Source organism: uncultured Tenacibaculum sp. (assembly GCF_947498805.1).
Taxonomy (GTDB): Bacteria; Bacteroidota; Bacteroidia; order Flavobacteriales; family Flavobacteriaceae; genus Polaribacter.
The window spans coordinates 344,405-459,747 of record NZ_CANMLT010000003.1; the positions used below are offsets into that span (position 1 = coordinate 344,405).

Below are 115,343 nucleotides of genomic sequence, written 5' to 3' on the forward strand. Positions count from 1 at the left end.
ATTCTGTCCAAAGCCATTAGAGTGTGAACCTGTATTTTCTCTTAAGGCAAACCCTCCAAAACCATTTGAACCAGTACCTAAATTTCTATTTAAGGCATAATATCCTACTCCATTACAATACGGTTTTGAATTAAACTGTAATGCATAATTTCCAAATCCATTCGATCGATCTCCTAAGTTCTCACTTAAGCTTCCCGTTCCAAAACCATTAGATTGATGTCCTTTATTAAGTAACATTGCACCAGCTCCTAAGGCATTGACATAATCACCTGTATTACTACTTAATGTATTATTACCAAAACCGCAAGCATTCGTACCTGTGTTACTTAAAAGAGCCGATAATCCAAATCCACTAGCATTTGCTCCTGAATTTTCCTGTAAAGAATTAACTCCAAATCCACTTGAATTTTGTCCTGTATTGTCTTTTAAAGAGTTTGTTCCATACCCACTAGCATTTACTCCTGTGTTATTTATTCCTGCATTGAAACCAACCATCATTCCTGATGTTGACACCCATTTAGTACCATCCCAATACTCATTTTGATGCTTTATAACATTATTACCTGTTGCTTTATCCTTTAAATAAACATTATGCCTCGCTTTACCTACCTTTGTAAACAACGAACCTAGCTTAATATCATTAGCTAAATCTAACTGCTTAGTTCCTCCTGTAAAAGGAACCAAATTACTCGTATCTATAGTTCCTCCTGCCGTGGCATTAATCATTGGATTATTAGGATCTGTACGATCGATAGTGATATTTGTTCCTGCTTGATATTCCGGAACAGTATCCTTTAAGTTACTTAAATCAACTGTAAATGTTGAATTATCATCACGTGTAAAAGTTGCGATGCCATTTGCATCTACAGTTCCGGAAATTAATCTTGCTAAATTGGTATCATCAATATAGTTTGTTAAATCAAGCTCCTTAACAACAACTCCATCCTTCAATAAAGACAACTTATTATTAATAATATCTGATAAAGTATATTCTGGACTTTTTTGTTCAGAAGCTACACTCACCTCTCCTGTATCGTCAATTACAAATCTTCTATTTGCTTCTCCTACTGGTTGTTTTGCATCAATATAACTATCTATTAAATCGGCATATTGTTGTTGTGTAGGCTTATCACCTGTTTCAAAAAATTGTTTTAATTCTTCTTTGCTTTTTTTCATTTTCTTCTTTTTTATCGTTTTTAAATTGTTTCTGATAAAAAAGAGACGCTAAAAACCAATGCTAGCGACTAAACTTTGTTTTTAATTAATTTGGTATATATTCTATTAATAACTTATGACTTGACAACTCATTTGCTGGTATTTCCCATCCAGAAAATTCCAATAAATTTGCTCCATAAGTTATTACTCCAGCATTATCTAACACAACTTTCTTCTGTAAACTGGTAGATAAAGGAGCGTCTAGATATCCATCTCCAGATAATACATCAACTCTAACATGAGTTTTAACATTAAAATTATGTGCTAGTTCATAGGAAACACTATCAACCACATGCAATGAGGAAAGATCAAATACTTTTATAATAGTATCTCCTCCTTTTTTATCTAAAGCAACACTCACCTCTCCTGCTTCATCAATTACAAATCTTCTATTTGCTTCTCCTGCTGGTTGTTTTGCATCAATATAACTATCTATTAAATCGGCATATTGTTGTTGCGTAGGCTTATCGCCGGTTTCAAAGTGTTTTTTTAATGTTTCTTTATTTTGTTTCATTTTTCTTCTTTTTTATCGTTTTTAAATTGTTTTTGATAAAAAAGAGGCGCTAAAAACTATGTTAGCGACTAAACTTCTTCTTTTTCTTTGTTCTTTTGTTTTTTGGCATCTTGCTCTAGCGTACTTTGCAAACCGGTTTGTTTTAACAAGTTATGCAATGCTCTAAAGGGGTTTACTCCATAAATTTTATTGTAGTTTTCTAAAATTGATTTAATCTCAGTCACAGCAATGAATCCTGCTATTATTTTTAAAAAAGGTACTTCATTTACAATATGTTTTTCTAAAAAATATGCTGAAATTATTACAAGGTTATATATAAAAAATTTAGATACGGTATGCCCTATTCGAATACTTCGAATAGGGAAATTATTTTTTATAGCTGCATATGACCCAGTAATAAAATCAACTACTATTAATAGCATCATGGTTGTTAACACTCCATTTAAAGGCGATAGTAAAGCTAATAGCCAAAAAATGATATGTGATAACTTATCCATTCTTTTTCAACTTTCTTACATCTAGTACCCTGTTTTTAGGGTATGCTTTTATACTAACACTATTTCCTTGATTACCTCCTAACAAATACACATAACGTTTGGTTTCTTTTATTAAGAAACCAACATGCCCCTTCCAACTATTAGGGCTTTCTCTCCATAAAACTACCACATCTCCTGGTTGCGCGTTACTTGTAGAAGTTCCTACAGCTAGCCAACTACGGGCCGTTAATTTATTAGAGTATTCATAACCTGCTTGTTTTGCTACCCAATTTGCAAAGGCGCTACACCAAGCAGTTTCGTCTTTAAATTTAGATTCCTCAAATCCTAGTGATTTGAAATAATTTAGAATTTGGGGATGATCTTTGGAGCCTTTTACTTCTTTAACTCCGTATTGCGATAACGCTGTTGATAATAAACTATTCATACAAATGTTTGATTCTTTTAAGCGTTAGCAGATATAAACTTTGAAGTTTTAGATTCTTTTTCATTTTTCTTGACCAGATTCGGGGTTAATCTTAACTTTTTCTGTTTCTGCGTAACATAATGGGTTAATAAATAATTGAACTATTAGAAAAGCAATACAAATATAAAACATATTACATATTATACAAAACAAATTACAACTTATTTTGTATAATGTTTTATTTTAGAATCATTCTAATTTATCTTTACTAAAGAAAATTTCTCCATTTTTTACAGAACAAGTATTTACAAAAGCACTATTTAATTGATCAAATTGAAGTGTAAAACTATGTTTAAAAGCAACTATTTTAAAACGCATCCCATCTCCTTCTAAAACAATTCCCAGTTGTTCTTTGAGCTTCTTAATCTCTATTTCACAAATACATTCATTAGCAGTAAACATAATGCTTTTCATTATTTTTATATCTTTTATAATTGCAGAAAAAGTAACCTTATAAACTTCGTTTTCAAAATTCTTTTCAGATACTTTTCCATTTATAACAGACATAGACCCTGCCAAACAAACAACACTTTTTTTACAGGTTATTTTAAATAACCTCTCATAACTAATTTTTGGATTTTTCATAACTATTTTTTTTCATTAGACTAATATAAACATATTAACATATGTTTTAAAACTTTGTTAACACTTTTATATTGTTTTGTTAAAATAAGAATTCGTTGTTTTTAATAAGAATACGTTTTAAATTTTAAATTAATAAACAACACCCAACATCTTTCAATAAAAAACCCACCTAAAATTAGGTGGGTTTTCACATATTAATTTCTAATTATTGCTCCCAAGGTTTATTCGTTGGTCTATCGTCTGTTAACAAACCAAACTCTTCATTCTCCATAATTCCAGAATCAATAAAAACAACAACTCTTTACAAAATATTTTTTTTATCTAAGAATTTATTAACCCAGTCATGATTATCTCCTTTAATAAATCCTAAATGATAATACTGTAAGTTTTTCATTTTGTTTCTAACCATTCTTCTTGTATCATCCACCCTATCCGTATAACTATTATACTCAGCATCTATATCTTTTTCTGGATTATAATTATCTATACACTCTAAATACACCACCTCTAAATATTCAGCATCTAATTTTTTACCAAAACCATAAGTTAAAAAAGTCAGATTAATTCCATCTTCTGGAACATCATATAACTCAATTTCACATGCTAAAAATTTAACGATAAAAGTATTCACCATTTCATCATCCTCAAATACCTCGTACTGAGAAGGCCAATCAAACTCTTCCATAACTTCCTTAATCATTTCTACTGTAAGATAACTCTTAGGAACATATTTTTCTTCACTATTCATATACCATTTTTTCCTTTTTTTCAAAATAGCTACATATTAAACTTATACAGCGCTTAATCTTCTTCGTATTTCCCTATGTCCTCCAAACCATTTATAAACTGCTCAAAAGAATCACAAATAAACACAGGTTCTTCCGCTGTTCCATCCATGTAAAAAGCATAAATAGTTCCAAAATCTTCATCTCGCATTGAAATACAGAAATCATTACCTCCTTCATCTAACCCGAATGAAAACAAAAACTTTGGAATGTTGTTTTCCAATACTTGATGAGTATCTATCGTATCATTTACACTAGGCAAAGCAACTTCACTAGAACTATTATATCTATCATACTCAGTATCAAAACAAGAGAATACATCTATTACAAAACCATCTTCATAAGGATTTCCATAAGCTGAAAATTCAGGATACCCTCCATTATTCTTTAAAATAAACTGTTTATACGAATCAGGAATTTTTAAATTATATGAATCTATAAACAAATCTAAATCAGTCTTTGATATTGGTTTTTCACTTTCACTAACATTTAATTCTTTCATAATTATTATTTTTTTTCTTTTCTATAATTAAAAACCAACTACAACGATAACACCTAAAAAACCACCTAAAATTTAGGTGGTTTAAACATAACTAACTTCTTTCTTTTATAAATACTCTTCCGTTAACCCTTCTAAAAATTCTGTATATGAACCTGCTATTTTATGTATTTCTCCATCAGAATAAAAAACATAAATACCTCCTATCTCTTTTTCCTTAAAAGACATTGATATCCCGCCCGTCTTAGTCCTTCCTATAATCAAATGTTTTTCAGGATAAGAACTCAAATCATTTAACACATTATTTGTTTCAACAGTAGAACTTCCATTTTTAATTGGAAGCATATAAAACAACTCTATTTCATCATCCCATACACTAGGTTTATAATACACTTCATTTATTGGAGAGATTCCATTATACTCTAACATATTTATCTTATAATCTTCAGGTAACTTTATATTATAGAAATTTTCTATTTCTTCTAAATCTCTTATATCAAGTCTTGAACCTCCTTTTTGCTTAAACTTTACCATTTTTAATCTATTAAATTTAATAATACTTTCATTTGCTTATGACTCCCATATGTGTATACGTCTGTAAATGCAAATCATAAATAACTAATTGTAAAGAACTTTTCATATTAACATCTAAATCATCTAAATGATACCATGTATTACTAGCTTGTTTTATAACATTCTAAGCTGAGCATATTTTTAAAAAAGCCACCTAAATTTAGGTGGCTTTTTTAGATTTACTCTTTATTCATTTTCTTCAATAAACTTTTTAAAGTCTTTCATAAATAAAATAAATTCATCGTGAGACAATTCCAATCCAACTTTAGAAGGATCTTTTTCTCCATACCTTATGGAAATTTCATCGATTAAGAATACTCCATGCTCATTAGCATACAATGTTAAATCCTCATTAGCCCAAATATACTCATCCTCTTTTTTCTTCTCCTTACTTAATTCAATTTCATCAAGTATTATTTGAGCTTTTTTTGATGTCCAATCATGGCTACTTAATCTGCCTATTGCATAATTTTTTTCATCGTCAAGTTCAATAAAATAATATATTGATTTGTCAATATCTAACTTTTGAGTTTTAAAATTATAGTTCATATTATATTATATTATAGGGTAAGCATTCATTATGTTACCTGATTTATCTATTTCAATTCTTATTTTAAATCCACTAGTAGAAAGCCCTTCAAATTTATCAAACTTATCTGCATGCTGACTTGGTCTTTTATTTACACCTTTGATAAAAGTATTTTCATATACAAAAGCTATTTCTTCTTTTACCCTTTGTTCATTCCAATTTTTAGGAAACATAGATGATTCTGCTCGTTTTGAAAACACTTTTCCTCTCAAACTTTTGACTTTAATTCTAGCTTTAAAAGGGACATCATCTAATAAATTAGTGACATTACTAATACCAGGAGGGTGTGTAATACTTATTATTTCCAAAAACTTATTAATCCAATGTCCTCCTTGACCAAAAGTTCCAACATAAGAAATTTCTCTAAAAACAATTTTTATTGTTTCAACTGCAACATCTCCAGAAATATGATTAAATAAATTAACATCAAACTTATTAAAATACTTTTCTAAAGCAGCTTTTCTTAAGCTCTTCAACTTAGTTAATTCAACTAACTCATCCAAGTATTTTTTAACAACATCATCAGGCTTATCCTTAGACTTTACAAATAACTCCTTTAAGAATTCTTCAGCTTGACCTTGAGTTAACCCTTCTTTTAGTTTTTTATCATTATAATAAAAAGTATATAGCCCCTCTTCATTTTTCAACATAGAAACCCCAATATTATTCAGTTTTTTCCATGCATTTACTTTGAACAGCTTAAAAAGACTATTAGCGAATATCGAAAGAGGGTCTACCAAAGTATAGGTTACACTATCTATAACCAAAGCCTTAGCTTGCAGACCAGCAACAAACTCCTTCACCCACGTTTTTAGATCATCTAAATGTTTAGGAATATTTTTAACAAACTCGTCTAACTTCCTATACATTGCTAACACTACCTCAACCGTTAGCTCTGTTGTTTGTACTGTTTTTTTAACAACTACCTTCGCTAATTCTTTATAGGATTTTAATACAGCCCTAGTTGCCTTTGCAATATTAGCGGTTCCTCCAGTAGCAATAAACTGCACCACTTCAGAAGCAATAAATCCTACCAAAAATCCGGTATAATAGCCTAGTGCTCCAGGATCAATAGTAACACTTGTATTAGAAGCTTTTGTATACAAGCCTACTAATACTTGTGCTGTTGCTACTGGTAAGTATATTAGAAATTGCACCCAGGCTTTTAAGTTTTTTAGTGTAAACGTATTGAGCACTAAATCTATCAGGTTTTCAAAACCTTCTACCAACATACTAAAGTAGTGCCCTGGCTTTTCAAAGAACTTTGCTGACTGGATAATTCCATTCAAAACATCTACCAAAATAGCTAAAATATCGAAGATAGATTTGAAAAAATCAACAATACTGTTAAGCAGTCCTACCAACAATCCATTAACAAAATCATAGGAGTTTTGTAGCTTGTTCTTTACTCCATCAAAAAACTCTTTAAGAATACTGGGAATGTTTTGAAACAACTTTAAAATTCGTTCACTTTTAAAAGGAACTATTTTTTTAAACAACCAATGTTCATTGAGTTCTTTTGCAAAATCTACAATGGGTATTTCTAATGGTACTATACGTTCTTTGTATATTTTGCTTGCAAGTTCTTCGGACGAAAAGCCTTCATTGAAATTCAGTTTTGGCAACAAAGGGTTGTACTTTGGGTTTTCTTTTCCATCAACTTCTGTTTTCCAATAATCATCTCCTAGCTTAAAACCTTCTATTCCACTACTCACTTCTTTGAATATTTCTGAAACAGTTCCTAAAGTAGCATTTGCCGTCCAACGAATAATCCTACCTCCTCCCGAAGGCAACATAAAGTAAAACTTACTTTCTTTTTGCTTCTTGAGCTCTTCGGCAATCATGGTACTTAGTTCATTTGCAAGAACATCAACTCCATACGCTCTTGCTATTTCAGCAATTCGAGTTCTGTTTGTTTCTATAAGTGCTTTTACATTTGCTCCTTGCTTAATTCTAAACACCGTTCCAAACGCATTGGTACCCGAATTACGTTCAATAAAAATGACTACTTCATGTGCATTTACTTGCTGTATTGCTTCATAGGCTTGTAATAGTTGTGCTCCATCTTCTGAAATAAACACCGTAGTAAAAGCATCGTATTCAATACTTTTTTGGTTACTTTTGGGTTGTTTACCCACAAACACTTCATCTAAAAGTGCTGCGTTTTCTATTTTTACATAAAATCGTTCGTTAATTTTATAATAGGGCAATGCACCATCTATTAAAAAATCATTTAAAGCACTGATGTCATTATCGGTATCGTATTGTATTTTTTTTATTTCTCCTACTGGAGTTGGGTTTTCTTGAGTATAAAAATCTCCATACTCTCCAGACAATGTGCTATTCAAATGAATAAACCATTTATCAGCATCGTCATATCCTTTTTCTACTTCAAAATATAGGGTTTCACTAGGCAGTTCTGTTGCAATCTTATTTTGTGTTACATCTGAAAACACCACCAAGTCTTTAAAATTGGTTTTGTGTTTAAAGTGTTTTTTTCCATATATATGTGCATGCATTTTTTTTGTTTTTAAGGTTTATTAAAAACAAACCTTACCCTACTCTTCTCTTTAAATTCAAAGAGAAGAGGATGTATTTGTAATGTTATAAATGCAGAGGGAAGTCCTCTTTACGTTAAGTATTTCTAATAAGAGATTACTTTGCTAAGTTTGCACGACATTTCAAATCTTTGGGCAAGGGTTGCTGTATTGTGTGTAGAAAAATGTTCGTTTGAAAACATTTTTCTACAAAGGTTTACGCTACATTATTGGTTTCTCCAACAACATCATAATCTACACCATCTGGTCCATCACCAATTTTGTATGTACTTACATCAAATAAACCTTGTCCTTCACAATCGGGGTTACATGGTAAACCACCTTCTTTTAGCACTACAGAGTCTGCTTGCAATACAGTTAAAGCAGTAGGCACCCTTGTTTCCCAAGTTCCTTCAACTTCTCCTTCAATAGTTTGCATTTCTTCTGCAATTGACACATAAAGATCGTCATCCATATCGGTTACCATTCCTTGACCGTTCCAGATTTCTCCAGTTTTCATGTACCAGTTTACAGCTTCTTCAAATCCTGGACGTACTGGTACTACAGATCTTGCCATACCACTTTGCAAAAAGGCTTGAAAGATAGGATCACCACCTTCATTATACTTAAAATTCGCGTTCCAACCCGTGTCTTCTCCGTAGAAGTATGGATAAAATGTATAGGCCATAATTTCCCAATCGAAAGCTTGTTCAAAGAATTTTACCACTTCTGCATGTTTTTGAAATTCTGGTGTTCTTGCTACATACCTGAAATCTTTTTCTTTTCCATCTTCTTTATAATTATCGCGAGAAGCAACAACACTAAACGGTTTAGTCATTAAGTCAATAGCAATACGTTTTAACTCTCGTTTCTCTATATTTCTATTTAATTGAGAGCTTAACTCTTTCTTTTTCTGTTTTGACTCAGCTTCTGTTTCTTTAGATTTTATAAAATCATTATACGCCAACACTTGCTCATTATAAGCTTCCATAATGGCTTTATACGCTTCGTTTTCCCATTTTTTTAAGGCTTCTTGCGTTCTTATACATCTTACAACAACGTTAAAGTTTCCTGTTAATGAGTCAAAACTTGAAGCTGAAACAGCCAATGAATCTTTGATTTCTGAAAAACTTGCATCTGATTCAAAAGAAAAATCTCCATCTCCTCTAACTTCATTTTTCTGAAGGCTATTCCCTACTGCAATACGCAGTCTTCCTCCTACTCTTCCTGAGTCATGAGAATACAAGTTACCTATTACCTTAAAGTGTTTGGCAACATAGTTTTCTTCAATTTTAATTTCATCAGCCAAAACACTTCCTTCTTGACCTTTTAAATCTTGAAAATCTAATTTATAAGATTTAGAAATATATACATCCTCTTCAGGATAATCAAGATGTTCCACTCCATATCGAGCTAAAATATTTGCATAATTACCATAATTTAAATCAGAAGATTTTTTAATTTTTTCAGGTAACTCACTTGGATGAATCGGTTCTTTAGGAATGATTAATCCCTCAGGAGTAGTATCTTTATCTACTTTTAAATAAGATTCAATATAAAATTTTGCTGGCTCCGGTAAAGCAAACTCATACATTAAACGCTTACCATAGTTAATCAATTTGTTTTTATAAATCTTATCTACCCAACGATACACTCCAGTTACATGTTTATCTCCTTTACGGTTATCAAATCCATGTGTGTTATTTTCTTCAAACTCTCTTAAAATACGCGACGTACGTTTCGTACTAATTTTTTGCACTACACGCTCTAAAGCTCTTTCAGTTACTTCTTGCGCATATACTTGTGCTTGTGAATTAGAATTTGAGGTTGAATTTGACGAAGAGGTATTATAATTCATCCCTGAACCAAATCTATAATCTCCAAACTCAGCAGACACACTTGCATTTGCTCCAAAACTAGTAGCATTGTCGCTATTCACAATTGACGACGCTTCGTTTTGTAATTCATTACGCTCTGTAGAAGTAGTGTCGGTTAAATTTTCAACTTCTCTTTCTGATGTTTTCTCTGTAGTACTTTCAGATGATGTTAAACTCCTTGTAGAACGTTCTTTATATTCACGTGCCATGATATTTTCAATATGTGAAACTTCACCTGGTACATAACAACAAACTTCTTGCTCTACACGTCTAAAATCTGCAATTCCTAATTGAGATACTCCATACAACACCCCATCAGCAATAGTTTCTTCTACAACAGGAGCTCCAGCTTCATCCGAACCACCAGTGGAATCACCTGTAGAACCACCTGTATCTTGACTTACTTTTTTAGCAATTCCAGAATAATTACCATGATATCTAATTCGATTGGTAAAATCAGCAAAATAAATGTCATCATACTCAAGAATATCACCATATATAGACAACGGAGCATTAAACTTTAATTTTACATCATTACTCAAGGTTAATTCACCAGAGAACACATAATCTCCTAAACCAATCACCTTTCCTTCTGAGAAAAAGCGTAGATTCAATGTATTGTCATACTCTGAGATTTTTATAACCCCGGTTTCATTTATTTTTTCTCCTGTACTACTTACCAAGCTATACGTGGCTTGTTTAACATATGCATTCGTATATCCTACACGAAGACTCATAGATAGTGCACTTTTTCCACTTGCAAGAATAGGCTCTAACCTACCAGAATACGTATATGGTAATATTGATTTTGTAGGATTTACCGTAACCGTTGTTCCAGAAATGTTTACCTTTTGAGTTTCCTTTGGTGCTGCATCATACATTAATTGAGTATCTTTTTTAATTCTATCTCTTAATGCCGATTTTACCTCGCTAAAATTTTCATAAACACTAATTCCATTCGAGTTTAACAACTCCAAAGTTTTTGACGAATAGGCTCCCGGTACATCTCTTTTAATTTCGGTAGCACTTGTAAATTCAAATTTTGGTAATTGTAAATCTGGATACGTTTTTACTTCTTTAGAAAAACCTTCCTCGTTGATAATTCTTTGAATCTCTGGAGTTGCATCTTGCTTAATTTGATCAATAGTAGCATTATACGCTTTTAACTCTGTTTGATAACGCGACGCTTCTTCTTTGCTATACAAAAGCTCTGCTTGCGTTACTTCTTTTAAAGCAGTTTCATATAATTTAATTCTATCTTCAGCTAATGCAACTTCTAAACGTGAAGCTAAGTATTCTTTAGAGTCTTTAGACGGTTCAAAATCTTCATTTGCAAAATCCTTCAAGTCAGAAAGTAACACTTCCTTTGGAATAATAACACTTGCATTTGCTCTACGCTTAAATTCTTTTTCGTTTTCTTCAGTAAATACAATTTCCCCATCTGTTTCTTGGTTAAAACTACTCGTAAATAGATTAAATGCTTTTAAGAATTGATTGGCTACCAATAACTGAATTAAACGCTCTCTTACAGATACAGACTCTTTTTTAATGGTTTGATAAAATAAATTATCCCAAATAACACGTTCCTGATCTAAAGTAAGTGCTGCAGCATCAGAAAGGTTTGATTGAATACTCGCATAAGATAAACTTCCTTTATTACGCATTAACCAACCTGAAAAAACATACAATGCTTCATGCATGTTTTTTACTTCAACTCTGTTAGCAACTGGGGTAAAACCAGTATTAAAAGCTCCTTTTAATGCTGTTTTTCTTTCTTCTTCGGTAGTAGCCGTTTCAACTGCTTTAAAAGCTAAGCTTTCTGCTTTTTTACTTTCTGGAAAAGAAACAAATCCTGCTTCTTTATCTTCAATTAACTGTGGACTACGTAATGTAACAAACCTAAAAAGGTTTGATTTGATTGGTTTTTTACTCATTTCTTTTAAATTTTAATTAATTCTTAATCAAGCTCTTAAGAGCCCTGTTCGTTGCTTTTCTAACAGTTCTTTTTTCTTGATTTAATTTTTTATTCAATAAAATGTTTGAATAAACGAGTATAGATTTCAAAAAAATGAAGAAATTCAAGTTGAAATCTTAAAAACACAATCGCTAAAACTACACAAATGTTTGATTTTTAAAGTTTTTTCGTATATTAGCAATTCATTAACAATGCAAATATACAACATTTTACAATATAAACCAACAAAAGTTTAATTAATTTTGTGTTTTGTTTAAACAATAAGTTATTATGGGAATTTCAGAAAAAATAGCGGCAATTAGAGATCGATTCAACCTAAACAATTTTTCATTCTCAAAAAAAATTGGAGTCACCGGAACTACTGTAGACAGTATTATTAATGGGCGTCCTCAAAATGATGGTAGTAGAAAAAAGACGAAGCCTGGTTATGATGTTCTATCATCTATTATTAATGTTTTTGATATTAATCCAGACTATCTTTTTGGAAAGAGTGAGGTTATGTTAAAATCAGAAGCACCACAAAATCAAACATATTCTGGAGTACCTCAAGTGGTTGCTGTGAATAATTCAGGAAACGAAAATGTTGTATACGTTCCTATTCAGGCCAGAGCGGGGTATTTAAATGGTTATGGAGATGTTGGTTATATTGAACAACTGCCTTCTTTTCATATGCCTCATTTAAATAATGGCACCTATCGTTGTTTTGAAGTTCAAGGAAATTCTATGGTACGTACTTTTTTTGATGGTGATTTAGTTTTTGGTAAATACGTAGAAAACCTAAACGATATTAAAGACGGACGTGTATACATTATTGTGAGTAAAAATGATGGTATTGTTTTAAAACGCGTTATTAACCGTATTGAAGAACGCGGGAAACTAATTTTAAAAAGTGATAACAAAGACGGCAACTACCCTACTTACACTATAAATATTGAAGAAGTTATGGAAGTTTGGTACGTTACTATGTTTGCTTCTAAACAAATGCCAGAACCTGTTGATATTTACGACAGACTTCATGAGCTTGAAAGTAGAGTTATTGAACTACAAGAAAACTTATACCGACAACAAAATTAAGAAGGACTTTTCTTATGAAAAAAGCAGTTATTATTAGTTTTCTTTTAGTTAGTATTTCGTCTTTTTCACAAACTTCTTTTCAAAAGTTTAAAAAGCTTTCTCCTCCTAAACAATGGTGGGTAATTTGGCATCCATTAAAAGCTAAAAAAGCCTTAGCTATTTCTAAAGAAGCTAATAAAGTAGCCGACTCTATCAAGCGCTCTCCCTTATTAGACAAAGATGGTTCAGGCGGACAAGTAGATGCCTTTCGTCATGCATATTGGATGGCTCGCTTACGACAAGAAATAGGAGAAAACGCTGCAAGATCTTTAGGAAAAGCTCATGAAAAAGAGAATTACTTGACTTTTAAAGAGAACAAATTAGAAGATGGAGTTGTTCCTGATCAAATTTCTTCTGAAATGGACTTATTTAATAATGAGGTAGGTCTTTCTTTAACAAAAAAAGGAAGTAAAACTCCCAAACAAGGATTGATCTATAGAATTATTAACCTAATACACACTGGTGATTTAAAAGTTATTAAAAAAGATACTGAAGGAAACTTCTTGACTTGCGAAAATGAAAAAATTTCAAACACTTCTTTAAAAGGAAAGTGGGAAAACAATAAATGTTTGGTAAAATCTAATTACACACCACCAAATGATTAAGGTTTATTTTATTTCCGGCACTATGTGTACCATAGATTTATGGCAATTTGTTTTTCCTAATCTAAACAATATTGACCCTATTCATATTGACATTACTCCTGCAAAATCCTTTCAAGAAATCAATCAAATTATACTTTCTCATATTACAACTCCTTCAATTATCGTAGGGTTCTCTTTAGGTGGATTTTCTGCAATGAATTTTGCAACTCATTATCCAGAAAAAGTAAAAAAACTAATCGTTGTTGCAGCCAATACAAATGGATTAAACGAAAAGGAAATTCAACTTAGAAATAGTACTATAGATTTTTTAGAAAAGCATACTTACAAAGGAATTTCCCAAACAAGAATTCATCAATTTTTGCATCCTAGTAATCATCAGCATATAGAAATTACCAATGTTATCAGAAAAATGGATGCTGATTTAGGTAAAGAAATTCTTATTCGCCAACTAAAAGCTACTTCAAAAAGAGTTGATATTACAACCACTGTTCTTCAATTACAAACACCAATACTTTTTATAGCCGCTGAGAATGATGTTTTAGTAAAATATTCTGAAATAAAATTAATTGCCAAAAGTTCAAAAAAAGGAATGTTTATCAATTTTAAAAACTGTGGACATATGATTCCTTTAGAAAAAGGAAAAGAGCTATCAGTAATTATAAATCAATCACTTACTTAATTCTTCTTCTTTTATTTTCTTCAAGTGTATCTCTATAAAAAGTACACTTTTACATTTGTTCCTTACGTTTATGAATTCACGTTATTTAGAGCGTTTTTATTCAATTAATTTGAGAAACTTTAAAATTATTAATCATGTTAAAAGGTATTTTAAATCTTGACAATGTCCAAGCATTAACTAGAAATGAACAACAAGAAATTGCAGGAGGAAGAAGAAGTTTAGCTGCTTCTTTTAACTGTTATTGTGGATTCGTAAATAGTGAAGGAATAGACCAAACTGTTTTTACTGTTTCTGCTGATTCAATTATAGATGCTCTAAACGAAGCAGGTAGTGGCTGCGGAGGATGGGGAGCTACTTGTTCTGGAGTACAGTAAAGTAAAGCCTTAAAACAAACTCTTTTTTTTTTAGAAAAAAGAGTTTGTTTTTAAACACTTTCAAATCTCAATTCTTGATTTATTTCATTACTTTTAAGGAAAATAACTCGTCTTTTTATGAAAAATTTATTTCTGTTATTTTCTCTATCAATCCTTCTTTGCTGCAAAAACAACACTACACAATTTGATAACGCTAAAAATTGTGTTGAGGTAATCATGAAAAAAGACGATTCACTAGGAAGTATTAGAAACCATGATAGTAAGAATATATCTCTTAGTAAAACGATAGATAAATACACCCTTTCTGTAGAAAATTTAAACTTCCAAAATTGCTCTAAAAACTTTAAAACCGCTTTTCAAAATCACCTTTCTGCTTGGAAAAACATGAAGCAAGTAACCGATAATCACCCTCATTTAAGAGGTGAAATGCATGCTTTGTTTGATTCTATCAAAAAAACAAACGATAGTTTAGCTTTTTCTAATAAGCTAGACGCAATTTTTAATACATGGAAAGAAGTTGAAATTGCTAAAGAACCATTTAAAGTCTCAGAATAAATCTTTTGTCTAATCATCATTTTTGTTTTAGCTTGGCGGCCAAAACAAATTCTATGAAAAAGATTACACTTCTTTATTTATTTTTAATACTTATCTCTTGTTCAAGCAACGAGGAAGATAAAATTTCGACCAACAAAACATATGAGGGCTCGGTTCTTTTAACTAGCCAACAACAAGTTAATGAGTTTGGTAAAGAAAAGTTCACAATTATTAATGGTGACTTAGATATCATGAATGACCCAAGTCATTGGAATACTAAGACCACATCTGATATTTACGACCTATCTTCATTGAACACTATAGAGAAAATAAATGGTCACCTTAATATTAAAGAAAATAATCACTTAAAAAACTTAAATGGGTTAAATTCTATTCAAGAGATACAAGGTGTTTTAGGTATTTCTTACAATAATAGTTTAGCAAATATAAATGGGTTAAATAGTTTACAAAAAATTGGAAGTAATTTAGCTATTAGTAGAAACACTTTTATAAACAGTTTTTCTGGTTTAAACAACTTGTCTGAAATAGGAGGTACTTTAAAAGTTTTCGACAACAAATCTCTCAAAAGTTTAAATGGTCTGGAAAACCTAACATCAATCGGTTTTGATCTCTATATTGAAGATAACTCAAAGCTAAATACTATATCGGGCATATCTAATTTATCAAATATTGGAAGAGGTATCGATATAAGAGATAATGATGAATTAACAACTTTAACGGGCTTAGAAAAAATTACTCAAATTCAAAATTTATATATTGGATTTAATCTTGGTCTTCAAAATCTTAGTGGGCTTAAAAATCTAAAAAAAGTAAAAAACAGTTTTAGTTTAGTAGAGAACAATAGTATCTCAAACCTAATTGATCTAAGATCACTTGAAAGTCTTGGTGGTTATTTTCAAATAGTGAGAAACCCTTCATTAGTTGATATTAATTTCTTCAAACAGATCACATTTGAAAAAAGCAGCTCAGCAAAAGTTGTAGGAAACGATCTTTTAAACACCATAAACGGTCTCAAACTATTAGCTGTCGCTAACAACTTAGAAATTATAAACAATCCAAAATTACAAAACATAGACGGTTTAAAAACCCTTGCTTCTGTAGGTGAAAGCATTAAAATACAAAACAACGAGACCTTAGAGAATTTAGAAGGCTTAGAAAACTTAAGCTCGGTTGAACAGTTTTATCTTTTTAATACTAAAATTAGCAGTTTAAATGGGTTAGAAAAATTAAACAATGTAAAATATCAACTCCATATTTCTTCTAATCTTTTTTTAAAAGATTTTTGTAGTATAACAAATTTGGTTAAAAATGGTGTTTTAGGCGACTATATAACGTCAGAAAACTTAATAAACCCGACTAAAAATGATATAATAAATGGAAAATGTAACTAATAATTAGATCAGTTCTATTTATACCCATTCTAAATATTTAACAAAATAATTCTCAAAGTTTGTGCAAGTAGTGTGTAGCCATTAAATTTGTGCTTATTATTTAATCAATAAACAAAATAATGGGATTATTAAAATCTTCTATCGGAAGAAAATTTGCCATGGCACTTTCGGCATTTTTCTTAATGTTCTTCTTACTACAGCATTTTGCAATCAATTTAACATCTATTTTTCCTGATAACGGTGAAACTTTCAACAAGTTATCTCACTTTATGGGAACAAATCCATTGATTCAATATGTAATGCAACCTGTATTAATTTTTGGTGTAGTATTCCACTTTGTAATGGGATTCATTTTAGAAATTAAAAACAACAGTGCACGTCAAGTAAAATATGCTAAAAACAATGGAGCTGCTAATTCTTCTTGGATGAGTAGAAACATGATTTTTAGTGGTGCAGCTATCTTAGCTTTTATTGTATTACACTTTATTGATTTTTGGTTTCCTGAAATCAACACTAAGTTTATCCAAGGAGACTGGAGTGGTATGCACGATGGAGAGTTTAGATATTTCCACGAATTACAACATAAGTTTTTAAGTCCGATTAGAGTGGGTGCATACGTAGTTGCTTTTGTATTCTTAGCATTGCACTTATTACACGGATTTAATTCTGCATTCCAATCAGTTGGAGCTAACAACAAATACACAAACGGTTTAAAAACTTTTGGTAAAGTTTACGCAATTGGTATTCCTGTAGGGTTTATCATTATTGCATTATTTCACCATTTTAACCACTAATAAAACCACTTAATAATATGGCAATTTTAGATTCAAAAGTACCAAAAGGTCCATTAAAAGATAAGTGGACAACTTATAAAGATAAAATCAACTTAGTTAACCCTGCTAACAAGCGTTTAATTGACGTTATTGTAGTAGGTACAGGTTTGGCAGGAGGTTCTGCTGCTGCTACTTTAGCTGAGTTAGGATATAATGTAAAAGCATTTGCTTATCAAGATTCTCCACGTCGTGCACACTCAATTGCAGCACAAGGGGGAATTAACGCAGCTAAAAACTATCAAGGAGATGGAGATTCTAAATACCGTTTATTTTATGATACGGTAAAAGGAGGTGACTACCGTTCTCGTGAAGCAAACGTTTATCGTTTAGCTGAGGTATCTGCAAATATTATCGACCAATGTGTAGCGCAAGGTGTTCCTTTTGCTCGTGACTATGGTGGTTTATTAGATAACCGTTCTTTTGGAGGGGTATTAGTATCTCGTACATTTTATGCCAAAGGACAAACTGGTCAGCAGTTATTATTAGGAGCATATTCTGCAATGAACCGTCAAATTGCTCGTGGTAAGATTGAAATGTTCAATCGTCACGAAATGTTAGATGTTGTTATTGTTGATGGTAAAGCTCGTGGTATTATTGCTCGTAACATGGTTACTGGTGAAATTGAGCGTCATTCTGCTCACGCAGTTGTAATTGCTTCAGGAGGATATGGAAATGTATATTTCTTATCAACAAACGCAATGGGTTCTAATGCTACTGCTGCTTGGAAGATTCATAAAAAAGGAGCATTTTTTGCAAACCCATGTTTTACACAAATTCACCCAACATGTATTCCACGTTCTGGAGATTATCAGTCTAAATTAACCTTAATGTCTGAATCATTACGTAATGATGGACGTATTTGGGTTCCAAAGAAAATGGAAGATGTTTTAGCAATTAGAGAAGGTAAATTAAAGCCTACTGAAATTGCTGAGGAAGATAGAGATTACTACTTAGAGCGTCGATACCCTGCATTTGGTAACTTAGTACCTCGTGATGTTGCTTCTCGTGCAGCAAAAGAGCGTTGTGATGCTGGATTCGGAGTTAATGCTACCGGTGAAGCTGTTTATTTAGATTTTAAATCAGCTATTGAGCGTTACGGAAAAGAGCAATCTAAATTAAAAGGAAACGACAACCCAACACATGCTGAAATTTTAGCTGAAGGAGAACAGGTTGTTGAAAATAAATATGGAAACTTATTCCAAATGTACGAGAAGATCGTAGATCAAAACCCGTACAAAACTCCAATGATGATTTATCCTGCAACTCACTATACCATGGGAGGAATTTGGGTAGATTATAACTTAATGACTACAATTCCTGGTTGTTATGCTATTGGTGAAGCAAACTTCTCTGATCACGGTGCTAACCGTTTAGGAGCTTCTGCTTTAATGCAAGGTTTAGCAGATGGATACTTTGTATTACCATATACTATTGGAGATTATTTAGCAGACGATATTCGTACAGGAGCTATTTCTACTGAAACAAAAGAATTTGATGAGGCTGAAAAAGCGGTACAAGATCGTATTGATTTCTTTATCAATAACCAAGGAACTCATTCTGTAGATTACTACCACAAGAAGTTAGGAAAAATTATGTGGGAGAAATGTGGAATGGCTCGTAACGAAAAAGGTTTAAAAGAAGCCATGGCTGAAATTAAAGCGTTACGTGAAGATTTCTGGAAAAACGTTACTGTACCAGGTGAAGCTAACGAAATGAACCCAGAACTAGAAAAAGCAGGTCGTGTAGCTGATTTCTTAGAATTAGGAGAGTTATTTGCACGTGATGCACTAGACAGAACAGAATCTTGTGGAGGTCACTTTAGAGAGGAATCTGTAGAATTAGATGGACCACAAAAAGGAGAGGCAAAACGTGATGATGAAAACTTTACGTATGTTTCTGCTTGGGAGTATAAAGGAGAGCCTGCAGATGCTGTTTTACACAAAGAAGATTTAGAGTTTAACGATATTGAATTAAAACAACGTTCATACAAATAAGAAGAGGATTATGAATATGAATTTAACACTTAAAATTTGGCGTCAGAAAAACGCAAGTGATAAAGGAAAAATGGTCGAGTATAAAGTGACCGATATTTCTGAACATATGTCCTTCTTAGAAATGTTGGATGTATTAAATGAACAGTTAATTGCTAAAGGTGAAGAGCCAGTAGCTTTTGACCATGACTGTCGTGAAGGTATTTGTGGAATGTGTTCATTATATATTAATGGTGAAGCTCACGGGCCAGATAGAGGAGTAACTACTTGTCAGTTACATATGCGTATGTTTAACAACGGTGATACTATTTATATTGAGCCATTTAGAGCGAAAGCTTTCCCAGTGGTTAAAGATTTAGTAGTAGATCGTTCTGCTTTCGATAGAATACAACATGCTGGTGGATATGTATCTGTAAATACGTCAGGTAATACACAAGATGCAAATGCAATTCCTATTAATAAAGAAAATGCAGATAAAGCTTTTGATGCTGCAACTTGTATTGGATGTGGAGCATGTGTTGCTACATGTAAAAACTCATCGGCTATGTTATTTGTTGGTGCAAAAGTATCTCAATATGCTTTGTTACCACAAGGACAAGTAGAAGCTACAGAGCGTGTTCAAAACATGGTAGCTCAAATGGATTTAGAAGGTTTTGGTAACTGTACCAACACTGGAGCATGTGAAATTGAATGTCCGAAAGGAATTTCTTTAGAAAACATTGCTCGAATGAATTCAGAGTTCTTAAAATCAAGTTTAAAAGGATAATACATTATCTTTAATATCATATTATAAAAAAGGCTAGGTTGAACCTAGCCTTTTTTTATTAACGTTTATACTTAATTTTCATACACTTATGGTTGTCCGTAATAAAATTAAGTTCAAACTACATATTTTTGCCACCATTGGTTTTTAAGATTAAAAGTCTGGGGGGACGGAATCTATAAAAACTAAAAGTTAACTACTATTAACTTATTACGAGCGTATGCATACTAGTATGTATGCGCTTTTTTTATTTATTCTACTGTAACAAAAATCATCAGAAGATTACTTATATTGTAGGAGTAATCTATTTAAAAAAAATCAAATGGGAATTTTCGATGAAATTAAAAAGAAACTAAGCCACGAATTTATAGATATAATTGAGTGGTTAGATAATACTAACGACACCCTTGTACATCGTTTTGAACGTTATCAAAATGAAATTAAAAATGGGGCTCAATTAATTGTTAGAGAAGGTCAAATGGCCGTTTTCATTAATGAAGGTCAGTTAGCTGATGTTTTCAGCCCAGGTACTTATACATTAAACACACAAAACTTACCAATTTTAGCAACACTTAAAGGTTGGAAATATGGATTTAATAGTCCATTTAAAGCTGAGGTTTATTTTGTGAGTACTCGTTTATTTACAGATGAAAAATGGGGTACAAAAAATCCAATAACCTTAAATGATGAGCGTTTTGGGTTTGTTGAAATCAGAGCTTTTGGTACCTATGCTTTTAAAATTAATGATCCGGGTAAGTTTATAAAAGATGTAGTGGGTACAGATAGTAACTTTACCAACTATGAAATTAACGAACATTTAAAAAGTTTAATATCTACAAGATTTACAGATACTATTGGTGAAGCTAATTTACCTATTGAATTATATGCTGCTAATACCAATGAATTATCTGAAACTTGTTTAGAAGTAATGAATCCTGAGTTTAACTCAGTTGGTATTTCTTTAGAAAAATTCTACATCGAAAATGTTTCGATGCCTGAAGAACTTAAAAAGGAAATTTTCGAATATAGTAGACTTAATAAACTAGATCTTGATAAGCTAGCTAAATTTAAGGCTGCAAAAGCTATGGAAGTTGCCGCTGCTAATGAATCTGGTGCAGCAGGCGCTGGAATGGGAATGGGAATGGGATTTGCCATGGCACAACAAATGGGAACTTTATTCAACCAACAAACTCAAGCAACAACTACAAATCAAGCTGTTTCTGGGGGTGGAGCTACTCCTCCGCCATTACCAAACCAACCACAATATTTTTATGCGGTTAACGGACAACAAGCTGGTCCTGTAAATTATGAAGCATTGAAAGGATTGTTTGCAGGGGGAAGTATTAATGCTGAAACTTTAGTTTGGAAGCAAGGAATGGCCAATTGGGCTAGTTTACAAAGTGTACCTGAATTACAAAATTTATTAGGCTCTGTTCCTCCACCATTACCAAACAATTAAAATTAAAACTACAAACTAACCTTGCCTATTACTTTAGCAGTAATAGGTAGGTTTTATATGTTTCTAACATCAATGAATCAAGAAACAATACAACATTCTGAGCAAAAAAAATCATGTATTAATTGCGGTGCAGAACTTTTATACAAACCAGGTTCTTCTGAAATTAAATGTGATTATTGCGGTCATGAAGAAACTATAGAAAAAGCTATTTCTGAATTTGAAGAGCTAGAGCTCTATCCTTATTTAGAAAAAATGGGGGCACAATCTCATACTGAAAAAATAAGTATGCTTCATTGTAAATCCTGCGGAGCAAATCAGCATGTTGAGGAAAATTATAAATCTTTACACTGTGTATATTGTAGTCAACCTTTAGTTGTTGAAGATACCTATCATGAAGATTGGATTTTACCTGGTGCTGTACTTCCTTTTCAACTAACTCATAAAAAATCACATGAAATTTTTAGAAGATGGGTTAAAGGATTGTGGTTTGCTCCCAATAAACTTCAAAAAGCAGCATTAGATCCTGAAAAAACCAAGGGATTATATGTTCCTTATTGGACTTTTGACGCAGAGTTATTTGCAAATTATAGAGGGCAACGAGGAGATTACTATTATGTTACAGAGAGCTATAATACTGTCGAAAATGGAAAAACAGTGAGGAGAACTCGTCAAGTTCAAAAAACTAGGTGGACACCAGCTTCAGGGACTATTAGTGGTTTTGTTGATGATACTCTTGTCAGCGCTTCTAAGCAAAGAAAGAACTCTTTACCTCATTCTATAGCTCGTTGGGATTTAAATTCTTTAGAAACCTTTAATTCAAAATATTTAGCAGGATTTGTTACCGAAAAATACACCTTGCCTTTAGAAGATGGGCATTTAAAGTCTAAGAAAGAAGCTGAAAAGATTGCCCATAATTGGGCCTGTAGAGATATAGGAGGAGACACACAACGTGTTAGTAGTTTAAAAATGAAACTTTCAGAAGAAACATTTAAACATATTTTACTACCTGTATATATCTCTTCTTATGTGTATAATAATAAAAAGTATAATTTTTATGTAAATGGTCAAACTGGAGTTATTTCAGGAAACAGACCTTATTCTTTTTGGAAGATTTTCTTTACAGTTCTATTAGCAATTTCAATTATAGCTATTATTGCTTTGGTTTCTCAACAATAAAAAACAAATACTCCCGAATTATATCTCGGGAGTATTTATCACATTAGTTAGTTAGCTGCTACTAATGATTTTTCTACAAACCCTTTTATTTTTAAAGCTTTTCTCTTTGCTTTCGCATTTGACATTACCGTAAACATCTTTGAAAAACCTCCTATTCTTTTGGTATCATAAGACACTTCTATTTTTCCTTTTTTCCCTGGCATAATAGGTTGTGTTGGTGTTTTAGAAACCGCACATCCACAGGTAGAAATTACTTGTTTGATAATTAAAGGCTCCTCTCCAATATTGGTAAATTCAAATACTCTTTTTCCTTCAGTTCCTTGAACTACTTTACCGTAATCGATGGTTTCTTTTTCAAATTTAAATTCTTGTGCGTTTACCATTCCTATGGTAAAAACAGCTACTAAAAAGGTAATAATTGTTCTCATATTATTTTGATTTAATTAATTCTGTTTCTTTTTTAATAGAAGCGATGATATCTAAAACTTCTGTTTGTTTTGAATTTAAGGCTAATACTTGTCCGTAATTTTTTATAGCTTCCTCATACATTTTTGCCTTGTGAAGCGCTTCTGCATAGCTATCAAAAACATTGTATTTATATGGATACATTTTAGTATTCAACTCAAAAACAACCAATGCTTTTTCTAGTTGATTAGAGCGCAATAACTTATATCCGTAGGTATTTAACTCTCTACTTCCTTTAGTATATTCAGCTAAATATGAGACATAGGTATTAAGGTTCTTTTTAAGCTCTTCAAGTCCTTTCTCTTTTATAAGCTTATCTAAGAAGAATACCACTCCGTAGTTTGGAGTATATTTTTCTCCTTTGACAATAGCAAGCATATCTCTTTCAAAATCTTGTTTTGGATATTCTACGATTCGTGCTACTTCTTTATCTCCTTTGTAAAAAATAAATGTTGGTACTCTATGTATATTTAACCCTTTCTCTTCTCCATTTGGTGATGTTTTATACGCTTCTGGTTTTCTATCTACTGCAATGGCCTCAACCGTATTAAAATCAACTTTAGCTTTATCTAACACTTTATAAAATCTAGGTAGTTCTCTTTTACTATCACCGCACCAACTACCGTAAAAAACTTTTATTTTATAATCTTTTAGTGGTGCTTTCAATTCTTTAATAACATTGTTGTTTGTTATATAAGCATCATAATTTTTTTGATACCATTCGAAGTTTTTGTTTTCAAATGCTTTTTTATTTGTCTTGCCCAAAAGCATCAACTTTCCCTTGCCATATGTTACTGTTTGATTTATTTCTTGGGCAAATAATATTTGTGTTAACAGAAATAAACAGCATATAAACTTTACTTTCATTTGGTTTGTTTTCCTACGAAACTATTACTTAAGTTGTTTCTTAAAAAACAATCTTTACAAGCTTAAAAAAAGTATGTATCAACTACATTTTGTAACGTACCAACTGCATTTTGTACAAAGAATATTGCATTTTGTACTTGGCGTTTGAGCTTTTAACATTAATTATTTACTTTCAACCTATGAAAACACTTATAAATCGAAAAAACATCACACAGTTCCTAATTCATATCTTATTTTGGGGGTTATTCGTTTTCGTTTCTCTTTTTGTTTTCACCAACTTTTATTGGGCGGCTAACCCTTTTTTACAGTATATTTTTTTATTACTGTTTATTGTTTATTTCAATTACTTTATCCTTCTTCCTTTTTTCGTTAAAAAGAAATGGTACTTCCTATACAGTATATTGTTTATTGTTATTTCATTTTTTGCAACGCAATTGTATTGTAACGTTTTTGCTCGTTGTGGATGTTCCATTATGAAATGTTTGAGCGATTATTTATGGCAAACCTTAGTGCCTTTACTTTTTTTCTCTTTTTTATGGATGTTGTTTAAGTATATAGATGAACAAGAAAAAGTTGAAAAAGCCAATCAAGAAAGAACCGAAATGGAGTTAAAGTTCTTAAAATCTCAAATAAATCCGCATGTATTACTAAACAATTTAAACACGATTTACGCCTACTCTATTGACAAACCTAGTCAAACCCCCGATTTAATCTTAAAACTGTCTGAAAACCTAAAACATGTGCTGTATGAGACAAATGCAAACAAGGTTTTACTAGAAAAAGAATTGAACTTTATTGAAAACTATATCGAGTTTCAAAGAATAAGAACTCAAGGGATTAAAAAGGTTAAGTATACTGCTACTACAGACGACAAAAATTATAGCATTGCACCATTACTTTTAATTACTATAATTGAAAATGCTTTTAAACATAGCTCAGTTCATAGTGAGATACATATAAACATTGAAGTTGTTAATGGGGTATTGACTTTAAAATGTACTAATCTATTCGATCCAAATAAAACACAAAACTCAGATACCATTGGTTTAAAGAATTTGAAAAAAAGGCTTTTGTTAATTTATCCAGATCAGCATGAACTACAATTAAACGAAAAGGATAATCTATTCTCTGTTTTATTAAACCTACACTTAAATTAGTTTGATATGAAATGTATAATACTTGAAGATGAATTGCCTGCTCAACTAATTTTAAAAAACTATATAGCAAAGTTTGAACAGTTGGAATTGGTTACCACTTTTCAAACCGCAATTGAAGCTAATTCTTATTTGAAGGAACATACGGTAGATCTTCTTTTTTTAGATATTAACTTACCAGATATTTCCGGGTTAGATTTTATTAAAACAGTTAAAAATCCTCCTAAAATTATCATGACTACGGCATATCCTAATTTTGCCGTTGATAGTTTTGAGCTAGAAACAATTGTTGATTATTTAGTGAAACCTTTTTCCTTAGATCGCTTTTTAAAAGCTATTAGTAAAGCAGAAAAATTTCATGAAGCTGTACAAACTAAAACCCAAGAAGAGTTTGTCTATTTAAACATTGATAAAACCTTACATAAGGTAAAAGTAAGTGATGTTTTATACATTGAGTCAGACAGAAATTATTTGACGTTTTTTACGCTTTCAAAAAAATACTTAATCATTGACTCTTTAAAAAATTGGAAGGGAAAATTGGAGAAGCATAATTTCTTGCAAACCCATAAATCTTTTTTGGTAAATCTTAAAAAGATTGAAAAAATAACTGGGAACTCCCTTCAAATACATGAAGCTAAATTACCTATTGGGAGAACCTATAAGAAAAAATTAATGGCTAGCTTATAAGTTAGCCATTAATTAATAAATTTTATTTCCAGGTATTCTCTGCGTCAGTTCCTCCCCAAATAACACTTGCCAAATAAGGGTTGTCTATAAATGGATTTCTGTTTCCTTGTACCTTCGCTATTTCATTGTTTCGATTCTTTTCAAAATCTGAAATAGGATCATCTGCATTCCATTCTAATAACAAATCTATCATATTACTATCTGCAGAATTTGCGCTTCCTAGTGCTACATTTTTAGGTAAACACTGATTTCCATAACGGATATACATATACATCATCATACGAGCAACATCTCCTTTCCATTCATCTCCTGGGTACCAACCACCAGATGCATCTCCTGCATTTCCAGAACCCGTTGCGAATTTTTTACTTCCTCTATTAGAGTTCATCTTTACATCACTAGGTCTTAAATGGTGTGCATCCGATCCAGGACCTGAACTTCCTAAATTAGGAATTCCTAAAGAACGAGGATAAACATGTTCTCTATTCCAATCTGTACCTTGTGTTCCTCCGTTATCATTTACACCACGACTTCTATCAGTTACATAATTTCCATCAGTATCACTATAACCATATATTAAAAGTACTTTGCTATTATCTGTTGGATCTAGGTCTGATGCTTTTAAAGCATTCCATACTCCAGGTGTATACGATAAGAAATCTGTATGAGAATTGATTGTAATGGTTGCTAACGCTTCTCTTAATGAAGTTCCTGTTTGAGTAAAATCAACGCTGTTATAATAACTTGTTAAATCTGAAGGAATATTAAAACTACCTGTATTTCCACCAGTAGATTTTATAGTTACTGTAATTGTAGCTGTTGCACAAGTATTAGGATTGTCATTATCACAAATTTTATAGGTAAAAGTATCTGTACCTGTAAAATCAGTTTTAGGAACATAAGTAATTGTTTTATCACTATTTAAAGTAACTGTTCCAGACGAACCTGCACTATCTAAAGATGCTACAGTAGCGTCATCTACAATTGTATCATTATCTAAATAATTGCTAATAGTTAATGTTTCATTTTCATTTGTTTCATAACTATCATTAACCGCTACAGGAGTTCCTGCATCTACCACATTTATTGTGATCGTTGCTGTTGCACAAGTACTTGTTGTTATGGTACTACATATTGTATAACTAAAAGTATCAGTTCCAACAAAATTTGCTGCTGGTGTATACTTTAAGTTATCTCCTTCTTTCACAACAGTTCCTCCTTTGTTTGAACTAGCTTCAAAAGTCAATTTTACTTTTCCTTGCGTATAAGTATCATTTGATAAAAAACTAGATAAGACAAATGATTTATTTTCAGTAGCGTCATATGTGTCATTTACAGCTACAACTTTATCTTCTGTCTTTGGTGGAGCTACATCACTATCATTTCCTCCACACCCCATAAAAAAAAGGGTTAACAAACCTAATAAATAAGTTCTCTTCATAATAAAACCTTTAAAAAATACTGCGGATTATACTTTGTCGTGTACCTTAGTCGGAGTATGGTCGTTCCAAAAAGTTAAAATATCGGTTGCTACACTCGCTCCACTTCCTGCTGCAATTGCAAATTGACTTCTCCAACCCGCTAGGGTTCCACATACATATAATCCTTCTTTAATTAAATGGCCAAAGTTACGCAATTGTATCCTATCTTTCATAACATTAGCTCTGCTATGTCTTTCAACGTATTTTTCTAGGCCTGCAATTTCAAAAGGTTTGGCATAATTTAACGCCACTACCACTATTTCTGTGGTATATTCATTCTTGTTTGTGACTACTTTATATCCATCAGTATCATCCAACACCGCAAGCACTTTTTCTTTTTCTATTTGTTCAATATGAGGATACAACTCTGCTAACTGTTCTCTTCCTTGTTGTAAAATATCTTCTCCTTTAGTTCCTTTTGGTAACCCTAAAACATTATTAAACAATGCACTTTGTAGATGAGAAGATTTTTGATGCATAATAATGCCTACTTTTTTTCCTTTAGCATATGCCTTATTTTGGGCTGATCCAATTACTAAAGCACATTGCATTCCAGATACCCCTCCTCCAATTATTAAACAATCATACTTCATATTAAGCAAACAAAATTTTAATATTAGCTGCAAATAATTTTACTGCAATAGCTAATAAGATAACTCCAAATATCTTTTGAATTATTTTTATTCCGTTTGCACCAATAATTCTTTCGATTTTAGACGATGTTTTTAATACTACATAGATTAATACTACGTTTAAAAAAATTGCTACCAAAATATTTTCAAAAGCATATTCTGCTCTTAAAGAAAGTAAAGTTGTTAAACTACCCGGCCCAGCAATTAATGGAAACGCTATAGGGAATACGGATGCATTTAAGGCACTATCTTCATCTTCTTTATATAATGTTATTCCTAAGATCATTTCAAGCGCTATAAAGAATAAAATAAAAGCCCCTGCCACCGCAAATGAATTAACATCGATTCCAATAAAACTAAGTAATCGTTGTCCTAAGAATAAAAACACCACCATGATAACACCTGCTATAATTGATGCTTTTTCTGATTGAATATGACCCACTTTTTTTCTTAAATCTACGATAATAGGAATGTTTCCAATAATATCTATAACGGCAAACAATACCATAAAGGCCGTTACTATTTCTTTTAAATCAAAATTCATGTTCAAATATTTTTCAATTGTAAAATTAGACAAGTAATCTAACAAACTACTATTTTTGCGACTTAAATATACATGAACTTTTTGTAAAGTTTATAACTATCATTTTTTTAAAACATGTTTCAATTAGGTAAAACCATCGTTTCTGAAGATATTATTGAAAAGGATTTTGTTTGTAACTTATCTGCTTGCAAAGGTATTTGTTGTGTAGAGGGTGAAGCTGGTGCTCCTTTAGAAGAAGAAGAAACCAAAATTTTAGAAGATATATATCCTATTGTAAAGCCTTTTTTAAGAGAAGAAGGTATTAAAGCAATAGAAGAACAGGGTACCTGGATTACTAGTGATTTTGGTGAATTAGAAACTCCTTTAGTAAATAATGCTGAATGTGCTTATGTTATTTTTGATGATAAAGGAACTTCTTTGTGTGCTATTGAAGAGGCATATAATAAAGATCTTGTTGATTGGAAAAAACCTATTTCTTGCCATTTATATCCAGTAAGAGTTAATAGTTACAGTGAATTTGCTGCCGTAAATTATCATAAATGGGATATCTGCGACGATGCTTGTTCACTAGGTAGCGAATTACAGATTCCTGTTTTTAAGTTTGTAAAAGAAGCTTTGATTAGAAAGTTTGGACAACATTGGTATGACGAGTTAGAATCAATTTCTGAAAAGAAAAAAAATAAATAAACTAATAAAAAAAGAGAAGCTAATTTAGCTTCTCTTTTTACATACTCTTTCTTTTTAAACTTTACTTAACTGTAAAGCTCCAAACTTGTCCAATAGATTTTGCTCCTGCAGCATCTATTGTGTTTATTTTCCAATAATATGTTTTTCCTGCTTCAACAGTAACATCTAAATTTTGAACTGTTAAATCTGTTGCTTTCTCAGCTGGTGTACTAGTCTCTCCAAAATAAACGTCATACTTCAAAGTACTAGTATCTGAGTCTGAATCTGCACCTTTCCATCTTAATTTAACGGTACCTGCAGCTACATCATCTTTTCCATTTGCAGGTGCGTCAATCTGAGCGCTAAATGGTGCTGCATTTGTAACTCCATCTCCCTTGGTGAAAAAAGCAAAAACAGATGAAACTGGCCCTGCCTCTTGACTATTATCTACCGCAGTAACTGTCCAATAATACGCTTTAGACTTATCTAAAGTTACTGTAATATTTGAAGTTGATGCTGTTTTTGTCATTACAACATTGGTCATGGCCCTATCACTTGCAAACTCTACTTTATAAGAAACAACGTCATTATTATTAGGATCTGTTGCATCCGTCCAATCAAAATCAACAGTATTGTTTATACATAATTGATTGTTTGTTGGTTTTTGAAGTTCAACCCCACTAGGTGGGTCATTCTTTGGAGTACTTCCTCCACCTCCACAAGAAATTAATGTAGAGGTAGCTATTGTTAATAGTACTGTATATATTATATTTTTTCTCATTGTTTTAAAATTTTGATTGGCTCTGAATTCTCTACTCCTAACTTTAAAATGTAAATTCCTGAATTATAATTTTCAAAAGGAATATCTAGTGTATTTCCACTTACTCTAACCGCCTGGTTAAAGATTACTTTTCCTGATAAATCATAAATCATAGTTTCTACTTGATCTCTATTAAAGTTACTTGGTATTAATAACTCTATTTTCGTTGAAATAGGGTTTTTCTTTAAGAAAATACCGTCAATAACCGTTTTGAATGCTCCTTCACAAGCCTTAGCAGTCTTCACTTCTAAAATTCCTCTTTCTGCTACTTGAACATCAAATATCTTTGAATTAAAAGTTCCTACTAGATTACCATTTAAATATACATTATAAGGAGCTGTTCCTTTATTTATATTAATTGTGTATTCTTTTGAAGCTTGTTTCTTAGCTACTCTTAATGAAATTGGCGCAGCCGCATCAACATTAAACTCATAACATTGTGTATAAGACCTACCATCTACAGATACACATACTTCGTAAGCACCAGGGCTTAAGTTTTCAAATACTGTAGTAGTTGCAGATCCTGCGATATTTTTTGTTTCGTTTTTACCTGTTCCATTAAGTGTTACAGTATAATTAACAAATGTCTGCTTAACTGTTACTTCTATTTTTCCATCTTTCTGATCTGCACATGTTTCTGAAGTAACTTTTGTAGTAATATTTGTTTGATCTTCATAACTTGTATCACAAACATCTCCTACACCGTCGTTGTTTCCATCTGCTTGGTCTGCATTCTTAGTATTGATACAGTTATCTACATTATCCATTACACCATCTCCATCAGTATCTTGACAAGCATCTCCTACTCCATTTCCATCAGTGTCTTTTTGATCTGAATTTGCTGTTGTTGGACAGTTATCAACAGTATCTAACACACCATCTCCATCAGTATCCTGACAAGCATCACCTACACCATTTCCATCGCTATCTTTTTGATCAGCATTGGCAGTTGTAGGACAGTTATCTACACCATTTAAAACACCATCTCCATCTAAATCACCATTAGGATCCATACTGAATTTTCCTGAGAAAACTCCTCTACCGTATGTTGCAGCAAATACAACATTATCATCACGTAAGTCTAAATCTAATACAGGAACATTACTCATTCCGTTATATGATTGCGTCCATGTTGGCGCATCTACATCAAAGTTATCAGTCTTCCAAACTCCTAAATCAGTACCAATAATTACTTCTTTAGGGTTTAATGGGTTTTGTAAAATTGACTTTACAGGAATATCTGGTAAGTTTCCTTCTTTATTTTTCCAAGTTGTTCCTCCATCGTTGGTATACCAAACACTCTTTACTCCATAGTTATGGAATGTTACTAAAATTTGATTTTCGTTTACACCAAATTCAATATCAGACATAGACCCTACAAAATCTGGCCCAGTAATTTCTGTCCACGTACTTGTAGCTTCATTAGCCTTTTCTACTTTTAATAATTTTCCATTTTTTAATCCAACGAATAAGTTACTAGATGTTGTAGTATGTGGAGAAATTTTAAGTACTGAAGGCTCTGCTGTCATTAAACCATTTACTAAAATTTCTTTAGTAATAGTTCCTAATAAATCAGCATATCTTCTTATTTGATATTTATTTCCTGATGAATAATTAGAATATAAAATATTTAAATGAGAATCTAACTCTTCTTGGTTAATAAAGTCACCATTACTAGCGTCTTCGTTATTAACTATAATTTTTTGGTTTGTAGCTAAATTCGTTAACTCAATAGACTGATTGTATACATAATTTGCAATATAATATCTATCTGTTCCATCTGTGTCAAAGAAACTTGCTGCTCCATCTCCTCCTGAAACATCTACAGAACTATTAATTCCAGCTTGAGCATCTGCTACATATGGAGTTCCATTATCCTGTGCTCCTGCTAAGAAATAATCTTTTCCATTAAAAGCTGCAGTTGGTCCTACACCAACAGTATAGAACTGTACAGTATTATAGTTTCTATTTCTAGCACTAATTAGTCCACCTCCATTATTTGAAAAGTAAACTCCACCGTCATTACTAAATACCATTCTAGATGATGATGCGAATGCTATACCATGCTGATCTGCGTGTACATATTGCTGGCTAAATCCACCATACCAGTGAGAAATTTGGTTCCAAGAAGTTCCTCCTGTTGTAGATTTAAATAAATCAATTCCTCCAACATAAAGTGTATTCTCATTATTTGGGTCAACTTTTATTAATAAGTCATAAAAAGCTTGTCCTCTTGTAAAGTCATTTGCTGGAATCCCAGTATCTGCATCATTTGGTAATGGTAATTCTGTTATTGTTACAAAACCATCTGTTGTCTTATAAATTTTTACTGGTGATCCAGTAGTACTTGTTTGTGCTAATACATATCCAACAGCGGCATTCGTAGGAGATAATGCAATCTCTGTTCTTACACCATCTGTTACCGTTTGTACTAAATTGAAGGTAGTACCATTGCTAGATTTGAAAATAGCTCCTCCACCATCTCCAAAAGAAAAACTTCTTGTAGTACTTAAGAAAATAGAATTATCTGAAGCTATTTCTAAATTGTTAGGCTCATATTCGTTTCCATTTGTAGTTTTAGGAATACTTAACTTAGTAAAGTTAGTTCCGTCTGTAGACTTATAAACTCCAAAGCTTTTTCCTCCTAATGAAGCTCCTCCAGTATAACCTGCTTCTCCAGCAGCTACAAATACTTCAGAAGTTCCTCCGTTATTTCTAATAACAATATCATTTACGTGTTGAACTCCTGGAACTAATAAAGAGTTTACTGCTCCATCTGCTCCTTTAGTTAAGGTAACATTTACTGTTCCTGAACCTAACGCAGTAATCATAGACTCTCCTGCTGTTTTGGTAGTCATTAAAGAAGGTATGGTAATGGTAGCATCATCTCCTCCCATTGGTATTGGGTTACCTTCAACATTATTAACCATTATAACGGCAATTGCACCACCATCTTGTGCTCTTTTAACCTTATCATCAAAATTACAAGATCCTCTGCGGATTACTGCAATCTTCCCGTTTAAAGCAGCATTATTTACTAACGCTGAACAAGCATCACTTGTAGGTGCTGTATCGTCTTCAACTAAAGCTAAATCACCAGTAACTGGAGAACTTAAGTTACCTCCAAATGCTGTAGCTAATGTTGAAATATAAACTCCAGCAATACTTGCAGGAGAATTAACTGTTACTGTAGAGTTCGGATCTAAGAAAGATTGTCCTGTAACTCCTCCAAATACTCGATTCCAAGTACTTCCTCCATCTGTAGATTTCCATACTCCATCTCCATTTACATCTCCATTTACATAAGATTCACCTGTTCCTACATAAAATGTTTTAGAGTCATTTGGATCAACAACGATACAAGATACTGCTAAATTTTCTGGAATTCCTACACGCTCCCATTTAGAGCTTGCTTCTGAAATTTTAGTGTTTTTCCATAATCCACCACTAACTCCTCCAGCAAAAACTGTTTCGTTAGTTGCGTCATTTGGATCAAAAATTACTGCTCTTGTTCTTCCTCCTACATTATCTGGACCTCTTTCAATCCATGGATTATCAGCTTCACCTGGTACTTTTGAAGCAGCTCTTCTGTTATTTAATTTTTCTTGAAGCTCATAAAGCTTATCTTTATTTGTTCTTCCTGTAGCTGGATTTATTTCACTTAAATACTTTTGCTCAAAAAAGGCATTTGGAGGTAATCCTTGTGCTTTTCTTTGTTTTTTTGGAAGTTCAGCCGTCTTTTGGTACGGGTGATTTTGTAAAAACTCAGCATGTTGCTTTCTGAGTTGTTCTACTTCTGATTCTCCTTTGAATGAGTCTTTTAAAATTAAACCCAATCCTGTAATCAGTAGTAAACCGAAAAAGAGTAGTTTTTTATTCATCGTTCATTTTATTTATAACTTATTTAACAGGTCAATAATGTTTTACCCTACTTTTTAGGAAATCACAAAGCTAATAAATTAATTCTTAGTTATATGACATCTCCTTTTATCTTATTAAACAATCTTATAGCATATCCATCAGAAAGCCCAGCTACATAGCTGCATATTTGCATAATTCTGTCGTACAAATTTTCTTTTTCTTTTTGATATTCTTCGGGTAGTAAATTCAAAACTAAAATATCATAATTAGATGCTTTTCCTTCAAATTTATTATTCAACGCTGTTACAAAAACATCTAGTAGGTCTGCTATGATTTTATACCCTGCTACTTCTTTTTCAACAACTTCCTTGCTTTTGTATATCTTTTTAACGCTTATCTTTATTATGTCGTTGATTTGTGCTTCATACTTACACTTGTCTAATAACCCTTTGTCAAACGTTCCGTCTAAAATTTCGTTTTCATTGGCTAAAAAGATGTCTACTGCTTCGTTTATTAAAACACCAATTGCTAAAGCTCTTAAGTAACTTACTCTATCTTTTTTATGCTCAAGTGAGTGGTACTTTTTACTATCAATTACATCCTTTACCAATTTAATCATATATTCCAACGCATAATCTTCATCGATAAGACCAAGATTAATTCCATCTTCAAAATCAATAATAGTATAGCAAATATCATCAGCTGCTTCTACTAGATATGCTAATGGGTGACGATAGTACGAGATTTTTTCTCTGTCTTTTTTAATAAGTCCCAGATCATTAGTAAGATCTAAAAAAGCCTCTTTTTCACTTTGAAAAAAACCGTATTTCTTATCAGATATATGTTTGGTAGGTTTCTTCGGAAGCGATTCTTTTGGGTATTTTATAAACGCTCCTAAAGTAGCATAGCTCAAACGTAAACCTCCCTCTATTCCATCTCTACTTTCAGTTAAAATTTTGAATCCATTTGCATTTCCTTCAAAATCAATAAGGTCTTGATATTCTAAATCGGTTAATTCTTGTTTGTACTGAAGTCCTTTTCCTGTTTTAAAATATTCTCCAATAGCCTTTTCTCCAGAATGTCCAAAAGGTGGATTCCCAATATCATGCATTACAGAAGCTGCTGCTACAATAGCTCCAAAATCATTAAATGTATATCCTAATTCTTGTAAATGTGGATGACGCTCGAGTAACACTTTCCCTACTCTTCTTCCTAAAGTTCTTCCTACTACCGATACTTCTAAACTATGCGTAAGTCGTGTATGCACAAAGTCGGTTTTTGAAAGTGGAATCACTTGTGTTTTATCTTGTAAACTTCTAAAAGCAGAAGAGAAAATTATTCTATCAAAATCTACTTCAAATCCTAAGCGTGTTTCGTCTTGGTGAATTCGCTCTCTTTTTTGAGTATCTCCATGTCTTTTTAACGACAATAATTGTTCCCAGTTCATCATCTCAAATAAAATTTTGTCGAAAATACGAAAAAGAGCCTTTTAAAGAATTTTAATTTAACCTAAACCTAATCTAAAATCTAGATCCAATTCTACAATTACTTCTGACTTAGTTAAAACAAGTGTTTTTAACCATTCTGTAAAATTTTCTGTTTTATAATGAAGTTTGTCATCTCGAATACTGTAGTATGCTAAAGGCCATTCTCCTTCTTCATTAGCTTCTGAAGTTAACCAACACCAGGCACCTCCATTGGCATCCTCAGTCATTAAAAACAATAATGAATTCGTTTCTATCTCTTTTTCTCCTACTATTTCTATTCGTTCTCCTAAATTACTTCTTAGATTTTTTCGTTGAAAGTTGTCTTTTATACTATCAATTGGCTGCGTATAAATCCAAGTTCCACCATCTCCAAAATATTTTAAAAAAATCTTGTATGACAATGGTAGTTCAAGATCTATTTCTCTCTCAATGTTTTTTACTTCAATATCAGATAATGTAGCTCCAACCTCACTATGTAAATCAGAATCTTCTATTAAAGTAATTATTTGTTGAGTTATTGGGTGCTGATTAAAAAGTGATTCCTTTATTTCATTAATTTTTTTTGCTTTTTCATAGCGATTCTTCATTTTCTTTTTTATCACATCTTCTTCCTTCTTATTATTTTGATTCAAGAACTTCAAACTTATCAAGACTATAAATAATAATATATAAACTCCTTTGAACATAGCATTCAGTTTTTTGTTTTGTCGAAAATACAAAAAAGAGCCTTTTAAAGAGTTTTAATTTAACCTAGTTTAACAAGCAACATTATTTATCCTTTTAATTGTTCCTATACATTTTTAATGCAACTTAAAATCATTAACTAAAAAAGAATACTTTTGCTCCTAATTATAATTTTAACTTATTTATTGACTATGAAAAAAAATTACTTATTATTTATTAGTTTTTGTGTGTTAATCTTCTTTATTTCTTGTTCCGAAGATTCTACTCAAGATAACATACCCGAATCATCTATCGAAAAAATTGATTTATCCTTTGAAAAAATTGAACAAAATACTGCTGTTGTAAAAGTAAATGTTTTTCACACTGGAATTGGATTACCGGTCGTTAGAGTTTTATACAGAAAAACCTCAGAAACTACTTTTAAAGAAATTAACCAAAGTCTACAAAGTAGACCAAATGTTTTTGAAATAAAAGATCTCTCTATTTCAACAAAATATATTATTAAAGTAATTGCTGAAAAAGGTAATGGTGATATTAAAAAAGAAACAGAATTAATTGATTTTAACACTTTATCTATTGACACAAGTCGTTTGAAATACTGGAATAATATTTACCCTAACGAACGCTTTGTTTTAAAGGACTTTAGCGGAAATATAAACCAATTAGACTTTTCAAACACATACTTTAAATGGTCAGATAATGATAGTTTAAAAGTTGAAAAAACAGAAATAGTAGAGTCTAATGGAGATATGTTTATTCGATTTTATATTGACGAATCTAAAGTAAAGAAGTTTTTTACCGAAAAAAATGATAAATCTTTAAGAAAAGTTGATTTCGATATTGTTATTAATATGAATGATATTATTACTACGATTTCACATCAAGAACGTATGTCTTTGTACTCGTATTTTCCTGAAATAAAAAATGTTAGTTATAATATTTCAAGAGAGTGCAGTTCTAATTCTGAAGAAAGTACATTGTCATTACAAGGAGATTTTTGGTTTAAAAAGAATGCTCCAACTGTACTTGCTCATTTAAATCCTGATGATTTAAATGTAAATATTTTTGATAATATTCTTATTTCATTGCATAAAAAAGAGGGTAATGTGTTTTTAAGTTCCTTTACAAAGGATGAGATAATAACTAGTTTTAACCCTAATAGTTGCGGACCTTCCTTTTATCTTACACAACAATCGGATTATTATAACGCTTTTCATCAAACAACTAGCATTGGGGTATTTTTAGGCTACAAGCTAGAGCCAAATACCACATACATCGTTAAACTTCAAATAAAGAAAGACGGTATAATTTACGAAGCTAATTCTTTCGAATTCACAACTAACTAAGCAATTAATTTTAAAGAAAAAAGAGAAGTCTTTCGACTTCTCTTAATTGCATTTAGTTGGCTATTATAATTAAGTTCCTCCTTTATTAAGGAATATTAATTCTTTTTTAAGATCCACACATTAAACAGTCATCTGGACCAGCGTTTTTAGAGGCCTCTACCATTGCTTTAAATTCCTCTTCGCTCATTGGCTTATCTTCATCTTTCTTTTCTACATCTAATGTAAACTGTTTTGCATTTACAGCAGATTTCGTACGTAAGTAATACATTCCTGTTTTTAATCCTGATTTCCAAGCGTAGAAATGCATTGATGTTAGTTTACCATAGTCTGGATCTTTCATAAATAAATTCAACGATTGAGATTGATCGATAAAATATCCTCTATGGCGAGCCATATCAATAATATCTTTCATACTCATTTCCCAAACCGTTTTATATAAATCTTTTAAATCTTGTGGAATTGATTCAATATGTTGTATTGATCCGTTTGCACGCATAATATCTTCTTTCATATTGTTATCCCATAAACCAAGCTCTACTAAGTCTTCTAATAAGTGTTTATTTACAACGATAAACTCTCCTGACAATACTCTACGAGTATAAATATTAGAAGTATATGGTTCAAAAGCTTCATTATTTCCTAAGATTTGAGATGTTGATGCTGTAGGCATTGGAGCTACTAATAAAGAGTTACGAACTCCATGTTTCTTCACATCTTTACGTAATTTCTTCCAATCCCAACGACCACTCAATTCTTCATCTTTAACTCCCCACATATTGTGTTGGAATTCTCCTTGAGACATTGGAGATCCTTCATAAGTAGAATATGCTCCTTTTGCTTTTGCTACTTCCATAGAAGACGTTACTGATGCAAAGTATAAAGTTTCAAAAATCTCTTGATTTAATTTCTTCGCTTCATCTCCTGTAAACGGCATACGTAACATGATAAACGCATCTGCTAATCCTTGAATTCCTAATCCTACCGGACGGTGACGCATGTTAGAATTTTCTGCCTCTACTACTGGGTAGTAGTTACGATCAATTACAGTATCTAGGTTTCTAATTACTTTTTTAGTTACCTCAAATAATTTATTGTGATCGAAAAATTTGTTTCCGTTTTCATCTTCTGCAACAAACATTGGTATTGCAATTGAAGCTAAGTTACATACCGCTACCTCATCTTCAGCAGTATATTCCATAATCTCAGTACACAAGTTTGAAGAACGAATAGTTCCTAAATTCTTTTGGTTTGATTTACGGTTTGCAGCATCTTTATATAACATGTACGGAGTACCTGTTTCAATTTGAGATTCTAGTATTTTCTCCCATAAATCTCTTGCTTTGATAGTCTTTCTGCCTTTCCCTGCTTGCTCGTATCCTGTATATAAACGCTCAAACTCTTCTCCGTAAGTATCATATAAGTGCGGACACTCATGTGGACACATTAACGTCCAACTTCCATCTTCCTGAACACGCTTCATAAATAAATCAGAAATCCACATTGCATAGAATAAATCACGTGCACGCATTTCTTCTTTACCATGGTTCTTCTTTAAATCTAAAAATTCAAAAATATCTGCATGCCAAGGTTCTAAATACATAGCAAAAGATCCTTTACGCTTTCCTCCTCCTTGATCTACATAACGAGCAGTATCATTAAATACACGTAACATTGGTACAATTCCATTTGAAGTACCATTGGTTCCTGCTATATAACTACCTGTAGCACGGATGTTATGAATAGATAAACCTATTCCTCCTGCAGATTGAGATATTTTAGCTGTTTGCTTTAATGTATCATAAATACCATCAATACTATCATCTTGCATTTGTAATAAGAAACAAGATGACATTTGTGGTTTTGGAGTACCTGCATTAAATAATGTTGGTGTAGCGTGTGTAAAGTACTTTTTACTCATTAACTCGTATGTAGCAATAGCTTCATCAATATCCTCCTTATGAATTCCTATAGATACACGCATTAACATTTGCTGAGGTCTTTCAGAAATTTGTCCGTTCAATTTTAATAAATAAGAACGTTCTAATGTTTTAAACCCAAAGTAATCATAGTTAAAATCACGGCTATAGATAATTGTAGAGTCTAATTTCTCTGCATTATCCATAATGATTTTATACACGTCATCTGCTAATAATGGCGCTTTATTTCCAGTACGAGGGTTGATATATTCATACAAATCAGTCATTGTTTCAGAGAATGACTTCTTTGTGTTTTTATGTAAGTTAGATACGGCAATTCTTGCTGCTAATTTAGCATAATCAGGATGTGCTGTAGTCATAGTAGCTGCTACCTCAGCGGCTAAGTTATCTAATTCAGAAGTAGTTACCCCATCATACAATCCTTCAATAACTCTCATTGCTACTTTTACTGGGTCAACAATTTTGTTTAACCCATAACACATTTTTCTTACTCGAGCTGTAATCTTGTCGAACATTACTGGCTCCTTTCTGCCATCTCTTTTTACTACATACATATACTTTTGTTTTCTTTTGAGTTAGTTAATAAAATTCTACTCCAAAGCTATATAAGCTTTAGTTTAGGGGATATTATTTTAATAATTTGTTTAGGTTAAATAACTAGTTTAACCGAGTTATACCGCGTGTAGGGGATTGCAGTTTTTATTTAGAAATCAGCATCAAAACTAATGCTTCCTGTTCCTCCAGATTTCACACCTGCTTTTTGGTATTCTGATACTCTTTTTTCGAAGAAATTAGTTTTCCCCTCTAAAGAAATCATTTCCATAAAGTCAAACGGATTTGTAGCGTTGTAAACTTTTTCACAACCAAATTCTACCAATAATCTGTCAGTTACAAACTCTAAATACTGTGTCATTAACTTTGCATTCATACCTATTAAACTAACAGGTAAAGATTCTGTGATAAATTCACGTTCTATATCTAAAGCTGAAATAATGATTTCAGATATTCTTTCTTTTGAAACTTTATTTACTAAGTGATTATTGTGTAAATGAACTGCAAAATCACAGTGCATACCTTCATCACGAGAAATTAATTCATTAGAGAAAGTTAATCCTGGTAATAAACCACGTTTCTTTAACCAGAAAATTGAACAGAATGAACCTGAAAAGAAAATACCTTCTACTGCAGCAAAAGCAATTAAACGCTCTGCAAAAGAATCAGAATCTATCCATTTTAAAGCCCAATCAGCTTTTTTCTTGATTGCTGGAAACACTTCAATAGCTTTAAAAAGACGATCTTTTTCTTCTTCATTCTTAATATAAGTATCTATTAATAATGAATATGTTTCTGAGTGAATGTTTTCCATCATGATTTGAAAACCATAGAAAAACTTTGCCTCAGAATATTGAACTTCATTTACAAAATTTTCCGCTAAATTTTCATTTACAATACCATCAGATGCAGCAAAAAAAGCTAAGATGTGTTTAATGAAATAACGTTCATCATCTGTTAATTTGGTATTCCAATCATTTAAATCAGAGTGTAGGTCGATTTCCTCAGCAGTCCAAAAACATGCTTGTTGCTTTTTATACCATTCCCATAAATCATTATGTTGGATTGGAAATATTACGAATCGATCTTTGTTTTCTTGTAAAATAGGTTCAATAAATGACATCCTTTTAAGAGCTAAATTTTAGAGTTATTTTTTCAAAAAGGGGATAAAACAAAGATTGGAATTTTTGCTAAATTTTGAAAGTCATACTTATTCACAAATCCCATGAAGTTTTTAACAAATTGGACTTTTTTAACAAAAACCTCCTCAAAAACACAAAAACATAAATAATTGTTTTTCAATATTTTAAAAACTTAAAAATAGCTTACGTAGTGATATTCACTGGGATTCTAATTTTGGTTTAAAACCAAAAAAAAGTGGAGAAAAACCTCTCCACTTTTAACTATCAATATTCGTTTCTATTTTTCTACTTTTAAAACCTCAGCAATTATTTGCTCTATTTGATTTTTAGGTAGTGCTCCATTAGCCATTTGAGGATCTTCTCCAATTGGGCAAAATAACATAGAAGGTATACTTCTTATACCAAAAGCAGCAGAAAGTTCTTGCTCTGCTTCTGTGTCTATTTTATAAATATTAACCTTCCCTTCATATTCCTTTCCTAATTGTTCTAAAACTGGAGCTAACGTTTTACAAGGACCACACCAATCAGCATAAAAATCAATTATTGCAGGTATTTTCCCTTCAAATTTCCATTCTTTATTCTCTTCATAATTGAAAACTTTTTCAAAAAAGCTTTCTTTTGTTAAATTTTCTGTCATATTACATTATCTAATTACTGTAAAGGTAGTCGTTTTTCTTTCAAAAAATTACAGTTGTACTTTTAATTGTTAAAATCATCTTAAAATGTAATGCTTGGTAGTTTTTTTCTTCTAATTTTGAAAGTATTAACTAATCATTAATATCTACGATGAGAAAAATTATCCTTCCCTTTCTTGCCGCTGGAACTATACTAGTGGCGTGTAAAGAAAATCAACAATCTAAAAGAAATATAGCAGTGAATTATCCAGAAACAACTAAAAACCCTGTTGTAGACGAATACTTCGGAACCAAAGTTACCGATAACTACCGTTGGTTAGAAGATGATCGAAGCCCAGAAACAGAGTCATGGGTAAAGGCTGAAAATGAAGTTACCTTTGATTATCTAAGTAAAATACCATATCGCGAACAATTAAAAGATCGTTTATCTGAATTATGGAATTACGAAAAAGTAGGAACTCCTTTTAAAGAAGGTGACTATACTTATTTTTATAAAAATGATGGTTTACAAAATCAATATGTACTATATAGAAAAGGTACTGATGGAAAAGAAGAAGTTTTCTTAGATCCAAATACTTTTTCTGAAGATGGTACTACTTCATTAGGTTCTGTAAACTTTTCTAAAAGTGGTAATATTGTAGCTTACGCCATCTCTGAAGGAGGAAGCGATTGGAGAAAAATTATCGTTATGGACGCCAAAAATAAAGAAATTATTGGTGACACATTAGTTGACGTGAAATTCTCCGGAATCGCTTGGAAAGGAGATGAAGGTTTTTATTATTCTAGCTATGACAAACCTAAAGGAAGTGAACTCTCTGCAAAAACAGACCAACACAAACTATATTATCATAAATTAAATACTCCTCAAAACACCGATGCCGTAATTTTTGGAGCAACTCCAGAAGAGAAAAATAGATATGTTGGGGGTTACTTAACAGAAGATGATAAATTCTTAATAATTTCAGCTTCTACCTCAACTTCTGGTAATAAGTTATTTTTAAAAGACTTAACAAAACCGAATAGCAAACTAACAGCAGTAGTTGATAATTATGATAGCGATACTTATGTAATCGACAATCGTAATGACAAATTATATTTGGTAACAAACTTAAATGCTCCTAATAAAAAGATCGTAACTGTTGATGCAAATAATCCAACTCCTGAAAACTGGACTGATTTTATTACTGAAACCGAAAACGTATTATCTCCATCTACAGGTGCAGGATATTTCTTTACAACTTATATGGTTGATGCAGTATCAAAAGTATTGCAATACGATTTTGACGGAAAATTAGTTCGTGAAGTAAAATTACCAGGGGTAGGTTCTGCAAATGGTTTTGGAGGAAAAACAAAAGCAAAAGAGTTGTACTTCTCTTTTACCAATTATAACACTCCAAGTTCATCATATAAATTCAATCCAGAAAACGGAGCTTACGAAACTTATTGGAAACCAGCGATATCATTTAATTCAGATGATTACGAAAGCAAACAAGTTTTTTATACTTCTAAAGATGGTACCAAAGTTCCTATGATTATTACCTATAAAAAAGGATTAGAGTTAAATGGTAAGAACCCAACTATTTTATACGGATATGGAGGATTCAATATTAGTTTAACTCCAAGTTTTAGTATTGCCAATGCAGTTTGGATGGAACAAGGTGGTGTTTACGCGGTTCCTAATTTACGTGGTGGTGGTGAATATGGTAAGAAATGGCACGTAGCAGGAACACAATTACAAAAACAAAATGTGTTTGATGATTTTATTGCAGCGGCTGAATATTTAATAACCAACAAATACACTTCATCAGATTTCTTAGCTATTAGAGGAGGATCAAATGGTGGATTATTAGTTGGTGCTACTATGACCCAACGTCCTGACTTAATGCGTGTGGCTTTACCAGCAGTTGGAGTTTTAGACATGTTACGTTATCATACTTTCACAGCAGGTGCTGGTTGGGCTTATGATTATGGTACTGCTGAACAGAGTAAAGAAATGTTTGAATACTTAAAAGGATATTCTCCAGTACATAATGTAAAAGAAGGGGTTGAATATCCGGCAACTATGGTTACAACAGGAGATCATGATGATCGTGTAGTACCAGCGCATAGTTTTAAATTTGCTGCTGAGCTACAAGAAAAACACAAAGGAGATAACCCAGTATTAATTCGTATTGAAACAAATGCCGGACATGGTGCTGGAACACCTGTTTCTAAAACTATTGAACAATACTCAGATATTTTTGGTTTTACTTTATACAATATGGGGTTTGATGCTTTACCAAATCCACCAAAAACAAAAATTAAGAGTTAAAGTGTAACAAATCTCTACAAAAACACTCTTATTAAAAATAAGAGTGTTAATATCAATCAAATTTATACATACATGAAAACCATTCACAAAGTTTTGTTTACATCGGCAGTAGCTTCTTTAGCTATTGTTTCATGTAAAACAGAACAAAAACCAGAAGAGAAGATTCAAGGAATCGTTCTTGAAAATATGGACACTTCTGTAAAACCTGCAGAAGATTTTTATAATTACGTTAACGGTACTTGGGATAAGAATACCGAAATTCCAGATGATAGAACACGTTGGGGAAGTTTTTCTGAATTAAGAAAAAAGACAGATGCAGATGTTTTAGCAATTCTAGACGAAGCTATTGAACAAGGAAATTTTCCAAAAGTAAAAGATGCTCAAGGAAACGAGATTGATAGTGATCAGCAAAAGGCAGTAAATTACTTTGAAAGTATTATGGATACGGTTACTCGTAACCAACAAGGAGTAAATCCTTTAAAGCCTTATTTAGCTAAAATTGATGAAATTAAAACTAAAAAAGATGTAGAAACCTACTTAATCAATGTAGCTCCTTATGGAGGTGGTGGTTTCTTCGGATTTGGTGTTTTCAACGATTTAAAAAATAGTAATATGAATGCTGGTTATATGGGATCAGCTGGTTTAGGTTTATCTAGAGATTATTACGTTGATGAAGACGCTGATACTAAAGAGAAATTAAAAAAATATGAAACTTTTGTTGCTACCATGTTACAAAAATTCGGTGATGATGAAGCTACAGCAAATAAAAATGCTGCAAACATCGTTGCTTTTGAAACAAGTTTAGCAAAACCAATGATGACAAAAGAGGATCGTAGAGATACTCGTAAGTTATATAACCCTATGACGGTTGCTGAGTTACAAGCTTTAGCTCCTGCAATTGATTGGGATGCACATTTAAAAGGTGTTGGTGTAGCTAATATTGATAAAGTAATTGTAACAGATCCTAATTACTTTAAAGCAATGAACGGAATTTTTGATGAGCGTTCTGTTGATGATATCAAATTATTATTACGTTGGAATGCGATTAATAATGCTGCTGGTTTACTATCTACCGATTTAGAAACTGCAAACTGGGAGTTTTACAGTAAAGATTTAAGAGGAGCTAAGAAGCAACGTCCACGTAGAGAAAGAGCTTTAGCTTCTGTAAATGGATCTATAGGAGAAGCATTAGGAAAATTATATGTTGATGCTAAATTCCCACCAGAAGCAAAGAAAAAAGCTAGAGAAATGATTGACAATGTAATGTTAGGTTTCGAAAAGCGTATTGATGGATTAACTTGGATGAGTGATTCAACTAAACAAAAAGCTTTAGATAAATTACATAAGTTAACCGTAAAAATTGCTTATCCAGATAAATGGAAAGATTACTCTGCTTTACAAGTAAAAGGAGTTAAAAACGGAGGATCTTACTTTGAAAATGCTATTAATGTAACAAAGTGGAACTACGAAAAGAACATGGAGAAATTAGGTAAGCCAGTTGATAGAACAGAGTGGGGAATGTCTCCTCAAACTGTAAACGCTTACTTTAACCCAGTAAACAATGAAATCGTATTCCCAGCAGCTATTTTACAACCTCCTTTCTACAACTATAAAGCAGACGAAGCTGTAAACTATGGTGGTATCGGAGCGGTAATCGGTCATGAAATTTCACATAGTTTTGATGATTCTGGATCTCGTTTTGATGGTGATGGAAACTTAAACAATTGGTGGACTGAAGAAGATTTAACGAAGTTTACAAAAGAAGGAGAAGCTTTAGTAAAACAATTTGATGATGTAGTTGCTATTGATAGTGTACACATTAACGGTAAATTTACCTTAGGAGAAAATATTGGAGATTTAGGTGGTGTAAATGCTGCTTATGAAGGATTACAAATTTTCTTAAATAAAAATGGACGTCCAGCAGATATTGATGGATTTACTCCAGAACAACGATTCTTTTTATCATGGGCAACTGTTTGGCGTACAAAAGCAAGACCAGATGCTTTAAAGAATTTAATTAAAACTGATCCTCATGCTCCAGGAATGTTCCGTGCATACATGCCTCTTAAAAACGTTGATGCTTTCTATGAAGCTTTTGATGTAAAAGAAGGTGATAAGATGTATTTAAAACCTGAAGAAAGAGTGAAAATTTGGTAATACACCTAGTTTTAATAATACAAAAACCGACACATAATGTCGGTTTTTTTTATTTCTAAACACATTTTCCAGCTCTAAATTTATTGTATAAAAAAAACCCGCAACACAAGGGGTTACGAGTTGATAAGGGGTTGTTTTTAAGGGGAAAATATAATAAGGGAATTTATATACTTCTTAAATACAGGGCAAATATATAACCCTTCTTACTTACAACTAATTAACATAGGTTAAGAAATAAAATTTACTCTATTTATTTCATTCCTTATTTTTGCACCTATGCTACAAATAAACAATGTTTCTTTTTCTTATTCGGAAGAAAAAAACACACTTAAAAACATTTCTTTTAATCTTAAAAAAGGAGAACACCTATGTATTATGGGAGAAAGCGGGTGTGGTAAATCAACATTGTTAAAAGTAATTTACGGATTGCTAGATATTGATGATGGAACAATGTTTTGGAACGACATTCAAATCTTAGGTCCTGCCCATCATTTAGTGCCTGGAATGGATTTCTTTAAATATGTTGCTCAAGACTTCGACCTCATGCCCTATATTACTGTGAGTGAAAATATCAAAAAATTTCTTTCTCGTTTTTATCCAAAAGAAGCAGAAGAAAGAACACAAGAGTTATTAGAGGTTATTGAAATGACCGAATTAGCCCATATAAAGGTTAAAAACTTAAGTGGAGGACAGCAACAACGTGTTGCAATTGCTAGAGCATTGGCTAAAGAACCTGAGTTATTATTACTAGACGAACCTTTTAGTCAAATAGATAATTTTAAGAAAAATTCACTACGAAGAAAATTATTCAAATACTTAAAGGAAAAAAACATTGCATGTATTGTTGCTACTCATGATGGTAACGATGCATTGTCTTTTTCAGATAAAATGATTGTTATTCGTAAGCAACAAATACTAGCCTATGATACGCCTTCTGAATTATACAATAATCCAAAAGACACCTACATAGCATCTCTATTTGATGATGTAAACGATGTTGTTATTAATGATAAAAGAGAGCTTCTTTATCCACATCAAATAAAACTTGTTGAAATATCTAATCTTAAAGCAACCGTAACCAACGCTTATTACAAAGGTTATTATTGGTTGATTGAAGTTTTATTTAATGAACAACCTTTGTTTTTTAACCACTCTTCTTTTTTAGACAAAAAAAAGACGGTCTTCCTAAGCATAGAAAAACCGTCTATTAAAAACCAATAATAATTGCTAAAATTATTACTCAACTAATTTGTTAATCTTAACAAAATTTAAAACTCTTTTTACAGTAATAAAACAGGTAGCTCTTTATAAACCCTACCCTTTTAGCAAATATTTTTAATTTTTATTTTGTTTCCGTTAAAAACAACCTCATTACCAACCTGTTTCCCCAATAATTTCTTTCCTATTGGAGATGAAGTCGAAACCGCATAATAGGTTTTATTTTCTTTTTTAAGTTCTCCCACACTAGCGCTTATAAAATAATTGGCAATATTTGTTTCTACAATCGCTCCTAAACAAACAATATCAGCAGTCTTTTCGTAATTAATTTTATATAAGGTTTCTTTCATTTGTTTTGCTACTAAGAATTGCTGACTCACTTTTTCCATCTCTAACTGCAACATAGCTCTTCCTGTTTCGTGTTTATCTCCAGCAGAACTTTTAGTCTCACTCTCCAATGCTTTTTGATTAGAAGCAATCACTGTTTTAACTGTTTCTAATCTCTTGTCTACAAAAGCAATACAATCTTTATATAATTCTTCCTTTAAACTCATAATAAGTCTGCTAATTCTTTACCTACCAAACTTCCAATAGCTACTCCCATTCCTCCTAATCTAACACCGCAAAACACATTGTTCGAAAGTTGTTTTACAATTGCTTTTTTCTGGTTTCCAACACCCATTATACCACTCCATCTATGATCAATTTCGAAGTTTGTATTAGGTAAGATTGTTGTTTTTAACAATTCTTCTAGTTTATTTTGAACTAACAAAGTTTGTCCAAATTCAGAAGTTTCTTCAGTTTTAAAGTCCAAATTCCTTCCTCCTCCAAACAGAATTCTATTGTCTATATTTCTAAAATAGTAGTATCCTTTATCTAAATGAAAAGTTCCTTTAATATGTAAATTATCAATAGGTTTCGTAATCAATACTTGCGCTCTTGCAGGTAGCACATTTTCTTTTAAAAGTTGATTAGCAAAACCATTTGTTGCAATACATAATTTATTGGTCTTAAACGTTACCCTATTTGTTTTAACTAATACCGAATTAGTATTCTCTGTAAAATCTTCAACACTAGTATTGTTTAAAATTCTAATTCCAGCCTTCTGAACTTTCAATAACAATTCTCCAATCATCTTACCGGTATCTATTTGTCCTTCAAACTGATTGGTTATGTAACCTTGATGAATCTTTTCAAACTTAAAAAAGTTATCATCTTCTTTAAAAACTTCCGTTTTAAAAATAGGTTTTAATAAAGTGTTTATCTTTTTTCTTTCACCTAAACATTCATCATAAAAATTAGTATCTAAAAACAGCTCATATCCTTTATTCTCTTGATAATCAATGTTTTTATCTCCTAAGGTTTTTCTTAATAATTGTAATCCTTCCCAACGTTTATTAACTAAATTGAGTACTTCTTCTTCAGTATGTGTTTTTAAATCATCTATTAATTCCGATAAGCTCCCAAAACAAGCAAACCCAGCATTTTTGCTACTTGCTCCTTGCGGTAACATTCCTTTTTCAAGGATTAATATTTTAGCTTTGGGATGTTTTTTTTGAAGTCTTAATGCACAATTTAACCCTACAATCCCGCTTCCAACAATGGTAAAATCAACATTATGAAACCATTCTTTAATTTCCCAATAACTGTAATTCATTTATTTATATTTGTAACTTGGCATGTTCCTTGAATATGCTAAAATTAAACAATAAATATGATTAGAATGAAACTTTTTGGAATCTTACTTTTAACGATAAGCTTTACACAATGTAAAAGCCATAAATTTGAACAAACACCGCCTTTTTCTGTTAAATCAGCAACGTATACACATGTTACTGGAGGAACACCAGGAAATAATACATTAGATTTAATGATTGAATTTACCACTGAAAAGGATGTACAATTTGAAGCGGTTTCTTTTCAAGAAAGAACCATTCAACCTGTTATAGAACAAAAGGGAGGTAAACAATACCTTGCGGCTCGTTTTGACACCTCAACTCCAAATTCGAAAAAGAAATATGACTTAGAGTTACATTCAGATTCGAAAAAAGAATATGGAAATAAACCGAAAGAAGAAGCGATCAACTTAAAAGAGAATGAAGCGATTATTGTTTATAAAGTAAATGGGAAATCTCATTTTTATAAACTCGAAAACATAGAAAAAAAGGAATCGGTTCGTATGCCTTCTGCAAAACCACAATCTAATCAAAAGCACCTTTAAAAGGTGCTTTTTTTATTTTGGCACGCAATTTGAAACTTCATAAGCATAACCATAAAAACAACGCTTATGAAACGTTTAAAATTACTATTTACATTTATACTTACAAGTTTATTACTTACATCATGTGTCGTACAAAACGATATTGTAGATAATCGTATTTCTTTAAATGAATTAGTATCAAGCTACGATTTATGGTACATTGATGTGCATAGAACTACAGGAAATGGAGACATTCCTTTTTTACAAAAAGCTTTTACTATTTCTTTCTTAAATGGGTCGATGTATGCAAACAATAACATCGTTGATATAGGAAAAACTGGTAATGGTTTAGGAATAATTACAGGAAATTTCCGCGGAATTGAGGATATATTAGAAATAAATCATAAATTAGACGGGGCTTACGACTTTAGGGTAGTGCAATTATCTGATAATGAGATCAGATTAGATGACACAAGAAGTAATTTAAGTTATTACTTAATTGGATATCAAAGAAACCAATTTGATTATGACAAATTATTCTACGATAACATTGAATACTTTTTGCAAGAATTTATTGCTTGGGAACGTATAGAGGGTAGTGGAGGAACAGCAAATCCTTTCGATAACGAACATTTTTTACAGTTTACTCCAGAGAATAATACAACATTTTATTCATCTCATGATGCTTTTGGCACAGATATTGATGTAATAAAGTGGGATTTCGTAGGAAGCTACATAATTCAAAACGTTCAGGGTGTTAGTAATTTAAAATATTTAACACTTAATTATGATAACGGAGATACTGAAGAGTTCGATTTAACCGTTCTTAATGATGAAACAATTCAGTTGTTCCATGTAAGTTCTAAAACTACATATAAATTTTTAGGAAAAGGATTTATCCAATACCTAAAAGGAAAAGAAAAGAAAAGCACGTTACCTGCCGTAAGGAATAACAACAGAAAACGTACTAAGATTCAAAGAGAAACAATACTCAAAAGAGTTTAAAGATAAAGTTTGGTTAGTTGATTTTTGATTGGTTATTTATAACCAATTGAAATAAACCGCTCCGCTAGGGGCGGTTTTCTTTTTTTATAAAGTTTATGTTAAGTTATCTTTCTTAGTTTTATTATTTGATTGAATAGCCTACTTTTATAAAAACCTTTTTTTGTATGCATACAACAGCACTTATTACTGGAGCAACCTCAGGTATAGGAAAAGCAACAGCTAAATTATTTGCAAATAATAATATCCACTTAATTCTCTGCGGAAGAAGAGCAGAAAAACTACAACAACTTAAAGACGAATTATCAAAAACAACCAAAGTTACTACTCTACAATTTGATGTTCGATATAAAGAACAAGTTCAGGATGCTATTAATAGTTTACCGGAAAACTTTAAAAACATTGATATTCTTATAAACAATGCTGGTAATGCTCATGGATTAGACAGTATTCAAAATGGAAATATAGATGATTGGGATGCAATGATTGATGGTAATGTGAAAGGCTTGTTATATGTTACCAAAGCAGTACTTCCAGAAATGATTGATAAAAACAGTGGTTTTATTGTTAATATTGGTTCTATTGCAGGAAAAGATGTATACCCTAATGGAAATGTATATTGTGCTTCTAAATTTGCAGTAAATGCTTTAAATAAAGGAATGCGCATAGATTTAAACCAACACAATATTCGTGTGTGCGCTATTCACCCTGGTTTGGTAGAAACCGAATTTTCTGATGTTCGTTTTAAAGGAGACACAGACAGAGCAAAAACAGTATATCAAGGTTATAAAGCGCTACAAGCAGAAGATATTGCAGACATTATCCATTTTGTAGTCACAAGACCTTACCATGTAAATATTGAAGATTTAATTGTTTATCCAACTGCGCAAGCAAGTGCCACAATCGTAAATAAAAATGCCTAATTTTTCTAGAACAATAGCAGGATGTATGACCTGGGGTGTTTGGGGTAAAAACCTAAATACAAATGAAATGATTGATATCATGCAAACATGTATTGAAAATGGTATCACCACATTTGACCATGCCGATATTTATGGAGATTATACCACAGAAGCGGCCTTTGGAAAAGCTTTTAATGCTAGCCAAGTTAAACGTGAAGATGTTCAATTAATTTCTAAATGCGGTATTCAATATATTGGAAACTCAAGAAATAATAGAGTTAAGCATTACAATTATTCTAAAGACTATATTATTTGGAGTGTTGAAGAATCTTTAAAAAACCTTCAAACAGATTATTTGGATTTACTTTTATTACACAGACCAAGTCCTTTAATGCATCCTGATGAGGTATCTGAAGCCGTTTCAACCTTAACATCTCAAGGTAAAATTAAAGATTTTGGTTTGTCTAACTTCACTCCTATTCAAACCGATTTGATTGCTAGTAAAACAGCCATTTCTGTAAATCAAATTGAAGTTTCTTTAACACAATACACTTCTTTGTTTGATGGTAGTTTAACTCATATGCAACTTCATAAAATTCAACCAATGGCTTGGAGTCCGTTAGGCTCCTATTTTAAAGAAGATTCTGAAAAAAATTCGCGAATTAAAAAAGAATTAACTAACTTATCTAAAAAATACAATGCTACTGAAAGTCAGCTATTATTAGCTTGGTTACATCAACATCCATCGCAAATAATTCCTGTTATTGGTACCACTAATAAAAACAGAATTATTGAAGCTGTAAAAGCACAGGAGTTTGTTTTAGAGATCGAAGATTGGTTTGCTTTGTTGGTTGCCAGTCAAGGTCATAAAGTCCCTTAGATATGATTAATAAGCGCTTACTTATAAAAAACTTACTATCTCATAACGATGAGAATAGTTTTTATGATAAAAAGCAAAAACTTTCTTTAGGTTCTAAAGAAGGTAAAGCTAAGTTTATTAAACATGTTTGTGCTTTATCTAATTCGAACCCTCATAACAATTCATATATCGTTATTGGAATTGAAGATGAGGAAAACAAAATTGTTGGAGTTGATTTTTATGACGATAGTAAAATTCAGAATTTAATTAATGCTTATTTAAAAAACCCTCCAAAAATTGAATACGAAAATGTTCCTTTTCCAAGACTTCCCAGGCATAAAGTAATAGGGTTGGTAACTATTTATCCCAACGAAAAAACTACTTCTCTACTCAAAAATGCATGGAAGTATCGCAAAGGGACTATTTTTTATAGAAGAGGAAGTAACTCCATGCCTTCGGAAGGAGATTTTACCTTGAATGATATAAATATTGATACCGTCGAAGCTATTGAGAAAAATGCAAGTAACAATATTCAACTAACATTAGATGGTGTTTTCGATTTTATAAATAGACATAAACCAGAATACAATCCGCAATACAAAGTTTTCAACGAACAGTTTGTTTTATGTTGGGCTGGGAAAAAGAAAATAATTCAAGGCGAGGAGTTTTTAACTCGTGTAGATATAGAGCTTGTGAACGAGCAGGTTCGATTGTTTTTTTCTGCTTTAGATGATGTTCAAATAAGCTATAATGAACGATCATTTATAATTACAGAATATATTATGTTAGGGATAGATGATAGTGAAAAAAGATATCCTTTAGAAAAAACCATTATCCATTTTAAAGACAATGGTAAACATGATATTGCTACCGAATTTCTATTTGATCCTCCTCAATACGACCGAACCATTATCAAACATATTTACGAAAACAACAATGTTATTGTAAATAAAATAGAAAATAACATAGCGCTTTCTGTTACAGAACATGAAGATGTATTCAAGTTACCTACCTCCTATTTAATTTGCTTTTTAAATGGTTATTTTGATGTTCCTACCCAATTAAAAAAAGCAAAAAGCTATATTAAAAGTTTAGATGATAAAACTACATATATCAAATATAAAGAAGCCATGCGTGTATTGCGTAAGGTTAAGTATCACTAACTAAGAGTTGGGCCTAACACCCAACTCTTAGTCTATTCAATTAATCTATTATTGTATATCCTGTTTTATTAATAGATTCTTTAATCGTTTTTTCCGAACATTCCCCTTCAGTATACCAAACGGTTATCTCTTGTTTTTTAACATCTGCTTCAGATCTTAAAAAACCATCAACTTCCTTTAAAGAATAATTGACAATACCTATACAACAAGCTTTATTAAAACCCTTTAGTTTATAAGTTCTACTAACCTTTTTGTTAACGGTCAATTCTGTTGATTTCCCAGTTTTCTCCGCTGTTTTTGTTTGAGCGTTTCCTGTACAAGAAACTACTACTTGCAAACAAAGGAAAAGCGTTATGTATATAATTTGTTTTTTCATTTTTTATATTTTTAATTGATGATATAGGGTAATACTAGAATGACAATCGTCATAATAGCTATAGCCCATAAAAATGGTTTTGATTGAAAAAAGGAAACTGTTTTCCTTTCTTTCTCATTTAGTTTAGACAATACTTCGTACTCATTTACAGTACAACATTCTGTTTCTTTCTTCGGATAATATGCTCGATATAAATTATACCCAATTGCTAGCAAGCTAAATACAATTAAATAATTTTTAATACTTGACAGCCATACCAATTGCGAAGCACTTACTCCTAACATTCCTGCCAGTGCCATTAATGGACCTATACAACAAGTACATGCTGCTAGGGCTGCAAAAACAGCACTAATAGATGATACTAATGATTTCATTCTTGTATTTTAAAAAATTAGATTAAAAAAGAATCCTGAAAGGATCATTCCTATTCCTATGGTAGAAAAGAATGCAATAATCAATTTTCTTTGCATTACTTTTTTTAACAATAAAGCTTCAGGAAAAGACAAACCAATAGAAGCCATCATAAAAGCAATAGCTGTTCCCAAAGGCACTCCTTTGGCAACCAATGAATCTATAATTGGTAGCACCCCTACAGCATCTATGTATAATGGAATTGCTAATAATACTGCTATAGGCACAGCAAATGGATTTGATTCTGAAATATAATTCTCAAAAAATGATTGTGGTACATATCCGTGAATAAAAGAGCCTATTGCTAAACCAATAAAAATATACGGAATCAACTTCTTTAGTGTCTTTATTGCTTCTCCATGTATTTCTGGTAAGCGCATTAAAAACGATCTATTATCTTTCGCGTCTTCAATTTTAGTTTCATCTAATGCCTTGATCCAATCGGCAACGTATGTTGCCATTCCTAATTTTTCCAATAAAATTCCTCCTACAACACCTAAAACAATTCCTGTTACGATATAAATCAATGTTACCTTCCATCCGTAGGAAACCCAAAAAATTGCAATAGCAATTTCATTTACAAGTGGTGATGTAATAAGAAAAGACAAAGCTATTCCTAATGGAATTCTAGCTTGCATCATTCCGACAAAAAGAGGAATGGAAGAGCACGAACAAAAAGGAGTAATAGCTCCTAGAATAGATGCCAAAACATTACCCAATCCAGACTTTTTATTTTTATCTAAATACAACCGAATTGTATTCATTGGCAAGTAACTCGTAACTATTCCCATTACATAGGTAACTAAGATTACCAAAATCACTATTTCTGTAAATCCAATGATAAAATAATGTAGTGCATTACTAAACAATTCGGCTTTTTCTAGCCCCAACAAATCATACACTAAATAATCGGCAATGGTAGATAAAAACTCTGTTAGCTTTTTCATTTAATTCCGATTTAAAGGATAGACAATAGTTTTTCTTCTGAGTTATGTGTTCGATAATCATAGACTTTTCCATTTACAACTATCGATGGAAAAACCATGGTGCCAAACTTCATGGTGTCTTCAATTTTAGAAAATTCTTCAATAGAAACATTCATATTGTTCTTTGAAGTAATTTCTTCTATTTGTTTTTTGATTTGTGAATTTTTAGCACAACAAGACGCGTGCAAAATTTTAATGTCAGTACTCATAATTATTGTTTTTAATTAAACTTTATTATGAAGTCTGAATGAACACATTAAAAGACACATCTTTTCTAAAAAAAATAATTTAAGATGGGTCTTCTAATTTTTTAATAAGATCTTTTTGTGTTTCTTGAAGTGGTTTACAACTAGGTTTTATAGTGCATTCGATAAAATTTCCATTTTTATCATAGGTGATTTCACAACATTCTACAAATAGCTCTCTAAGTTTTAATCTTGCTCTTTGAATGCGCATTTTGGTGGCCGAAACTCCTAAGTTTAACTGTTTCGCTATTTCTTTTTGAGGTACTTTATCAATATCACTAAGTTTTAATGGAATACTATATTCTTCTGGTAAAAGAAGAATCATTGGAAGTATATAATCGGTAACCACAAGTTTTGAAAATTCAGTCTCTGATGTATCTTCTAGTTTCCAATCTAAATCTAAGTCAAATTCAATTTTATTTTTCTGATAGTAATCATAAATAGTATTTCTACTTACCTGAAAAAGCCAAGCTTTTATATTTTTTATTTCGGTAGCCTTTTGGTGTGATTCCACTAGCTTAATCATAACCTCCTGCACCAAATCTTCTGAAATATTCTTGTCTTTTACTTTCTTAAATATATAGGACTTTAAATAGGAATAAAACTCCTCTATAATTTCATTTATATTACAACATTCTTTCTTCATTATCATTCAAGATTCTACATTGTGAAACCTCAATAAACTCTATTTATAACGTCTTTCAAATTTACAACATCAAAACTTTCTTTAATTTCCCCATTCCTTTTAACTCTTATAAAACTCCATCCTAGTTTCTTAGGAATACAAATATCAGATTTTAAAGAATCTCCTATTATCAATATTTCATTTGGGTTACTACCTGTTATTTTTTCTATTTCTTTAAAAATCCTTTTTTCAGGCTTTATCGAACCATAATCACACGAAAAAATAACTTCTTGAAAATATTTATTTAGTTCTTTTTCAAAAAAAGGTTCTTTATACGGTGTTGCCAAGTTTGAAATTAAAAATATATTAAAATCTTCTTTTAACTTATTCAATACATCATAAACTTCCTCATATACTACTACCGAACTCAATTCTTCCTTTAAAATGTCTTTATTCTCTTCATATAACTCTTTAAATTCATCAGGTAAAACACTTATTAATTGTTCCGTGTTTTTAGTCATCACAAGTCTTAAATAACTTGAAAGTTCTAAATCAAAACCATCTTTTGATTTTTTGAATAATTTTAAAAAGAAATGTCTCGGTTCTTTAATTTCGATTAGCGTATTGTATAAATCAAAAACTATTGTTTTTAAATTTTTCATCTTTTAATAAACAGTTTTCTCTCTAAGCTAAATTAAATTAAAACTCTTATTAAGACAATTTAAAGCTTTAAATAAACCTTAGTTTAGAAAATTGTTTGTTTAAAATTTGTGCATCATCTACTTGTAACCATTTATCTAACAGTGTTGCATAAATCTCTCTAAAATCTATCTCATAGCGTAAATCTCCGTTAGTATCTAAATTTTGTAAGTCTGACAACTCATTGTACATCCCTTGCTTTTTCAGGTTTTCCCCTATGATAAATACATTATTTGCCGTACCATGGTCTGTACCATTCGCTGCATTTTGTTGAACCCTACGACCAAATTCAGAAAATGTAATGATTAATACATCTTTTAAATTATTATGCTTTTCTAAATCATTTACAAACACTTCCATGCTATCTGCATATAATTGCAACAATCTTGCTTGTCTATTACTTTGATTCGCATGAGTATCAAAGCCACTTAAAGCTGCATAATACACCTGTGTTTCTAATCCAGAATTGATAAATTCTGCAATTGTTTTTAATTGCTTGCCAAATACATTCTTAGGATAACTAGCTTTTGATGTTGAGGTGTTGCTCTTTTCATAGATATATTTTGCTGAAGACTTGGCATCAATCATAGTGTTATACAAATACCCTAAGTTATGTTCACTAAGATGCGTGTCGTTATAGTGGTTTAAAACATCTTTAAAAAAGGGTTGTTTTAATGATTGGTATAACAACTTAGGATTCGTTATTGCTAAGCCATTTTGTTGCTCTCCTTTGAGCATTAACGAAAGACTCTCATCTACCTCTATGGCTTTAAAGGGTTTCGATTTTGTACTATCTAAAAAACGACCAATCCAACCGCTTTGCAAATACTCGTTGCTATCACTTGCCGTTTGCCAAATATCTGTTGAACGAAAATGTGAACGGTTCGGATTTGGATATCCAACATTATTAATAATGCTCACATATCCTTTATCATATAGCTTTTGAAGTGGTGCCAAACTTTTATGCAATCCTACCTCATCATTTAATTTTAATAGATTATTCTTAGGAATTGCTAACTCTTTTCTTTTTTGGTAATAAATATCGTTTCTAAAAGGTACCACCGTGTTCAAACCATCATTTCCTCCTTTTAACTGAACTATGACTATTTTTTTATTACTAAATAACTGTGCTGCCTGTTGCTCAAATGCTTTTACAAACTGCGGAACAAAAAACAATCCACCACTAGCCAATGAAGTTCTCTTTATAAAATTTCTTCTATCCATTTTCCTCTCTTTTTTAACATAATTGATATTCAGGTAATGACAATAGTTGTACACAGAAATCTTCTTTAGAAACAAACTTACTGTTTTCTAAAAGCTCTAGTGTACCTTTATTTATTAAGCCTACAAGAATCATTTCGATCAACTCTCTATTTGAAGAAGTTTGAAAATTATTTTCAAATGTGCTCCAATTTGGTATTGCTTTTATAAAGGTTTTTCTCCTTAATTTTTTCTCACTAAAGTCTTTAATAGTGTCTTCTAAATCTCCTTTATCTGAATAGGTAATTTCAGCATTGTTTAAAAGAACCGATGGGAGTCGTAAACGTGTAACAATGGTATTGCTATCAATCCATGTTCTTCCTCCTTTCCACCCCGCAACATTTGGTGGACGTAATAAGATTTGTCCTAGTAACTTTTGAATTAATAAACTATGCTTGTTATTTTCTATAGTGAATGGAACTACTGTATGCATTCCTACTAAAAACTCAACAGGCGATTTTATCTTAGTACCTATATTCTCTTCCTTATAAAACCAATCAGAAGTTAATACATATCGCATCAATGATTCAATATTATATTTTGGATAAAACACGGCAACCATCTCGTTGATGTAATCTGTATTTAATTGTTCATTTACAAAATAGCGATAGATTTTTTCGCAAATAAAGCGGGCGCATTGTTTTTGCTCTAGAATAATATCAATAATAGCATCTCCATCAAAATTTCCTGTATGTCCTAAAAATGTTTTTTCTCCTTCATCATGCTGGCGCCAGCGCATTTTAAATTCTCCAAAAAAATTATGGTTATATCCTGTAAACGCTCGTGCACTTTCTTTAATATCTTCTTCAGAATAATTTCCTTGCCCTAAAGTAAAAAGCTCCATCAATTCTCTTGCAAAATTTTCATTCGGACTCTTTTTCTTATTCTGTTTATTGTTTAAATACTTTATCATGGCTGCCTCCTTAGAAACAGCCTTGATAAAGCTTTTAAAATCCCCTAGTGCATGCTTACGTAAAGTATTGTTATATTGTTGAGCAAATAGTACATTCTTATCTTCACAGACGAAATGATTTGCCCAAAAAAGTGTCATTTTTTCTCTCAATAATTCTGTAGGATTGTACAATCTATCAAACCATGCCTTGTTTAGTTCGATAATCTTTTTCCTACTCATCTTCATTAGCTCTTTTCGCTTCTTCTTATTCTTTAAATCTTCTCTTGTTAACCTTGAAATAAATGAAGTATCAATAGCTAACGGACTTATTTTTTCTGATTCTTGAAAAAGAAATTCTACAACTTCAGCTCTTGTTTGGCTTTTAAATTTTTCCATTTCTAATGGTGTAATTCCAAACCCTATTCTGTTATATAAATGTTGTAAGTTCTTTGCTTTCATATATCTTAGACAATTAAAACACTAAAAGGTTTAAAAAGTAAAGCCTCACAATATTGCGAGGCTTTCTTTATCATTATACTTTCTTAATCTTATTCATTAGGCTTTTCCACCATCTAAAGCATCTTGCCAGTCTTTTAATTCTTTCCACTTTCCTTCATAAGCTAACTTAGCTTGTTTCGACCAGGTGTCTGGTTTGTGCATACGATATCGGTCTCCTCCACTTGTTAAAACTTCTTTACATTTCTCTAAAGAAGCTTCTCCTAAATCTTTCCACGTCTTAATATCAAAGTTATGGAACAACCCTTCTATTTTAGGTCCAATCCCTTCTACAATTTTCAAGTCATTTTCTTTGATCTTTTTACCAAATACGGCTTTTGCTGCTGCTGCATCAAAAGGAATTAAGGTAGCTGCTGCTCCTGCAAAAGAAGCAGCCATTGTTGCTTTAGAAGATTGTGCAGTTTTTAAATCAGCTTCTAAGTTTATTTTATTTCGGTTACAAGCCTCTAAATCGGCTTCTAATTGCGCTACTTTGTTTTTCCATACATCTAATTCATCATTATTATTTCCTCCACTTAAAAGTCTTCCTAATAAATATCCTAATAGAGCACAAATAGCTCCCACAATTAATGGAATTAACCAACACGGTATATGTATTCCTAATAAATTCATAATTATATTTTTTTGTTTTTTTAGTTAATAGTTACTACAATTCTTCTGTTTTTTGCTCTTCCTTCTTCCGTTGCATTGTCCGCAATAGGTAGTGTTTGTCCTTTAGAAGAGGTTACTATATTTTCCTCCAAGATTCCAAAATTGATTAAATCTTTCTTTGCTTCATTAGCACGGTTTTGCCCCAATATCATATTCGTATCAATATTTCCCGTACTATCGGTGTGACCTACTACACTAATTTTAAAACCAAGTTTATCCACACAACGAGAGATTTCTGCAAATTTTTGTTTTTGTTCAGGAGTAAGGTTAATGTGAAACTCTCCTGTTTTAAAGTAAAACATTAATGGGTTTTCTTTAATAGCTTCACAGGCCACTTTTAAAGCTTCATCATTTGCTGTTGACGCTTCTGTTCTTGTAAAAATATCGAAGTATAGCGGTCCAAATAAAACTCCGTTTTTATCAGACTGCATATCTTCTTTAAGTTCTCCAAAAGTGTTGATTAATCGTGCTGATATACCTTGAGAAACCATGTGGTTTTTTACAGCATTGGCTCTAGCCATTCCTAAGTTTGGAAAAGCGGAATTGTTTGTTTCATTACTTGTATAATATCCTGTAATGTTAAATCGCTTATTTCCATTAGCATCCAAATATTCTTTAATCTTTAGAATTCCGTTATTTAGATTTCCAGATATTGAATCTCGAATACTAAAACTAGATTCATTAAAATTAAAGCTCTCTTCTAATGAAAAAGCAAAATCTCCATTGGCATCATTTATACGAAATGGAAAATGTGTTGGTTCTTTTATATTAGGTTTTTCTAAATCATCTTTTTTGACTTCTTGAGAAGTTACATCTGAAGTACAGCTTTGCTTTTCACAACAAACATTGCAACAAAAATACCAGTGTAACAAGCTACCAATAAGGATGGTTAGTAAAATGCCTAATAAATAAGTTGATTTCTTACTCATTTGTTAGTTATTTAAATAGTTGATTGTTAAAGTATTAAAATATAATCAGAAATAAAAATTAACATTTAATTTTCATTTTAAGAGCTTATTAACACCAAGTATTAAATATTTGTTAAGTGTGTTAAAGTTTTGAAACATTCTTGGATTTGGGAAGTCTATTAGGTGAACAGAATTTAAAACTCTACATTATGAAAAAAATATTTTTAACCATGCTTGCTATTGTTTTAGCAACTGGAACAATGACTGCAAATGTTTCTTCAGAAACACCTTCAGAAACAACACATATTTCTTCTTATGAATACGCAGGACCAAGCACTCTTTGTAAGTTAATTACAGCTGGAAATTATGAAGCTGTAAAGGCTATGATAGAAAATGGAACAAACATTAATCGTAAATCGACAGGATTAACTCCTACAATGTTTGCCGCAAGATACAATAGAGTTAAAATTTTAAAACTTTTAATTTCGAAAGGAGCTCGATTAAAAGTTAAATCAGATCAAGGATTTACTGCATTAGATTACGCTAAAATGTCAAAAGCGAATGATGCATATATGATTTTAAAGGAAGCCTTAGACAAAAAGTAAACTTCTTTTATATTTATTTGAATTAGAAAGGGTTTCGAAATTTCGAAACCCTTTTGCTTTTTTTATGCTTATATATATCTTATAAGTCAAACTTAATTCCTTGAGCTAAAGGTAACTCATCAGAATAGTTTACAGTATTTGTTTGTCTTCTCATATAAACTTTCCAAGAATCTGAGCCAGACTCACGTCCACCACCAGTTTCTTTTTCACCACCAAAAGCACCTCCAATTTCAGCACCTGAAGTTCCAATGTTTACGTTTGCAATACCACAATCTGAACCTGCAAATGATAAGAATCTTTCAGCTTCTTTCATTTCGCTTGTCATAATTGAAGAAGATAATCCTTGAGCTACTCCATTTTGTAATTCAATTGCATTTTCAACATCTCCTGAATACTTCATTAAGTATAAGATTGGAGCAAATGTTTCGTGCTGTACAATTTCAAAGTGGTTTTCAGCCTCAATAATTGCTGGTTTTACGTAGCAACCGCTTTCGTATCCTTCTCCTTCTAAAACTCCTCCTTCTACTAATACTTTACCTCCTTCTGCTTTAGCTTTTTCAATAGCAGCTAAATAAGTATTTACAGCGTCTTGATCGATTAATGGTCCAACGTGATTATTTTCATCTAATGGGTTTCCAATTCTAATCTGTCCGTAAGCACCAACAATAGCATCTCTTACTTTATCATAAACAGATTCGTGAATAATTAAACGACGTGTTGAAGTACAACGTTGTCCAGCTGTTCCTACTGCACCAAATACAGCTCCTGGTACCACAACTTTTAAGTCTGCAGTTGGAGTAATAATAATTGCATTGTTTCCTCCTAACTCTAATAAAGATTTTCCAAATCGCTCAGCAACTTTAGCACCAACGATACGTCCCATTCTTGTAGATCCTGTTGCAGATACTAAAGGAATACGTGTATCCTCTGTAATGTACTCACCAACTTTATAATCTCCATTTACAATACAAGAAATACCTTCTGGTAAGTTGTTATCTTTTAATACTTCTGCAATAATATTTTGACATGCTACAGAACATAAAGGAGCTTTTTCTGATCCTTTCCATACACATACGTTACCACAGATCCATGCTAAAGCTGTATTCCAAGACCAAACTGCTACTGGGAAGTTAAAAGCAGAAATAATACCAACAACTCCTAATGGATGCCATTGCTCTCTCATTACATGCCCTGGTCTTTCAGATGGAATTACTTGTCCGTTTAACTGACGCGATAAACCTACTGCAAAATCACAGATATCAATCATCTCCTGAACCTCACCTAAACCTTCTTGGTAAGATTTACCCATTTCATAAGAAACTAATTTACCTAATGGCTCTTTTAATTCTCTTAATTTGTTTCCGAATTGACGAACAATCTCTCCTCTCTGTGGAGCAGGCATAGCTCTAAAAGTTTTAAAAGCAGAAGTAGCTGCTTCCATTACTTTGTCATAATCTTCTCTAGTACTAGCTACTACTTTTCCTATTAACTTACCATCTACTGGTGAGTAACTTTCAATAATTTCTCCATTTGAGAAATTTACAGAACCTGTAGAAGTTCCGTTATTTATTTCTTTTAAGCCTAATTGAGCTAAAGCTTCTTTAATACCAAAATCTGCCATTTTATATTGTAATTTTAGTTGTTTAAATTTAAAGTCCAAAACTACGAATAAATTTATAATTAATAAATTAAACAATTGTAAAGCTTATTGTTTAAAAATAAACAAAACAATCATGAGAAAAACATTTCTTTCTTTGCTAATGCTAACCCTAGTTTTTAGCTGTAACACCAATAAATACAAGACCTCAGCACCCAAAAAAGTGAACGAATTTGCCATTGTAATTCATGGTGGAGCAGGTACAATTTTAAAGAAAAATATGACTCCCGAAAAAGAAGAGGCTTACAAAACAAAACTAAAAGAGGCAATAAACGTTGGATATACCATTTTAAAAAACGGTGGTACTAGTTTAGATGCTGTTGAAAAAACAATTCATGTCTTAGAAAATTCACCATTATTTAATGCAGGTAAAGGCGCTGTTTTTACACATCACGAAACAAATGAATTAGATGCTTCTATTATGACAGGTAATGATTTAAATGCTGGAGCAATTGCAGGAGTAAAAAATGTAAAAAACCCTATTTCTTTAGCCAGAAAAGTAATGGAAAACTCTCCTCATGTATTACTTTCTGGAGAAGGAGCTTCTGTATTTGCCGATCAACAAGGTTTAGAGATTGTAGATCCTAGTTATTTTTATACTGAAAAACGTTTTCAATCTTTACAAAAAGTTAAAGAGAAAGAAGAAACAAAATTAGATCATGACGAAAAATCTGCTTTTTATGATGTTGATATTAAAGACAGTAAGTTTGGTACTGTTGGTTGTGTTGCTTTAGATAAAAACGGAAATATTACTGCAGGTACTTCAACTGGAGGTATGACTAACAAGCGTTGGAATAGAATCGGAGATTCTCCTATTATAGGTTCAGGTACTTATGCCAATAATAATACTTGTGGAGTTTCTTCAACAGGTTGGGGAGAATATTTTATAAGAGCACAAGTTGCTCATGATATTTCTGCTCAAATGGAATATAAAAAAGCAACTCTTAAAGAGGCTACTAAAGATGTTATTCAAAATAAACTAACAAAATTAGGTGGTACCGGAGGTATTATTGCTATTGATAAATATGGTAATATGGTTTTTGAATTTAATACAGCCGGTATGTATAGAGCTTCTATGGATGATAAGGGTACTACAGATATAAAAATATACAAATAGTAAAAATGCCTTTTAAAAAAGCTTTATTGCTTTATTTAAAAGGCACCGTTATATACACAGGAGGGCTAAATTTTTAAAATTGATATTTAATACCCGAATATAGCCCTAAACTATAAGGTCTAAACCCATTACTATTAGATGAAAAAGTATTGAATTGTACTTTAAACATTGGGTTTAAATTTAGTTTAATTTGTTTTGTTATTGAATAATCAAACTCTAGTCCGAAGTTTCCACTAAAATCTACTGAATTTAAATTATTAGCGCTTCCAAAGGTTCCCGAAATGTTGTCTGAAGAAACTGAAACTTGGTTCTTGTTTAAAAATAAAGAACTAAACCCTGTAACTATTTTAGAACTAAATTTATTACCGTTCAAAAAGGTATACTTCACCTCTACAGGAACTTCTATATATCCCATTTCTTGTGTTAAGGTTGCCTCTTCATTAATAACTCCTAAACCAGAGGTGGCAATACCTAAACCACTTGCGCCTGAACCAAAAGTAAAAGTACCTAACTCACTAACGTAGTTTACAGTTGATAATCTATCTCCAGCAAAACTGCTAGTAACAGGAACATTATCATTCGAATAATTAAACTTTTGTATGTGAACTCCAGATTGAATTTCCCATCGATTGCTTATTTGATAGGCTAACTTTATTCCATAGGCAATACTATTATTCCCATTTGTTTGAGATGTAATGAGATCTTTATCTAATGGAGAAGTTTTTGAAAAAGAGTTATTATTAATAACTGCAAAAACTGGTGCTACAGACCATTTGTTCTCTCTTTCTTTCTTATTTTCTTCTTCTTCAGTAGTAGTATTATTTACCTCAGCAATAAAATCTTTTTTCTCCTTTAATTCATTTAAGTTTTTCTTTTTCTCAAGAGCATTCTCCTTCTCATTTTTTTTAACTGGCAAGCCGTTTTCAAACTTGCCAGTTTCTTTCTTTTCTTTCACAACGTGATGATTAACTTGTAAAGACCCTTCAACAACTCTACCAGTTACATCGTTGTTTTTTCCATGCTCATTTTTTTTGCTAATTTTTACAACATGATTAGCGGTTAAAACCTTTTTACTACTCTTTTCGGATTTTTCAAAAGGCTTTTCTTTCAATTTCTTTTCTAATATTTCAGTAGTAACAATTTTTCCGTTCTCTCTCTCTTCATTATTAGGTAAAACTTTATCAAAATTGTTAGTTTCTTTTTCTTTACTTGTATCTACAATAACAGGAAATTCTTCTTCTATTTTTTCCTCTTGGTTCTTAAAAAAAGGATAAAATAGTACACTTAAAATTAACGTAGCCGCTACCCCACCAGAAAACCACCAAACGGGTATCACTCTACGCTTTTTTTTCTTCAGTTTTTCTTCAATAGCGTTCCAAACCTCTGGATTTGGATTTGCCTCAAAGTCTTTAAACTTTTCTTGAAAGAATCTTTCTATGTCATGATTCTTATTCATCTAAGCTTCTATCTCTACACTTTTAATTACTCTTATTTTCTCCTTTAAAATTAGCTTTGCTCTCGACAGGTTAGATTTTGATGTTCCTTCTGAAATATTCAACATTTCTGCAATCTCTTTATGCGAAAAGTTGTCTAAAACGTACAAATTGAACACCAATCTATACCTATCTGGGAGTTGTTGAATTAGCCCTAACAAAACATCTAAATTTAAGCTATCATCTAACTCAACATCTTCCTCTACTAAATTCTCTTCTTTTACAAGTTGAAGAGGAGACTTTTCTCTATATTTCTGAAGGGCTGTATTAATTGTTATTCTTTTTATCCACCCTTCAAATGAACCTTTATTATTATACTGTTCTATCTTTTTAAAAACAGTTAAAAAACTATCTTGAAGCGTATCTTCTGCATCTTGATAATTTCTTGAGTATTTTAAACACAAAGCAAAAAGTTTCCTAGCAAAGAGTTGGTACATCTCTGCTTGCGCCTTTAATTCTTGTTGGCAACATCTTTTTATTAGTTCCTCTAATGCTATTGTATGTTTAGTTTACTTTATCTTTTCAATATTGTAATACTGGTTTATCGTTTTGACATTGCACTGATGTTGGTCGGGGGGTCACATCACAAGTTGACACTATACCCCACTTCACATTGTATTTTTTTTCTTCATTTGTATAAGTCTCTATTTTCTGTAAAAACTCACCTTCATTAATTTCTTTATGATAGGCTACATAACCATTGGGTCCTCCGCATGCCTTCGCACCGTATGGTGTTATCTTCCAATCGGCTGCGTTGGTGCAAATTTTACTATTTGCTAAATTTAATATTTCATCAAAAAGATCCATCAAATTTCTATGGTCTTCTTCTTGTTCTGATAGCGTTCTTTTTACGATTAATTGTTCTTCGTCTAATGTTACAATTTCCCAATTAAACTGTCTAACGTAATTTTCTATTTCAATTTTTATTATTGAATTATTAGCTTCCCAAGTTCCTTCTGTATTAAAAAAAACTAAAGGCGGTGTACCACAAAAACCAGAACTTCTTTCAATAAATGAACGACTACTTTTAAAAGAAACTCCATACTCTTCGTTCAATAAACCCGCTACTCTTTCAAAAGAAATGCTTTCTCCATCATATACAGCTTTAGACCAATTTCCTAATAATAAATTATTTTGATCGATTGGAATATCGCTATTATCTCCGCATGAAAAAAAACATACAGTAGCAATAAGTACTATTTTTTGTATGTATTTCTTCATTTTCATGTTGCTTTTCTTGCGATCTATATACTATAGATATAGAAAAAGTAAAAAGGTTGCGTTAAATACTCTTATTTTTGTAAAAAAAAATGAAAGAACAGGTTTTTAATATAAAAAATAACACCGATTTTACCCAAATTGCTCTGGATGTTTTTAAACACCAGTTCAGTAATAACAGGGTATACAGGTCGTTTTGTGATTTATTATACATTCATCCATCAGATGTTACCTCAATAAATGAAATTCCTTTTTTACCTATTCAGTTTTTTAAAACTAAGGAGGTACTTTCTTCAAAAAGTGAAATTCAGGAGGTATTTTCTAGTTCGGGAACCACTGGAAGTGTAACAAGTAAACACTATGTTACAGATTTAAATTGGTACGAAGAAAGCTATTTAAAAGGTTTCGAATATTTCTATAATAATATTGAAGATTATGTGGTTTTAGCTTTACTTCCTAACTATTTAGAAAGAAAAGGATCTTCTTTAGTATATATGGTTCATGATTTAATCGAAAAATCAAAACATAGCGAAAGTGGTTTTTATCTAAATAATATTGATGAGTTAGCGCACAAACTAAAAGTTTTAGATACTCAAAACAAAAAAGTATTACTCATTGGTGTTTCCTTTGCCTTATTGGATTTGGTTGAAAAATATCAATTCAATTTAAAAAACACTATTATTATGGAAACGGGCGGAATGAAAGGCCGTAGAAAAGAACTAATTCGAAACGAACTGCACGACTTATTGTGTAATGGTTTTGGTGTACATCAAATACATTCTGAATACGGAATGACAGAGCTACTAAGCCAGGGGTACTCTAAAGGAAACGGAATTTTTAAGAGTCCTCCTTGGATGCGAATTTTAACCAGAGACACAGAAGATCCTCTTACGGTTTTGCCTCAAGGAAAATCTGGAGGGATTAATGTAATTGATCTTGCAAACTATAATTCTTGCTCTTTTATAGCTACGCAAGATTTAGGAAAAGTTTATCCGGATAATAGTTTTGAAATTATTGGTCGATTTGATAATTCAGATATAAGAGGTTGTAATTTAATGGTTTTATAAAAACAAACCAATCGGTCTGTTTTTGTTTTTTTTGCTATATTTGAGAAAATTACCTCCAAATAATGGCCAAAAACGGAAGAGACAAAATAGTACATGCTGCTTTTAAATTATTCTTACATAAAGGATATAAAAAAACAAGCTTGGCAGATATTATTAAAGCTACACAACTTTCTAAAGGGGCTATTTATCATCATTTTAAAAGCAAGTACGCTATATACTTAGCAACGCTAGATGCCTTCTTTTTTAAATTATATGACAACTTTATAATTGATGATGATCACTTAAACTTATTTGAGCGTATTAAGAATCGATTTTTGTTCTTTGTAGATCTTATTGATTTTATTGAAACCTCAGACGAAAACAACTCTTTTCCTATTCGCAGATATTTTCAATTTCAATTGGAGAGTGAAGAAGATCCGAATATTCGAGCGCAAGTTCAGCAAACACTGTTGCAGCTCAGTACAGAAATTTACAATATCATCGAAAAGGCTATTCAACAAAAAGAAATCAAAACAGTATTACCCGTTCCTGTAATTTCTCAACAACTATTGGCTATGATTGAAGGTATTACCATTCATCATTCTACAGTAGAACATGAAGGAAAACAAATTTTACTTCAAAAATATGATGAGGTGGTTGTTCCTTATTTAAACTTACTAACTAAACAAAATTTATCATGAAAAATTGGGCTGAAAATGTCTTATGGACCCCTTCAAAAATAGCAACTCCTTCCACTGAAGAAGAAATTCAGCAGTTGGTTTTGAAAGCCATAAACGATCAAAAAAAAATTCGTGTTATTGGTTCTGGACATTCTTTTACGGCACTATGTAGTACGAATGAAGTTTTAGTAAGCCTAGATAATTATCAAGGAAAAATACATATTGATAAAGAAAAAAATATAGCCACTGTAAAAGCCGGCACAAAGTTATCGTTACTGGGAGAATTGTTATTTGAAGAAGGACTTGCCATGGAAAATTTAGGCGATATCAATGTACAATCCATCGCTGGAGCTATAAGTACCGGAACACATGGAACAGGAGTTCAATTAAAATCTATTAGTAATCAAGTTATTGGCTTAAAATTTATCAATGGTAAAGGAGAGATTATAACTTGTTCCGCTACACAAAACACCGAACTCTATAAAGCAGCTCAAGTTTCTTTAGGCTGCTTGGGTATTATTACCGAAGTTACACTTCAGTGTGTTCCTACTTATAAGCTAAAACTTCAGAATAAAAAAGAAAACTTAGACGATGTCTTAGCAACACTCGATGAAAGAAATTCACAAAACAGAAATTTTGAATTCTACTGGATACCCTATACCAATACAGCTTGGACAAAAACTTCTAATATTGTAGAAGATTCAGAACCCGATAAGGTTAATTTCTTTAATTATTGGACAGAGTTTGTTTTAGAAAATTATGTGTTTAAAGTTTTTTGCGAATATGCTAGGTTATTTCCCTCACAAAACAAAACAGTTGCAAATATTACTGCAGCCAGTATTACCAACGTAAAAAAAGTATATCATAGCCATAAAGTGTATGCTACGCAACGTTTGGTGAAGTTTCATGAAATGGAGTACAACATTCCTGCAGAAGCTTATAAAGATGTCTTTAAGGATGTAAAAAAGATTGTAAACTCTAGAAAATTTAATATTCACTTTCCTATAGAAAATCGTTGGGTAAAAGGAGATGATGTTTTTATGAGTCCTGCGTATGGTAGAGATTCTGCCTATATTGCTTGTCATGTATATAATAAAAAAGAGTGTGTAAGTTATTTTAAAGCTCTCGAAGAAGTTTTTAGAGCCTATGATGGTCGTCCGCATTGGGGTAAAATGAATACTATTTCACCCCAAGATGTACAAACAATGTATCCGAAATTCGACGCTTTTTTAAAGCTTAGAAAAGAGCATGATCCTGAAAATATCTTTGTAAATACATATCTTAAAACCTTATTTGATCTTTAATCCTTTTAAAATGAAATCTTATTTTAAAAATTTAAATAACGAATTAAAAAACTACCATAGAGCTATTCCTTGTTTATTGGTAGATTTAGATATTCTAGATCAGAATATTTCTCAGGTCACTAGCAACTTAAAAGATTCTAATGAGCTTCGAATTGTAGTAAAATCTCTTCCTTCTTTTCAGTTGATTCAGTATATACAAGAAAAGGTAAAAACCAATAAACTCATGGTTTTTCATCAACCTTTTTTAACAAGTTTAGCCAATCAACTAACTTCAGAAGATGATGTTTTATTAGGAAAACCAATGCCTATAAAAACAGCCACCTATTTTTATAACAATTTACCAAATTTGAATAATGGATTCAATCCCTTTACACAAATTCAATGGCTGGTAGATACTGAAACTCGTATTAAAGAATACATTTCATTAGCAAAAAAACTTGGTAAAAAAATCCGATTAAATATTGAATTAGATGTAGGATTACATCGCGGTGGTTTTTCTTCTTTAACAACTTTAAAAAAAGCACTTCAACTCATAGAAAACAATAGAGATTATGTAACATTTTCTGGTTTTATGGGGTATGATCCTCATGTGGTGAAACTTCCTAAAGTTATTCGATCTCAAGAAAAAGCCTTTCAACTTGCCAATAATTTTTATAACGATTGTAAAACCTTATTGTCAAATGAATTTCCTACGCTATGGGAAAAAGAATTAACCTTTAACGGTGCTGGTAGCCCAACATTGAGTTTGCATAAAACACATACATCCCCTATTAATGATATTGCTATTGGTTCTTGTTTTGTAAAACCTACTACTTTTGATATTCCCACTTTACAAGACTATCAACCTGCAAGCTTTATAGCAACTCCAGTATTAAAATCCTTTTCTAAAACTAGTATTCCAGGTTTAGAAAAATTAAAGTTTCTTTTTAAGAAAAAGTCAGCTTTTATTTATGGTGGTTTTTGGAAAGCAGCTTATTACTATCCTGAAGGAATAAAACAAAATAACTTATTTGGGGCATCTACAAATCAGACCTTATTAGATATTCCTAAAAATGCTTCGGTAGCTGTTGATGATTTTGTTTTTTTAAGACCTCATCAAAGTGAAGCTGTTTTCTTACAATTTGGTAATATTCTTCCTGTAAGAAATGGTAAAATTCAAAAATCATGGGCCTTATTACAGCAATACTAATCTCCTTCTTTTTTAAAAGTAAGTGAAACGATTACTTTTTTTACATGAAACACCTACTTATACATCATTAATATTTAATACTTTAGCTACAAACAAAATACTACTACTCTGATCATATTAATAATCTCTCCAGTTAAAAAGAATATTAATTTTTAAACTGAGATATATGAAAAGAAAAAAAGTAAGTTTACTAAAACTAGGTATTTTGTTAATAACAAGCTCCTGGTTTTTATGGAATTGTTCTTTAGAAGAACATCATTTTGAAAAAGAACACCCTGAGTTTACCAATGTAGAAACAGTATCGTTTAAAGACGCTATTTCGCATTTTAAAATTAAGCAAGAAGAAATACTACAAAAAAGAGCTCTTGCTAGAAATCAAGAAAACACTTTTGATGTTACTCCAAATTGGAATAGTATACAACATGAAGAGCTATTTCAAATTGATCAAGCTCAATTAACCCTGGCTGATGCAACTATTAATAGAGAGGGAGATTATGAATCAAAGTTGTTTTTTCTCAATATTAATAATACGCCAGAGGTAGTTATATTTACCTTGTTTCCAAAAGAAATTGATGGTGATGGTAAACTATTAGAAGCTAGTTTTTTCTACAATAAACTAGACGGAAGTTTTATAGATGGCTTTAAAATTGAGGAAGGAAAACTATCTAAAAGATATTTACTAAAATCTACCTTAAATACCCAAGAGGCAGGCTTTTTAATGCTTTTTCAAGGAAAAGAAGAAGATGATGATTTTTGGTGTGATGATGGAACTGGAGGAGTTTTAGATGAAGTAAGTTTAGGAACTGTTTCTAATTCTGGAGGAGGAATAAGCGTTGGTCCTACAAGTTCAACTACTTCTGTAAGTTTAAGCTATGCTTCTGTAAACTGGTATTATTTAGGTAATGGAAATTCGACAGGCAGGCATCAACTAAGTGGTGGAGGTATTAGTACTACAAGCGGAGCTTCTAGTTTATATATTCAAACAAAAAATAGTTCTGAAGATGAAGCGTATGATCCAAACAAAGATCCAGCAACAGGTAAATGTAAGTATGGTTACAAAATGAATCCTGCTACAGGAAAATGTGAGCAAGTAAATACCGATTGTACTAACGGTAAAGTGTACAATGACACTACTAAAAAATGCGAATGCCCTGAAGGAAAAGTTGAAGACAGTAATGGGAATTGTGTACAAAAACCATGTAAAGGAAATCCAATTAGAGAAAATTTAGAAATTGCACCTCAAAAAGGTGTTTCTGGTACAAAAGGCGCTTTACATGGATGTACGAGATTCGGAGGCACTTGTAAAGGGATTGGTGGAAGAAGTAAGTTTCATGCAGGAATTGATATAAAAAGCTCTTATGGCACACCCATTCATGCAATGTATGATGGATTTATTTATTCATCTAGATATCATAAAAAAGCTGGATATAATACCAGAATTCAAAGTACGGTTAATGGTAAAACTATCTTAATATCCTATTTTCATTTACAAAAAGAAAATAGAATATTACAAGGAAATCCTTTGGTAAAAGTTAAAGCCGGTGATATAATTGGGTATCAAGGGGATTCAGGAAATTTAAAAAGTGCAATTGAAGGTGGAGGAGTAGATTCTCATGTTCATATTGAAGTTAGGGAACATGACGGAAGCAACAAATGGGGATATAATCATTTCATTTTAGTCGATCCCAGAGATTATTTTGCTACTAAAATAAAGGATGATGGAACCTCTGAACCTAATACTAATTGCAATTAAAAACAATATATAATGAAAAACATATTTTTAATAATACTACTATTTACAAGTACTTTAGCAAAATGCCAAATTCAATCTAATATCATTACACAAAAAGAATTTGATGATATAAAAATTAACAATGTAAAGTTTAGCTCCTTAAAAAACACTTTAGGCAAAGAATTCAATGTAAAAAGTTTATTTGGTGAGCCAAAAAAAGTAGAAAAAGATAATAATCCAATTTATGAAGGAGATATTTTTTCGATTGATTTTTATTATTCAGGTTTAGAGTTCAGTTTTTATGAAAAAGAAGTTTCTAACATAAAAATCACAAGCAATAGTTATTTAATAACCATAAAGGGGATAACAGTAACTATTGGTGATAATATTAGTAAACTAGGTATGGTTAACTTCAATACAAATAAAGATGGAAGTAAAAGTATTATATACCAATACTGTGATGGCTGTAACAATTATATTTATATACACTTTAACCAGGCCTCAAAGAAAATAACCGAAATAGGTTTTATTGAGCTAACCTAAATATGATTTCTATGAAATATGTCAAAGGAATAGGAATTATTGTATTACTACTAGTCCTAGTAAACTTTACATTTTTACAAACAATGCAAGAAGATGAGGAACTTATTATTGGAAAATGGATTCCAGAAGGTTGCCCAAAATGTGAATTGGTTTTTACAGAAGATGGTAAATGTTATGATTATTATGAAGGTAAATTAGATAATACGTATACGTATTTCATATATGAAGAAACGTCAGATAATGGCAAACTTAAATTTAGCACCTTAAAAAAAATTAATATAAATGACCCTAGTGACACTTATGAATACGATATTAATGGATTAAATGAAAAGGTGATGTATTTAGATTATCAACGAGACATGAATTGTAATTTGTTAAAATATACTAGGAAGTAAGTTATGTAAATATGGTCAATCAACCACTGACTTTAATTGTTTTTAAAATTAGAATTAAAGTCAGTTTTATTAAAAAATTATGAAAAACATATTTTTAATAGTACTGCTATTTTCAAGTACTATAGCAAAATGCCAAATTCAATCTAATATCATTACACAAAAAGAATTTGATGATATAGAAATTAACAATGTAAAATTTAGCTCCTTAAAAAACACTTTAGGAAAAGAATCAAATGTTGAAAATTTACTAGGTATTCCTAGTTCTAAGAACATTGATCCAGATGGAGAGTTTTACCATTATGAGTTCAATGGTTTCACTATAGGTTTTTCTTCACTTATATCAAACGGAACTATTGAAAAACCAATAATAGGTAGATTTATTATAACAAATAAAAACTATTCAATAATTATAACAGGAGTTAAATTAACCATAGGTGATGATATAAGTAAATTAGGTACAATAAACTTTAGCGAAAATAGAGATGGGAGTAAATATATTCAATATCAATATTGTTATGGGTGTAATAACTTTATTTACATACACTTTAACCAGGTCTCAAAGAAAATAACCGAAATAGGCTTTATTGAGCTGACTTAATAAATTTAAAAATGCACATTAAAAATAATTATAGCTTAAAAAAAAGACTGATAATAATATTGGTTCTATTTTCATTTAAATCTTATTCTCAAGAAATAATAAAATATACCAAATCAGATCTTGAAATTTATTTAACTAAAGTTTGTGGAGAAAATGATTGTGAAATAACCAATATAAAAGTTGTTAAAAACGGTATTTCTATTCAAGAAATAAAACCAAGTAAAAATTATGATAAAACTTTATCCAACGAGGAAATTTTTATAATTGAAGACATGAACTTTGACGGGAAATTAGATTTTAGGTTATTAGAATTTCTTCCAGCAGGACCAAATATTCCCTTTCTTTACTGGATTTATAATCCGAATAATAAGCTATTTATAAAGAATAAACATTATGCTGAAATAACATCACCTGATTTTGACTATAAGAAAAAAGAAATTGGCTCAACATGGAGAAATGGTTGCTGTGAACATGGAAGGGATGTTTATGAACTTATAAAGAATACTCCAAGGTTAAAAGAACGATTCGTAATTGGACATAATTCAAATAAAGAAGAGTATTATGAACATTGGAAACTTATCAACGGAGAGTTAAAACTAATAGAAAAAGAAGTTGGTAATTAATTATAACAGCTCTTTAGAAAAAAATAAGGAGCAGTATTGATTCCAACATTTCTATTCAATTTGTAAGTTTGTTAACTACTATGCGACCACATTGAAAATCTTTTAATTATGAAGAACTTTTTCACTTTTGTACTGTTATTTTTTTCTACCTTAATCTTTGCACAAAAAACCGATTATAATACCAAAAAAGGATTTGTTGCAGAAGGTTATGACTTAGTATCTTATTTTTCTAATAAAGAGCCTTTAGAAGGAAAAAAGAAATTCCAAACAACTTATGATGGAGCAAAATTCAAGTTTGTCTCAGAAGAAAATTTAAACGCCTTTAAAGAAAATCCTACCAAATACGTTCCGCAATATGGAGGGTATTGCGCATATGCAATTGCAGAGAAAAACAAGAAAATGTATATAGATCCTGAAGTATATGAAATACGTGATGGTAAGTTATATCTTTTCTATAATTCTTGGATTGGAAGTAAATTAAGCGACTGGCAAGAAGGAGATGTTAAGAAAAGACAAGATAAAGGTGATAAAAACTGGGAAACGTTAAAGCATAAAAAGTAATATGTATATGAAGAAAATTATCACTCTTTTAGTACTGTTGGTTTCAACAGTAGCCTTTGCTCAACAGTACAACACCAAAAAAGGTGCTGTTGCTAGTGGTTATGATGTAGTATCTTATTTTAGTAATGAAGCTAAGAAAGGAAAAAAAGAGTTTTCAACTACTTACGATGGAGCAAAATTTAGATTTTCATCTCAGGAAAATTTAGAGATGTTTAAAGAAAACCCTACACAATATATCCCTCAATATGGAGGATATTGTGCCTATGCCATTGGTAAAACTGGTGAAAAAGTTGCCATAAATCCTAAAACATTTGAAATAAGAGATAATAAACTTTACTTGTTTTATAATTCTTGGGGAACCAATACTCTTGACCTTTGGTTAAAAGAAGGTGCCGAAGATTTACAAAAACAAGCCGATATAAACTGGCCTAAAATAAATCGTTAATCGGTTTATTTTATTGCGGGGAGAAGAGCTGAATTTGATTCAGCTCTTTTTTGTTTAAAATCAACTCTTTTTTATCTTATTTTTGTTTGGTAAAAAGACTCCTATGAACAATTTTTCATTTTTTAATCGATCAAATATTCAACAAGAATTACAAGCAACAGAATACGATATTCTAATTGTTGGAGGTGGAATTACAGGTGCAGGAATAGCACTGGATGCCGCTTCTAGAGGTATGAAAGTAGCCTTAATAGAGAAAAACGATTTTGCTTCTGGTACTTCTAGTAAATCTACCAAATTAATTCATGGAGGTTTGCGTTATCTAAAACAATTTGATTTTTGGTTGGTAAAAGAAGTGGGAACCGAACGAGCAATTGTTCATAAACTAGCTCCACACCTAGTAATTCCAGAAAAAATGATTTTACCGCTTATTGATGGAGGAACTTATGGGTCTTGGTTAACTTCTATTGGATTAAAAGTATATGACGTACTAGCATCTGTAGAAGGTGATGATAAACGTAAAATGCTAGACAAAGCTGAAGCGCTAGAAAAGGAACCTTTATTACCTGAAAATATCTTAAACGGAGCCGGTTTTTATGCTGAATATCGTACCGATGATGCTCGTTTAACAATAGAAATTTTAAAAACTGCCAGTCAGTACGACGCTCAAATTCTTAACTACACAGAAGCAACTGAATTTATTTATGAAAACAAACGTGTAGTCGGTGCTGCTGTTAAGGATGTTTTTACTGGTGAAAAATTTGATATCAAGGCAAAATATGTAGTGAATGCTGCTGGGCCTTGGGTGGATGAATTACGTCAGATAAATAATTCGAAAATTGGTAAACGATTACATTTAACAAAAGGAGTTCATCTAGTAGTTCCTCATGAAAAATTACCTGTAAAACAATCGGTTTATTTTGATATTCCAGATGGTAGAATGATGTTTGCTATTCCTAGAGGAAAAGTAACTTACTTTGGTACTACCGACACCAATTATCAAGAAGATAAAAATAACGTAGAAACCAGTATTGTTGATGCTTTATATCTTATTGAAGCGGTTAACAATATGTTTCCTGATATTCACTTAACTATAGAAGATATAGAATCTTCTTGGGCAGGTTTACGTCCTTTAATTCATGAAGAAGGAAAATCTGCTTCTGAACTTTCTCGTAAAGATGAAATATTTGTTTCCGATACGAAACTTATTTCTATTGCCGGAGGTAAATTAACAGGGTATCGTAAAATGGCTGAACGTATTGTTGATATCGTTGCTAAAAAAATGAAAAGACGTTTTGAAAATGAATTTGAACCAATACAAACTGAAGATATCATATTAACAGGAGGTCCTTTTCAAAATTATAAATCGGTAAAACTGTATACAAAACAAGTCTCGAAACGAATAAAAACAGATGGCTTAACCAAACAAGATGCAAGCTATTTAGTACATAATTACGGAAAGCAAACCGATGTTATTCTCGACAAATTTGACGAATTAACCAGTGTAGAAAATGTTGAACAACGCTTATTAAAAGCTGAAATTTGGTTTACTATTCAACACGAAATGACCTGTACTCCTACCGATTTCTTTATGCGCAGAACAGGACGCTTATTCTTTGATAAACCAAGTGTTGACCTTCTTAAGGACTTTGCTATAACAGAGTTTAAAAACTATTTTAATTGGAATGATGCAACAACTCTAAAACAAGAAGAAGAGTTGAATAATAAAATAGCTCTAGCTACTAATTTTGCTTAACAATAAATTATGATTCTTTGCTAAAAAAAGAATTATATATTTGCATTTCGAAAAACTAACCTAATAATAGTTCGTTAACAATTAAAATTTTTCCCCAATTATGAAACAAAAGTTATTAGCATTAGTGTGTATGTTTATGTGTTTGGCTATTAAAGCTCAAACAGTTAATGTTGTTTCTTCTTCTGATATTGACAATATTAAAATAAATAGCACAACACTATCTGATTTAAAAAAGACACACGGAAAAAAAGATAAAGTTGAAGCTTTTTTCGGAGCTCCTGCTACCTACAACGTTACTGTTAACGACAGTTATTATCAATTTAGATATGATGGTTTTAACTTAGATTTTTCTACTTTAAATAAGAAAAAACCTTATATAGAATCTTTTGAGTTAAGTACAAATAAAAACACCTTTACCATTAAAGGTATTACCATAACAGTTGGAGAAAATATTAGTAAACTAGGTGATGTAAAAATTAGTACCGCTAGAAATGGTGCTAAAAGTATTTTATATTCTACTTGTGAAGACTGCGATTTATTTATCAATATTGATTTTGACGCATCTAATACAATTACAAAGATTACTTATTACGATATGTCATAGTAAGTATAACATGATAAAACAAAAAAGGGATAGTAATTGCATACTATCCTTTTTTTATTTTAAAGACTTTTTAGCCAGTTTTAAACATTTTATATCTAATTCTTCTTCTCAGAAGAAATATATTTTTATAAGTCTCTATTGTTGATTATTCGGTGTAGCATCTGGGTCTTCTTGATCTAGACTAATCACTTCCGATGTATTTGTAATAACCCCTGCACTATCAATCGTTGCTGCTATTTGAATACTTCTTGACGCTCCACTAGGAATACTTGGTATACTCCAATCTCCACTTACAGCATTATACGTTCCTACACCAATTACCGAATTACCTGCATCATAGCTTAAAGATGAAGGTAATAAGTCTCTCACAACTATATTTGTTGCTTCTTGTGGTCCTGCATTAGAAACTGTTAATGTAAATATTATTCCCTCTCCTACTTTAGGAATGGCATTATTTACGGTTTTTGTAAGACTTAAATCAGATGTTGGTACTACTTCAAGTGTAAAATAATCATTATCATTAAAAGAAATTGTTGCTGAATATACACCTCCAGAAAGTGTTAAATCATATTCTTCTGAAACTGTACTAAAATTAGAAACTGTACTTCTTACCAACTTAAGAATTCCTGTTGGTGCACCTGTTAAATCTATATCTGAGGCATTTACCGAAAAATTAACAGTACCCACATCACCTGTTTCACTAACTCTCCACTTCGTATCTAAACGATATCTTTTACTTGGCGCAGCTACTGCAGAAAAATCATAGTTTGCATTTATCAAATCTTCTCCCCAAAAAAGATATTCATTGTTACTTAAATTTGAAGGAGAACTGATACTAATTATTCCTGTTCCTTGAGAATTTGTATGGTTAGATCCATCTGATGCCTGACCTATTCCTGCTACTTTATGATCAAAATTTCCTCCTGAAGTATCTTCATCATAAAAATCAATGGATGCTAAAGACTGATTGTACTTCGCAGTTAAATAATTATCAATTATAATTCTTTGTACGGTATTTATTTTCGTTCTAAAAATAATTACCTCGGTCATATTACCATTAAAATTATCTCCTAATCCGAATCTGTGTGATGAATGTCTATTATATGTTCTTGTATTTGCTCTATTCTGTAACAATGTTCCGTTTCTATACAATTGTTTCCCTGTAGAAGGGTTGGCATCATACGACCATAAAGAATAACTTGTTAAACTAGATAACCCCCCAACTTGTATTCTTGCATTTGTAGTACAACATTGTCCAATATCGAAATAAACCGTACTATCTGACCAAGGAATGTGGCAGGAAAAACGTTGGCTTTGATGTGGCAAGGTAGAATATGGCCATGAAGAAGTTATGGAATTTGCTTTTGCGTATATAAAAGAGGATGCTTGATTTGTAACAAAGTTACTGGTGGTTAAATTTAATCCTGTTCGTAATATTCCTGAAGTATTAAACTGAATTTCATCATAACCATTTAATGAACCAGTAATTAATTGTGGAGCTGATCCATTTTGAGACATGTCATGTGCCGTATATCCAGCAGAATTAGTCCAACCTGTAACATTTGTACCAGAATTAGCAACACCATTATCTGTCCTATACCACATAACCAAGTCTGACGTACCATTATTAGTTCCAACACCTCCAGGACCCGTTTGTGCAAAAATATTCGTACAGATAAATATCAATAAAATGGGGACTCTATTCATATTACACAAATATACTTTTTTAATAGTTTTTTCCTAAACAGAAATCTGTTTATTTAAACCATTCAAAAGTTAACAAATACCTATTATTTAAACAAAAAAAATGAAAGCAATGAGCTTTCATTTTTCATATTATTATTTATTCTAGTTTTTCATGTTCTTCCATGTCTTTAGTTAAATCTAACTTTCGTAAAGTTGGATTCAATATAGCCGTTGTTGCAACGGTTATAAGGGTCATAGTTCCACCAAAAACCACAGCGGTAACTGTTCCCATTAGTTTAGCTGTAATACCACTTTCTAAGGCTCCTAATTCGTTTGAAGACCCTACAAACATCGAGTTCACCGAAGCTACTCTACCACGCATATGATCAGGTGTTTTTAATTGTAAAATAGTTTGTCTAATTACCATAGAAACACCATCCGTAACTCCACTAAAGAATAAAGCTACTAGAGATACCCAGAAAATACTTGATAAACCAAATACTATAATACAAATTCCAAATCCAAAAATAGCCGCTAACAATTTCATTCCGGCGTTTTTACTTATAGGAATATAAGCCGTTATTAACATGGTTAAAAAAGCTCCTACAGCTGGTGCAGCTCTTAATACTCCAAAACCTTTAGCTCCAACTTCTAATATATCTTGAGCAAATACAGGTAATAAAGCAATGGCTCCTCCAAATAATACCGAGATCATATCTAAAGTAATAGCTCCTAAAATTGCTTTCGTTTTAAATACAAATGAAATTCCTTCTTTCAAACTTTTTCCAATAGGTTCTCCCTTTTTATGATTCATAATAGGCTTTCTCTTTATAAAGAACATCATAAGAAAAGATAAAACTACCAGTCCAAAAACAATAGATAATGAAAGATTTACTCCCATTAAATAAATGGTGTACCCAGCAAAAGCTGGTCCTAGAACACTGGCAACTTGCCAAGTTGTACTACTCCATGTTGCTGCATTTGGATATAATTTTTTAGGAACAATAAGTGCTATTAATGAAAAAATAGTAGGACCAAAGAATGAACGTAAAAAACCACCAAAAAATACTAAGGCGTAAATTGAATATAAGACAGCATTAGAACTCCACCCTTCAACAAACTCTGGAGTAGTTAAAAAATATAATCCAAAACTTATCAATGAAAACAAAGCAATACATAGTGCTAATAAATTTCGTTTTTCCTTTTGATCAACGATATGCCCTGCAAACAATGCCATAGAAAAAGCTGGTACAAATTCAAAAGCTCCTATCAGCCCTAAGCTCCACGGGTCTTTAGTAATTGAATATACTTGCCATTCAATAATAATAAACTGCATTGACCAAGCAAAAACCAATAAAAAACGAACTAGAAGAAATATATTAAACTCTTTTATTCGTAGAGACGCATAGGGGTCTTTTTTTTCCATATCAAGATGTAATATGTTAGTTCAATTTTAAATCCATTAAAATGGCAAAGGTTTCATTTACATCTCTTTCTTTTACCACAATGGTCATCTCATGTGTTGTAGAAATAACCTCTTGAACCGCAATATTAGCCCAAGCAAATTGTTTTAAGATAAAATAGTAAACACCAGATTGTTCTAAGTTTTCTTTTGGAAGTTTTATAGTAATTGAAGCTAGGTCATTTACATTATTTATTAAAGTTTCATTCTTAAATATCTCTTCAATAAAAGGTTGTAAATTCTTACTTATTACAATATTCGTTTCGAAAATTCCTTGAGAAACTGTTAAGAAATAATCATTACTATCAGCTGATTTACTTAAAAGTTTAGCAATTTCTCTTAGTAATGAAGTTGTATTTCTAAAGGTATAATCACATAAATCTGAACGAACAATTACATCTCCTAAATTAAGTGCTAAACGCTTAATATTCTTTCGAACCCTTAATTCATTAACAGGAGATAAACGGTTAATAGCCATCATTACCGCTCCAACCTTTACCTCTTTTTTAAGTAATTGTGATACTTCTGGCAAAATCAATCTTGCCAAAGAAGATACATTGATAAGTTTTTCATGCAAAGCCTCTTCAATAAAAGGAGTTTTGCGTATAGTTATTTCAACAGCTTCCTGAATAGTTTTCATTATTGTTTAATTTTAAACCCTGTGTTATAAATAAAAATAAATCTATGTAAAAATATACTTTTATTTAAATATAGCTATTCTTTTATAAAAAACTTTGTAAATGAGAATTTTAGGTTAAATTTGTTGCTATTGTATTTTATACAATACCTACACAACACACTAATTATTTAAGAAGCGATTGGTGGGGTTTCCTTTTAAAAGAAGGATTATTTGTACAAATGCAAACAACTAATCTAATCTATTTGTTAACTTTAAAAACTCATCTTTCGCTTCTTTTTTATCGTACAAGACGTTGTACACTGCATCGATGATAGGAGTTTTAGCCCCATTTTTTTGATTGATTTTGTAAGCGCTTTTAGTCGCATAATATCCTTCTGCAACCATACTCATTTCGAACATAGCCGATTTTACAGTGTATCCTTTACCTATCATATTACCAAACATTCTATTTCTACTAAAAACAGAATATCCAGTAACTAATAAGTCTCCTAAGTAAGCAGAGTTATTAATATTACGCTTCATTTTATGAACTTTCTTAATAAAGCGTTTCATTTCTCTAATAGCATTACTCATTAATACTGACTGGAAATTATCTCCATATCCTAAACCATGTGCTATTCCTGCAGCAATTGCATAAATATTTTTTAACATGGCAGCATACTCAGTACCAATAATATCATCTGAGATTTTAGTTTTAATATATCTTCCAGCGATGTATTTGCTTAAATCTTTTGCTTTTTCCTCATCTTGACAAGCAATTGTTAAGTACGATAAACGTTCCATAGCAACCTCTTCTGCATGACAAGGCCCTGTTATAACACCTATATTTTCAAAAGGTACGTTGTGAATATCATGGAAATGCTCTCCTACAATCAATCCGCTCTCAGGAACAATTCCTTTGATTGCTGAAAAAATAATTTTATTTTCTAATGAAAGAGTTAGCTTTTCTAATTCAGTTTTTAAGAATGCAGATGGAATTGCAAAAATCAATACATCATAATTATCAACAATATAGTTCATATCATCAGATAAGTCTAATTGTTCAGGATGCAATTCTGCCGAACTTAAATAACTAGGATTATGCTTGTTACGTTTTATATGTTCTATAGCATACACACTGCGCATATACCATCCAATAGTGTTTAAATTTTCCGATAACATTTTAACAATAGCAGTTGCCCAACTTCCTCCACCAAGAACTGCTATTTTTGGTTGTTTACTCATAGTAGAAATGTTTGTAATACAAAATTAAGAAAACTAAACTCGGTTTAAAACTTAAGGTTGTTATATTTGAAAAATCAATTTAAAAGACCATGAACGTACAAATTATAAATAAATCAAAACATCAAATTCCTGCTTACGAAACAGAAGGTTCTGCTGGAATGGATTTACGTGCAAATATTGATGAAGCTATTGTTTTAAAACCTTTAGAACGTGCTATTGTAAAAACCGGATTATTTATAGCACTTCCTGTTGGTTATGAAGCGCAAGTACGTCCACGTAGTGGATTAGCTGCTAAAAAAGGAATTACTGTATTGAATGCTCCAGGTACTGTAGATGCTGATTATCGAGGAGAAATAGGTGTAATTTTAGTGAATCTTTCTAATGAAGACTTTACCATAAATGACGGTGAGCGCATTGCACAATTAGTAATAGCAAAACACGAACGTGTGCAGTGGCAAAAAGTTGAGGTTTTAGATGAAACTGAACGTGGCGCTGGCGGATTTGGTAGTACTGGAGTTTAAGAAAGTAATTTATACAACTGACTCATTTTTCTGAGTTCATCATGTAATAATTCAAAATCTAAAAAGCAATGTGAATTGTATTCGTAGCCTCGTTTTTTATAAAACTCAAAGGCCTGTGGTTTTTCATCCATAGCATCTAACCAAATCAGTTCATATTGTTTTTTTATAGTAGTTTCTTCTAACCAATTTAGTAAAGCTTTTCCAACTCCGTTTCCTTGGGTTTTAGCATGTAAATATATTCTGTGAAGCTTTACACTTTTCTTTCCTTCAAATCCTACTAATTCTTTATTCCATATGATTCTGAAGTTTCCTACAATTTCATTTTTAAATACTACAAAATAATAGGCTGTATTCTCCTCTTCTAGCTCTTTAGCTATATTTTCTTTTGAATACTGAGCATTGATATACCAAACACCAGAATCTTTCCAAAAATGCTTATATGCAGCAGTATATACTTCTTGCATTAGTTTAAAAAGAGACTCCGAATCGTTATTCGAAATCTCTTTTAATTGTATATGTTCTGTTATTGATATCAATATTACTTTTTATAAATTTCTTTTCCGTTAAAAATCGTTTTTACAATTTTAGCCGTTTTTATTTGATTTATAGGAATGTCAAAAATATTTTTATCCACAACAACAAAATCTGCTAATTTTCCTACTTCTAAAGATCCTACTTTATTTTCTTGACGCATTACATATGCTCCATTAATAGTATACGATTTAATTGCATCTGCTAATGAAATATTTTGAGGGGCTCTTGTAACTGCATTTTGGATTCCTATAAACGGATTCAACGAGCTCACATTCCAATCACTACTCAAAGTTACTCTCGCCCCAGCATCTTTTAAAGATTTAATTGGTACTAAATTGTTGGCTAAAGCGCTTCCTAGTAAATAATCATTTTCATGCCAGTGATGAGGTTGTGTAAAAGCACCTGCTACTTGCGCATCTGCGGTAACATTTAATTTCTTGAATCTATTTAAATCTGCTATATCAACCATTTCAACATGCGTTAAACGATGTCTTCCTTTTACCGTTCCACTTTGTTCAATTGCATTCAAAGCTTCCGATACTCCTCTATTCCCAATAGCATGTATATGAAAATCAAATCCCACTGCTTCTAATTCTTGAATGTATTTTGCAATTCTATCTTGAGAAAAATAATTCAAGCCATTATTCGTCGCCAAGCCAAAATAATCTTCTTTATAATTAGAATGTAACGCTGCGGTTGTATTATGCGTTATTCCATCTGAATACAATTTAATTTGATTAATTCTTAAAAAGCTATTTTCATTATTTGAAAACAATGTTTTTAGAGAACTTATTTGTGCAGCATCATTTGCTGTAGGGTACGCCCATAAACCTAAATTAAAACGTGCCGTTAATTTATTATCTGCTGCTAAATTTTTCCAGGTTTTATGTTGCGCTCTTTTCCAATAGGTTCTTGCATCAGAAACAGAAGTAATACCATGTTTTGCTAATTCTGGTAATACATAATTCACCATACCATCATATTCTCCATTTGCATCATTTAGAGCAGCTACTGCTTGTTGAAAAACCACATCTCCAGCATTATCAATTAAAATACCTAGCAGCTCCCCTTTTTCTTTCATTATAATTCCACCTTGTGGATTTTTTGAATCCTTAGTAATACCAGCCAGTTCTAATCCCTTTGAATTTATCCACATAGAATGTGAGGTTTGTTCCATAATAATTACAGGACGATCTGACACAGCTTCATCTATAATATCTAACGGGTTTCTCTTTGCTTCCAATAAGGTTCCAATAGAATGTCCAAACCCTATTATCCATTCTAGATTTGGATTTTCTCTCGCAGCTTTTTTAATAGCTGTAATATAATTCTCTGCATTGTCTTCCTCTTCATTCAATTCAAAAACGGTAGTTGTAGATCCTACTTCCATAGGATGCATGTGTACATCATGAAAACCAGGAAGCACTAATTTACCCTGCAAATCAATTTTCTCCGCTCCTTTTTCTAGTTGATTTTCAGCTTCGGTATTCGTCCCAACAAAAACAATTTTATTCTTATGTATTATAAGTGCTTCTGCCCAAGGTTGTTTGTCATTTACTGTGTAAATTTTTCCGTTGAAGTACAGTTTTTGAGTACTATTTCCTTGTCCATGTACATCTATTTCTTCTTTTTTAGTACATGATTTAGTAGATAAAATGATGCTTAATAAAATAACAACTAACTTCATTTTTTTCATTTTAATGTCGATTTTAAAAAATCAACCTTTTAAAGGTACATAAATTTCTGTTTCGTATTCATTAGGATTCTCTGTATGAGACTCGTGTTTTGTATAAAACTCTAAAAAAGGTTTTTCAGATATTTCTCTATTTGTTGAGAACAACCAACTACCAAAAATTTTGTCGTAGGTTTTACTTATAGAATGATAGTTTCCAATATGGGTAAATACAGCATATTCTTGACTTGGAATTGTTTTAATTTTAAACTTTCCATCAGGAATTTCAAGTATATCTTCAATGACTAAACAAGCGTCATAATTATACGTTATACTTTCAGAAATAATTGGTTCATCCCAAATAATTCCAAATGATTCTAACGTATCTACATCAATATTCTCTTGACTAATTTCATCTATTAATTGATTCCAAACCTCATCAATTTTAGTACTATAATAATCTCCTTTAAATGTTTTATACACTACTTTTTTAGTTTCTAAAACAGCTATTCTGTCTTCAAAAAAAGGCATGATTGTGATTTCTTTTGAATGTTTTTTAAACAGTTCTTCTTTTTTAGTTCTATAAATTGCAGGAGTAATTCCAAAATGCTTTTTAAAAGATTTACTAAATGATTGTACATCTGCATAGCCCACTTTCTCTGCTATTTCTTTAATGTCATTATTAGTAAATAATAAAAGTTTAGCACTACTCTCTACTTTTACTCTTGTAACATAAGCTCCTATAGTTTCATTATAGTGTGCTTTGAAAATACGTTGCAGATTTCTGTATGAAAAATTAGAGAGCTCTTCTAAATTTTCAATGGAAATCTTTTCATTGTATTGGGTTCTTAAATAGGAAACTACTTGTTGTAACCGGTTCTTATAAAATTCTTTTGTTTCCATGCTACAAATGTAAAATGATGAGGTTGGTTTGCTTTTGTCTTAAATTGACAATTTAAAAACAAAAAAGATCTAATAAAATTATTAGATCTTTTTTATAATAGTTTTGATTACACCTTTATTCCTTGATAAACATTCTATATTCTTTAATTTGTCCTTGTTCAATTTTTATTAAATATACCCCCGTTTTAAAAGAAGCGATATTAAAATTCACCTTTTTACTAGTAGGATTTTTTACTTCATTTAAGAGTTTTCCAGTAACATCAAAAACACTCAATTTTATATTCTTTTTTTTAATAACATATTTAGATCCTAAATAAAGTGTAAAGCCTGTCTTTACAGGATTTGGGTAAATAATTGTTGTATTATCTTTTTTAAGTGTTTCTTTAAAAACATCTTTTTGAACTATTGTATTTGAAATATTCACTGTATAGTCTTCTACTTCTCCATCACCTATACTCCCACATGCATTTGGAGAAGAATTATATTTCATAGATACGCGCATTCTTGTTGATCCTAATGAAGCTTCATTTGGTACTGTAATTGTTCCATTTACTGCGGTATTCGATGCTGATCCAGCATCAAAGGCAACCTCATTTGCATCAAATACTCCATCCTGATTATAATCTATCCACACTTTAAAATATTCATTATATGCCGATCCTGAATGACCAGGTGTTAAAGTAATTGAAGTAGCAGTTTCTTTTACTAAGGGTATTACTTGATTGGTGTAATCTGAATATAACGCTCCAGTTGAGTTATTTTCAAAGTCTCCAACTTTCACTCCTGCTATCCATTCATATTGTACTCGTGTTCCTGATGCTTCGCAATAGGTAATTGGATTAGGGTTTGTATTATTCAAAATATTCACTGTATAATCTTCTACTTCTCCATCACCTATACTCCCACATGCATCTGGAGAGGTATTATACTTCATAGATACGCGCATCCTTGTTGTTCCTAATAAAGCTCCACTTGGTACTGTAATTGTTCCATTTACTGCGGTATTCGATGCTGAGCCAGCATCAAAGGCAACCTCATTTGCATCAAATACTCCATCTTGATTATAATCTATCCACACTTTAAAATATTCGTTATATGCCGATCCTGAATGACCAGGTGTTAAAGTAATTGAAGTAGCAGTTTCTTTTACTAGGGGTATTACTTGATTGGTGTAATCTGAATATAAACTCCCAGTTGAGTTATTTTCAAAATCTCCAACTTTTACTCCTGCTATCCATTCGTATTGCACCCGTGCTCCTGATGATTCACAATAAGTAACAGTGCTTGATGGATTTACCGTAATAAAGTTTTCTTTTACTATTGAATTATTTCCTCCTAAATTACCAGCTGTAAGTGTTACTTTATAAGTACCTGGTGTATTGTAAACAATTGAAGGGTTTTGATTGGTAGATGTTGATGGAGTTCCTCCTTCAAAAACCCAGTTCCAAGTAGTTGGTTGATTGGTGGATGTATCTGTAAAACTAACTGAATTTCCCTCATTTATTATGGTTTTATCAGCTTCAAAATTAGCAACTGGTGGAGTTACCACTACTCCCGATAAACTTACGGTATAATCTTCAATATCTGCTTCTGCAATTTCTCCACATCTTGGTTTATCATTCTCATCAAATGAATAATATCTTATAACCCTCATCCTTGAATTTCCATTTGAATATATCCTAGGAACTGTTATATTTCCTGTTGCTATAAAAGTATCAGTATCTGAGCTTAAAGCTTTTCTTTCAAATGCAATTTCATCTTCTGAAAATTCATTATTTCTATTCCAATCTATCCAAACAACCAAATTGGTTCCTGCGGTTGCAGATACAACGAGTTGTTTAAATGTTGTTATTTCAATCGGATATGTTTGTCCTTCTACTAAGCCTGTTGATAAACTTGTAAAATCTCCATACCCAGAACCTCCAGTTTCAGTACTATTATTTATATCACCAAAAACTACTTTTGTAATATCTCCTCTATTCGTATGATTTCCTCTTCTTGTAGCTGAACAGTAATTTGTTGGATGAGGAGTAACTATTAATTCTTCTTCATAAGAATCTGAAATTTCTCCTCTTTTTACGGTTAATGATACTTTAAAAGTTCCTTCATTTTCATAGTATATAGCAGGAGGCTCCTTACCATTGAAACTAGAAGGAACACCTCCTTCAAATGTCCAATTCCAAGTATCTGGTTCTTTTAAAGATGTATCTGTAACTTGTAAAAGTCCTTTCGCAGAAATGCTCTCTACCATATCAAATTTGGCTATAGGATGAATAGGATTAGCATTTGAAATGTTTATTGTATAATCTTCTACTTCTCCATGTAAAAAGAAATCACAAGGTGAAGGTTGAGGATTATCGGCTTCAGTTTCATTTTTTACAATTATTCTAAGTCTATAGGTTCCATCTACATTAGGTAAATCCACTTCAGAAGCGTATTCACTTCCAGCAGGAATGGCTTGCGAAATATGAATTTGTTCTCCCGAATCAGCAAAATCCTTATCATTATTTAAATCAATCCATAACCCTACTCTATCTGTTTCTGATGTTCGAATCCCTCCATTTTTTATTGAAAACGTATTCTTACCTGGTCTTACCTTTATTAATTTACTTGAAAAATCAGTATAATTTTCTGGGAAATCAGATACTTGAGTAAACTGTTCAAAATTAAATTCTCCAATAGAGTTAGAATAATTATCATACTTTTCGTTAATATTTGCTGCAGCATAACAATAGTCATTTGGAGTTTCACCAACCGTTATTGATGCATTAGGTGTTCTATTAAATGCAATTGCTAATATTCTAGCTTCGGTAGCTCCATTTTTAGATTCATATTTAACCCATCCGTAATGCAATCTTCCTGCTCTATCTCTAAATCGAAGTCCTGTGTATACTGTATTTCCATTATGAGGCACATTAAAACCTGCTAGTCTAGGCGCTCTATTTACTCCATAACCGGTAGAAACAAAATTATTTGATACGCCTACTTGACTACCAACATTCAATGATTCTGGGTGAAATGTTGTTGCATCCATAGTAAAACCTTTTCCTCTACCATTAAATGACACGTACTCTTTTCCATCTGAATTAGACACAAAATGTGTTACTGCATATCTTGAATTATCTCCAAAATCAAAATCAGTATCAACATATACCCATCTATTGTTTAAACCACTATTTATCCATGGTAATAACCCTGCTGTATTTATATAAGTTATTCCATAAGGATCAAAAAATCGTATTTGAACATTAAAGCTTGTTCTATTAGTTGGTACTATACTAAAAGCAGATTGATTAAATTGTAGTTTAACTAATTTACCATCTCCTTTAACATGTGAACTTGCTGTTCCAACCAATTTTAATTTTGCTAATTGACTATTTATTTTTTGAATATCAACGCTTAATCCTGCTGGTAAATTACTTGCTGTATAATGAATTCCTTCAATTAAATTTTGATTTGTAAACGCAGCAGAGCCTTCTAAAATAACATCTATTTCTTCAGCGAAAGTTCCAGTATTTGTTTCTTGTTCAAAAAAAGTAGGTTTTGACAATGCTATAACAGGTTTGTCTGAGACCCCCGCTTTAACCTGAACATCAGGATTTTTATGAGAAAAATAATCTATAAACTGTGCTATTTTCCCATCTGAAGAAACCTCTACTCTAGCCCATCCATAGTAATATTTACCAGGGAACTCTGCCCGCTCAATTCTTAGTCCAACAAAACCTCTTTTTCCTTTCCATACTTGATAAGAATCATCCACTAAAACTCTATCTAAATCATTATGATCCCAATTTAAATTGCTTCCAATGTTAGTTCCTTCTTCTATTAATAATACTTGTTTATTAGCATTTACGGCAACATGTTTTGTACCTGCATCAAAACCAAACATAATCCTTTCATTATCAATAGACAACTCATATCTAGGTCTTTGTTCTTCTGGATTGATTCCAAATGAAATAAAACTATTACCATCTACAGAAACTTGTCTTAGCTCATCAAATGTTTGGTAACTACTTTCATATGGGTTGTTAAACTCGATTCTTAAATCTGGTTTGCTGTATCCTTTAATACTAGTTGCATTAAATCCTAAAAATGCTGTGTTATTAAATGTTAGTTTTAGATTTCTAATATCATTTTCTTTTGAATGATTTCCAGCATTTACTAATAATTTAACCGTAGCTTCTGTAGCTGTAGAACTAATTATTTGTACTGATAAACCTTGAGGTAAATTTTCAACCGTAAATGCAGAATTTGATAAAGTCCCTATAGTTGAAAATTTCGGTCCGTTTTCTAATCGAATCTTCACTTCCCTATTTCCTCCTATAGCCCCATTATTTTCAAAACTTTCCGTAAATGTGGTAAAGTCATAGTACAATTTTGGCTCATTTGAGTTTTGAGAAAAAACATTTACATGATTTGAAGTTTGCCACAATGGCTTTCTTGTTGAAAACTCTAAAGCTGCTTGCATTCGTTGAACTTGTCCTATAGTAAACATTCTATAGCAATCGGTATAATCCATAAAATTTTCGGAGTTTGGTATTCCTGCTCCTGGACATTTTTCTTGAGTAACAAGACACTCTAGACTTACGGTTGTTGCCGGTGTATCATTTACATTATCTCCTGTTCCTGAGCAACCTCCTTCAAATGTGTGCGCTAAATTTAAATAATGAGCAAACTCATGTGTTAATATCCTTCTAAAATTTTCATTACTGTTTGTTCCTAAATATCTTCCATTAAAAACAGCTCTTGCTACATTTCTATCCGATTGATCCTTATTTGGATACCAAGCAACTCCAGAACGATTTAATTTACCATCTTTCTTTAAATCTAATAAGATATACACATTGAAGTATTTATAGTTATCCCAAGCAAATTTTGCTATCTCTTCATCATAAATATTGTCTGCTCCAAAACCTGCTCTGTTTGTATAGTAATTTATTCCTGTAGTTGGATTACCATTGGGATCTATTTCTGCTAAACGAAATTCAATATCTAAAGTTGATCTTAGTGGTTTAAATTGATTAGAAACATCGTTAAAATCGTTATTTAAACCATTAAAATCTTCGTTGGTTTTCTTCAGTGCATCTTTTACTAAGGCATCATCTACTTGTTTACCAACGAAATCGGTTCCGAAAATATGAAATACAATAGGTATTACATATTTAGATGATCTATTTACTAAATTTCCAGAAGCATTTTTTGTTTCTTTCTTTTTCTCTTCAATAAACTTCTTGGTAAAATCTTCTAGTTTTTTTGCTTCTATATAAGCTTTAGGGTTATTTGAAAAATAATTTTCTCTAGAAGGTGTTTCACACCTTAAGGGAGCATCTGTCTCTTGACAAAAAATTGACGTTGTAAAAGTTATAAAAACTAATACAAAAAATGTTTTAATTTGTTTCATAAGAAGGGTTAGTTAATTGTTAATTATTTGCAATTTATATTTAAAAACCACCTCTTATTTTTACTTGATAATTTAATATTATGATTAGATAATTTTATGTCTAAAATTGTTAAACTAGTTAATAAAGTATAATCATAAAATATTGATTTACTGATATTTGAAAACAAAAAAAAGCTGTTGAAATAAATCAACAGCTCCTCAAAATAGTAATAGTTTAACTTTTAATTTAAATTACTTAATCTTGATTTTCAATAGCTTCTTTTATTTTATTTTCTAGTTCCTCCATTAGCTCAGGATTATCTTTAATTAATCCTTTAACAGAGTCTCTACCTTGTCCTAATTTTGTATCTCCGTAACTAAACCAAGATCCGCTTTTCTTAATAATTCCGTACTCCACTCCAATATCAAGTACTTCTCCTACTTTAGAAATTCCTGCTCCATACATAATATCAAATTCAGCAGTTTGAAACGGTGGTGCTACTTTATTCTTAACAATCTTAACCTTAGTACTGTTACCAATAACTCTATCTCCATCCTTAATCTGAGTTCTTCTTCTAATATCTAAACGAACAGAAGCATAGAATTTTAAAGCGTTACCACCAGTAGTCGTTTCTGGGTTACCAAACATTACTCCAATCTTTTCACGTAATTGGTTAATAAAGAAAACAGTACAGTTAGTTTTACTAATTGTTGCCGTTAATTTACGTAATGCCTGAGACATTAAACGAGCATGAAGACCCATTTTAGAATCTCCCATTTCACCTTCTATCTCAGATTTTGGTGTTAAAGCAGCAACAGAATCGATAACTACAATATCAATAGCTCCTGAACGGATTAAGTTATCAGCTATTTCTAAAGCTTGCTCACCATGATCTGGTTGAGATATAATTAAGTTATCTACATCTACTCCTAAACTCTCTGCATAAAAACGGTCAAAAGCATGTTCTGCATCAATAAACGCAGCAATACCTCCTGCTTTTTGTGCTTCAGCAATTGCATGAATAGTTAAGGTAGTTTTACCTGAAGATTCTGGTCCGTATATTTCTATAATTCTTCCACGTGGATATCCTCCAACTCCTAATGCTAAATCTAATCCTAAAGATCCTGAAGAAATGGCATCTACATCATCTACTTGGGTATCACCCAACTTCATTACTGTTCCTTTTCCATAAGTTTTATCTAACTTATCTAGCGTAAGTTGAAGCGCTTTTAGTTTCGCTTCTTTTTCTTTATCTACTGCCATAAAACGTTCTAATTGTTATTAAAAAATAAGAGTTGCTAAGGTATGAAAAACTCCCCGTTATTTACTAGCTTTTTACTGCTCAATATTTGTAATTTTGTTTTCCTTATTTTTTATCTATGCAAATGCACCGACATTTTATTATTCATAAGCCTTATGGTTTTCTTTCTCAGTTTATTAACAATCAAACAAAACGAAAGAAAAAACTATTGGGTGAATTAGATTTTACCTTTCCTGAAGGCACGATGGCAATTGGTAGATTAGATGTAAAATCAGAAGGATTATTGTTATTAACAACCGATGGAAAAGTAAGTGATTTTATTACTACAAGAGGAAAGGTTGAAAAGGAATATTATGTCCAGGTGAACGGTCAAATTACCACCACAGAAATTCATCAATTAACCAAGGGTATTGAAATAGGTATTCACGGAAAAAAATACATTACAAAACCCTGTAAAGTAAAACGAATAAATACCCCAAATTTTGCAGAGCGTTCTAAAAAAATACGCGACGATCGTCATGGACCTACTTCTTGGATTTCCATCACTTTAACCGAAGGTAAATTTCGACAAGTTCGTAAAATGACTTCTGCTGTAGGCTTTCCTACTTTGAGATTAGTACGAATTCGTATTGGCAATATACTTCTAAATAACCTACAATCTGGAGAGGTTATAGAAGTTGAAAAATTGTTATAATTAATGTTTCATTGATTTTTGTATTATTGCACTGCTATAAATTTTAAAAATCAATTAACTATGAAAAAGATACTTATCTTTTCAATTGCGCTATGCACGCAATTTTTATCATTTTCTCAAGAAACAGAAAATGATACCTTACAAATTTCAGAAGAACAATACATTCAACAAGTTGATAGTATTAATAAATCATTTACTTATCAAGAAGGTGTTGTTTCTTTAGATAATGGAATAGCTGAAATTAAAGTTCCGGAAGGTTACAAGTTTTTAGATGCTAAACAAAGTGCTGTAGTTCTTACTGATTTATGGGGAAATCCTCCTTCAGAAGTATTAGGAATGTTATTTCCAAAAGACATCAATCCTATTGACGAAAATTTCACCTATGCTGTTGAAATTACGTATTCTGATGATGGATACATCAATGATGAAGATGCAAAAGATTTAAACTATGATGATTTACTAAATCAAATGCAAGAAGATACAAATGCTTCTAATTCGCAAAGAAAGAATTTGGGATATCCTACAATGGAATTAATAGGATGGGCATCTGCTCCTTTTTATGATGAAGTAAATAAAAAACTACATTGGGCTAAAGAAATAAAATTTGAAGGAGAAGAAATAAACACTTTAAACTATAATATACGTGTATTAGGTAGAAGAGGATATTTAAACTTAAATGCTATAGGTACTATTGATGTGCTTCCTGTTTTTAACAAAGATGTAAATCAAATTTTAAATAGTGTATCTTTTACTGAAGGAAATAAATATGCCGATTTCAATCCAGAAATGGATGAAGTTGCAGCATATGGTATTGCAGGTTTAATTGCTGGAAAACTATTAAGTAAAGCAGGATTTTTTGCAGTGATATTAAAATTTTGGAAAGTTATTCTGGTTGCTTTAGCTGGAGGTTTTGCAGCTGTAAAGAGATTCTTCTTTGGTAATAAAGAAGACGATGAAGATCAAAAACAAATAACTTCTTAAAAATAAAGGCTGAGAAAATTTTCAGCCTTTATTTTTTTATCATTTTTATATGAGGAATTCCATCCTCTAAATACTCTTCACCTATCTTTTCAAATCCATGAGATTCATAGAATTTTTTCAAATACACTTGCGCTGATATCGTTATTTTAGAATTGTTAAAAACTTCCTCAATAGTTTTAATAGAAGCTTTAATAATATCGTGTCCATAACCATACTTACGTTCCTCTTTTTTTACTACTACTCTACCAATACTAGGTGTATCAAAATAATACCCGCCATCAAAAATGCGTGTATAAGCTACCGTTTTATCTTCCTTTAGCCCAATAACGTGCAATGCGTCTTTATCTTTACCATCTACGTCTTGATATGCGCAGTCTTGCTCTAGAACAAAAACTTCAGAACGTAATTGAAGTAAATCATATAGTTCTGAAGTTGTTAATTCTTGAAATGTTTTTACTTTTATATTCATATTAACAGTCACATGCTATTTTATTCACTCTATTAGCATGTCTTCCTCCTTCAAATTCAGTAGTTAAAAATACCTTTACAAAACCTAAAGCTTGCTGTAAAGACACAAAACGAGCAGGAATCGTTAAAATGTTTGCATTATTATGTTGACGTGTTAATTCAACCAATTCGTTATTCCAACATAATGCTGCTCTAACCCCTTGATGCTTGTTAGCAGTCATTTGCGCACCGTTTCCACTTCCACACAAAATAATACCCATTTCTGCCTGACCTGTTTCCACTGCTTCTGCAGTAGGATGAATCGTATCTGGATAATCCATACTATCATTCGTATTCGTTCCAAAATTGATCACTTTATGGCCCATTTCCTCTAAAAGTTGAACGATTTCAAACTTGTATTCAGTACCTGCATGGTCATTACCAATAGCAATTGTCATAATTTGTTGATTTTAATTTAGTTGTGAGCTACAAAAATACAGTTATTAACGGTTATCAACAGTAATTAACAATGCTTTTTTTGTAGTCCTTAATAACCTCTTGTATAATAACGGATTAACTCATATCAATATAATGTTAAGAACTAATCGTATGTTTTTAAAAAAATATTTGATTATTTACATAAAATTTACAATACAAGAACTCACTTTAATTATGCAACTTTTTTTTTGAGTTTTTAATGAACATTTATCAACATAAAATTTACAATTTATTTACAGTGAAATTCTAATTAACTATTCAATAAAACATGTTGAACAATGTTTATAACTTTTGTTAATAACTGTATTTTATAGTTGATTTTTAGCTTTTTATTGGACTGATAACTTGTTATTATTTTTTAATAACTGAAAAAAACAAATATTAAATCCATTTTTTACTCTACATATTCACAAGCTATAATAACAATCATATTCTTTTTTAAATTTTTAAAATCTTTTTTATTAATAATATAATATGTTAATAACAGTTAATTTTCAAAAATTGAGAATGCACTAATTTTGATCGAAAATGAAAATTAGTTTCTAAAATTGTGTTTGAGTAAGTAAGTTTTAAAAGTAGGTAATTTAGGCCGATTTAGTTTTTTTTAAGCTTTTTACTAAATGTAAAGTGTCCTTAACCTTTACTGTTTCTGCCTCTGTAGGATTCTTTTTGTTTAAGGTAGCATTAATGCTTACAGCAGTTACTACGATACCTGCTATAAAAATGAATAAAAATAAAGCTATTATTTTACGTAAGTTTTTCATTTATAATGCCTTTCTATATAGTAAAGACGAATAAATTTAACAAACGTTACAGTTTTCTTAAGTTTTTTTTAACAGAATCGTATAAGTTTATAAAACTTGACTCATTTTTTAATTTTATTTATAAAACTTGACTACTAAAAACTATTGGTTGTATAAATTTACCACAGAGAAGATATCAATATTTCACTTTTCCCCTTATTAATATAAAGGTTGACATTCCCCTTAAGATGTCAACCTTTTTAGTTTTTTAAGTATTCCTTCCTGTAAACTGTTGGTGTCATGCTTGTATTCTTCTTAAAAGCATTGTAAAAAGTAGCTTTATTGTTAAAACCTACGTCTAATGCAATAGCAAAGATGGTATCTGGAGTTTCTTCAAGTAGTCTTTTCTTTGCTTCTGCTATTCGAAAAGAATTTATATAATCTGGAAAACTGTTTTGAGTGTTCTCATTAATAGCTTGAGATATATAAGGTATTGGTTTAGAGAGTTTTTTAGAAACTTTATCCATTTTTAATTCAGAATCTAAGTATAACCTTTCATCTTTGATCAATTGATCAATTTTTTTAAACAATTCAGAAGAATCAGATAATGCAGAGCTTTTATATTTTTCTTTTTCTTCTTCAGAGAGATCTTCATAGTTTCCAGTGTAAGCAAATACAGGAAAGTACATCATGGATAAGCTTAAAAAGACAAAAAATATAGATTGAATCACGTTTTCAACATTAATGATTAAATCTAGATTTTGTCTATTAAAAGATAGTAATATAGTGTTGATAAATAGTAAACTATAAACTATAATTGAAAATGTTAATATGATATTTCCCCATTTGTAATAGAGAGACTTATGTGATTTCAGATCAATAACTACAGGAATATTTTTTAAAGTTTTATAGGCTAAAATGATTAGAATTAAATTGTAAAAAGACATGATAAATTCATCAATATCAGCAAGTATTACAAATAATTTAAAATCGGGGTTTGTAAAATTCCGTATTCCTGATGCATCTACTTTTATTAACAGATCTTCTATTAATACAAAGAAAACCACTCTAACAATTGTTATTACAATGGTAATAACTGTGATTCTTTTAATCTTTTCAAAAGAGTTGGAGAGGGATTTTACAAATAACAAAAAGAAGTAACCAGTAAAGTGAGAGAGTATAATAGCTAAAAAGATAAAAATGTTATAGCGTAATGTTCCATATTCACTTATGATATACTCAGCTATAGAAGAGGAAGTAAAAATTAAAACAACCCCAATGATGGCCAACTTTGCTATTTTATTCTTCCCTAAACTGTGTCGTACAAAGAAAATATATAGTATTAAAGCAAGCCCGATAATAGTGTTAATAAATGGCAAGTTACTCATATTAAACTATTTACCATACAAGGTAAGAAAAAAGTTTAATATTATAATATTTTACCTTTTTATGTATTACGGAATAACAAATTGTATTGCGTTTTTAACAATAGAAACGGCTATTGATCCGGTACCGATTAATTCACCGTCTGCTTGAATAAAAGCGGTATCTTTTGTAGTTGGTATCACTGAAATTTTATCGGTTAAATAAGTTTCAACTTTGTTATGCGTAACAATTTTACCGTTGTATAGTTTTTTTATATTGAAAACTAAATCTTTAAAAGTAAGATTTTTAGCAAAGGTGATATCAAAGAACCCATCGTTACTACTTTTATAATCAGTTAGTTGCATACCACCACCAGAATACTTACAAATACCAAACAATGTCATCAAGCAATAATCTTCAATTGTACTATTGTTAATAACTACTTTAAAAGGCATTCTTTTGTAAAAAAGTAACCCAGAAATACCACTTATTAGGTAAGCAATGGGTCCGAATTTTTTTAAATTGTTTAGTTTATTAACAACATATCCATCATATCCAATTCCAGCTACATTATTAAAATACGAACTAGTATTTTCAAGTTGTAAATGACCAATATCTTGATATATAGTGTTTTGATTTTTTATAAGTTGAACGGCTTCATGAATATTTTTTGATATACCATAAGTTTTAATCCAATCATTACCAGTTCCAAGAGGAATAACTCCTAAAGTGATTAAATTACTGTTGATAAGTTCCTGGTTCATTACTCCGTTTACAACATGATGCAAAGTACCATCGCCCCCACAAGAAATAATTTGTGAATATCCTTTTGATATCGCTTTATGAACTAGTTCAATTTCATGTTTATGATGTGTTGTAAATTCAAATTCGTAAACAATATTATGATGTGCTAATTCATGTTGAATTTGCGACCATAATTTTTTAAAATTTCCATTTCCCGCGTTTGGATTTACAATAACAAACCATGAGTTGTTCATAAGTGATATAATGATAAAAAGTTTGCCAATGTACAAAATAGAATTTATAACAGTTATTTAATAGTTGAGTGAATGATTTTATTTGTACTTTGCTAACCAAATATTTAAGACGAAAGATTTAATGACAAGAAAGAAGAAAATTTATAAGAAAAAAGGAAAAATAATTAAAGATTTAACGAGGAATATCTTCAAAATCTTAAATGAGAATTCAGAGAAATCTTATAACTACAAACAAATTGCAGCTAAAATGGGAATTTCTGATACCGATGGAAAAACCCAGATACTTCAGAAATTAGTTGAGCTAACAGCTTCAAAGAAAATAGTAGAAACAGATCGAGGAAAATATCAAATTAACGAAGAGAGAAATTATCATATTGGTACCTTAGATGTTACGTCAAATGGAAACGCTTATTTTATGAGTGATGATTTTGAGAACGACATTTTTGTTCCTTCTGTAAATTTGAATAGAGGTTTACACAATGATACTGTTAAGGCCTATGTATATACAAAACGAAAAAGTAAAAAGCTTGAAGCTGATGTAGTAGAGGTACTTGATAGAGCTAAAAACGAATTTGTAGGTACCTTACAAATGAGTAAAAATTTTGGTTTTGTATTACCAGATAGCCAAAAGATGTATGCTGATATTTTTATTGCTAAAAGTAAGCTTGGTGATGCAGAACATGGAGATAAAGTACTAGCGAAACTTACAGATTGGCCAGATAATTCAAAGAATCCATTTGGTAAAATTACACAAGTTTTAGGAAAACCAGGAGAGCATAATACAGAAATACATTCTATCTTATTAGAATATGGATTGCCTTATGAATTTCCTAAAGAAATTGAAGAAGAAGCCTCTCAGTTACCAATTGAAATCACGACAGATGAAATTAGTAAGAGACGTGATATGCGTAATGATTTAACTTTAACCATAGATCCAAAAGATGCTAAAGATTTTGATGATGCGCTGTCTTTTACGAAATTAGAAAATGGTAATTATGAAATTGGAATTCATATAGCCGATGTTTCGCATTATGTACAACCAAAAACAAAATTAGATGATGAAGCTTACGATAGAGCTACATCTGTATATTTGGTTGATAGAGTGGTTCCTATGTTACCAGAAATGCTAAGTAACGGAGTATGTTCTTTAAGACCAGAAGAGGAAAAGCTTACATTTTCAGCAGTATTTGAAATTAATGAAAAAGCACAAATTGTAGAGCAATGGTTTGGTAGAACAGTAACGTATTCAGATAAGCGTTTTGCTTATGAAGAAGCGCAAGCTATTATTGAAAATAAAAACAATATTGTTCCACAAGAAGTTTCATTAACTGAACAGGAATATGAAGTTGATGAAAACATAGTAGAAGCTATTTTAAAATTAGATGAACTGGCTAAGAAATTACGTAAAAGACGTATGAAAGCTGGAGCAATTTCTTTTGATAAGGTGGAAGTAAAATTCAATTTAGATGAAGAAGCTAATCCAATAGGAGTATTTTTTAAGGAAGCTAAAGATGCTAATAAGCTTATTGAAGAATTTATGTTATTGGCAAATAGAAAGGTTGCTGAGTTTATCGGATTTAAAGCTGGAAAGCCTACAAATAAGACGTTCGTATATAGAGTTCATGATGAACCAGATATTGAAAAGTTACAGTCTTTACAGAATATTATAAGTAAGTTTGGATATAAAATCAATACTGAAACTCGTGAAAAAACATCTGATAGTTTAAACAAGTTATTAACCGATGTTCATGGTAAAGCAGAGGCTAATATGGTAGAAACGTTAGCTATTAGATCTATGAGTAAAGCTGAATATACAACTCAGAATATTGGCCATTATGGATTGGCTTTTAACTACTACTCACATTTTACATCTCCTATTAGACGTTATCCTGATGTAATGACACATCGCTTGTTACAACATTACTTAGATGGAGGAAATACACCAAAAGCTGAAATTTATGAAGAACGTTGTAAACATTCTTCAAAAATGGAGGAATTAGCATCAAAAGCAGAAAGAGATTCTATTAAGTATATGCAAATTAAGTATATGCAAGATCATAAAGATATCGAATTTGAAGGAGTGGTTTCTGGAGTTACAGAATGGGGAATTTATGTAGAAATTAAATCTAATAAATGTGAAGGAATGGTTCGTATCAAAGATTTAAAGGATGACTACTATATTTTTGATGAGAAACAATATGCGGCTGTTGGTCAAGCAAATAAGAATATTATACAATTAGGAGATGAAGTTGTTGTTAAGGTTAAACACACCGATTTAGAACGTAAACATCTCGATTTTGAGTTGATTTCTCATTAATATTTTAAAACTGCAACAATAAAAAAAGAAAATAGTCTTTATAGTAGTAGTACTTAGTACTACTACTAAATGTATATATTATGAAAAAAGTGGTTTTTATAAGTTTGTTTCTATTAGCGTCATTGCTAAATGCGCAAACAACAATAACAAAAGAATTAGGAGAATTTTCTGAACTTAAAGTATATAACGGCATTGAATTAGAAATCATTCAATCAGAAGAACAGAAACTTGTTATAACCGGTGAAAAAGCAGAAAAAGTAAAAATAAAGCAAAACGATAATACACTAAAAATATCGTTAAGATTTCCTGAAACAATGGCTGAAGGTAAGGTAAAAGCTAAATTATTTATTAAAAAGGCTATTGCTACTATTGATGGAAATGAAGGAGCTATTATTACTGGAAAAGGATTTGAACAACCAAAGATTGAAATTAAGGCTCAGGAAGGATCTTTTATTAATCTTGTGGTAAATACCAAGCATTTAAAGGTAAAAACCTCTTCTGGAGGGGTTATAAAGCTTTCTGGAGATACAAAGAACCAAACTGTTGATGCAAATTTAGGAGGAACTTATCATGGTTATAATATGATGGTTTCCAATTCATGTATTGTTAAGGCAGGTTCTGGTGCTAAAGTAGAAGTGCAATCTGGTGAAACTTTAGATGCAAAAGTATCTTTTGGAGGAAGTATATTTTATAAAGGAGAACCAGAGGTTTTAAAAGATAAAAAAGTAATTGGTGGAGTTATTGAACACAGAAGTTAATTTTGTATCTTTGTAGCGTTAAAATTCAAGAAAATGATTTCAAATACAATATTTTTAGGAATACCTGGTGGATATCAAATCATCATCATATTAGTAGTAGTCTTATTACTATTTGGAGGGCGTAAAATTCCTGAATTAATGAGAGGTTTAGGTTCAGGTATCAAAGAATTTAAAGATGCCAGTAAAACTGAAGGAGACGATAAAATAGAAGAAAATAAATAAGTAGTAATATACTTATTCATAAAATAAGAAGCTCAGATCTACTATAGATCTGAGCTTTTGTCTTTTTAAAGAGATAATGAAAGTCCCCCGAAATCCATTATTTTTTCATTGGAACTAAACTAATAATTAATTTATTTAAATAGTTGATTTTGTTATGAATAGGAAGTGAATAGGGTTTAAAAGTGACGAATGGGAAGTTTAATAAGTTAAAAAATCTTTTAAATCATTTTTAGAGAACCTTCTTGATATTGGAATGTTAAAATCTGTTTTGGTTGTTTTTATAAGATAACCTCTTGCGTTACCTGAATATTCACTGATATATCGTGTATTAATTATAAATGATTTGTGACAACGGACAATATTTTTGTAATCTTTTAAATCTTGCTCTATTTTAGATAGGGTTGTTCTAAAAAGAATTTCTTTCACACCATTTGGTTCATCAATAAAATAACTTGCGTAATTTCCTTCAGAGCTTATGTATATAAGCTTATTAATATCAATCGTTATATCATTATTAGACTGTGAAGAAGTAAAAGAGAAAAGTGCTTCTTCTTGAATTATGTTAGTATTAAAATGATTGTGTTGATTAATGTATGCTGAAGTTTTTCTTCTTTTTCTACGTAATTCTAGTTCATCGAAATAAAGCCAAAATAAAATAGGAAAAAATCCAATTGCATAAGAATATGAAAGTATTTTGAAATAGCCTGCTATATATTCTTGTTGAATACTTTTTCTTATGTATATGTTATAAGGATAGGAAATACTACCTATTGTAATTACAGTAATATTGAGTAAAATTAATTGCTTTAAAACTGTTCTAGTTTCAGGATTGAAAAAGTTTTTACATAGCTTAGGTAAGAAATATAAAATAAGAATGATAGAAAAGGTTGAAATAGCACCAAACCCAAAACAAAAAAGAACGAGATTTTCTCCTAAAAGGTGTATTCGAAAGGGTTGAAAGACGATTAGAAATAATGAAACTATTAAACCAAATACAACACTTATAATTATATTATAAGTGCTATAAATTGGTGAGTAATAGGGTTTATTCAACCATTTTATTATGTTGTCTATCACATTGTATAAGGTATTAAAACTTAATAGCTGTGCCAGATGCAGTAACCATAAGCATTCCACCATTTGGACCTACAGTTTCATAGTCTAAATCAACTCCTACAATAGCATCAGCTCCAAGTTGAACAGCTCTATCTTGCATCTCTTTTAAAGCACTTTCTTTAGCTTGTCTTAGTACTTTTTCATAGGATGCAGATCGACCTCCTACAATGTCTCTAATACCTGCAAAAAAATCTTTTATAAAGTTAGCTCCAATAATTGTTTCACCTGTAACAATTCCTAGGTATTGTTGAGCAGGTTTGTTTTCAATGGTGTTTGTGGTTGTTATTATCATAATTTCGGTAATTAAGTTAATAAAAAAAACCTGAAATAGAAAAATCAGGTTTTTAAAAAGTGGTATATAAATTGTTATTATTCGTTGTTTTTCTTTTTGGCTTTGGCTTCTTTCATAGCTTCACCTATTTGATTACTTGCTGCAAAACTAGCAACCATATCATTTAACATCTGGCTACCTGCTTGTGGTGAGTTAGGTAGTAATATTAAATTACTATTGGTGTCTGAACCTATAGATTGTAAAGTATCATAATGTTGAGTTACTACAATTAGAGCAGAAGCTTCTTGAGAGTTGATACCTACTTTGTTTAAGACTTCTACAGACTCTTCTAAACCACGTGCAATCTCACGTCTCTGATCTGCAATACCTTGTCCTTGTAAACGTTTACTTTCAGCTTCAGCTTTTGCTTTTTCAACAATTAAAATACGCTGTGCATCACCTTCATATTGAGCAGCTACTTTTTCACGTTCAGCAGCATTAATTCGGTTCATAGCTTCTTTTACTTGCGAATCAGGATCAATATCGGTTACTAAAGTTTTAATAATGTCATAACCATATTCCATCATGGCATCGTTTAATTCAGATTTTACAGCAATTGCGATATCATCTTTTTTTACAAAGACGTCATCTAAGCGCATTTTAGGAACTTCTGCGCGTACAACATCAAATACATATGAAGTAATCTGATCGTGCGGATAATCTAGCTTATAAAACGCTTCATACACTTTGTCTCTAATAACTTTGTATTGAACAGAAACTTTTAACTTTACAAATACATCATCTAATGTCTTCGTTTCTACAATAACATCTAATTGTTGAATTTTTAAACTCAATTTTCCAGCAATTCTATCAACTAAAGGAATTTTTAAATGTAAACCCGAATGTCTAATACTGTGAAATTTACCAAATCTTTCAATCACAGCAGCAGTTTGTTGCTTCACAATAAAGAAAGAAGATAATAGAACAATAATTCCGAAGAAAATTAATGGATACATTAAAATAGGCATGGTGTTAATTTTTTATTAGTTAGTAATTTTTCTTTAAATATATAGCTTATATATCGTATAAGACGCAATTTTTAGAAAATGTTACAACTAACATACAGATAACTTATATTTGCTAAAAATCAATTATATGGAACTTATACAAAAACACATTACTGAAATTTTAGCATTGTTATTTTTAATCGTTACTTTTTTACAATCGGGTATCGATAAAGTTACTGACTGGAATGGAAATTTATCATTTATAAAAGGGCATTTTAAAAATTCACCGTTGAAAAATATGGTACCATTATTATTGGCGGTAATTTTAGTTTTAGAATTATTGGCAGGAGCATTAATGTTTGTTGGAATTTTCCATTTAGCAACAACAGGTAATCATGAGATGGCATTAATTGGAGCTGAACTTTCTGCAGTAACTTTGATTTTCTTATTAATCGGACAAAGGTTGGCAAAGGATTATGCTGGAGCGATGACCTTGGCAGTTTACTTTGTAATTTCGATTTTTACAGTATTTTTATTAAATAAATAAAAATTATTGTAAATATAGTTTTAAATAAATATAACTTATATAAAAACCTCTTAAATATGCGATTTAAGAGGTTTTCTTTTTTTAGAAAGGTATTTCTACTACTTATATAGTGAAACGGCTTTATATCTTGTTAAAATAAGTATTTTATTCTTTTTTAAGTATGTATATGTGAGAAGAGTATTCTTTGGTTTTTTTGGCTTTTATATTCGAAATAAAACCTAAACAAAAAGCTTTAATCGGATTTGATTTACCGCTTTTATATTTTTCACTTAATAAAGAAACATAATACGAATCAAATTTCATCGGTAGAATATTTTCAAGTATGAAATCATATTGGGAAAATATTTTAGAGATACTTGTTTTTGAAAAATGCCAAAGATGACGAGGTACATCAAAAGCAGCCCAATGTTCTTTATAATAATTAGCATCGTAACTTTTATAATTTGGAACGGCAACAATTAGTTTGCCATTTGGTTTTAAAAGTTTTTTGAGCATAGATACATATTCGAATAGGTTAGGTACATGTTCGAGAACATGCCATAAAGTTATAACATCGAACTTTTGATTTTCTATGGCATCTAAATTTTCTTTTAACTGGATACCTTTTGTAAGTGCAATTTCTCTTGCTTTTTTTGAAGGTTCAACACCAATGGTTTTCCAATTATTAGATGCACAAGTTTTTAAAAAGTCTCCGGTACCTGCTCCAATATCGAGTATTACTTTTTCTTGAGTGTTAAATGAATTAATAAGTTTTAACTTTCTTTTGAGTGAGTAATTTTTTACAAGTTGGTATACTTTATCAAATAAAGTTTTTTTACTATCAGTATGTGAAATATATAATTCACTTTGATAATATTTATCAAGATTTGAAGGTACTGGGGAAGTGACGAGTAAATCATAGGTTTGATTATACATCACTTCATAGCTTTCTTTACTAACGGTATAATCAATACAGTTCAACAAAGGTTTTAAATCTCTGTAGAGCTCTTTTTGGTTGTTCAAGTTCGGTTGATTTTTTTAATATGTTCCACATGGAACATACAATTCTTTTATAGTACAATATTACGTAAAAAATAAAAACGTTCCACATGGAACGTTTTTATTTTTTTGCAAATATTGCTTTTTATTATCTACCCATATAAACTAATAATACAGATATGTCGCTTGGTGATACTCCACTTATTCTGCTAGCTTGTGAAATACTAGTAGGTTGAATTTTACTTAGCTTTTCTCTTGCTTCAAATGAAAGTGATTTTACTTTACTGTAATCAAAGCTTGATGGGATTGGAACGTTTTCTAATCTGTTTAATTTATCAGCGTTCGCTTTTTCCTTTTCTATATATCCAGAATACTTTAAATGTATTTCTACTTGTTCTATGATTTCTGAATCAATATTGTTTTCTTGGATAAAAGAATTTAACTTTTGAATAGTTAATAAATCAGAAAAATCAATTTGAGGTCTTGAAGCGATCTTAACTAGTTTCATAGATTGATTAATAGGAGCAGAGTTTTTACGTTCTAAAATAGGGTTTACCTCTTCCTTTTTAATGCTTAATTCTTCTATGAATTTGATTAATGAATTTGTTTTATTTTTCTTTTCGATGACACGATCTAAACGATCTTGTTTTGCTAAACCAATAGCGTGCGATTGTTCAGTTAAGCGAATATCGGCATTATCTTGTCTTAAAAGAGTTCTGTATTCTGCACGTGAGGTAAACATTCTATATGGTTCTTCCGTACCTTTTGTAATTAGATCATCAATTAAAACACCTATATAAGCTTCGCTTCTTTTTAATATAAATGGTTCTTTGTTTTGAGTTTTTAATGCAGCATTTACTCCTGCCATTAATCCTTGTGCAGCTGCTTCTTCATAACCAGTTGTTCCATTTATTTGTCCAGCAAAGAATAAGTTTTCAATTAACTTAGTTTCTAAGTTGTGTTTTAATTGTGTTGGTGGGAAATAATCGTATTCGATAGCGTACCCATATCTAAAGAATTTTACTTTTTCAAAACCTGGTATAGATCGGATTGCTTTGTCTTGAATATCTTCAGGTAATGAAGTAGAAAAACCATTTACATATATTTCAACGGTATTCCATCCTTCTGGTTCAACGAATACTTGATGACGTTCTTTCTCAGCGAAACGATTGATTTTATCTTCTACAGAAGGGCAATAACGTGGTCCAGTAGATTTGATTCTACCATTAAACATTGGAGAACGATCAAAACCTTCTCGAAGTAATTCATGTACTTCAGGATTGGTATAAGTTAGGTAACAAGAACGTTGTTTAGTTAATCGTTCTGTAGTCGGTAAATAAGAGAATTTTTCTGGGTTATCATCACCAGGTTGCTCTGTCATTTTAGAATAATCTAAAGAGCGTCCATCAACACGTGGAGGAGTTCCTGTTTTCATTCTTCCAGACTCAAAACCTTTTGCAACTAAGTCTTCCGTAATTCCTGTTGAAGCACCCTCTCCTGCTCTACCACCTCCAAAAGTTTTTTCACCAATATGAATTAATCCATTTAAGAAAGTACCAGCAGTTACAATAACAGTTTTTGCTTTTATTTCTAATCCTAAAGCTGTTTTAACTCCTGTAATTTTATCTCCATCGAAGATTAAACCGTTTACAGAATCTTGATAGAAATCTAAATTTTCAGTTTGCTCTAACATGGTTCTCCAGCACTCAGCAAATTGCATACGATCAGATTGAGCTCTCGGGCTCCACATTGCAGGTCCTTTAGATTTGTTAAGCATTTTAAACTGTATAGCTGTTTTATCAGTTACAATTGCGCTATAACCACCTAAGGCATCTATTTCACGAACTATTTGCCCTTTTGCAATTCCACCCATAGCAGGATTACAACTCATTTGAGCAATATTTTGTAAGTTCATTGTAATAAGTAAGGTGTGTGCCCCCATATTAGCACTAGCTGCTGCTGCTTCACTACCAGCATGCCCACCTCCTACTACAATAACATCATAAACTGTATTATATAAACTCATTTTTTTATATCAGTTCCACGTGGAACTTTAAGATTTTATTGATTTAAAATTTCTAAACATTCGTTTTCTTTCGAACGCATAATCTCTTTTTCTTCCGCTGTTTTGTCTTTGTATTTCATATAGTGTAATACACCATGAATAACTACTCGATGTAATTCATTTGTAAAGGTAGTGTCAAAATCATTTGCATTGTCCGCTACTCTTTCAGTAGAAATAAAAATATCTCCACCAACTAATAAACCCATAGTGTAGTCAAAACTAATGATATCGGTTAACGTATCGTGTTGTAAAAACTCAACGTTTATTTTGTGTAAATATGCATCATCACAAAATATATAGTTAAGTTCACCCAATTCAAAACCTTCTTTTTCGATACATGTTTGTATCCATTCAGAGGTCTTAGATTCGTTTTCTAATTTAAAATCGTTTTCGTAATTAAATTGTATCATTCGTTTAGATTGAAATTTAAAGGAGTAACTGTTCAATCTAAACGAATCATTTAGAAGTGTTACTCTTTTGTTTTAGGAGTATTAAAATACTCTTGTACCTTCTTTTTGTAATTTTGGCGCAAAGGTAGTGATTGTCTATTTAAAATCTCTGTTTGGTTATAAAACAACTTCTTAAATTGTAGTTGCTTAGCATTAGAATTATTAAAATTATTAAGATTCGTACGAGATTTTCGTTGTTTGTCACGGTTTTGTTCAAAGGTAGCTTTGTCTAGTTTTAATAATTCATAGTTTAATTGCTGCATTCTATTAATAGTTTGCTGCGTAAAACCTTTTTCTAGAATTTCGTTTTCTAATTGCTCCATTTGTTTTAATGCCTTCTTAGCATTTCCATTTCCGTCTTTTCCTTCTTTAATAGCGTTTTCTAATTGTTGCCTTAATTCTGATTGCTCTTTGTAAATCTCATACAATTCACCGTCTAAATCATCTCCTTGTCCGTTGTTACCTTTTTGCTTTTCTCCTTCACCTTGTTGTTTTCCTTTATTACCATTTTGAGGTTTACCTTGATTCTTTTTTTGCAATCCTTGATTCATTTTTTGCATTAAAGATTCTTGCTTTTGAATAATGTCTGGTAAACTAAAAGACTTTCCTTTCCCCTTCCCTTGTCCACTTCCTGGTTTAGGATTTTGCATTGCATCTAAAGTATTACTTAACATATCTGCTAAGTTATTTGCAGCAGTCATTACATATTGTTGATTAGAAAGTCCGTTTCTAAAATTATTATCTGCAAAGTTTTCTAAAGACTGATCTAAATTGTAATGAGCATCTGCTAAATGATTTTGAATTTTAGAACTTATTTTCGGATTTTTCATTGATAGTACAAATAAACTATCATCTATATGTTCAAAATACTCTTTAAGCTGATGTTGCTTTTGTAAGTTTTTACCAAAGTTAGGATGTGACGAGTTCGATCCAGAAAAGGTGTTCATTAAAGATTCTTGATCGAAAGAGAATGTAATTAAGTTCTCTAAAACCTGACGTAATCCTTCCATGGTTTCTTCTTCCATTTCTGCACTCATGGATTGCATAGAGTTTTGCATTTTTTGACTCATCTCTTGCATCTTTTTTGAGGCTTTCTTTTGATTCTTTTTTGCTTCAGATTGATTTTTGTTATCTAGGTTTTCTTGAGCTTTGTTAAGTTCATTTTCTGTTTCCTTTTTCATTTCTTCCATAGAAGGAATGTCCATAGGTTGTTTTAAATTTTCGTTGTCTTTCTTTAGCTCATCCAATTCTTTTTTGGCTTGATCAAACTCTTTTTGAATTTCTTTTTGTTGTTCAGAAGTACTCTCCTTTTTTGAAAGCTCTTCTTGTTTCTTTGCAAGCTCGTTTAATTTATCAGCTATTTGCATTGTCTTTTGTTCAACATAAAAACGTTTGGTAAGCTCTAAGATTCTTTCCAAGCTACGTTCTTGTTGTTTGTTTTGAGAAGCTAGTTCTTTAGCTTTTTTAAGTAGGTCTTCTTTGTTTAGTTTTTCGGCAAGCTTTTTTAATTCATCTAAAGTTTTTTGTTGCTTTTCTAATTGCTTTAATTCGTCAATTCGCTTCTGTAAATCTTCTTTATTTTCTTGTAGTTTTTCGTTTTGAGAAGGTTTTTCTTCTAAATTCTCTTGTAACTTATTTGTTTGACGTTGCATCATTTTTTGATATTGCTCTTGTCTTTTTAATAAGTTTTGAATTTTCTTTTGATCATTCCAATTCATATTCTTTTTGTTTTGAATATCGAACTGAACTTTCTCTAAAGCTTTCTTATTCTTTTGTTGGTTTTGAAGTGAATTTTCTAAGTTGTCTATATAATCTTTTTGTTCTTTTAATAATTCCTCTTCAATCTCTTCTGTAGTTTTTTGTCTATATGAAAACTTTTTACTGCTTGCTTTTTTACTTCCGTTAACAGCATCATTATCGAAAATTTGAAAGAACATCTCATAATTTACTCCTTCATTTAAGTTTAAATTATTCGGAAAAGAATAGAAAAAAGATTGAATGTTTTCTCTACCAATTTCAATATTATGAATATTTATATTTTCGGGTTGATTCATATCATAATACACAAGCTCTAATTTTTTAAAACCATAATCATCTGAAATCTTTCCGGCAAATTGAGCTTCTCCTCTACTAATACTATCAATATTTGAATTAACAATAATTTGAGGAAATTCATCTTTTATTACATCAACAGTAAACTGTAAATTATCGTAGTTACTTAAGAATGCATTAGAAGTTGAAATTTGATATTCTATAGGTTTTAGAATTTTCTTTTCATAAGAAAAGTCGTCAGTATCATTTTGTGTGAAAATTTCTTTTTTCTTATTGTTTATAAAATTAACGGTATCAGTTTCAATGGTTTTGATGCTCCATTTTATGAATGTTCCTTGTGGAACAATTGTGTTTCCAGAATTTTCTAAGAGCTCATTTTTCTTTCCAGTATACTTTGGATATACCAATTCCATACGAATATTTTGGATTGATGGAGCTTTGATGATATTGATAGTATAATCATTCGATTGCACATTAGTTGAGGAAACATAAAACTCAATGGCATTTTGTATGTTGTTAAAAGTATATGAGTATAACCCTACTCCTTCATTTTGCATATAGTATTCTTGATTGTCAAAATGAATCTTAACATCATTTGGAAGTACTTCTCCTTTTGCTTCTACATAAACTGTTAAAGGTTTTCCTTGAATTACATTTAAATCTTTTGAAGTAAGAAAGAATGAAAAAGGTGCAGGAGGTGCATAAGCGGTTTTATGGTTTACAATACGATCGAAACTTTGATTAATGTTTTTATCAAAACCAGTAAAAAGAGAAATTAACCAAATGAATACAGGTAACAGTACGTATTTTAAGTATTTTTTATTTGCAGAAAAATTAATCGCTTTAGAAAAAGGAATAGGTTGCAGTTCATTCGATTTTTGTTCAATACTTGCAATTAATAAATCAGATTGATTAGAATCTTGCTTAAGCTGTAGAATGTTTAATAACTTATCTTTTACTTCAGGAAAATGGTTTCCAATAATTTTAGAAGCTTCTTCTTGAGATATTCCATTTTTTAAACCCAATATTTTAAAAATAGGAAAACATATAAATCGAACTAGTAAAACAAGTTCTACGGCAATAAAAATCCAAAAAAGAAAAGTTCTATAGGTTGGTTGTAACCATAAAAAGTATTCAATAAATACTGTAAAGAAAAAATACAATAAGCCTAATGAAACGAATAAAATACTTCCTTTTATTAATTCGTTTAGATAAAACTTTTTGCTAAACTGTTGTAATTTGTGTTCTATTTTGTTTAAAAAAGTCATACAGTACTATTGAAGAGTATTAATATTAATAGTGTTTTTGTGTTTTATTTTTCTGCTAAATTTTTCAGAACTGCATACAAAACAACTACAAGGTTTTCCGTGAGATCTGTATGCATAAAAGTTTCCTTCTCGTTCATCTAAGCCTAAAGTGCGTACTCTTTTCTTATACTTTAGCATTTTTATGCGAAATCGCGCTCTTTTATTCATCTATAAAAGTGTTATTTTTCTTAGCAACTATAAAATTACATTTTTTTCTTCAAGTTTCTTGTTAAAGAATTGTGTAAGTATTAGCTTAGTAACGCTACTAAACACATAAATCTAAAAGTATACATATGAAAAACATGAAACAACTAACCATTATTGCAGCATTGTTGATATCATTTTCAATGTTTTCTCAAAGTCCATGGACTAAAAAGAAAGGAGAAGGATATGTTCAACTATCTTTTACTACAATTGCTAATTATGATCAATTGTATGGAAATCCAGATTATCCAACACAAAGGGAAATTACAGACAATACACTTCAAGTGTATGCAGAGTATGGGTTATCTGATAAAACTACATTAATAGGAAGTATTCCTTTAAAATTAGTAAAGTCCGGTAAAGCAGTAGCAACTACTCCAGTAATTACAGAAGAGTCTAAAACAAGTTTAGGGAATATTCAATTAGGAATTAAGCATAACTTTATTAATAAAAAATGGTTGCTATCTGGTCAGTTAACTGTTGAAGCGAATACAAGTAGTTATGAAGCTGCTTCTGGCTTACGTACAGGATATGATGCTTGGAGTTTTACACCATTAGTAATTGCTGGAAGAGGTTTTAACAAATGGTATATACAAGCATTTACTGGTTTTGATATTCGTACGAATGATTACAGTAGTAACTATAAATTAGGAGGAGAAGTTGGTTATAAGACCTTAGATTGGTTATGGGTAGCAGGTTTTTTAGATGGTGTAATGTCATTAAAAAATGGTGATTTAGTACAAACTCCACAAAATATAGCTACTGGATTGTATGTAAATGATCAGAGTTTCGCAGCATTTGGATTAAAACTAATTGGAGAATTTAGTGACAATTTTGGAGCTAATTTAGGATTAGGTGGTGCATTTGCTGGAAGAAATGTTCCTAAAAAGCCAGCAATAAGCTTTGGATTATACCATAAATTCTAAAGAAATAAGGGAAAGCCTTACTTATTTTATGGTGTTTTTTAAGGAATTAAGTCAAAGAAGTCATATATTGTGAATTCAAATAAATATAAAGAAGCAAAATTCATTTTGCTAGAGTTTTTAAAAAGTAAGGTAAATCCTTACTTTTTTTATGGACTTTTTTTAATGAAATAAATAAGTATCCTATAAATTGCAATCACTAACTAACCTTAAAATTTTTATAAACATGTTAAATAGCATTTCACGTTTGGGAAAAGAACTAAACAAAGATGAGCAAAAGAACATTAATGGAGGGTGGAGACATATTAGATGTTTTAAAGATAGTGACTGTCCGCCATGGGATTCTTTTTGCCTTAATGGCTACTGCCAATACATGTAAAATTTTAAAAGCGAGTTTAACTCGCTTTTTTTTATGCTTAAAAACCACTTTAGAATTGCAAAAATGATAAGTATCTTTGCGCTTTCAAATTGAATTTTAAAAATGACTGAAAACGTAAGAGTACGCTTTGCTCCGAGTCCAACCGGACCTTTACACATGGGTGGTGTTAGAACAGCCTTGTTTAATTACTTATTTGCTAAAAAACATAACGGAACCTTTGTTTTACGTATTGAAGATACCGATCAAACACGTTATGTAGCCAATGCAGAACAATACATTATTGATTCATTAGATTGGTGTCAAATACCTTTTGATGAAGGTCCAGGTAGAAATGAAAAATTTGGTCCTTACCGTCAGTCAGAGAGAAAAGAATTATATAAGAAATATGCCGATGAATTAATTGAAAAAGGATGGGCATATTATGCATTTGATACTGCTGATGAGTTAAATACGCACAGAAAAAACCATGAAGAGAACGGAAAAACGTTTATCTATAACTGGCATAATCGAGAGAAATTACAAAATTCACTAGCATTATCTGCTGAAGAAGTTTCAGCAAAAATAGCTGCTGGAGAAAAATTTGTAGTACGTTTTAAATCTCCAAAAGATGAGATTTTAGTATTACAAGATGAAATCCGTGGAGAAATAAAAATAGATTCTAACTTATTGGATGACAAGGTTTTATTTAAATCTGATGGAATGCCAACTTATCATTTAGCAAACATTGTTGATGATCATTTAATGGAAATTTCTCATGTAATTCGAGGAGAAGAATGGTTACCATCG

The 115,343-nt window shown here is 31.1% G+C and carries 108 protein-coding genes (2 of these 108 running past the window's edge); 48 read left to right on the forward strand and 60 right to left on the reverse strand.

Annotated elements, in window-relative coordinates:
- The 11 genes from Q0873_RS07435 to Q0873_RS07485 all read right to left on the reverse strand — a co-directional run.
- On the reverse strand, window positions 1–1,176 hold the 5' portion of the coding sequence (locus Q0873_RS07435; protein WP_299105575.1) for a hypothetical protein. It extends 540 nt beyond the left edge of the window; only the first 1,176 of its 1,716 coding nucleotides appear in the window; the start codon lies at window positions 1,174–1,176; the stop codon falls past the left edge of the window.
- A gap of 85 nt (window positions 1,177–1,261) precedes the next feature.
- Entirely contained in the window at window positions 1,262–1,729 is a 468-nt protein-coding gene (locus Q0873_RS07440; protein ID WP_299105578.1) for a hypothetical protein, read from the reverse strand.
- A gap of 68 nt (window positions 1,730–1,797) precedes the next feature.
- Window positions 1,798–2,226 carry a phage holin family protein gene (locus Q0873_RS07445; protein WP_299105580.1) on the reverse strand — a complete coding sequence of 143 codons (429 nt, stop codon included), beginning with the start codon at window positions 2,224–2,226 and terminating at the stop codon, window positions 1,798–1,800.
- A complete protein-coding gene (locus Q0873_RS07450; protein WP_299105582.1) occupies window positions 2,219–2,650 on the reverse strand; it encodes a TIGR02594 family protein in 432 nt (143 codons plus the stop codon). The genes Q0873_RS07445 and Q0873_RS07450 overlap by 8 nt, the downstream gene beginning before the upstream one ends.
- Window positions 2,651–2,878: 228 nt before the next feature.
- The gene (locus tag Q0873_RS07455; protein WP_299105584.1) at window positions 2,879–3,274 is read right to left on the reverse strand and encodes a hypothetical protein; all 396 of its coding nucleotides are present in this window, start codon (window positions 3,272–3,274) and stop codon (window positions 2,879–2,881) included.
- 301 nt (window positions 3,275–3,575) lie between these two features.
- A complete protein-coding gene (locus Q0873_RS07460) occupies window positions 3,576–4,022 on the reverse strand; it encodes a hypothetical protein (protein WP_299105586.1) in 447 nt (148 codons plus the stop codon).
- A 53-nt stretch (window positions 4,023–4,075) separates the two neighbouring features.
- Window positions 4,076–4,561 carry an SMI1/KNR4 family protein gene (locus tag Q0873_RS07465; protein WP_299105588.1) on the reverse strand — a complete coding sequence of 162 codons (486 nt, stop codon included), beginning with the start codon at window positions 4,559–4,561 and terminating at the stop codon, window positions 4,076–4,078.
- A gap of 105 nt (window positions 4,562–4,666) precedes the next feature.
- The gene (locus Q0873_RS07470) at window positions 4,667–5,092 is read right to left on the reverse strand and encodes an SMI1/KNR4 family protein (protein WP_299105590.1); all 426 of its coding nucleotides are present in this window, start codon (window positions 5,090–5,092) and stop codon (window positions 4,667–4,669) included.
- A gap of 225 nt (window positions 5,093–5,317) precedes the next feature.
- Entirely contained in the window at window positions 5,318–5,680 is a 363-nt protein-coding gene (locus tag Q0873_RS07475; RefSeq protein WP_299105592.1) for a hypothetical protein, read from the reverse strand.
- A 6-nt stretch (window positions 5,681–5,686) separates the two neighbouring features.
- Window positions 5,687–8,239 carry an EndoU domain-containing protein gene (locus tag Q0873_RS07480; RefSeq protein WP_299105594.1) on the reverse strand — a complete coding sequence of 851 codons (2,553 nt, stop codon included), beginning with the start codon at window positions 8,237–8,239 and terminating at the stop codon, window positions 5,687–5,689.
- 235 nt (window positions 8,240–8,474) lie between these two features.
- Window positions 8,475–12,068 (reverse strand): hypothetical protein, encoded by a 3,594-nt coding sequence (locus Q0873_RS07485; protein ID WP_299105596.1) that lies wholly within the window; start codon window positions 12,066–12,068, stop codon window positions 8,475–8,477.
- Between the two features lie 311 nt (window positions 12,069–12,379).
- On the opposite strand from Q0873_RS07485, the gene Q0873_RS07490 reads away from it, so the two are divergent.
- From Q0873_RS07490 to Q0873_RS07540, 11 genes are all read left to right on the forward strand, one after another.
- On the forward strand, window positions 12,380–13,183 hold the full coding sequence (locus Q0873_RS07490; protein WP_299105597.1) for a S24 family peptidase: 804 nt from the start codon (window positions 12,380–12,382) through the stop codon (window positions 13,181–13,183).
- A gap of 14 nt (window positions 13,184–13,197) precedes the next feature.
- The gene (locus Q0873_RS07495) at window positions 13,198–13,827 is read left to right on the forward strand and encodes a hypothetical protein (protein WP_299105599.1); all 630 of its coding nucleotides are present in this window, start codon (window positions 13,198–13,200) and stop codon (window positions 13,825–13,827) included.
- A gap of 22 nt (window positions 13,828–13,849) precedes the next feature.
- On the forward strand, window positions 13,850–14,506 hold the full coding sequence (locus Q0873_RS07500) for an alpha/beta hydrolase (protein ID WP_299105601.1): 657 nt from the start codon (window positions 13,850–13,852) through the stop codon (window positions 14,504–14,506).
- Between the two features lie 134 nt (window positions 14,507–14,640).
- Entirely contained in the window at window positions 14,641–14,880 is a 240-nt protein-coding gene (locus tag Q0873_RS07505) for a hypothetical protein (RefSeq protein WP_299105603.1), read from the forward strand.
- Window positions 14,881–14,997: 117 nt separating this feature from the next.
- A complete protein-coding gene (locus Q0873_RS07510) occupies window positions 14,998–15,435 on the forward strand; it encodes a hypothetical protein (RefSeq protein ID WP_299105605.1) in 438 nt (145 codons plus the stop codon).
- 53 nt (window positions 15,436–15,488) lie between these two features.
- Window positions 15,489–16,826, forward strand: coding sequence for a hypothetical protein (locus Q0873_RS07515; protein WP_299105608.1), 1,338 nt, complete (start codon window positions 15,489–15,491; stop codon window positions 16,824–16,826).
- Window positions 16,827–16,942: 116 nt separating this feature from the next.
- Window positions 16,943–17,620 (forward strand): succinate dehydrogenase cytochrome b subunit, encoded by a 678-nt coding sequence (locus Q0873_RS07520; RefSeq protein WP_299105943.1) that lies wholly within the window; start codon window positions 16,943–16,945, stop codon window positions 17,618–17,620.
- Between the two features lie 17 nt (window positions 17,621–17,637).
- On the forward strand, window positions 17,638–19,653 hold the full coding sequence (locus Q0873_RS07525; RefSeq protein WP_299105610.1) for a fumarate reductase/succinate dehydrogenase flavoprotein subunit: 2,016 nt from the start codon (window positions 17,638–17,640) through the stop codon (window positions 19,651–19,653).
- Between the two features lie 16 nt (window positions 19,654–19,669).
- Window positions 19,670–20,416 carry a succinate dehydrogenase/fumarate reductase iron-sulfur subunit gene (locus Q0873_RS07530; protein WP_299105944.1) on the forward strand — a complete coding sequence of 249 codons (747 nt, stop codon included), beginning with the start codon at window positions 19,670–19,672 and terminating at the stop codon, window positions 20,414–20,416.
- Between the two features lie 319 nt (window positions 20,417–20,735).
- Window positions 20,736–21,872 (forward strand): SPFH domain-containing protein, encoded by a 1,137-nt coding sequence (locus Q0873_RS07535; RefSeq protein WP_299105612.1) that lies wholly within the window; start codon window positions 20,736–20,738, stop codon window positions 21,870–21,872.
- A 72-nt stretch (window positions 21,873–21,944) separates the two neighbouring features.
- On the forward strand, window positions 21,945–23,048 hold the full coding sequence (locus tag Q0873_RS07540; protein ID WP_299105615.1) for a DNA helicase PriA: 1,104 nt from the start codon (window positions 21,945–21,947) through the stop codon (window positions 23,046–23,048).
- A 47-nt stretch (window positions 23,049–23,095) separates the two neighbouring features.
- On the opposite strand, the gene Q0873_RS07545 is transcribed toward Q0873_RS07540, so the two are convergent.
- On the reverse strand, window positions 23,096–23,476 hold the full coding sequence (locus Q0873_RS07545; RefSeq protein ID WP_299105617.1) for a DUF1573 domain-containing protein: 381 nt from the start codon (window positions 23,474–23,476) through the stop codon (window positions 23,096–23,098).
- 1 nt (window position 23,477) lies between these two features.
- Window positions 23,478–24,380, reverse strand: coding sequence for a thioredoxin family protein (locus Q0873_RS07550; RefSeq protein WP_299105619.1), 903 nt, complete (start codon window positions 24,378–24,380; stop codon window positions 23,478–23,480).
- Between the two features lie 482 nt (window positions 24,381–24,862).
- On the opposite strand from Q0873_RS07550, the gene Q0873_RS07555 reads away from it, so the two are divergent.
- Window positions 24,863–25,537 (forward strand): sensor histidine kinase, encoded by a 675-nt coding sequence (locus Q0873_RS07555; RefSeq protein ID WP_299105621.1) that lies wholly within the window; start codon window positions 24,863–24,865, stop codon window positions 25,535–25,537.
- 6 nt (window positions 25,538–25,543) lie between these two features.
- Window positions 25,544–26,221: a LytTR family DNA-binding domain-containing protein gene (locus Q0873_RS07560; protein WP_299105623.1), complete on the forward strand. Its 678-nt coding sequence runs from the start codon at window positions 25,544–25,546 to the stop codon at window positions 26,219–26,221.
- Window positions 26,222–26,243: 22 nt separating this feature from the next.
- On the opposite strand, the gene Q0873_RS07565 is transcribed toward Q0873_RS07560, so the two are convergent.
- Genes Q0873_RS07565 through Q0873_RS07575 form a run of 3 tightly spaced genes read right to left on the reverse strand, consistent with a single transcriptional unit; the run spans window position 26,244 to window position 28,878 of the window.
- A complete protein-coding gene (locus Q0873_RS07565) occupies window positions 26,244–27,662 on the reverse strand; it encodes an endonuclease (RefSeq protein ID WP_299105626.1) in 1,419 nt (472 codons plus the stop codon).
- Window positions 27,663–27,689: 27 nt separating this feature from the next.
- Entirely contained in the window at window positions 27,690–28,295 is a 606-nt protein-coding gene (locus Q0873_RS07570; RefSeq protein ID WP_299105629.1) for an NAD(P)/FAD-dependent oxidoreductase, read from the reverse strand.
- Window position 28,296: 1 nt separating this feature from the next.
- Complete coding sequence (locus tag Q0873_RS07575; protein ID WP_299105631.1) at window positions 28,297–28,878, reverse strand: MarC family protein; 582 nt, start codon at window positions 28,876–28,878, stop codon at window positions 28,297–28,299.
- Between the two features lie 114 nt (window positions 28,879–28,992).
- Here Q0873_RS07575 and Q0873_RS07580 point away from each other — a divergent pair, with 114 nt between their 5' ends.
- Window positions 28,993–29,565 carry a DUF3109 family protein gene (locus tag Q0873_RS07580; protein ID WP_299105633.1) on the forward strand — a complete coding sequence of 191 codons (573 nt, stop codon included), beginning with the start codon at window positions 28,993–28,995 and terminating at the stop codon, window positions 29,563–29,565.
- 61 nt (window positions 29,566–29,626) lie between these two features.
- Here the strand turns inward: Q0873_RS07580 and Q0873_RS07585 are convergent, their stop codons facing one another.
- From Q0873_RS07585 to Q0873_RS07600, 4 genes are all read right to left on the reverse strand, one after another.
- A complete protein-coding gene (locus Q0873_RS07585) occupies window positions 29,627–30,325 on the reverse strand; it encodes a hypothetical protein (RefSeq protein ID WP_299105635.1) in 699 nt (232 codons plus the stop codon).
- Entirely contained in the window at window positions 30,322–34,245 is a 3,924-nt protein-coding gene (locus tag Q0873_RS07590; protein WP_299105637.1) for a thrombospondin type 3 repeat-containing protein, read from the reverse strand. Before Q0873_RS07590 ends, Q0873_RS07585 begins: the two co-directional genes overlap by 4 nt.
- Before the next feature lie 89 nt (window positions 34,246–34,334).
- Window positions 34,335–35,672 (reverse strand): deoxyguanosinetriphosphate triphosphohydrolase, encoded by a 1,338-nt coding sequence (locus tag Q0873_RS07595; protein ID WP_299105945.1) that lies wholly within the window; start codon window positions 35,670–35,672, stop codon window positions 34,335–34,337.
- A gap of 57 nt (window positions 35,673–35,729) precedes the next feature.
- The gene (locus Q0873_RS07600) at window positions 35,730–36,344 is read right to left on the reverse strand and encodes an SMI1/KNR4 family protein (protein WP_299105640.1); all 615 of its coding nucleotides are present in this window, start codon (window positions 36,342–36,344) and stop codon (window positions 35,730–35,732) included.
- Window positions 36,345–36,587: 243 nt separating this feature from the next.
- Between Q0873_RS07600 and Q0873_RS07605 the strand changes: the two genes are divergently transcribed.
- A complete protein-coding gene (locus Q0873_RS07605) occupies window positions 36,588–37,742 on the forward strand; it encodes a hypothetical protein (protein WP_299105642.1) in 1,155 nt (384 codons plus the stop codon).
- 106 nt (window positions 37,743–37,848) lie between these two features.
- Here the strand turns inward: Q0873_RS07605 and Q0873_RS07610 are convergent, their stop codons facing one another.
- The 3 genes from Q0873_RS07610 to trxA all read right to left on the reverse strand — a co-directional run bounded on the left by Q0873_RS07610 (window position 37,849) and on the right by trxA (window position 42,010).
- A complete protein-coding gene (locus Q0873_RS07610; RefSeq protein WP_299105644.1) occupies window positions 37,849–40,233 on the reverse strand; it encodes a ribonucleoside-diphosphate reductase subunit alpha in 2,385 nt (794 codons plus the stop codon).
- Between the two features lie 149 nt (window positions 40,234–40,382).
- Window positions 40,383–41,354 (reverse strand): ribonucleotide-diphosphate reductase subunit beta, encoded by a 972-nt coding sequence (locus Q0873_RS07615; protein WP_299105647.1) that lies wholly within the window; start codon window positions 41,352–41,354, stop codon window positions 40,383–40,385.
- A gap of 296 nt (window positions 41,355–41,650) precedes the next feature.
- A complete protein-coding gene (gene trxA / locus Q0873_RS07620) occupies window positions 41,651–42,010 on the reverse strand; it encodes a thioredoxin (protein ID WP_299105649.1) in 360 nt (119 codons plus the stop codon).
- A gap of 149 nt (window positions 42,011–42,159) precedes the next feature.
- Here trxA and Q0873_RS07625 point away from each other — a divergent pair, with 149 nt between their 5' ends.
- From Q0873_RS07625 to Q0873_RS07635, 3 genes are all read left to right on the forward strand, one after another.
- Entirely contained in the window at window positions 42,160–44,319 is a 2,160-nt protein-coding gene (locus Q0873_RS07625) for a prolyl oligopeptidase family serine peptidase (RefSeq protein ID WP_299105651.1), read from the forward strand.
- Window positions 44,320–44,391: 72 nt separating this feature from the next.
- Window positions 44,392–46,476 (forward strand): M13 family metallopeptidase, encoded by a 2,085-nt coding sequence (locus Q0873_RS07630; protein ID WP_299105653.1) that lies wholly within the window; start codon window positions 44,392–44,394, stop codon window positions 46,474–46,476.
- A 276-nt stretch (window positions 46,477–46,752) separates the two neighbouring features.
- Entirely contained in the window at window positions 46,753–47,697 is a 945-nt protein-coding gene (locus tag Q0873_RS07635) for an ABC transporter ATP-binding protein (RefSeq protein WP_299105655.1), read from the forward strand.
- A gap of 101 nt (window positions 47,698–47,798) precedes the next feature.
- On the opposite strand, the gene Q0873_RS07640 is transcribed toward Q0873_RS07635, so the two are convergent.
- Both Q0873_RS07640 and Q0873_RS07645 read right to left on the reverse strand, forming a co-directional pair.
- Window positions 47,799–48,248 carry a 3-oxoacyl-ACP synthase gene (locus Q0873_RS07640; RefSeq protein WP_299105658.1) on the reverse strand — a complete coding sequence of 150 codons (450 nt, stop codon included), beginning with the start codon at window positions 48,246–48,248 and terminating at the stop codon, window positions 47,799–47,801.
- Window positions 48,245–49,351 (reverse strand): FAD-dependent oxidoreductase, encoded by a 1,107-nt coding sequence (locus tag Q0873_RS07645; protein ID WP_299105660.1) that lies wholly within the window; start codon window positions 49,349–49,351, stop codon window positions 48,245–48,247. Before Q0873_RS07645 ends, Q0873_RS07640 begins: the two co-directional genes overlap by 4 nt.
- A 66-nt stretch (window positions 49,352–49,417) precedes the next feature.
- Here Q0873_RS07645 and Q0873_RS07650 point away from each other — a divergent pair, with 66 nt between their 5' ends.
- The 5 genes from Q0873_RS07650 (at window position 49,418) to Q0873_RS07670 (ending at window position 53,820) form a co-directional block, all read left to right on the forward strand.
- A complete protein-coding gene (locus Q0873_RS07650; protein WP_299105662.1) occupies window positions 49,418–49,915 on the forward strand; it encodes a hypothetical protein in 498 nt (165 codons plus the stop codon).
- Window positions 49,916–49,981: 66 nt separating this feature from the next.
- Complete coding sequence (locus Q0873_RS07655; RefSeq protein WP_299105664.1) at window positions 49,982–50,899, forward strand: hypothetical protein; 918 nt, start codon at window positions 49,982–49,984, stop codon at window positions 50,897–50,899.
- 164 nt (window positions 50,900–51,063) lie between these two features.
- The gene (locus Q0873_RS07660) at window positions 51,064–51,819 is read left to right on the forward strand and encodes an SDR family NAD(P)-dependent oxidoreductase (RefSeq protein ID WP_299105666.1); all 756 of its coding nucleotides are present in this window, start codon (window positions 51,064–51,066) and stop codon (window positions 51,817–51,819) included.
- The gene (locus tag Q0873_RS07665; RefSeq protein WP_299105668.1) at window positions 51,812–52,678 is read left to right on the forward strand and encodes an aldo/keto reductase; all 867 of its coding nucleotides are present in this window, start codon (window positions 51,812–51,814) and stop codon (window positions 52,676–52,678) included. The genes Q0873_RS07660 and Q0873_RS07665 overlap by 8 nt, the downstream gene beginning before the upstream one ends.
- Before the next feature lie 2 nt (window positions 52,679–52,680).
- Entirely contained in the window at window positions 52,681–53,820 is a 1,140-nt protein-coding gene (locus Q0873_RS07670) for an ATP-binding protein (protein ID WP_299105670.1), read from the forward strand.
- Window positions 53,821–53,860: 40 nt separating this feature from the next.
- Here the strand turns inward: Q0873_RS07670 and Q0873_RS07675 are convergent, their stop codons facing one another.
- From Q0873_RS07675 to Q0873_RS07720, 10 genes are all read right to left on the reverse strand, one after another.
- A complete protein-coding gene (locus Q0873_RS07675; protein WP_299105672.1) occupies window positions 53,861–54,196 on the reverse strand; it encodes a heavy-metal-associated domain-containing protein in 336 nt (111 codons plus the stop codon).
- An 11-nt stretch (window positions 54,197–54,207) separates the two neighbouring features.
- Window positions 54,208–54,570 (reverse strand): hypothetical protein, encoded by a 363-nt coding sequence (locus tag Q0873_RS07680; RefSeq protein WP_299105674.1) that lies wholly within the window; start codon window positions 54,568–54,570, stop codon window positions 54,208–54,210.
- Window positions 54,571–54,579: 9 nt separating this feature from the next.
- Complete coding sequence (locus tag Q0873_RS07685; RefSeq protein ID WP_299105676.1) at window positions 54,580–55,554, reverse strand: permease; 975 nt, start codon at window positions 55,552–55,554, stop codon at window positions 54,580–54,582.
- Window positions 55,555–55,565: 11 nt separating this feature from the next.
- Complete coding sequence (locus tag Q0873_RS07690; protein WP_299105678.1) at window positions 55,566–55,802, reverse strand: thioredoxin family protein; 237 nt, start codon at window positions 55,800–55,802, stop codon at window positions 55,566–55,568.
- A 79-nt stretch (window positions 55,803–55,881) separates the two neighbouring features.
- A complete protein-coding gene (locus Q0873_RS07695) occupies window positions 55,882–56,484 on the reverse strand; it encodes a sigma-70 family RNA polymerase sigma factor (protein WP_299105680.1) in 603 nt (200 codons plus the stop codon).
- Window positions 56,485–56,513: 29 nt separating this feature from the next.
- Complete coding sequence (locus tag Q0873_RS07700; RefSeq protein WP_299105682.1) at window positions 56,514–57,125, reverse strand: HAD family hydrolase; 612 nt, start codon at window positions 57,123–57,125, stop codon at window positions 56,514–56,516.
- Window positions 57,126–57,192: 67 nt separating this feature from the next.
- Entirely contained in the window at window positions 57,193–58,386 is a 1,194-nt protein-coding gene (locus Q0873_RS07705; RefSeq protein WP_299105684.1) for a DUF1501 domain-containing protein, read from the reverse strand.
- A gap of 13 nt (window positions 58,387–58,399) precedes the next feature.
- A complete protein-coding gene (locus Q0873_RS07710) occupies window positions 58,400–59,773 on the reverse strand; it encodes a DUF1800 domain-containing protein (RefSeq protein WP_299105686.1) in 1,374 nt (457 codons plus the stop codon).
- A gap of 96 nt (window positions 59,774–59,869) precedes the next feature.
- On the reverse strand, window positions 59,870–60,442 hold the full coding sequence (locus Q0873_RS07715) for a hypothetical protein (protein WP_299105689.1): 573 nt from the start codon (window positions 60,440–60,442) through the stop codon (window positions 59,870–59,872).
- Window positions 60,443–60,462: 20 nt separating this feature from the next.
- Complete coding sequence (locus Q0873_RS07720) at window positions 60,463–61,410, reverse strand: OmpA family protein (RefSeq protein ID WP_299105691.1); 948 nt, start codon at window positions 61,408–61,410, stop codon at window positions 60,463–60,465.
- Window positions 61,411–61,598: 188 nt separating this feature from the next.
- On the opposite strand from Q0873_RS07720, the gene Q0873_RS07725 reads away from it, so the two are divergent.
- Entirely contained in the window at window positions 61,599–61,994 is a 396-nt protein-coding gene (locus tag Q0873_RS07725; RefSeq protein WP_299105693.1) for an ankyrin repeat domain-containing protein, read from the forward strand.
- A gap of 79 nt (window positions 61,995–62,073) precedes the next feature.
- Here the strand turns inward: Q0873_RS07725 and Q0873_RS07730 are convergent, their stop codons facing one another.
- Window positions 62,074–63,615 (reverse strand): aldehyde dehydrogenase family protein, encoded by a 1,542-nt coding sequence (locus tag Q0873_RS07730; RefSeq protein ID WP_299105695.1) that lies wholly within the window; start codon window positions 63,613–63,615, stop codon window positions 62,074–62,076.
- 112 nt (window positions 63,616–63,727) lie between these two features.
- On the opposite strand from Q0873_RS07730, the gene Q0873_RS07735 reads away from it, so the two are divergent.
- Window positions 63,728–64,768 (forward strand): isoaspartyl peptidase/L-asparaginase, encoded by a 1,041-nt coding sequence (locus Q0873_RS07735; RefSeq protein ID WP_299105697.1) that lies wholly within the window; start codon window positions 63,728–63,730, stop codon window positions 64,766–64,768.
- A gap of 73 nt (window positions 64,769–64,841) precedes the next feature.
- On the opposite strand, the gene Q0873_RS07740 is transcribed toward Q0873_RS07735, so the two are convergent.
- From Q0873_RS07740 to Q0873_RS07750, 3 genes are read right to left on the reverse strand one after another with little or no spacing between them, the layout of a single operon-like run.
- Entirely contained in the window at window positions 64,842–66,224 is a 1,383-nt protein-coding gene (locus tag Q0873_RS07740; RefSeq protein WP_299105699.1) for an outer membrane beta-barrel protein, read from the reverse strand.
- Window positions 66,225–66,758, reverse strand: a complete 534-nt coding sequence (locus tag Q0873_RS07745) for an RNA polymerase sigma factor (protein ID WP_299105946.1) — start codon at window positions 66,756–66,758, stop codon at window positions 66,225–66,227.
- Window positions 66,759–66,783: 25 nt separating this feature from the next.
- Window positions 66,784–67,482: a hypothetical protein gene (locus Q0873_RS07750; protein ID WP_299105701.1), complete on the reverse strand. Its 699-nt coding sequence runs from the start codon at window positions 67,480–67,482 to the stop codon at window positions 66,784–66,786.
- An 89-nt stretch (window positions 67,483–67,571) separates the two neighbouring features.
- Here Q0873_RS07750 and Q0873_RS07755 point away from each other — a divergent pair, with 89 nt between their 5' ends.
- From Q0873_RS07755 to Q0873_RS07815, 13 genes are all read left to right on the forward strand, one after another.
- On the forward strand, window positions 67,572–68,546 hold the full coding sequence (locus Q0873_RS07755; protein WP_299105704.1) for an acyl transferase: 975 nt from the start codon (window positions 67,572–67,574) through the stop codon (window positions 68,544–68,546).
- Window positions 68,547–68,608: 62 nt separating this feature from the next.
- Window positions 68,609–69,226 (forward strand): TetR/AcrR family transcriptional regulator, encoded by a 618-nt coding sequence (locus tag Q0873_RS07760; protein ID WP_299105706.1) that lies wholly within the window; start codon window positions 68,609–68,611, stop codon window positions 69,224–69,226.
- Window positions 69,223–70,509: a D-arabinono-1,4-lactone oxidase gene (locus Q0873_RS07765; RefSeq protein WP_299105708.1), complete on the forward strand. Its 1,287-nt coding sequence runs from the start codon at window positions 69,223–69,225 to the stop codon at window positions 70,507–70,509. Before Q0873_RS07760 ends, Q0873_RS07765 begins: the two co-directional genes overlap by 4 nt.
- A 10-nt stretch (window positions 70,510–70,519) precedes the next feature.
- Window positions 70,520–71,698 (forward strand): alanine racemase, encoded by a 1,179-nt coding sequence (locus Q0873_RS07770; RefSeq protein ID WP_299105710.1) that lies wholly within the window; start codon window positions 70,520–70,522, stop codon window positions 71,696–71,698.
- A gap of 166 nt (window positions 71,699–71,864) precedes the next feature.
- Window positions 71,865–73,451 (forward strand): M23 family metallopeptidase, encoded by a 1,587-nt coding sequence (locus tag Q0873_RS07775; RefSeq protein ID WP_299105712.1) that lies wholly within the window; start codon window positions 71,865–71,867, stop codon window positions 73,449–73,451.
- 12 nt (window positions 73,452–73,463) lie between these two features.
- Window positions 73,464–73,973: a hypothetical protein gene (locus tag Q0873_RS07780; protein ID WP_299105713.1), complete on the forward strand. Its 510-nt coding sequence runs from the start codon at window positions 73,464–73,466 to the stop codon at window positions 73,971–73,973.
- Between the two features lie 11 nt (window positions 73,974–73,984).
- Window positions 73,985–74,368: a hypothetical protein gene (locus Q0873_RS07785; RefSeq protein WP_299105715.1), complete on the forward strand. Its 384-nt coding sequence runs from the start codon at window positions 73,985–73,987 to the stop codon at window positions 74,366–74,368.
- Window positions 74,369–74,447: 79 nt separating this feature from the next.
- A complete protein-coding gene (locus tag Q0873_RS07790; RefSeq protein WP_299105717.1) occupies window positions 74,448–74,966 on the forward strand; it encodes a hypothetical protein in 519 nt (172 codons plus the stop codon).
- 11 nt (window positions 74,967–74,977) lie between these two features.
- Window positions 74,978–75,589 (forward strand): nitrite reductase, encoded by a 612-nt coding sequence (locus Q0873_RS07795; RefSeq protein WP_299105719.1) that lies wholly within the window; start codon window positions 74,978–74,980, stop codon window positions 75,587–75,589.
- Between the two features lie 108 nt (window positions 75,590–75,697).
- Window positions 75,698–76,150, forward strand: coding sequence for a YHS domain-containing (seleno)protein (locus Q0873_RS07800; protein WP_299105721.1), 453 nt, complete (start codon window positions 75,698–75,700; stop codon window positions 76,148–76,150).
- A 7-nt stretch (window positions 76,151–76,157) separates the two neighbouring features.
- Window positions 76,158–76,595, forward strand: coding sequence for a YHS domain-containing (seleno)protein (locus Q0873_RS07805; protein ID WP_299105723.1), 438 nt, complete (start codon window positions 76,158–76,160; stop codon window positions 76,593–76,595).
- 103 nt (window positions 76,596–76,698) lie between these two features.
- Window positions 76,699–78,348 carry an FAD-dependent oxidoreductase gene (locus Q0873_RS07810; protein ID WP_299105725.1) on the forward strand — a complete coding sequence of 550 codons (1,650 nt, stop codon included), beginning with the start codon at window positions 76,699–76,701 and terminating at the stop codon, window positions 78,346–78,348.
- A gap of 100 nt (window positions 78,349–78,448) precedes the next feature.
- On the forward strand, window positions 78,449–78,952 hold the full coding sequence (locus tag Q0873_RS07815) for a hypothetical protein (protein ID WP_299105728.1): 504 nt from the start codon (window positions 78,449–78,451) through the stop codon (window positions 78,950–78,952).
- A gap of 135 nt (window positions 78,953–79,087) precedes the next feature.
- Here the strand turns inward: Q0873_RS07815 and Q0873_RS07820 are convergent, their stop codons facing one another.
- The 4 genes from Q0873_RS07820 to Q0873_RS07835 all read right to left on the reverse strand — a co-directional run bounded on the left by Q0873_RS07820 (window position 79,088) and on the right by Q0873_RS07835 (window position 83,964).
- Window positions 79,088–80,659, reverse strand: a complete 1,572-nt coding sequence (locus tag Q0873_RS07820; protein WP_299105731.1) for a DUF11 domain-containing protein — start codon at window positions 80,657–80,659, stop codon at window positions 79,088–79,090.
- Window positions 80,660–80,795: 136 nt separating this feature from the next.
- Window positions 80,796–82,064 (reverse strand): MFS transporter, encoded by a 1,269-nt coding sequence (locus tag Q0873_RS07825; RefSeq protein ID WP_299105733.1) that lies wholly within the window; start codon window positions 82,062–82,064, stop codon window positions 80,796–80,798.
- A gap of 16 nt (window positions 82,065–82,080) precedes the next feature.
- Window positions 82,081–82,740 carry a hypothetical protein gene (locus tag Q0873_RS07830; protein ID WP_299105735.1) on the reverse strand — a complete coding sequence of 220 codons (660 nt, stop codon included), beginning with the start codon at window positions 82,738–82,740 and terminating at the stop codon, window positions 82,081–82,083.
- Window positions 82,741–82,968: 228 nt separating this feature from the next.
- Window positions 82,969–83,964 (reverse strand): NAD(P)H-dependent glycerol-3-phosphate dehydrogenase, encoded by a 996-nt coding sequence (locus tag Q0873_RS07835; protein WP_299105737.1) that lies wholly within the window; start codon window positions 83,962–83,964, stop codon window positions 82,969–82,971.
- An 89-nt stretch (window positions 83,965–84,053) separates the two neighbouring features.
- Between Q0873_RS07835 and dut the strand changes: the two genes are divergently transcribed.
- The gene (gene dut / locus Q0873_RS07840) at window positions 84,054–84,485 is read left to right on the forward strand and encodes a dUTP diphosphatase (protein WP_299105739.1); all 432 of its coding nucleotides are present in this window, start codon (window positions 84,054–84,056) and stop codon (window positions 84,483–84,485) included.
- On the opposite strand, the gene Q0873_RS07845 is transcribed toward dut, so the two are convergent.
- The 5 genes from Q0873_RS07845 to recA form a co-directional block, all read right to left on the reverse strand.
- The gene (locus tag Q0873_RS07845; protein WP_299105741.1) at window positions 84,482–85,021 is read right to left on the reverse strand and encodes a GNAT family N-acetyltransferase; all 540 of its coding nucleotides are present in this window, start codon (window positions 85,019–85,021) and stop codon (window positions 84,482–84,484) included. The genes dut and Q0873_RS07845 overlap by 4 nt on opposite strands.
- Window positions 85,022–85,023: 2 nt before the next feature.
- Complete coding sequence (locus tag Q0873_RS07850; RefSeq protein ID WP_299105743.1) at window positions 85,024–86,706, reverse strand: amidohydrolase; 1,683 nt, start codon at window positions 86,704–86,706, stop codon at window positions 85,024–85,026.
- A 30-nt stretch (window positions 86,707–86,736) separates the two neighbouring features.
- Window positions 86,737–87,594, reverse strand: coding sequence for an AraC family transcriptional regulator (locus tag Q0873_RS07855; RefSeq protein ID WP_299105745.1), 858 nt, complete (start codon window positions 87,592–87,594; stop codon window positions 86,737–86,739).
- Window positions 87,595–87,709: 115 nt separating this feature from the next.
- A complete protein-coding gene (locus Q0873_RS07860; RefSeq protein ID WP_299105747.1) occupies window positions 87,710–92,995 on the reverse strand; it encodes a GEVED domain-containing protein in 5,286 nt (1,761 codons plus the stop codon).
- 235 nt (window positions 92,996–93,230) lie between these two features.
- Window positions 93,231–94,238 carry a recombinase RecA gene (recA, locus tag Q0873_RS07865; RefSeq protein WP_299105749.1) on the reverse strand — a complete coding sequence of 336 codons (1,008 nt, stop codon included), beginning with the start codon at window positions 94,236–94,238 and terminating at the stop codon, window positions 93,231–93,233.
- Window positions 94,239–94,360: 122 nt separating this feature from the next.
- Between recA and Q0873_RS07870 the strand changes: the two genes are divergently transcribed.
- Both Q0873_RS07870 and Q0873_RS07875 read left to right on the forward strand, forming a co-directional pair.
- A complete protein-coding gene (locus tag Q0873_RS07870; RefSeq protein WP_299105948.1) occupies window positions 94,361–94,930 on the forward strand; it encodes a pseudouridine synthase in 570 nt (189 codons plus the stop codon).
- Between the two features lie 60 nt (window positions 94,931–94,990).
- Window positions 94,991–95,911, forward strand: a complete 921-nt coding sequence (locus Q0873_RS07875; RefSeq protein WP_299105751.1) for a DUF2167 domain-containing protein — start codon at window positions 94,991–94,993, stop codon at window positions 95,909–95,911.
- 28 nt (window positions 95,912–95,939) lie between these two features.
- Here the strand turns inward: Q0873_RS07875 and Q0873_RS07880 are convergent, their stop codons facing one another.
- The 5 genes from Q0873_RS07880 to Q0873_RS07900 form a co-directional block, all read right to left on the reverse strand.
- Window positions 95,940–96,380 carry a GNAT family N-acetyltransferase gene (locus tag Q0873_RS07880; RefSeq protein ID WP_299105753.1) on the reverse strand — a complete coding sequence of 147 codons (441 nt, stop codon included), beginning with the start codon at window positions 96,378–96,380 and terminating at the stop codon, window positions 95,940–95,942.
- Window position 96,381: 1 nt separating this feature from the next.
- The gene (gene rpiB / locus Q0873_RS07885; RefSeq protein ID WP_299105755.1) at window positions 96,382–96,816 is read right to left on the reverse strand and encodes a ribose 5-phosphate isomerase B; all 435 of its coding nucleotides are present in this window, start codon (window positions 96,814–96,816) and stop codon (window positions 96,382–96,384) included.
- A 624-nt stretch (window positions 96,817–97,440) separates the two neighbouring features.
- Entirely contained in the window at window positions 97,441–97,620 is a 180-nt protein-coding gene (locus Q0873_RS07890) for a hypothetical protein (RefSeq protein ID WP_299105757.1), read from the reverse strand.
- A gap of 239 nt (window positions 97,621–97,859) precedes the next feature.
- Window positions 97,860–98,987, reverse strand: coding sequence for a helix-turn-helix domain-containing protein (locus Q0873_RS07895; protein ID WP_299105760.1), 1,128 nt, complete (start codon window positions 98,985–98,987; stop codon window positions 97,860–97,862).
- A 66-nt stretch (window positions 98,988–99,053) separates the two neighbouring features.
- Window positions 99,054–99,962 (reverse strand): diacylglycerol kinase family protein, encoded by a 909-nt coding sequence (locus Q0873_RS07900; protein ID WP_299105762.1) that lies wholly within the window; start codon window positions 99,960–99,962, stop codon window positions 99,054–99,056.
- A gap of 121 nt (window positions 99,963–100,083) precedes the next feature.
- On the opposite strand from Q0873_RS07900, the gene rnr reads away from it, so the two are divergent.
- The 3 genes from rnr (at window position 100,084) to tatA (ending at window position 103,259) form a co-directional block, all read left to right on the forward strand.
- Window positions 100,084–102,279, forward strand: coding sequence for a ribonuclease R (rnr, locus tag Q0873_RS07905; protein ID WP_299105764.1), 2,196 nt, complete (start codon window positions 100,084–100,086; stop codon window positions 102,277–102,279).
- An 80-nt stretch (window positions 102,280–102,359) separates the two neighbouring features.
- Window positions 102,360–103,037, forward strand: coding sequence for a head GIN domain-containing protein (locus tag Q0873_RS07910; RefSeq protein WP_299105767.1), 678 nt, complete (start codon window positions 102,360–102,362; stop codon window positions 103,035–103,037).
- Between the two features lie 33 nt (window positions 103,038–103,070).
- Window positions 103,071–103,259 carry a twin-arginine translocase TatA/TatE family subunit gene (tatA, locus tag Q0873_RS07915; protein ID WP_299105769.1) on the forward strand — a complete coding sequence of 63 codons (189 nt, stop codon included), beginning with the start codon at window positions 103,071–103,073 and terminating at the stop codon, window positions 103,257–103,259.
- Between the two features lie 198 nt (window positions 103,260–103,457).
- Here tatA and Q0873_RS07920 read toward each other — a convergent pair whose 3' ends face one another.
- From Q0873_RS07920 to Q0873_RS07930, 3 genes are all read right to left on the reverse strand, one after another.
- Complete coding sequence (locus Q0873_RS07920) at window positions 103,458–104,336, reverse strand: LytTR family DNA-binding domain-containing protein (RefSeq protein ID WP_299105772.1); 879 nt, start codon at window positions 104,334–104,336, stop codon at window positions 103,458–103,460.
- 13 nt (window positions 104,337–104,349) lie between these two features.
- Window positions 104,350–104,667, reverse strand: a complete 318-nt coding sequence (locus Q0873_RS07925; RefSeq protein ID WP_299105774.1) for a heavy metal-binding domain-containing protein — start codon at window positions 104,665–104,667, stop codon at window positions 104,350–104,352.
- A gap of 77 nt (window positions 104,668–104,744) precedes the next feature.
- A complete protein-coding gene (locus tag Q0873_RS07930) occupies window positions 104,745–105,674 on the reverse strand; it encodes an SPFH domain-containing protein (protein ID WP_299105776.1) in 930 nt (309 codons plus the stop codon).
- A gap of 127 nt (window positions 105,675–105,801) precedes the next feature.
- Between Q0873_RS07930 and Q0873_RS07935 the strand changes: the two genes are divergently transcribed.
- Window positions 105,802–106,200 carry a DoxX family protein gene (locus tag Q0873_RS07935; protein ID WP_299105778.1) on the forward strand — a complete coding sequence of 133 codons (399 nt, stop codon included), beginning with the start codon at window positions 105,802–105,804 and terminating at the stop codon, window positions 106,198–106,200.
- A 144-nt stretch (window positions 106,201–106,344) separates the two neighbouring features.
- On the opposite strand, the gene Q0873_RS07940 is transcribed toward Q0873_RS07935, so the two are convergent.
- From Q0873_RS07940 to Q0873_RS07955, 4 genes are all read right to left on the reverse strand, one after another.
- Complete coding sequence (locus Q0873_RS07940; protein WP_299105780.1) at window positions 106,345–107,202, reverse strand: class I SAM-dependent methyltransferase; 858 nt, start codon at window positions 107,200–107,202, stop codon at window positions 106,345–106,347.
- A 124-nt stretch (window positions 107,203–107,326) separates the two neighbouring features.
- Window positions 107,327–109,204: a tRNA uridine-5-carboxymethylaminomethyl(34) synthesis enzyme MnmG gene (mnmG, locus tag Q0873_RS07945; protein ID WP_299105782.1), complete on the reverse strand. Its 1,878-nt coding sequence runs from the start codon at window positions 109,202–109,204 to the stop codon at window positions 107,327–107,329.
- A 35-nt stretch (window positions 109,205–109,239) separates the two neighbouring features.
- Window positions 109,240–109,653: an rRNA maturation RNase YbeY gene (gene ybeY / locus Q0873_RS07950; RefSeq protein ID WP_299105784.1), complete on the reverse strand. Its 414-nt coding sequence runs from the start codon at window positions 109,651–109,653 to the stop codon at window positions 109,240–109,242.
- Window positions 109,654–109,712: 59 nt separating this feature from the next.
- Window positions 109,713–113,012, reverse strand: coding sequence for a DUF4175 family protein (locus Q0873_RS07955; protein WP_299105785.1), 3,300 nt, complete (start codon window positions 113,010–113,012; stop codon window positions 109,713–109,715).
- A 341-nt stretch (window positions 113,013–113,353) separates the two neighbouring features.
- Between Q0873_RS07955 and Q0873_RS07960 the strand changes: the two genes are divergently transcribed.
- The 3 genes from Q0873_RS07960 to gltX form a co-directional block, all read left to right on the forward strand.
- On the forward strand, window positions 113,354–114,181 hold the full coding sequence (locus Q0873_RS07960; RefSeq protein ID WP_299105788.1) for a hypothetical protein: 828 nt from the start codon (window positions 113,354–113,356) through the stop codon (window positions 114,179–114,181).
- Window positions 114,182–114,404: 223 nt separating this feature from the next.
- The gene (locus Q0873_RS07965; protein ID WP_299105790.1) at window positions 114,405–114,557 is read left to right on the forward strand and encodes a hypothetical protein; all 153 of its coding nucleotides are present in this window, start codon (window positions 114,405–114,407) and stop codon (window positions 114,555–114,557) included.
- Window positions 114,558–114,659: 102 nt separating this feature from the next.
- On the forward strand, window positions 114,660–115,343 hold the start of the coding sequence (gene gltX, locus Q0873_RS07970; protein ID WP_299105792.1) for a glutamate--tRNA ligase. Its footprint extends 831 nt past the window's final position; only the first 684 of its 1,515 coding nucleotides appear in the window; its start codon is at window positions 114,660–114,662; its stop codon lies off the right edge, out of view.

Bases quoted from the DNA above. Each gene is read 5' to 3' on its own strand.
- Q0873_RS07805 (WP_299105723.1), top strand. From the start codon at position 76,158: ATGAAGAAAATTATCACTCTTTTAGTACTGTTGGTTTCAACAGTAGCC.
- Q0873_RS07560 (WP_299105623.1), top strand. From the start codon at position 25,544: ATGAAATGTATAATACTTGAAGATGAATTGCCTGCTCAACTAATTTTA.
- Q0873_RS07455 (WP_299105584.1), bottom strand. From the start codon at position 3,274: ATGAAAAATCCAAAAATTAGTTATGAGAGGTTATTTAAAATAACCTGT.
- Q0873_RS07505 (WP_299105603.1), top strand. From the start codon at position 14,641: ATGTTAAAAGGTATTTTAAATCTTGACAATGTCCAAGCATTAACTAGA.
- Q0873_RS07615 (WP_299105647.1), bottom strand. From the start codon at position 41,354: ATGTCATTTATTGAACCTATTTTACAAGAAAACAAAGATCGATTCGTA.
- Q0873_RS07755 (WP_299105704.1), top strand. From the start codon at position 67,572: ATGAAAGAACAGGTTTTTAATATAAAAAATAACACCGATTTTACCCAA.
- Q0873_RS07965 (WP_299105790.1), top strand. From the start codon at position 114,405: ATGTTAAATAGCATTTCACGTTTGGGAAAAGAACTAAACAAAGATGAG.
- Q0873_RS07635 (WP_299105655.1), top strand. From the start codon at position 46,753: ATGCTACAAATAAACAATGTTTCTTTTTCTTATTCGGAAGAAAAAAAC.
- Q0873_RS07740 (WP_299105699.1), bottom strand. From the start codon at position 66,224: ATGAATAAGAATCATGACATAGAAAGATTCTTTCAAGAAAAGTTTAAA.
- trxA (WP_299105649.1), bottom strand. From the start codon at position 42,010: ATGACAGAAAATTTAACAAAAGAAAGCTTTTTTGAAAAAGTTTTCAAT.
- Q0873_RS07630 (WP_299105653.1), top strand. From the start codon at position 44,392: ATGAAAACCATTCACAAAGTTTTGTTTACATCGGCAGTAGCTTCTTTA.
- Q0873_RS07530 (WP_299105944.1), top strand. From the start codon at position 19,670: ATGAATTTAACACTTAAAATTTGGCGTCAGAAAAACGCAAGTGATAAA.
- Q0873_RS07710 (WP_299105686.1), bottom strand. From the start codon at position 59,773: ATGAAAGCAAAGAACTTACAACATTTATATAACAGAATAGGGTTTGGA.
- Q0873_RS07730 (WP_299105695.1), bottom strand. From the start codon at position 63,615: ATGGCAGATTTTGGTATTAAAGAAGCTTTAGCTCAATTAGGCTTAAAA.
- Q0873_RS07585 (WP_299105635.1), bottom strand. From the start codon at position 30,325: ATGAGAAAAAATATAATATATACAGTACTATTAACAATAGCTACCTCT.
- Q0873_RS07955 (WP_299105785.1), bottom strand. From the start codon at position 113,012: ATGACTTTTTTAAACAAAATAGAACACAAATTACAACAGTTTAGCAAA.
- Q0873_RS07480 (WP_299105594.1), bottom strand. From the start codon at position 8,239: ATGCATGCACATATATATGGAAAAAAACACTTTAAACACAAAACCAAT.
- Q0873_RS07775 (WP_299105712.1), top strand. From the start codon at position 71,865: ATGAAAAGAAAAAAAGTAAGTTTACTAAAACTAGGTATTTTGTTAATA.
- Q0873_RS07690 (WP_299105678.1), bottom strand. From the start codon at position 55,802: ATGAGTACTGACATTAAAATTTTGCACGCGTCTTGTTGTGCTAAAAAT.
- Q0873_RS07825 (WP_299105733.1), bottom strand. From the start codon at position 82,064: ATGGAAAAAAAAGACCCCTATGCGTCTCTACGAATAAAAGAGTTTAAT.
- Q0873_RS07760 (WP_299105706.1), top strand. From the start codon at position 68,609: ATGGCCAAAAACGGAAGAGACAAAATAGTACATGCTGCTTTTAAATTA.
- Q0873_RS07650 (WP_299105662.1), top strand. From the start codon at position 49,418: ATGAAACTTTTTGGAATCTTACTTTTAACGATAAGCTTTACACAATGT.
- Q0873_RS07460 (WP_299105586.1), bottom strand. From the start codon at position 4,022: ATGAATAGTGAAGAAAAATATGTTCCTAAGAGTTATCTTACAGTAGAA.
- Q0873_RS07695 (WP_299105680.1), bottom strand. From the start codon at position 56,484: ATGAAGAAAGAATGTTGTAATATAAATGAAATTATAGAGGAGTTTTAT.
- recA (WP_299105749.1), bottom strand. From the start codon at position 94,238: ATGGCAGTAGATAAAGAAAAAGAAGCGAAACTAAAAGCGCTTCAACTT.
- ybeY (WP_299105784.1), bottom strand. From the start codon at position 109,653: ATGATACAATTTAATTACGAAAACGATTTTAAATTAGAAAACGAATCT.
- Q0873_RS07900 (WP_299105762.1), bottom strand. From the start codon at position 99,962: ATGAACAACTCATGGTTTGTTATTGTAAATCCAAACGCGGGAAATGGA.
- Q0873_RS07575 (WP_299105631.1), bottom strand. From the start codon at position 28,878: ATGAATTTTGATTTAAAAGAAATAGTAACGGCCTTTATGGTATTGTTT.
- Q0873_RS07535 (WP_299105612.1), top strand. From the start codon at position 20,736: ATGGGAATTTTCGATGAAATTAAAAAGAAACTAAGCCACGAATTTATA.
- Q0873_RS07655 (WP_299105664.1), top strand. From the start codon at position 49,982: ATGAAACGTTTAAAATTACTATTTACATTTATACTTACAAGTTTATTA.
- Q0873_RS07790 (WP_299105717.1), top strand. From the start codon at position 74,448: ATGAAAAACATATTTTTAATAGTACTGCTATTTTCAAGTACTATAGCA.
- Q0873_RS07750 (WP_299105701.1), bottom strand. From the start codon at position 67,482: ATGAAGAAATACATACAAAAAATAGTACTTATTGCTACTGTATGTTTT.
- Q0873_RS07440 (WP_299105578.1), bottom strand. From the start codon at position 1,729: ATGAAACAAAATAAAGAAACATTAAAAAAACACTTTGAAACCGGCGAT.
- Q0873_RS07450 (WP_299105582.1), bottom strand. From the start codon at position 2,650: ATGAATAGTTTATTATCAACAGCGTTATCGCAATACGGAGTTAAAGAA.
- dut (WP_299105739.1), top strand. From the start codon at position 84,054: ATGAACGTACAAATTATAAATAAATCAAAACATCAAATTCCTGCTTAC.
- rnr (WP_299105764.1), top strand. From the start codon at position 100,084: ATGACAAGAAAGAAGAAAATTTATAAGAAAAAAGGAAAAATAATTAAA.
- Q0873_RS07855 (WP_299105745.1), bottom strand. From the start codon at position 87,594: ATGGAAACAAAAGAATTTTATAAGAACCGGTTACAACAAGTAGTTTCC.
- Q0873_RS07660 (WP_299105666.1), top strand. From the start codon at position 51,064: ATGCATACAACAGCACTTATTACTGGAGCAACCTCAGGTATAGGAAAA.
- Q0873_RS07475 (WP_299105592.1), bottom strand. From the start codon at position 5,680: ATGAACTATAATTTTAAAACTCAAAAGTTAGATATTGACAAATCAATA.
- Q0873_RS07705 (WP_299105684.1), bottom strand. From the start codon at position 58,386: ATGGATAGAAGAAATTTTATAAAGAGAACTTCATTGGCTAGTGGTGGA.
- Q0873_RS07925 (WP_299105774.1), bottom strand. From the start codon at position 104,667: ATGATAATAACAACCACAAACACCATTGAAAACAAACCTGCTCAACAA.
- Q0873_RS07880 (WP_299105753.1), bottom strand. From the start codon at position 96,380: ATGAATATAAAAGTAAAAACATTTCAAGAATTAACAACTTCAGAACTA.
- Q0873_RS07910 (WP_299105767.1), top strand. From the start codon at position 102,360: ATGAAAAAAGTGGTTTTTATAAGTTTGTTTCTATTAGCGTCATTGCTA.
- Q0873_RS07785 (WP_299105715.1), top strand. From the start codon at position 73,985: ATGAAATATGTCAAAGGAATAGGAATTATTGTATTACTACTAGTCCTA.
- Q0873_RS07670 (WP_299105670.1), top strand. From the start codon at position 52,681: ATGATTAATAAGCGCTTACTTATAAAAAACTTACTATCTCATAACGAT.
- Q0873_RS07935 (WP_299105778.1), top strand. From the start codon at position 105,802: ATGGAACTTATACAAAAACACATTACTGAAATTTTAGCATTGTTATTT.
- rpiB (WP_299105755.1), bottom strand. From the start codon at position 96,816: ATGACAATTGCTATTGGTAATGACCATGCAGGTACTGAATACAAGTTT.
- Q0873_RS07510 (WP_299105605.1), top strand. From the start codon at position 14,998: ATGAAAAATTTATTTCTGTTATTTTCTCTATCAATCCTTCTTTGCTGC.
- Q0873_RS07715 (WP_299105689.1), bottom strand. From the start codon at position 60,442: ATGAATTTATTAGGAATACATATACCGTGTTGGTTAATTCCATTAATT.
- Q0873_RS07595 (WP_299105945.1), bottom strand. From the start codon at position 35,672: ATGAACTGGGAACAATTATTGTCGTTAAAAAGACATGGAGATACTCAA.
- Q0873_RS07725 (WP_299105693.1), top strand. From the start codon at position 61,599: ATGAAAAAAATATTTTTAACCATGCTTGCTATTGTTTTAGCAACTGGA.
- Q0873_RS07515 (WP_299105608.1), top strand. From the start codon at position 15,489: ATGAAAAAGATTACACTTCTTTATTTATTTTTAATACTTATCTCTTGT.
- Q0873_RS07625 (WP_299105651.1), top strand. From the start codon at position 42,160: ATGAGAAAAATTATCCTTCCCTTTCTTGCCGCTGGAACTATACTAGTG.
- Q0873_RS07810 (WP_299105725.1), top strand. From the start codon at position 76,699: ATGAACAATTTTTCATTTTTTAATCGATCAAATATTCAACAAGAATTA.
- Q0873_RS07545 (WP_299105617.1), bottom strand. From the start codon at position 23,476: ATGAGAACAATTATTACCTTTTTAGTAGCTGTTTTTACCATAGGAATG.
- Q0873_RS07800 (WP_299105721.1), top strand. From the start codon at position 75,698: ATGAAGAACTTTTTCACTTTTGTACTGTTATTTTTTTCTACCTTAATC.
- Q0873_RS07830 (WP_299105735.1), bottom strand. From the start codon at position 82,740: ATGAAAACTATTCAGGAAGCTGTTGAAATAACTATACGCAAAACTCCT.
- Q0873_RS07850 (WP_299105743.1), bottom strand. From the start codon at position 86,706: ATGAAGTTAGTTGTTATTTTATTAAGCATCATTTTATCTACTAAATCA.
- Q0873_RS07930 (WP_299105776.1), bottom strand. From the start codon at position 105,674: ATGCCTATTTTAATGTATCCATTAATTTTCTTCGGAATTATTGTTCTA.
- Q0873_RS07860 (WP_299105747.1), bottom strand. From the start codon at position 92,995: ATGAAACAAATTAAAACATTTTTTGTATTAGTTTTTATAACTTTTACA.
- Q0873_RS07550 (WP_299105619.1), bottom strand. From the start codon at position 24,380: ATGAAAGTAAAGTTTATATGCTGTTTATTTCTGTTAACACAAATATTA.
- Q0873_RS07720 (WP_299105691.1), bottom strand. From the start codon at position 61,410: ATGAGTAAGAAATCAACTTATTTATTAGGCATTTTACTAACCATCCTT.
- Q0873_RS07735 (WP_299105697.1), top strand. From the start codon at position 63,728: ATGAGAAAAACATTTCTTTCTTTGCTAATGCTAACCCTAGTTTTTAGC.
- Q0873_RS07960 (WP_299105788.1), top strand. From the start codon at position 113,354: ATGAAACAACTAACCATTATTGCAGCATTGTTGATATCATTTTCAATG.
- Q0873_RS07525 (WP_299105610.1), top strand. From the start codon at position 17,638: ATGGCAATTTTAGATTCAAAAGTACCAAAAGGTCCATTAAAAGATAAG.
- Q0873_RS07645 (WP_299105660.1), bottom strand. From the start codon at position 49,351: ATGAATTACAGTTATTGGGAAATTAAAGAATGGTTTCATAATGTTGAT.
- Q0873_RS07485 (WP_299105596.1), bottom strand. From the start codon at position 12,068: ATGAGTAAAAAACCAATCAAATCAAACCTTTTTAGGTTTGTTACATTA.
- Q0873_RS07445 (WP_299105580.1), bottom strand. From the start codon at position 2,226: ATGGATAAGTTATCACATATCATTTTTTGGCTATTAGCTTTACTATCG.
- Q0873_RS07675 (WP_299105672.1), bottom strand. From the start codon at position 54,196: ATGAAAAAACAAATTATATACATAACGCTTTTCCTTTGTTTGCAAGTA.
- Q0873_RS07820 (WP_299105731.1), bottom strand. From the start codon at position 80,659: ATGAATAGAGTCCCCATTTTATTGATATTTATCTGTACGAATATTTTT.
- Q0873_RS07570 (WP_299105629.1), bottom strand. From the start codon at position 28,295: ATGAAGTATGATTGTTTAATAATTGGAGGAGGGGTATCTGGAATGCAA.
- Q0873_RS07765 (WP_299105708.1), top strand. From the start codon at position 69,223: ATGAAAAATTGGGCTGAAAATGTCTTATGGACCCCTTCAAAAATAGCA.
- Q0873_RS07870 (WP_299105948.1), top strand. From the start codon at position 94,361: ATGCACCGACATTTTATTATTCATAAGCCTTATGGTTTTCTTTCTCAG.
- Q0873_RS07700 (WP_299105682.1), bottom strand. From the start codon at position 57,125: ATGAAAAATTTAAAAACAATAGTTTTTGATTTATACAATACGCTAATC.
- Q0873_RS07500 (WP_299105601.1), top strand. From the start codon at position 13,850: ATGTGTACCATAGATTTATGGCAATTTGTTTTTCCTAATCTAAACAAT.
- Q0873_RS07665 (WP_299105668.1), top strand. From the start codon at position 51,812: ATGCCTAATTTTTCTAGAACAATAGCAGGATGTATGACCTGGGGTGTT.
- Q0873_RS07815 (WP_299105728.1), top strand. From the start codon at position 78,449: ATGAAACAAAAGTTATTAGCATTAGTGTGTATGTTTATGTGTTTGGCT.
- Q0873_RS07470 (WP_299105590.1), bottom strand. From the start codon at position 5,092: ATGGTAAAGTTTAAGCAAAAAGGAGGTTCAAGACTTGATATAAGAGAT.
- Q0873_RS07605 (WP_299105642.1), top strand. From the start codon at position 36,588: ATGAAAAAAAATTACTTATTATTTATTAGTTTTTGTGTGTTAATCTTC.
- Q0873_RS07780 (WP_299105713.1), top strand. From the start codon at position 73,464: ATGAAAAACATATTTTTAATAATACTACTATTTACAAGTACTTTAGCA.
- Q0873_RS07540 (WP_299105615.1), top strand. From the start codon at position 21,945: ATGAATCAAGAAACAATACAACATTCTGAGCAAAAAAAATCATGTATT.
- Q0873_RS07685 (WP_299105676.1), bottom strand. From the start codon at position 55,554: ATGAAAAAGCTAACAGAGTTTTTATCTACCATTGCCGATTATTTAGTG.
- Q0873_RS07610 (WP_299105644.1), bottom strand. From the start codon at position 40,233: ATGTATGTAGTAAAAAGAGATGGCAGAAAGGAGCCAGTAATGTTCGAC.
- Q0873_RS07795 (WP_299105719.1), top strand. From the start codon at position 74,978: ATGCACATTAAAAATAATTATAGCTTAAAAAAAAGACTGATAATAATA.
- Q0873_RS07890 (WP_299105757.1), bottom strand. From the start codon at position 97,620: ATGAAAAACTTACGTAAAATAATAGCTTTATTTTTATTCATTTTTATA.
- Q0873_RS07875 (WP_299105751.1), top strand. From the start codon at position 94,991: ATGAAAAAGATACTTATCTTTTCAATTGCGCTATGCACGCAATTTTTA.
- Q0873_RS07835 (WP_299105737.1), bottom strand. From the start codon at position 83,964: ATGAGTAAACAACCAAAAATAGCAGTTCTTGGTGGAGGAAGTTGGGCA.
- Q0873_RS07590 (WP_299105637.1), bottom strand. From the start codon at position 34,245: ATGAATAAAAAACTACTCTTTTTCGGTTTACTACTGATTACAGGATTG.
- Q0873_RS07580 (WP_299105633.1), top strand. From the start codon at position 28,993: ATGTTTCAATTAGGTAAAACCATCGTTTCTGAAGATATTATTGAAAAG.
- tatA (WP_299105769.1), top strand. From the start codon at position 103,071: ATGATTTCAAATACAATATTTTTAGGAATACCTGGTGGATATCAAATC.
- Q0873_RS07770 (WP_299105710.1), top strand. From the start codon at position 70,520: ATGAAATCTTATTTTAAAAATTTAAATAACGAATTAAAAAACTACCAT.
- Q0873_RS07895 (WP_299105760.1), bottom strand. From the start codon at position 98,987: ATGAGTAACTTGCCATTTATTAACACTATTATCGGGCTTGCTTTAATA.
- Q0873_RS07565 (WP_299105626.1), bottom strand. From the start codon at position 27,662: ATGAAGAGAACTTATTTATTAGGTTTGTTAACCCTTTTTTTTATGGGG.
- Q0873_RS07640 (WP_299105658.1), bottom strand. From the start codon at position 48,248: ATGAGTTTAAAGGAAGAATTATATAAAGATTGTATTGCTTTTGTAGAC.
- mnmG (WP_299105782.1), bottom strand. From the start codon at position 109,204: ATGAGTTTATATAATACAGTTTATGATGTTATTGTAGTAGGAGGTGGG.
- Q0873_RS07495 (WP_299105599.1), top strand. From the start codon at position 13,198: ATGAAAAAAGCAGTTATTATTAGTTTTCTTTTAGTTAGTATTTCGTCT.
- Q0873_RS07465 (WP_299105588.1), bottom strand. From the start codon at position 4,561: ATGAAAGAATTAAATGTTAGTGAAAGTGAAAAACCAATATCAAAGACT.
- Q0873_RS07490 (WP_299105597.1), top strand. From the start codon at position 12,380: ATGGGAATTTCAGAAAAAATAGCGGCAATTAGAGATCGATTCAACCTA.
- Q0873_RS07680 (WP_299105674.1), bottom strand. From the start codon at position 54,570: ATGAAATCATTAGTATCATCTATTAGTGCTGTTTTTGCAGCCCTAGCA.